This is a genomic window from Streptococcus sp. CF8_Ac1-9, assembly GCF_024295565.1.
Classification (GTDB): Bacteria; Bacillota; Bacilli; order Lactobacillales; family Streptococcaceae; genus Streptococcus; species Streptococcus parasanguinis_X.
Genome location: NZ_JANCOY010000001.1, coordinates 172,888 through 288,230, shown reverse-complemented (window position 1 = coordinate 288,230; position 115,343 = coordinate 172,888). Strand labels below are relative to the sequence as shown.

General features: G+C 38.7%; 99 protein-coding genes, 1 pseudogene and 1 other annotated feature (1 of these 101 running past the window's edge). Of the genes and pseudogenes, 18 read left to right on the top strand and 82 right to left on the bottom strand.

Features of this window, described 5'->3' with window-relative positions; translation table 11 throughout:
- From NML76_RS01390 to xerS, 10 genes are all read left to right on the top strand, one after another.
- Positions 1-848, top strand: partial view of an NAD(P)-dependent oxidoreductase gene (locus NML76_RS01390; protein WP_254732501.1) — the 3' portion only. It extends 130 nt beyond the left edge of the window; the window shows 848 of its 978 coding nt (coding positions 131-978); the start codon falls outside the window, past its left edge; its stop codon occupies positions 846-848.
- Positions 823-1,650 (top strand): MBL fold metallo-hydrolase, encoded by an 828-nt coding sequence (locus NML76_RS01385; protein ID WP_254732500.1) that lies wholly within the window; start codon positions 823-825, stop codon positions 1,648-1,650. Before NML76_RS01390 ends, NML76_RS01385 begins: the two co-directional genes overlap by 26 nt.
- Positions 1,616-2,881, top strand: a complete 1,266-nt coding sequence (locus NML76_RS01380; RefSeq protein WP_070674138.1) for a F390 synthetase-related protein — start codon at positions 1,616-1,618, stop codon at positions 2,879-2,881. The genes NML76_RS01385 and NML76_RS01380 overlap by 35 nt, the downstream gene beginning before the upstream one ends.
- A gap of 12 nt (positions 2,882-2,893) precedes the next feature.
- Positions 2,894-3,838 (top strand): 3-oxoacyl-[acyl-carrier-protein] synthase III C-terminal domain-containing protein, encoded by a 945-nt coding sequence (locus tag NML76_RS01375; protein ID WP_254732499.1) that lies wholly within the window; start codon positions 2,894-2,896, stop codon positions 3,836-3,838.
- Positions 3,839-3,918: 80 nt separating this feature from the next.
- The gene (locus NML76_RS01370; protein WP_003001435.1) at positions 3,919-4,251 is read left to right on the top strand and encodes a putative DNA-binding protein; all 333 of its coding nucleotides are present in this window, start codon (positions 3,919-3,921) and stop codon (positions 4,249-4,251) included.
- Between the two features lie 2 nt (positions 4,252-4,253).
- Positions 4,254-4,469 (top strand): hypothetical protein, encoded by a 216-nt coding sequence (locus NML76_RS01365; protein ID WP_037606554.1) that lies wholly within the window; start codon positions 4,254-4,256, stop codon positions 4,467-4,469.
- Positions 4,470-4,487: 18 nt separating this feature from the next.
- Positions 4,488-6,059 carry a signal recognition particle protein gene (ffh, locus tag NML76_RS01360; RefSeq protein WP_009731038.1) on the top strand — a complete coding sequence of 524 codons (1,572 nt, stop codon included), beginning with the start codon at positions 4,488-4,490 and terminating at the stop codon, positions 6,057-6,059.
- Positions 6,060-6,125: 66 nt separating this feature from the next.
- Positions 6,126-6,893, top strand: coding sequence for an alpha/beta hydrolase (locus NML76_RS01355; RefSeq protein WP_070665792.1), 768 nt, complete (start codon positions 6,126-6,128; stop codon positions 6,891-6,893).
- A 105-nt stretch (positions 6,894-6,998) separates the two neighbouring features.
- Positions 6,999-7,982, top strand: a complete 984-nt coding sequence (locus NML76_RS01350) for an acetylxylan esterase (RefSeq protein WP_070674146.1) — start codon at positions 6,999-7,001, stop codon at positions 7,980-7,982.
- Positions 7,983-8,174: 192 nt separating this feature from the next.
- Entirely contained in the window at positions 8,175-9,245 is a 1,071-nt protein-coding gene (gene xerS / locus NML76_RS01345; protein ID WP_070665786.1) for a tyrosine recombinase XerS, read from the top strand.
- 86 nt (positions 9,246-9,331) lie between these two features.
- Here the strand turns inward: xerS and NML76_RS01340 are convergent, their stop codons facing one another.
- From NML76_RS01340 to NML76_RS01250, 19 genes are all read right to left on the bottom strand, one after another.
- Positions 9,332-9,973, bottom strand: coding sequence for a hypothetical protein (locus tag NML76_RS01340; RefSeq protein ID WP_254732498.1), 642 nt, complete (start codon positions 9,971-9,973; stop codon positions 9,332-9,334).
- A 108-nt stretch (positions 9,974-10,081) separates the two neighbouring features.
- Entirely contained in the window at positions 10,082-11,071 is a 990-nt protein-coding gene (locus NML76_RS01335; protein ID WP_254732497.1) for a lipoate--protein ligase, read from the bottom strand.
- A gap of 68 nt (positions 11,072-11,139) precedes the next feature.
- Complete coding sequence (gene lpdA / locus NML76_RS01330; RefSeq protein WP_118398358.1) at positions 11,140-12,846, bottom strand: dihydrolipoyl dehydrogenase; 1,707 nt, start codon at positions 12,844-12,846, stop codon at positions 11,140-11,142.
- Between the two features lie 41 nt (positions 12,847-12,887).
- Positions 12,888-13,931 (bottom strand): dihydrolipoamide acetyltransferase, encoded by a 1,044-nt coding sequence (locus NML76_RS01325; RefSeq protein WP_049492858.1) that lies wholly within the window; start codon positions 13,929-13,931, stop codon positions 12,888-12,890.
- Between the two features lie 331 nt (positions 13,932-14,262).
- Positions 14,263-15,255, bottom strand: a complete 993-nt coding sequence (locus NML76_RS01320; protein ID WP_254732496.1) for an alpha-ketoacid dehydrogenase subunit beta — start codon at positions 15,253-15,255, stop codon at positions 14,263-14,265.
- A gap of 16 nt (positions 15,256-15,271) precedes the next feature.
- A complete protein-coding gene (locus tag NML76_RS01315) occupies positions 15,272-16,240 on the bottom strand; it encodes a thiamine pyrophosphate-dependent dehydrogenase E1 component subunit alpha (protein ID WP_254732495.1) in 969 nt (322 codons plus the stop codon).
- Positions 16,241-16,462: 222 nt separating this feature from the next.
- Positions 16,463-17,629 carry an acetyl-CoA carboxylase biotin carboxylase subunit family protein gene (locus NML76_RS01310; RefSeq protein ID WP_254732494.1) on the bottom strand — a complete coding sequence of 389 codons (1,167 nt, stop codon included), beginning with the start codon at positions 17,627-17,629 and terminating at the stop codon, positions 16,463-16,465.
- Between the two features lie 21 nt (positions 17,630-17,650).
- Positions 17,651-18,391 carry an esterase family protein gene (locus tag NML76_RS01305; protein ID WP_254732493.1) on the bottom strand — a complete coding sequence of 247 codons (741 nt, stop codon included), beginning with the start codon at positions 18,389-18,391 and terminating at the stop codon, positions 17,651-17,653.
- A gap of 38 nt (positions 18,392-18,429) precedes the next feature.
- Positions 18,430-19,257 (bottom strand): alpha/beta hydrolase, encoded by an 828-nt coding sequence (locus tag NML76_RS01300; protein ID WP_254732492.1) that lies wholly within the window; start codon positions 19,255-19,257, stop codon positions 18,430-18,432.
- A gap of 93 nt (positions 19,258-19,350) precedes the next feature.
- Positions 19,351-20,685 (bottom strand): methylenetetrahydrofolate--tRNA-(uracil(54)-C(5))-methyltransferase (FADH(2)-oxidizing) TrmFO, encoded by a 1,335-nt coding sequence (gene trmFO / locus NML76_RS01295; protein ID WP_254732491.1) that lies wholly within the window; start codon positions 20,683-20,685, stop codon positions 19,351-19,353.
- Between the two features lie 154 nt (positions 20,686-20,839).
- Positions 20,840-21,544, bottom strand: a complete 705-nt coding sequence (locus NML76_RS01290) for a DUF3307 domain-containing protein (protein ID WP_254732490.1) — start codon at positions 21,542-21,544, stop codon at positions 20,840-20,842.
- On the bottom strand, positions 21,528-22,205 hold the full coding sequence (locus tag NML76_RS01285; protein WP_254732489.1) for a SatD family protein: 678 nt from the start codon (positions 22,203-22,205) through the stop codon (positions 21,528-21,530). The genes NML76_RS01290 and NML76_RS01285 overlap by 17 nt, the downstream gene beginning before the upstream one ends.
- Positions 22,206-22,311: 106 nt before the next feature.
- Positions 22,312-24,393, bottom strand: coding sequence for a type I DNA topoisomerase (gene topA / locus NML76_RS01280; protein WP_023918171.1), 2,082 nt, complete (start codon positions 24,391-24,393; stop codon positions 22,312-22,314).
- A gap of 86 nt (positions 24,394-24,479) precedes the next feature.
- Positions 24,480-25,328, bottom strand: coding sequence for a DNA-processing protein DprA (dprA, locus tag NML76_RS01275; protein ID WP_254732488.1), 849 nt, complete (start codon positions 25,326-25,328; stop codon positions 24,480-24,482).
- Between the two features lie 60 nt (positions 25,329-25,388).
- A complete protein-coding gene (locus tag NML76_RS01270; protein WP_201089147.1) occupies positions 25,389-26,318 on the bottom strand; it encodes an ROK family protein in 930 nt (309 codons plus the stop codon).
- 3 nt (positions 26,319-26,321) lie between these two features.
- Positions 26,322-27,089 carry a ribonuclease HII gene (locus tag NML76_RS01265; protein WP_254732487.1) on the bottom strand — a complete coding sequence of 256 codons (768 nt, stop codon included), beginning with the start codon at positions 27,087-27,089 and terminating at the stop codon, positions 26,322-26,324.
- A complete protein-coding gene (gene ylqF / locus NML76_RS01260) occupies positions 27,076-27,927 on the bottom strand; it encodes a ribosome biogenesis GTPase YlqF (RefSeq protein WP_254732486.1) in 852 nt (283 codons plus the stop codon). The genes NML76_RS01265 and ylqF overlap by 14 nt, the downstream gene beginning before the upstream one ends.
- Before the next feature lie 112 nt (positions 27,928-28,039).
- Complete coding sequence (locus NML76_RS01255) at positions 28,040-28,378, bottom strand: ATP cone domain-containing protein (protein WP_049514815.1); 339 nt, start codon at positions 28,376-28,378, stop codon at positions 28,040-28,042.
- Between the two features lie 143 nt (positions 28,379-28,521).
- Positions 28,522-29,127, bottom strand: coding sequence for a hypothetical protein (locus NML76_RS01250; protein ID WP_368077137.1), 606 nt, complete (start codon positions 29,125-29,127; stop codon positions 28,522-28,524).
- Between NML76_RS01250 and NML76_RS10250 the strand changes: the two are divergent.
- Positions 29,117-29,164, top strand: a pseudogene (locus tag NML76_RS10250) (hypothetical protein); the annotation flags it as partial. The gene NML76_RS01250 and the pseudogene NML76_RS10250 overlap by 11 nt on opposite strands.
- 8 nt (positions 29,165-29,172) lie before the next feature.
- On the opposite strand, the gene dapA reads toward NML76_RS10250, so the two are convergent.
- The 23 genes from dapA to NML76_RS01135 all read right to left on the bottom strand — a co-directional run bounded on the left by dapA (position 29,173) and on the right by NML76_RS01135 (position 57,423).
- Positions 29,173-30,108: a 4-hydroxy-tetrahydrodipicolinate synthase gene (gene dapA, locus NML76_RS01245; protein ID WP_254732484.1), complete on the bottom strand. Its 936-nt coding sequence runs from the start codon at positions 30,106-30,108 to the stop codon at positions 29,173-29,175.
- 139 nt (positions 30,109-30,247) lie between these two features.
- Positions 30,248-31,324, bottom strand: coding sequence for an aspartate-semialdehyde dehydrogenase (locus NML76_RS01240; RefSeq protein ID WP_254732483.1), 1,077 nt, complete (start codon positions 31,322-31,324; stop codon positions 30,248-30,250).
- A 145-nt stretch (positions 31,325-31,469) separates the two neighbouring features.
- Positions 31,470-32,021 carry a LemA family protein gene (locus NML76_RS01235; protein ID WP_049492903.1) on the bottom strand — a complete coding sequence of 184 codons (552 nt, stop codon included), beginning with the start codon at positions 32,019-32,021 and terminating at the stop codon, positions 31,470-31,472.
- The gene (locus NML76_RS01230) at positions 32,018-33,019 is read right to left on the bottom strand and encodes a DUF3137 domain-containing protein (protein ID WP_045759476.1); all 1,002 of its coding nucleotides are present in this window, start codon (positions 33,017-33,019) and stop codon (positions 32,018-32,020) included. Before NML76_RS01230 ends, NML76_RS01235 begins: the two co-directional genes overlap by 4 nt.
- Positions 33,020-33,304: 285 nt before the next feature.
- On the bottom strand, positions 33,305-33,964 hold the full coding sequence (locus NML76_RS01225; protein ID WP_061591199.1) for a DNA alkylation repair protein: 660 nt from the start codon (positions 33,962-33,964) through the stop codon (positions 33,305-33,307).
- A gap of 15 nt (positions 33,965-33,979) precedes the next feature.
- Positions 33,980-35,554, bottom strand: a complete 1,575-nt coding sequence (gene cls / locus NML76_RS01220; RefSeq protein WP_254732482.1) for a cardiolipin synthase — start codon at positions 35,552-35,554, stop codon at positions 33,980-33,982.
- A gap of 129 nt (positions 35,555-35,683) precedes the next feature.
- The gene (locus NML76_RS01215) at positions 35,684-36,193 is read right to left on the bottom strand and encodes a GNAT family N-acetyltransferase (RefSeq protein WP_254732481.1); all 510 of its coding nucleotides are present in this window, start codon (positions 36,191-36,193) and stop codon (positions 35,684-35,686) included.
- A 155-nt stretch (positions 36,194-36,348) separates the two neighbouring features.
- The gene (locus tag NML76_RS01210; protein WP_254732480.1) at positions 36,349-38,127 is read right to left on the bottom strand and encodes an ABC transporter ATP-binding protein; all 1,779 of its coding nucleotides are present in this window, start codon (positions 38,125-38,127) and stop codon (positions 36,349-36,351) included.
- 13 nt (positions 38,128-38,140) lie between these two features.
- Positions 38,141-39,877, bottom strand: coding sequence for an ABC transporter ATP-binding protein (locus NML76_RS01205; RefSeq protein WP_254732479.1), 1,737 nt, complete (start codon positions 39,875-39,877; stop codon positions 38,141-38,143).
- 177 nt (positions 39,878-40,054) lie between these two features.
- On the bottom strand, positions 40,055-40,477 hold the full coding sequence (locus tag NML76_RS01200) for a hypothetical protein (RefSeq protein ID WP_129299238.1): 423 nt from the start codon (positions 40,475-40,477) through the stop codon (positions 40,055-40,057).
- 107 nt (positions 40,478-40,584) lie between these two features.
- Positions 40,585-41,034: a hypothetical protein gene (locus tag NML76_RS01195; RefSeq protein WP_155167727.1), complete on the bottom strand. Its 450-nt coding sequence runs from the start codon at positions 41,032-41,034 to the stop codon at positions 40,585-40,587.
- A 108-nt stretch (positions 41,035-41,142) separates the two neighbouring features.
- Positions 41,143-41,595, bottom strand: a complete 453-nt coding sequence (locus NML76_RS01190) for a hypothetical protein (protein ID WP_134974371.1) — start codon at positions 41,593-41,595, stop codon at positions 41,143-41,145.
- A 241-nt stretch (positions 41,596-41,836) separates the two neighbouring features.
- Positions 41,837-42,733, bottom strand: coding sequence for a hypothetical protein (locus tag NML76_RS01185; RefSeq protein WP_254732478.1), 897 nt, complete (start codon positions 42,731-42,733; stop codon positions 41,837-41,839).
- 158 nt (positions 42,734-42,891) lie between these two features.
- Positions 42,892-43,299: an SMI1/KNR4 family protein gene (locus NML76_RS01180; protein ID WP_254732477.1), complete on the bottom strand. Its 408-nt coding sequence runs from the start codon at positions 43,297-43,299 to the stop codon at positions 42,892-42,894.
- A complete protein-coding gene (locus NML76_RS01175; protein WP_254732476.1) occupies positions 43,296-43,871 on the bottom strand; it encodes an HNH/ENDO VII family nuclease in 576 nt (191 codons plus the stop codon). Before NML76_RS01175 ends, NML76_RS01180 begins: the two co-directional genes overlap by 4 nt.
- Entirely contained in the window at positions 43,868-47,284 is a 3,417-nt protein-coding gene (locus tag NML76_RS01170) for an ATP-binding protein (protein WP_254732475.1), read from the bottom strand. The genes NML76_RS01175 and NML76_RS01170 overlap by 4 nt, the downstream gene beginning before the upstream one ends.
- A 27-nt stretch (positions 47,285-47,311) precedes the next feature.
- Positions 47,312-49,780: a dynamin family protein gene (locus tag NML76_RS01165; RefSeq protein WP_254732474.1), complete on the bottom strand. Its 2,469-nt coding sequence runs from the start codon at positions 49,778-49,780 to the stop codon at positions 47,312-47,314.
- Between the two features lie 355 nt (positions 49,781-50,135).
- On the bottom strand, positions 50,136-51,347 hold the full coding sequence (locus NML76_RS01160) for a site-specific integrase (RefSeq protein ID WP_049495673.1): 1,212 nt from the start codon (positions 51,345-51,347) through the stop codon (positions 50,136-50,138).
- Positions 51,340-51,591 carry a DUF3173 family protein gene (locus tag NML76_RS01155; protein WP_192832637.1) on the bottom strand — a complete coding sequence of 84 codons (252 nt, stop codon included), beginning with the start codon at positions 51,589-51,591 and terminating at the stop codon, positions 51,340-51,342. The genes NML76_RS01160 and NML76_RS01155 overlap by 8 nt, the downstream gene beginning before the upstream one ends.
- Positions 51,592-51,684: 93 nt before the next feature.
- Positions 51,685-53,616, bottom strand: coding sequence for a DnaB-like helicase C-terminal domain-containing protein (locus NML76_RS01150; RefSeq protein ID WP_049495668.1), 1,932 nt, complete (start codon positions 53,614-53,616; stop codon positions 51,685-51,687).
- A 290-nt stretch (positions 53,617-53,906) separates the two neighbouring features.
- Entirely contained in the window at positions 53,907-54,830 is a 924-nt protein-coding gene (locus tag NML76_RS01145) for a hypothetical protein (protein WP_049492934.1), read from the bottom strand.
- Between the two features lie 607 nt (positions 54,831-55,437).
- A complete protein-coding gene (locus NML76_RS01140; RefSeq protein WP_201036814.1) occupies positions 55,438-55,710 on the bottom strand; it encodes a hypothetical protein in 273 nt (90 codons plus the stop codon).
- A gap of 135 nt (positions 55,711-55,845) precedes the next feature.
- Positions 55,846-57,423 (bottom strand): ABC transporter ATP-binding protein, encoded by a 1,578-nt coding sequence (locus NML76_RS01135; protein ID WP_195623238.1) that lies wholly within the window; start codon positions 57,421-57,423, stop codon positions 55,846-55,848.
- Between the two features lie 196 nt (positions 57,424-57,619).
- Between NML76_RS01135 and NML76_RS01130 the strand changes: the two genes are divergently transcribed.
- Together NML76_RS01130 and NML76_RS01125 are read left to right on the top strand one after the other, a co-directional pair.
- Entirely contained in the window at positions 57,620-58,474 is an 855-nt protein-coding gene (locus NML76_RS01130; protein ID WP_195311726.1) for a helix-turn-helix domain-containing protein, read from the top strand.
- A 241-nt stretch (positions 58,475-58,715) separates the two neighbouring features.
- Positions 58,716-60,233, top strand: a complete 1,518-nt coding sequence (locus NML76_RS01125; RefSeq protein ID WP_195623239.1) for an ABC transporter ATP-binding protein — start codon at positions 58,716-58,718, stop codon at positions 60,231-60,233.
- A gap of 196 nt (positions 60,234-60,429) precedes the next feature.
- On the opposite strand, the gene NML76_RS01120 is transcribed toward NML76_RS01125, so the two are convergent.
- From NML76_RS01120 to pezA, 6 genes are all read right to left on the bottom strand, one after another.
- Positions 60,430-61,284, bottom strand: coding sequence for a hypothetical protein (locus NML76_RS01120; protein ID WP_049496956.1), 855 nt, complete (start codon positions 61,282-61,284; stop codon positions 60,430-60,432).
- Positions 61,268-61,756 carry a Mov34/MPN/PAD-1 family protein gene (locus NML76_RS01115; protein ID WP_049496953.1) on the bottom strand — a complete coding sequence of 163 codons (489 nt, stop codon included), beginning with the start codon at positions 61,754-61,756 and terminating at the stop codon, positions 61,268-61,270. Before NML76_RS01115 ends, NML76_RS01120 begins: the two co-directional genes overlap by 17 nt.
- Complete coding sequence (locus NML76_RS01110; RefSeq protein WP_195623240.1) at positions 61,734-63,500, bottom strand: ThiF family adenylyltransferase; 1,767 nt, start codon at positions 63,498-63,500, stop codon at positions 61,734-61,736. Before NML76_RS01110 ends, NML76_RS01115 begins: the two co-directional genes overlap by 23 nt.
- A gap of 8 nt (positions 63,501-63,508) precedes the next feature.
- Positions 63,509-64,531 (bottom strand): cyclic GMP-AMP synthase DncV-like nucleotidyltransferase, encoded by a 1,023-nt coding sequence (locus tag NML76_RS01105; protein WP_049496948.1) that lies wholly within the window; start codon positions 64,529-64,531, stop codon positions 63,509-63,511.
- 132 nt (positions 64,532-64,663) lie between these two features.
- Positions 64,664-65,425, bottom strand: coding sequence for a type II toxin-antitoxin system toxin PezT (gene pezT / locus NML76_RS01100; protein WP_049496945.1), 762 nt, complete (start codon positions 65,423-65,425; stop codon positions 64,664-64,666).
- Positions 65,425-65,901: a type II toxin-antitoxin system antitoxin PezA gene (gene pezA / locus NML76_RS01095; RefSeq protein ID WP_195623241.1), complete on the bottom strand. Its 477-nt coding sequence runs from the start codon at positions 65,899-65,901 to the stop codon at positions 65,425-65,427. Before pezA ends, pezT begins: the two co-directional genes overlap by 1 nt.
- Positions 65,902-66,129: 228 nt before the next feature.
- Between pezA and NML76_RS01090 the strand changes: the two genes are divergently transcribed.
- Entirely contained in the window at positions 66,130-68,430 is a 2,301-nt protein-coding gene (locus NML76_RS01090) for a hypothetical protein (RefSeq protein ID WP_254732473.1), read from the top strand.
- Here the strand turns inward: NML76_RS01090 and NML76_RS01085 are convergent.
- Positions 68,411-69,361 carry an ATP-grasp domain-containing protein gene (locus NML76_RS01085; protein ID WP_195311645.1) on the bottom strand — a complete coding sequence of 317 codons (951 nt, stop codon included), beginning with the start codon at positions 69,359-69,361 and terminating at the stop codon, positions 68,411-68,413. The two genes, NML76_RS01090 and NML76_RS01085, sit on opposite strands and share 20 nt — an antisense overlap.
- A gap of 89 nt (positions 69,362-69,450) precedes the next feature.
- Between NML76_RS01085 and NML76_RS01080 the strand changes: the two genes are divergently transcribed.
- Positions 69,451-70,350, top strand: a complete 900-nt coding sequence (locus tag NML76_RS01080) for a tyrosine-type recombinase/integrase (RefSeq protein WP_070505413.1) — start codon at positions 69,451-69,453, stop codon at positions 70,348-70,350.
- A gap of 907 nt (positions 70,351-71,257) precedes the next feature.
- On the opposite strand, the gene NML76_RS01075 is transcribed toward NML76_RS01080, so the two are convergent.
- The 8 genes from NML76_RS01075 to NML76_RS01040 all read right to left on the bottom strand — a co-directional run bounded on the left by NML76_RS01075 (position 71,258) and on the right by NML76_RS01040 (position 81,196).
- Entirely contained in the window at positions 71,258-71,914 is a 657-nt protein-coding gene (locus NML76_RS01075; RefSeq protein WP_049492958.1) for an ABC transporter ATP-binding protein, read from the bottom strand.
- Between the two features lie 4 nt (positions 71,915-71,918).
- Positions 71,919-74,120: an ABC transporter permease gene (locus NML76_RS01070; protein ID WP_254732472.1), complete on the bottom strand. Its 2,202-nt coding sequence runs from the start codon at positions 74,118-74,120 to the stop codon at positions 71,919-71,921.
- Between the two features lie 6 nt (positions 74,121-74,126).
- Positions 74,127-74,420: a hypothetical protein gene (locus NML76_RS01065; RefSeq protein WP_023919386.1), complete on the bottom strand. Its 294-nt coding sequence runs from the start codon at positions 74,418-74,420 to the stop codon at positions 74,127-74,129.
- 145 nt (positions 74,421-74,565) lie between these two features.
- Positions 74,566-74,703, bottom strand: coding sequence for a hypothetical protein (locus tag NML76_RS01060; protein WP_160312977.1), 138 nt, complete (start codon positions 74,701-74,703; stop codon positions 74,566-74,568).
- A gap of 203 nt (positions 74,704-74,906) precedes the next feature.
- Positions 74,907-75,779, bottom strand: coding sequence for a helix-turn-helix domain-containing protein (locus tag NML76_RS01055; protein ID WP_049496925.1), 873 nt, complete (start codon positions 75,777-75,779; stop codon positions 74,907-74,909).
- A 92-nt stretch (positions 75,780-75,871) separates the two neighbouring features.
- On the bottom strand, positions 75,872-76,636 hold the full coding sequence (locus NML76_RS01050) for an IS30 family transposase (RefSeq protein ID WP_141751181.1): 765 nt from the start codon (positions 76,634-76,636) through the stop codon (positions 75,872-75,874).
- 207 nt (positions 76,637-76,843) lie between these two features.
- Positions 76,844-77,215 carry a hypothetical protein gene (locus tag NML76_RS01045; protein WP_003004846.1) on the bottom strand — a complete coding sequence of 124 codons (372 nt, stop codon included), beginning with the start codon at positions 77,213-77,215 and terminating at the stop codon, positions 76,844-76,846.
- A gap of 141 nt (positions 77,216-77,356) precedes the next feature.
- Entirely contained in the window at positions 77,357-81,196 is a 3,840-nt protein-coding gene (locus NML76_RS01040; RefSeq protein ID WP_049473004.1) for an SEC10/PgrA surface exclusion domain-containing protein, read from the bottom strand.
- A 160-nt stretch (positions 81,197-81,356) separates the two neighbouring features.
- On the opposite strand from NML76_RS01040, the gene NML76_RS01035 reads away from it, so the two are divergent.
- On the top strand, positions 81,357-81,683 hold the full coding sequence (locus NML76_RS01035; protein WP_013903620.1) for a helix-turn-helix domain-containing protein: 327 nt from the start codon (positions 81,357-81,359) through the stop codon (positions 81,681-81,683).
- Between the two features lie 69 nt (positions 81,684-81,752).
- On the opposite strand, the gene NML76_RS01030 is transcribed toward NML76_RS01035, so the two are convergent.
- Positions 81,753-82,172 carry a hypothetical protein gene (locus NML76_RS01030; RefSeq protein ID WP_049520962.1) on the bottom strand — a complete coding sequence of 140 codons (420 nt, stop codon included), beginning with the start codon at positions 82,170-82,172 and terminating at the stop codon, positions 81,753-81,755.
- A 781-nt stretch (positions 82,173-82,953) separates the two neighbouring features.
- Between NML76_RS01030 and NML76_RS01025 the strand changes: the two genes are divergently transcribed.
- On the top strand, positions 82,954-83,919 hold the full coding sequence (locus NML76_RS01025; protein WP_003004844.1) for a phage integrase N-terminal SAM-like domain-containing protein: 966 nt from the start codon (positions 82,954-82,956) through the stop codon (positions 83,917-83,919).
- A 150-nt stretch (positions 83,920-84,069) separates the two neighbouring features.
- On the top strand, positions 84,070-84,369 hold the full coding sequence (locus tag NML76_RS01020; RefSeq protein WP_003004863.1) for a hypothetical protein: 300 nt from the start codon (positions 84,070-84,072) through the stop codon (positions 84,367-84,369).
- 204 nt (positions 84,370-84,573) lie between these two features.
- Here NML76_RS01020 and rplL read toward each other — a convergent pair whose 3' ends face one another.
- The 24 genes from rplL to NML76_RS00900 form a co-directional block, all read right to left on the bottom strand.
- Positions 84,574-84,942: a 50S ribosomal protein L7/L12 gene (gene rplL / locus NML76_RS01015; protein WP_003001622.1), complete on the bottom strand. Its 369-nt coding sequence runs from the start codon at positions 84,940-84,942 to the stop codon at positions 84,574-84,576.
- A 75-nt stretch (positions 84,943-85,017) separates the two neighbouring features.
- A complete protein-coding gene (rplJ, locus tag NML76_RS01010; RefSeq protein ID WP_003001722.1) occupies positions 85,018-85,518 on the bottom strand; it encodes a 50S ribosomal protein L10 in 501 nt (166 codons plus the stop codon).
- A gap of 38 nt (positions 85,519-85,556) precedes the next feature.
- Positions 85,557-85,691: a sequence feature (ribosomal protein L10 leader region), on the bottom strand.
- Between the two features lie 61 nt (positions 85,692-85,752).
- Positions 85,753-86,550, bottom strand: a complete 798-nt coding sequence (locus NML76_RS01005; RefSeq protein ID WP_254732471.1) for a formate/nitrite transporter family protein — start codon at positions 86,548-86,550, stop codon at positions 85,753-85,755.
- Between the two features lie 167 nt (positions 86,551-86,717).
- A complete protein-coding gene (locus NML76_RS01000) occupies positions 86,718-87,422 on the bottom strand; it encodes a glucosaminidase domain-containing protein (protein WP_021153281.1) in 705 nt (234 codons plus the stop codon).
- Positions 87,423-87,571: 149 nt separating this feature from the next.
- The gene (yihA, locus tag NML76_RS00995; RefSeq protein WP_003016353.1) at positions 87,572-88,174 is read right to left on the bottom strand and encodes a ribosome biogenesis GTP-binding protein YihA/YsxC; all 603 of its coding nucleotides are present in this window, start codon (positions 88,172-88,174) and stop codon (positions 87,572-87,574) included.
- An 11-nt stretch (positions 88,175-88,185) separates the two neighbouring features.
- Positions 88,186-89,418 carry an ATP-dependent Clp protease ATP-binding subunit ClpX gene (clpX, locus tag NML76_RS00990; protein ID WP_254732470.1) on the bottom strand — a complete coding sequence of 411 codons (1,233 nt, stop codon included), beginning with the start codon at positions 89,416-89,418 and terminating at the stop codon, positions 88,186-88,188.
- Positions 89,419-89,626: 208 nt separating this feature from the next.
- Positions 89,627-90,136: a dihydrofolate reductase gene (locus NML76_RS00985; RefSeq protein ID WP_254732469.1), complete on the bottom strand. Its 510-nt coding sequence runs from the start codon at positions 90,134-90,136 to the stop codon at positions 89,627-89,629.
- 147 nt (positions 90,137-90,283) lie between these two features.
- Positions 90,284-98,554, bottom strand: coding sequence for a CshA/CshB family fibrillar adhesin-related protein (locus tag NML76_RS00980; RefSeq protein WP_254732468.1), 8,271 nt, complete (start codon positions 98,552-98,554; stop codon positions 90,284-90,286).
- Positions 98,555-98,757: 203 nt separating this feature from the next.
- Positions 98,758-99,597, bottom strand: a complete 840-nt coding sequence (locus NML76_RS00975; protein WP_195189985.1) for a thymidylate synthase — start codon at positions 99,595-99,597, stop codon at positions 98,758-98,760.
- A gap of 78 nt (positions 99,598-99,675) precedes the next feature.
- Complete coding sequence (locus NML76_RS00970) at positions 99,676-100,635, bottom strand: ROK family glucokinase (RefSeq protein ID WP_021153285.1); 960 nt, start codon at positions 100,633-100,635, stop codon at positions 99,676-99,678.
- A gap of 86 nt (positions 100,636-100,721) precedes the next feature.
- Entirely contained in the window at positions 100,722-101,240 is a 519-nt protein-coding gene (locus NML76_RS00965) for a hypothetical protein (protein WP_024055631.1), read from the bottom strand.
- A gap of 9 nt (positions 101,241-101,249) precedes the next feature.
- A complete protein-coding gene (locus NML76_RS00960; RefSeq protein ID WP_195189984.1) occupies positions 101,250-103,118 on the bottom strand; it encodes an ABC-F family ATP-binding cassette domain-containing protein in 1,869 nt (622 codons plus the stop codon).
- Complete coding sequence (locus tag NML76_RS00955; protein ID WP_254732467.1) at positions 103,115-104,326, bottom strand: CCA tRNA nucleotidyltransferase; 1,212 nt, start codon at positions 104,324-104,326, stop codon at positions 103,115-103,117. The genes NML76_RS00960 and NML76_RS00955 overlap by 4 nt, the downstream gene beginning before the upstream one ends.
- Positions 104,323-105,090, bottom strand: coding sequence for a 4-hydroxy-tetrahydrodipicolinate reductase (dapB, locus tag NML76_RS00950; protein ID WP_214259414.1), 768 nt, complete (start codon positions 105,088-105,090; stop codon positions 104,323-104,325). The genes NML76_RS00955 and dapB overlap by 4 nt, the downstream gene beginning before the upstream one ends.
- 10 nt (positions 105,091-105,100) lie before the next feature.
- Entirely contained in the window at positions 105,101-105,949 is an 849-nt protein-coding gene (locus tag NML76_RS00945; RefSeq protein ID WP_118397743.1) for a DegV family protein, read from the bottom strand.
- Between the two features lie 3 nt (positions 105,950-105,952).
- Positions 105,953-106,327: a DUF1149 family protein gene (locus tag NML76_RS00940; protein WP_003001888.1), complete on the bottom strand. Its 375-nt coding sequence runs from the start codon at positions 106,325-106,327 to the stop codon at positions 105,953-105,955.
- Positions 106,328-106,551: 224 nt separating this feature from the next.
- Entirely contained in the window at positions 106,552-106,989 is a 438-nt protein-coding gene (locus tag NML76_RS00935) for a hypothetical protein (protein WP_254732466.1), read from the bottom strand.
- 129 nt (positions 106,990-107,118) lie between these two features.
- The gene (locus NML76_RS00930) at positions 107,119-109,086 is read right to left on the bottom strand and encodes a fructose-specific PTS transporter subunit EIIC (protein ID WP_251458315.1); all 1,968 of its coding nucleotides are present in this window, start codon (positions 109,084-109,086) and stop codon (positions 107,119-107,121) included.
- Entirely contained in the window at positions 109,083-109,994 is a 912-nt protein-coding gene (pfkB, locus tag NML76_RS00925; protein WP_251458312.1) for a 1-phosphofructokinase, read from the bottom strand. Before pfkB ends, NML76_RS00930 begins: the two co-directional genes overlap by 4 nt.
- The gene (locus tag NML76_RS00920) at positions 109,991-110,734 is read right to left on the bottom strand and encodes a DeoR/GlpR family DNA-binding transcription regulator (protein WP_003001800.1); all 744 of its coding nucleotides are present in this window, start codon (positions 110,732-110,734) and stop codon (positions 109,991-109,993) included. The genes pfkB and NML76_RS00920 overlap by 4 nt, the downstream gene beginning before the upstream one ends.
- Before the next feature lie 228 nt (positions 110,735-110,962).
- Complete coding sequence (locus tag NML76_RS00915) at positions 110,963-113,284, bottom strand: CAP domain-containing protein (RefSeq protein WP_254732465.1); 2,322 nt, start codon at positions 113,282-113,284, stop codon at positions 110,963-110,965.
- Positions 113,285-113,700: 416 nt separating this feature from the next.
- The gene (gene trmD, locus NML76_RS00910; protein ID WP_254732700.1) at positions 113,701-114,417 is read right to left on the bottom strand and encodes a tRNA (guanosine(37)-N1)-methyltransferase TrmD; all 717 of its coding nucleotides are present in this window, start codon (positions 114,415-114,417) and stop codon (positions 113,701-113,703) included.
- Positions 114,407-114,925: a ribosome maturation factor RimM gene (rimM, locus tag NML76_RS00905; RefSeq protein ID WP_014713408.1), complete on the bottom strand. Its 519-nt coding sequence runs from the start codon at positions 114,923-114,925 to the stop codon at positions 114,407-114,409. The genes trmD and rimM overlap by 11 nt, the downstream gene beginning before the upstream one ends.
- 53 nt (positions 114,926-114,978) lie before the next feature.
- Positions 114,979-115,311 (bottom strand): MazG nucleotide pyrophosphohydrolase domain-containing protein, encoded by a 333-nt coding sequence (locus tag NML76_RS00900; RefSeq protein ID WP_254732464.1) that lies wholly within the window; start codon positions 115,309-115,311, stop codon positions 114,979-114,981.
- Positions 115,312-115,343 lie beyond the last annotated feature (32 nt).

The window sequence follows — 115,343 nt, the reverse complement described above, 5'->3', positions numbered from 1 at the left end:
GCGTCCAATTTGTGAAAGGGGATTTGAGCTCTATTGAGGAATTAAAACAAGCCTTTCAGTCTGTTGATGCTGTGGTTCACGCTGGAGCTTTATCCACTGCCTGGGGACCTTGGAAGGCCTTCTATCAGGCGAATGTAGTTGGTACTCAAAATGTCCTTGACTTGTGCCGTGAATATGCGGTAAAACGCTTGGTTTATGTTTCTTCTCCTAGTATTTACGCAGCTGGAAAAGATCAATTAAACATCAAGGAAAGTGATGCTCCAAAAGAAAATCACCTCAACAATTACATCCGAAGCAAATTGGCATCTGAAAAACTTTTTTCTGATTATCCAGATGTGCCAAGTATCATCTTGCGTCCTAGAGGATTATTTGGTGTGGGGGATACCAGCATTTTGCCTCGTGTCTTACGCCTCAGTCGAAAAATTGGAATTCCTTTGATTCGAGGGGGAGAGCAGCTCATGGATATGACCTGTGTGGAAAATGTCGCCCTAGCTATTCGCTTGGCTCTGGAAGCAAAAGAAGCTCACGGACAAGTATATAATATTACAAATGGGGAACCAAAGACCTTTAAGTATTTGATCGAAACCACACTAAAGGGATTGGGAGAGCCGATTCGCTATCGGAAAATTCCAGCAGGTCTAGTAGCAGGTGTGGCTTATAGCCTTGAAGGGGGGTATCGATTCTTTCATCTGAAAGCTGAACCCCCCTTGACTCGCTATACCTATTATCTCCTTCGATATAGCCAAACTCTCGATATTCAAAAGGCCCAAACCGAACTTGGCTACTATCCAAAAATGACCATTGAAGAAGGGATTGACAACTATGTCCAACATGATCAAGCGCATTGATTATTTTCCAGCAGGCTATTGTAGCAGTCATTCTGGTCTCTTATTTAAAGGGATTCCGAATGAAAAAATGCAATTTCCAGCAGGTGTCTTTTTGATTCATCATCGTGAAAAAGGCTATATTTTGTACGATACCGGCTATCACTACGAGATTAAGAAAAAAGCACGGTATTTCTGGTACCGTCTAGCCACCCCAATGCAGATGAAAAAAGAAGACCAGATCGATTATTTATTGCAAGAGCGTGGGATTGATCCAGCAGAAATTACTTATGTGATTCTTTCTCATTTGCACCCTGATCATCTCGGTGGAGCAGCCCTTTTTCCAAATGCTCATTTCTTTGTTACCCAGGAAGTCTATGAGGTGTACCAAAAACCGAAATTTAAAGATCTAATTTTTAAAGAGTTTTTGCCAGCTGATTTCAAGGATCGGGTGACTTATCTCAAAGCAAATCAAAGGCATCCTGCTTTCCCTTACCGCCCGACTGCGGATCTTTTTGGGGATGGGAGCATTCTTGTTTCGTCCATCCATGGGCATGCGAGAGGGCAAGGCTGTCTTTATCTGGATGAGCTCAAGCTCTTTATTGGAGCAGATCTTTCTTGGGGAGTAGACCTCTTGCCTTACACAGGGCAAATGCGTCTCATTCCATCCTTGGTTCAGGATGATAAGAAGGCTTATCTTAAAGGAGCTGATTTGCTGGAAACACTCTTACAAGATGGTATTCAAGTTGTTGTCAGCCACGACCCGCAAGATCGGATTGAAAGGATTTTAAATGAAAAAAACAGTCTTTCTGAAAACCTTTATTGAAACCAGATGGTGCCACCGATTCCGTTCAAAAGAGGCCTTGAAGCGATACCAAGATAAGCAATTGGCACGCTACCATGCATTTATCACTTCTCAATCTCCCTATTTTCAAACCCATTCTCCCGAATCCTTTGGAACGATGGATAAATCGTTTATGATGACACATTTCAATGAACTCAATACCCTAGGGGTGGATCGAGATCAGGCTTTAGAAATGGCGATTCGCGGAGAACAGACGCGAGATTTTACTGAGATGAATGGAGAAGTAGCAGTAGGCTTGTCTTCTGGGACTTCAGGCCACCGAGGAGTTTTTGTCACCACAGAAAAAGAAAGAAGCATGTGGGCTGCAGCGATCTTAGCCAAGATGCTACCGAAAGGAAAACTGTTTGGTCATCGCATTGCCTTTTTCTTACGAGCGGACAATGAACTTTATCAAACCATTAATTCAGGCCTTATTCGCTTGGAATATTTTGATATTTTCAAGGATAGCAAGGAGCATTTAGAGCGTCTCAAAGACTATCAACCAACCATTGTGGTCGCACCAGCTTCAACCTTGATTGAGTTAGCCAACTATGTCAGCAATCAGCAACTTGCGATTCAACCTGTCAAGGTTGTTTCTGTCGCAGAGATCCTAGAAGATCGAGATGCACAGACCATCGCCAAAGCTTTTCAACTAGACAAGGTTGATCAGGTCTATCAAGCGACAGAGGGATTTTTAGCTTGTACCTGTTCAGAAGGCAATCTACATCTCAACGAAGATATTTTGTCTGTCGAAAAAGAGTATCTTGATGATAGCCGCTTTTATCCGATTATTACGGATTTCAAACGAACCAGTCAACCTATCTATCGCTACCGCCTCAATGATATTTTGGTGGAAGAAAAGTCTCCTTGCCCTTGTGGTTCCGTCTTTACTCGAATCGCAAAGATCGAAGGACGATCGGACGATATCTTCTATTTCAATAAAGAAGATGGCAGTAGCCAGATAATCTATCCGGATTTTATTCGACGGTGCATTCTCTTTGTCGAAAATATTCAGGACTATCAAGTAACTCAGTTGGCAGATGGATCCATTACCATTGCCTTGAGTCACCGGACAGAGTCTATGGAGCAAGCGATCTTTGCTCAATTTGAACTCTTAGCTCAGCAAAAACAATTCATTCTCCCAAGTATTCAATTTATCGATTACCAATGGGACCCCACACGTAAATTAAAACGTGTTCAACGACTTCAATAAAAGGAGAATCCTATGACTACTGTAAAAAGACATTTGCAAATTAAAGGCTATGGAACAGCGCTTCCAGCTCATACCGTAACTTTCAAAGACCAGACTCGTTACCGCGTGAAAGAAGGAGAAGAAACACAGATTGATCTTGCAGCGCGTGCGATTGAAGCGACTTTAAATCATGCGGGCCTTAAGATGACAGACATCGACTGCCTGGTTTCGGCTAGTGCGGTTGGCGTTCAGCCCATCCCTTGTACAGCAGCTCTGATCCATGAGCGCGTGGCCAAGGGACTGACGATTCCTGCTATGGATATCAACACCACCTGTACCAGTTTTGTATCAGCTTTAAGCACTGTTTCCTATCTGATTGAAGGTGGAGAATACCGTCGGGTTCTGATTGTATCTAGTGAAGTAGGAAGCCTAGGGCTTAATCCCAAACAAAAAGAAAGCTTTGAGTTGTTTAGTGATGGAGCTGCAGCCTTTATTTTTGAAGCAACAAAGGAAGATAAAGGAATCATTGCTAGTATGCAACGTACCTGGTCTGAGGGAGCCCATGATACTGAAATTCGTGGTGGTTTGACAGCTTATCATCCGAAATTGTACTCTGAAGCAACCAAGACTGATTTCATGTTTGATATGAAAGGGAAGAAGATTCTTTTGCTTTCTGCCCGTGTTATTCCAGAAATGTTCCAAGAATTCCAAGAGAAATCAGGCATTTCTAAAGACGCTGTAGACTATATTATTCCCCACCAAGCTAGCCGGGCCTTGCCACTGGTCATGGACAAATTGGGAGTTGGCAAAGATAAATATCTCAATATTGTCAGCGATTATGGAAATATGGTTTCAGTTGCTGTTCCTTTCGGCCTAGCCTATGCACTGGATCATGGCTATGTGAAGGAAGGAGATACCATCTTCTTGATGGGAACTGCAGCAGGGATGACGGTCAATATGTTGGCACTGAAACTTTAATGATGAATCTTCTTATTTCAAGCTCAAAAAGAATCAAGTCCCGCTAGTCTTTAGCGGGCTTTTTTGATATAATGAAAGGTATGGAAATTGAGAAAACCAACCGAATGAATGCGCTCTTTGAGTTTTATGCAGCGCTCTTGACGGACAAGCAGATGAATTATATCGAGCTCTATTACGCAGATGACTACAGCTTGGCTGAGATTGCAGAAGAGTTTGGAGTGAGCCGTCAAGCGGTCTATGACAATATTAAACGTACAGAAAAAATTTTGGAAGACTACGAAATGAAACTCCATATGTATTCCGATTACATTGTACGCAGCCAGATTTTTGATCAGATTTTAGAACGCTATCCGGAAGATACTTTTCTACAAGAGCAGGTTGAAATTTTATCAAGCATTGACAATCGGGAGTGATTATGGGCAGTCTCGTCATTTATCAAGGAATACCTTGCAAACTATTAGTCGCAGAGGAAGTATTTCCTACTCGACTACAGATTATCTCGCCCAATGATATCTCCAAAGCTATGCAAATAGGTTTTAGCTGTTGGGGATATCCAAATGAAATCATGAAAGAAGTCACACCCGAAGAACTAGAATGTTTGCAACATTTCGGACGATTTCCACTGAATTGAAAAACTAGGAGAAAGAGTATGGCATTTGAAAGTTTAACCGAACGTTTACAAAACGTCTTTAAAAATCTTCGTAAGAAAGGGAAAATCTCTGAAGCGGATGTCCAAGAAGCGACCAAAGAGATTCGTCTAGCCCTCTTAGAGGCCGACGTTGCCCTCCCTGTTGTAAAAGACTTCATCAAACGGGTTCGCGAGCGGGCTGTAGGTCATGAAGTCATCGAAACCCTCAACCCTGCCCAACAAATCGTGAAGATTGTCGATGAAGAATTGACAGCGATTTTGGGTTCAGAAACAGCAGACATTATCAAATCTCCAAAAATTCCAACCATTATCATGATGGTCGGTCTTCAAGGGGCTGGTAAAACAACCTTTGCGGGTAAATTGGCCAACAAATTGGTCAAGGAAGAAAATGCACGTCCTTTGATGATTGCGGCCGATATCTATCGTCCAGCAGCCATTGACCAGTTGAAGACTCTTGGTCAACAGATCAATGTCCCTGTCTTCTCACTTGGTACAGAAGTCCCTGCAGTAGAGATCGTTCGCCAAGGTTTGGAGCAAGCGAGAGCCAACCACAATGACTATGTCTTGATCGATACAGCCGGTCGTCTGCAAATCGACGAAAAACTCATGGGCGAGTTGCGTGATGTCAAAGCCCTTGCTGAGCCAAACGAAATCCTCTTGGTTGTCGATGCTATGATTGGTCAAGAAGCGGCCAATGTGGCGCGTGAGTTCAATGAACAACTCGAAGTAACCGGGGTCATTTTGACCAAGATCGATGGGGATACCCGTGGTGGTGCAGCCCTTTCTGTCCGTCAGATTACTGGGAAACCAATCAAGTTCACTGGTACTGGTGAAAAAATCACTGATATCGAAACCTTCCACCCAGACCGTATGTCTGGTCGGATCCTCGGTATGGGGGATATGCTGACGCTGATCGAGAAGGCTTCTCAAGAATACGATGAGAAACGCTCTCTTGAACTCGCTGAAAAGATGCGGGAAAATACCTTCGATTTCAATGACTTCATTGATCAGTTAGACCAAGTTCAAAACATGGGGCCAATGGAAGATCTGCTCAAGATGCTTCCAGGTATGGCCAACAACCCAGCTATGAAGAACCTTAAGGTTGATGAACGAGAAATTGCTCGCAAACGTGCGATCGTATCATCCATGACCCCAGCTGAACGCGAAAATCCAGATTTATTAAATCCAAGCCGTCGTCGTCGGATTGCTGCTGGTTCAGGAAACAGCTTTGTCGAAGTCAATAAATTCATCAAGGACTTTAACCAAGCCAAACAGATGATGCAAGGCGTCCTCTCTGGCGATATGAACAAGATGATGAAACAAATGGGGCTTAATCCAAATAACATGCCGAAGAATATGCCTGGTGGAATGCCTGATATGTCTGCCCTCGAAGGTATGATGGGACAAGGTGGCATGCCTGACTTGTCAGCTCTTGGTGGAGGCGCTGGAATGCCTGATATGAGCCAAATGTTTGGTGGTGGTCTCAAAGGAAAAGCCGGCGAATTTATGATGAAACGGGCGATGAACAAGATGGCCAAACAAATGCGCAAGAATAAGAAAAAACGGAAATAATCGTTTCTAATATGGGCCTGGAACACACTGTTCTGGGTTCTTTTAGAAACTACTACTAGAGGAAACATGTTAAAAAAACTATTTCAACAAGTCATTCGTTTCTTTGCAAGATTGTTTTCTTCGCACAGCAAGCCCTTTGAATTCCCAAAAGGGTCGAAGAAACCTCCGATCAGACCGATTATCTTTGTACCTGGGAGTTCAGCCAGTATCCAGCGATTCAATGGAACCATCCGCATGCTCCATCGATTTTCTAGAAAAAAGCAAAGTCTTTTAAAAATAAAAGTCAACAAAGATGAGTCTATAGAGATGGAAGGAAGACTGAATACGAAAGAGCCGAATCCGATGATTGTGATTGGCTTTGAGAACAATCGAGATGGCTACAGCAATATCAAGCAGCAAGTTGAATCCCTTAAGATAGCTCTAACCTACCTTCTTGATCACTATCATTTTTCAGAGTTCAAGGCAGTAGGGCATTCTAATGGTGGACTGGTTTTGACTGGTTTATTGGAAAGTGGCTTTTTAGAGAAAAAGAAGGTAACCGTCAGCAAGTTGGCTATTATTGGCAGTCCTTACCAATTCAATCAAGAAATGTTTGACGATTTTCAAAAATGGAAGCATCGCCTGGGAAAAGAAGTACAAGTCCTTAATTTTGTCGGTAGCTTTGCTGGAAAATCAGATGGCATCGTCCCTCTTTCTAGCGCACAAGCAGCACAATCTATTTTTGACAATCAGGCCTATACAGAAGTGAATTTAAACGGTCGTAAGGCTCATCATTCAGCTTTACCCACTAATCCAGATCTAGTGAAACAATTAAGTCTATTTTTGAATCTATAATTAAATTACATAATTTCGGTTATGTAATTTTTATTTGTCTCTTGCAATCCTTAAGTAAATATGGTACATTTTTGGTAGCGATTACACATACCTAAGGAGGATTTTATGAAGGATCCTAAATTACTAGAGACAATGAAAGTTTACAAGGGACGGGATGATGTTCCTGATGATTTTGATAGCTTTTGGGATCAAGCCCTAGCAAAGATGACTGAACTGCCTGAATACAAGCTCGAAGAACGAGATTTCAGCATTCCAAATGTTCAATGTTATGAATTAACCTTTAAAGGAACACGAGATGGGCTTGTTTATGCGCGGGTTGTTCTCCCCAAAACGGATCAAAAAGTTCCCGTTATTTTCCATTTTCATGGCTATATGGGCCGTTGTTGGGATTGGTCCGACATGCTGGCTTATACAGTAGCTGGCTATGGTGTTGTGTCTATGGACGTAAGAGGGCAGTCAGGCTATTCAACAGACGGAGATCGTTCACCACTTGGAAATACGGTAAAAGGACAGATTATACGCGGAGCCGTGGAAGGTCCGGATCAGCTCTTTTATAAGGATGTCTACTTAGATCTTTACCAGTTAATTGAAATTGTAGCCAGCCTTCCTCAAGTTGACGACAGCAGACTTGCCAGCTATGGAGCCTCACAAGGTGGCGCCTTGGCTTTAGTTGCTGCTGGATTGAATCCTCGTATACAACGAACGGTAGCCATTTATCCATTCTTATCAGATTTCAGACGTGTATTAGAGATTGGAAACACCAGCGAGGCCTATGACGAGCTTTTCCGTTATTTCAAGTTCCATGATCCATTTCACGAAACCGAAGATCGTTTGATGCAGACTTTAGCCTATATTGATGTGAAAAATTTTGCCCATCGCATCAAAGGACAGGTTCACATGATTACAGGGCTGGATGATGATGTCTGTTATCCTGAAACGCAGTTTGCCATTTATAATCGATTAGAATGTCCAAAAGAGCATTTAATCATGCCAGAATATGCCCACGAAGCTATGAACGTTCAAGTCAATGATCGAGTCTATAATTGGCTCTGTGGTAGCAAGATTCCATTTCGATATGTAGAAAAATAAGCTAGAGAAGAAAATAATCAGTAGATCCATGTGATTTGCTGATTTTATTGTGTTTAAAAGGGATCTAGTATAGATAGAGATACAAAACAGTCCTATAGAACCCCTATAACATCTTTCCGAAAAACTATAATTTTCTTGAAAAATATATCCGGCTATGCTATACTACTAGTATAGAAAGATTTGGAGAAAAACATGAAACGCGAGATCTTATTAGAACGGATTGATAAACTCAAAAAAGTCATGCCTTGGTACGTTTTGGAATATTACCAATCGAAACTGGCTGTTCCATACAGTTTTACGACCTTGTACGAATACTTAAAGGAATACGATCGATTTTTTACCTGGGTCTTGGAATCTGGTATTTCGAATGCTGACACCATGGCCGAGATCCCTTTAGACGTTTTGGAGCACATGACCAAGAAAGACATGGAATCCTTTATTCTTTACTTACGTGAACGTCCTCTGCTCAATGCCAATACGACAAAAAACGGGGTTTCCCAAACAACGATTAACCGTACCCTTTCTGCACTGTCTAGTCTTTATAAGTATTTGACCGAGGAAGTTGAAAATGAGCAAGGTGAACCTTATTTCTACCGCAATGTCATGAAGAAGGTTGCTACTAAGAAAAAGAAAGAAACCTTGGCGGCTCGAGCTGAAAATATCAAGCAAAAACTCTTTTTAGGGGATGAAACAGAAGGTTTTCTTAACTATATCGACCAGGAGTACCCTCAAACACTCTCAAATCGCGCCTTATCCTCTTTTAATAAGAATAAAGAGCGAGATTTAGCCATTATCGCACTCCTTCTTGCCTCTGGTGTCCGTCTCTCTGAAGCCGTTAACCTAGACCTTCGTGACCTCAATCTTAAGATGATGGTCATTGATGTCACACGAAAAGGTGGAAAACGAGACTCTGTTAATGTTGCTGCCTTTGCTAAGCCTTATCTAGAACAATATCTCGCTATTCGTGACAAACGTTACAAGACAGAAAAGACTGATACAGCTCTCTTTCTGACCTTGTATCGAGGTGTTCCAAACCGGATCGATGCTTCTAGCGTTGAAAAGATGGTCGCCAAGTATTCAGAAGACTTCAAAGTCCGCGTGACACCCCACAAGCTTCGCCATACATTAGCAACTCGTCTCTATGATGCTACCAAATCACAGGTTTTGGTCAGCCACCAGCTAGGACATGCTAGCACCCAAGTTACAGACTTATATACCCATATTGTCAATGACGAACAAAAAAATGCCTTGGATAGTTTATAAAATTACATAACGTAAATTATGTAAAAGGTATTCTATTAGAAAAAGAGCGTAAGATTCTATAAGAAATCTACGCTCTTTTATACTTTCTATAAAAATTCGATCCAATAATTACGGTGTGGCTCAATAATGACTGGTTTTCCCCAAAATGATTTTAGATAAGCCAGATTTGCTGGGGTGACCGGTCTTTTTTCACCATTATACTTTTCTGCACTTTCTTCCGTTAAAAAGCATTTAACTGCTTCATATGGTGTTCCGTCACTCGCTATTCGATCAATTCCTAAATAAGCAATTTCATCACCGGCCTTCGGAAAATCTGTTAATAGTTTACCAATAAAATAAACCGTCTTATCTTTCATTAATTCATAAGCTTTACTATTTTTTAGTCTGTTATTCGCTGCAGCGTACATAATACAAAAGCTATCCACGATATCTTTCAAAGACATTAATTCTTCTTTGCTAACGATTATTTCCTCAGGAGCAAGACCACCAATGATTAAGTTTTTATAATGAGGTTGCTGGATGACGTTATCTAAAGCCATTCCTAATGGTAGTTGGACAGCTTGATAGCCTAATGGTTCTAGCACTTGCTTTTTCTGGTCAAGGTGTCCTTGTGTAATACTGACATTCAAATCATAAGGACTTAAAGATTGTTGCTTTCTAAAAAAAGCCACTACTATACGATCTAACTGTTCAAATAGACCAAGATTTTCCACTGGAATTTTCATCATTGAATATGATCCCCTTTTTGTTCAGATTTCCTCTATATTGTACAATCATGGTTTTCGAATATCAAGTTTAAGATAAAAGATATCCATTTAACATGGATATCTTTTACTTTATTTCACCACTGCTTCAGCAATTTCTTCTGCAGTGATACCTGCAAAGTAACGACCTAGGTTAATGGTTTGAAGGGCATTGAGGACGTCTTCACGTTCGTATTTAACGCCACGAAGAACATCTTCTACTGCTGCAACATCTTCGATACCAAAGAAGTCACCATAAATCTTGATGTCTTGGATTTTTGATTCAATGACGTTTGCGAAGATTTCAACCTTACCGCTAGGGAATTTAGTGCCACGACGGACATTGTATTCAGGAGACTTTCCATAGTTCCAATCCCAGGTACCAAACTTGGTTTCCTTGATACGATTAATTTCAGCCAATTCTTCATCCGAGAAGACATATTCTGTCATCTCAGGGTATTCTTTCTTCATGTAGTCCAAAAGTAGGTCACGGAACTCTTCCACCGTGATTTTTTCTGGCAATTCATCGATGATATTGGTCACACGTGCACGAACCGATTTAACCCCTTTAGACTCAAACTTGTCTTTAGACACCTTGAGTGCATTAGCAAGGACTGACAAATCCACGTCAAAGAGAAGGCAACCATGGTGCATTATCCGACCATTGATGTAAGCTTGGGCATTTCCACAGAATTTCTTACCATCAATTTCCAAATCGTTACGACCAGTGAATTCAGCCTTCACTCCAAGCTGAGCCAAGGTGTTGATCACAGGAGTTGAGAAGCTCTTGAAGTCAAAGGCCTTATTTTCGTCTTCTTTTGAAATAATGGTGTAGTTGAGGTTGTTCAAATCGTGATAAACAGCCCCACCACCACTGATCCGGCGAACCACTTCAATCCCATGCTCCCGAACGTAGTCGCGGTTGATTTCTTCGATGGTATTTTGGTGGCGACCAACGATAATCGATGGTTTGTTAATCCAGAGAAGGAAGATTTGATCCTCATCTAAAAGGTGCTTAAAAGCATACTCTTCTAAAGCAATATTAAAAGCAGTATCATTTGAATAATTAATAATGTATTTCATAAGATTCCTTTATATACGATAGAGACTGGTCCAGCATTTGCTGTCCAGCCATTCTATCATTTCAAATATTATTTCTTCTTAGGTGAGTGAACCGCCAAGCCAAGTACATCCGCAAAGGCTTCGTACATCACTTCTGAGAAGGTTGGGTGACCATGAATAGTCTTGAGCATTTCTTCTACAGTGATTTCCATCTCAATGATGGTAGAAGCTTCGTTGATCAATTCAGCTGCTGCTGGACCAATGATGTGAACCCCAAGAACTTCACCGTATTTCTTGTCTGCAATGACTTTAACAAAGCCTTGAGCCGCGTCTGATGCAATGGCACGACCGTTCGCCGCAAAGTTAAACTTACCGATTTGAACATCGTATTTCTCACGAGCTTGTTCTTCTGTCAAACCAACAGCCGCAACTTCTGGAAGGGTGTAGATGGCTGCAGGAGTCAAGTTCAATTTGGCAACAGCATGATTTCCCTTAAGGGCATTTTCAGCTGCCACTTCACCCATACGGAAGGCAGCGTGAGCCAGCATCTTAGTACCGTTGATATCGCCTGGCGCATAGATGCCTGGAACAGATGTTTCCATGTATTCATTGACCTTGATCCGTCCACGATCCAATTCAAACTCGACTTCACCGATTCCTTCAAGATCTGGAACACGACCGATTGAAAGAAGGGCTTTATTGGCGATGATATCGTCTTTTCCTTCAACCTTGATACGAAGTTTGCCATCTTCTTCAATGATTTCTTGGAGTTTCGTATCGGTCAAGATTGTCATACCTTTACGTTCAAGGATTAAACGAAGGTTCTTAGATACTTCAGCATCCATAGCTGGAACGATACGGTCCATCATTTCGATAACTGTAACTTTTGAACCGAAGGTCATGAAGGCTTGACCAAGCTCGATACCGACAACCCCACCACCAATGATTACGAGACTTTCAGGTACTTCATTCATTTCAAGAATATCATCACTGGTCATGACAAGGGATGATTCCATACCTGGAACGTTAATCTTGCTGACTTTTGAACCACCAGCAAGGATGATCTTCTTCGTTTCAAGCAATTCAGAACCATTGACCAAGACATTCTTATCTTTCGTAATGGTACCGATACCCTTGTGAACATCCACTCCGTAGCTGCGAAGAAGACCCGCAACACCACCGACGAGGGTATTTACGACCTTGTTCTTGGTTTCAAGAACCTTATCCATATCTACTGAGAAACTTGGATTTTCAATGATAATACCACGGTTGGCCGCATGTCCGATATTTTCGATAATTTCAGCGTTGTGGAGGTAAGTCTTAGTTGGGATACATCCGCGGTTCAAGCACGTTCCACCAAGTTCAGATTTCTCAACAAGAGCAACCTTACCACCTAATTGAGCTGCTTTAATAGCAGATACGTAACCAGCAGGACCACCACCAATCACTACGATATCATAAGCGTCATCGCTCTTATTGTCATCGTTTGAAGCACTTGCTGCAGCTGGTGCTGGGCTTGCTTCTGGTGCTACTGCTCCAGCTGTAGGGATATTTTCCCCTTCTTCACCAAGATAACCGATTACTTCTGTTACAGGAACAGTTTCTCCATCCCCTTTCAGGATAGCGATCAAGTAACCGTCTTCTTCCGCTTCCAACTCCATGCTGACTTTGTCTGTCATGATTTCAAGGAGAACTTCTCCTTCTTTTACAAATTCGCCGACTTTCTTATTCCACTGAACGATTTGTCCTTCGGTCATATCTACGCCGGCTTTTGGCATAATTACTTCTAAGGCCATTTTATTTCCCTCTTTTTCTTGTTTCTATTCTCTCTCGTTGATTAGACCAACATTGAAATCGGGTCTTCAATCAAGGCTTTCAAGTCTTTCATGAATTTGGCACCAGCCATTCCATCGACAACGCGGTGGTCAATGGTCAAGCCCAAGCTCATGATTGGACGAATGACAATTTCACCATTCACAACAACTGGTTTTTCAACCGTTGCGCTAACTCCAAGGATAGCAGAGTTTGGTTGGTTGATAATCGGTCCAAATGATTGAACGCCAAACATCCCCAAGTTACTGATGGTGAAGGTTGAGTTTTGCAATTCACTTGGAGCAAGTTTACCATCCAAGGTACGTCCGATAACATCCTTGAAGGATACAACTAACTCTGACAAGGTCATCTTTTCAGCATTGTAGACAACTGGAGTCATGAGTCCATTGTCCATCCCAACTGCCATTGCCAAATTGACATAGTTGTGAGTGATGATGGTTTTGCCATCTTCCGTCAATGACGCATTGATGTATGGGTGTTTCATCAAGGTCTTAACCACTGCTAGAGAAAGCAAATCTGTTACAGTGACTTTTTTGCCAGTTGCTTCCATGATTGGATCCAATACTTTCTTACGAAGGGCCAACATTTGAGACATATCAACGTCATAGTTCAAAGTAAAGGTTGGTGCTGTCAAGTAAGATTCCACCATCCGTTGAGCGATCACCTTGCGCATTGGTGTCATCGGAATCCGCTCGATCTCACCATAAGGTGTCACATTATCTGGAGCTTCCTCCACCTTCTCGATTTCAGCAGGTGACTTAATGGTCTCATTCTCAATATTTTCAGGAAGGAAAGCAAGAACGTCCTTCTTCATGATCTTACCACGATGACCAGTTCCTTGAATCTCTTGCCAAGCAATATTGTGTTCTAAAGCAATTCGTTTTGCAAGTGGTGAAATGCGAACCACATTTGTGTCTTTATAGGTTTCCACGTCTTCTTTGTGGACACGACCGTTTGCGCCTGAACCAGAAACATCATAGAGGTTGATCCCAAGATCATCCGCTAATTTTCTAGCCGCAGGAGTCGCTCTTAGCTTATCATCAGCCATGACCTCTCCTATTCTATTATAAGATATTAAGGACGTAGAGGACAAAGAAAAAATAGGAGATTGACGCTGTGTTCGCTGAACACAAGGAAATCTATCTTTTTTTCACAGTCCTCAGTCCGGATTCAGTTACAAGATACTAAGGGCGTTTAAAAGCGACCGAAAAATAGGAAATCAACGCAGACTTCGATGAAGTCAAGGAGATTTATCTTTTTTCCGAGCTTTTAGCCCGTGCTCTAATCTAAGATAACAAGGACGCAGAGAACTTTGTACCTAAAAAGATACAAAGTTTCCTCGTCTAATTTAAATGATATTACATAATTTATGTTATGTATTATTCTTTGTTATATGTTTTACGAATGGCATCTTTGATGCTTTCAACTGTTGGAATCATTGCATTCTCAAGATTTTGTGCGTAAGGCATTGGCACATCTTCCCCCGCACAACGACGGATTGGTGCATCCAAGTAATCAAATGCTTCTGATTCAGAGATAATAGCTGAAATCTCACCGATATAGCCACTTGTTTTGTGGGCATCATTGACAAGGACTACTTTCCCTGTTTTCTTGACAGAATTAATGATAATCTCTTTATCGAGTGGGACCAAGGTACGTGGGTCTACTACTTCTACTGAGATCCCTTCTTCTGTTAATTCTTCAGCTGCTTGCATCACGCGACGGAGCATTTTTCCGTAGGTTACGACAGTGACGTCAGTTCCTTCGCGTTTGATTTCTCCGACTCCAAGTGGAATCGTGTAGTCTGGATCAACTGGCACTTCACCTTTTTGGTTGAATTCTGATTTGTACTCAAGAATGATAACGGGGTTGTTGTCGCGAATAGATGACTTGAGCAGTCCCTTCATATCCGCTGGCGTACCAGGAGCGACAACTTTCAAACCAGGAATATGAGTAAACCATGATTCCAATGATTGTGAGTGTTGAGCCGCAGAACCTACTCCGTTCCCAGCAGCACAACGGACTGTCATTGGGACTTGACCTTTACCACCAAACATGTAACGAGTTTTAGCGGCTTGGTTGACGATAGCATCCATGGCAATAACAGAGAAATCCATGAAGGTCATATCAACGATTGGACGTAGCCCTGTCATAGCAGCACCAGCTGCTGCACCAGAAATCGCAGCCTCAGAAATCGGACAGTCACGGACACGTTCTGGTCCAAATTCTTCAAGCATCCCTACAGATGTACCGAAGTCTCCACCGAAAACTCCGACATCTTCCCCCATCAACAATACATTTTCGTCGCGACGCATTTCCTCAGACATAGCAAGGATAATGGTATCGCGGAAAGACATTAATTTAGTTTCCATAATTCTCTACTCCCCCTTAGTCTGCGTAAATATCTTCGAAAGCTGATTCAAGTGGAGGGAATGGGCTTTCTTCCGCAAATTTCACTGAAGCTTCCACTGCTTCTTTTACTTCTTCTTGGATCTGATCCAATTCTTCTGCGCTCGCAATCTCATTTTCAAGGAGATACTTGCGAAGGTTTTCGATTGGATCTTTCTTCTTCCACTCTTCTACTTCTTCACGAGTCCGGTATTTACCAGGGTCTGAAGATGAGTGACCAAGCCAACGATAGGTGACACTTTCAATCAAGACAGGTCCTTTACCAGAGCGGACGTGTTCAACAGCTTTCTTAAATCCTTCATAGACATCGATAACGTTGTTCCCATCAGGAATAAACATTCCAGGAATGCCGTAAGCAGCACTACGCTCATGGATATGCTCCACATTGGTCATTTTCTTGATATCGGCAGAGATTCCGTAACCGTTGTTGATACAGTAGAAAATAACTGGAAGATTCCAAATGGAAGCCATATTCACTGCTTCGTGGAAGACCCCTTCGTTGGTTGCGCCATCGCCAAAGAAGCAGACAACAATCTTACCAGTCTTTTTCATTTGTTGAGTAAGGGCAGCACCTACTGCAATTCCCATACCACCACCAACGATCCCGTTAGCACCAAGGTTACCAGCATCGAGGTCAGCGATATGCATGGAGCCGCCTTTCCCCTTACAGGTACCCGTATACTTACCAAGGATTTCAGCCATCATGCCATTCAGATCGATTCCTTTAGAAATGGCTTGTCCGTGTCCACGGTGGTTAGATGTCAGCAAATCGTCGTCGTTTAAAGCCAACATAGCTCCAACGTTAGCTGCTTCTTCCCCAACAGAAAAGTGCGTCATACCTGGCACTTTCCCTTTTTTTACTAACTGTGCAATTTTTAAGTCCATGCGACGGATTTCTTCCATTTTACGGAACATTTCCAATAAGAGACTTTTATCTAATGTTGCCATTATTTCGCCTTTCTAAGCAATTATTCATTTATTTTCATTCTAGCCAAAAATGAAAACACTGTCAAAAATAATGCTCAATTTTCTTCACAAACTAATCTTCATAAGTTCTTGATATAAATGGTTTTAACAATTGTTATATAAAAGATTCACAAAGTTTTATATTGAAATATTCTTGATGATTTGGGAATAAAAAACCGATAGGAAAGACCTATCGGCACAATTTTATTCAGCGCGTTGACCAAAGTCATGAATTATTTGTTCTAATTCTTCACGACTTGGTGTTGTTAACATGTAAAGGTAATCACCTTGGAGTTCCGCAAAGGCTGCAGGCATCTCCTTCTTCACTCGGAATTGATGCTGGTATTTGGCCAAAACTTCTTCCTCAGAAAGAGCATAGGCTGCATTAGCACGACGCGAAGTTGCCAAGCAATACAAAGGCTCAAATTCAGAAGCTGGGAAAGGTTCTCCAGCTACGAGAGCTGCATAGCCACGGTACAAGTCAATAGAGTGTGCATAATTGTAGACATCAATGGTAAAGCCACCTGCAGGACGGTTATTGTACTCGATTGCAATATAGTCATCCCCATCACGGAAGAACTCAATGTGGAAGAAACGTTCCTTCATGCCAAAAGCTTTAACAATCGCTTCCCCATACTGACGCAATTTTGGATCCATCTCTTTGAGGACATAATAAGAATTGTCTATTTTGTAGAGCATTAAGTCAAGTGGCGTATAGGCATAGTCAAAAGTAGTTGAGAAGACAATGTTACCATCGCGATCGACCAGACCATCGAAGGTACAAATCTCGCTAGAAGTGACGAATTTCTCAAAGAAGTACTCTGTATGTCCATCCCATTCCGCTTTAAAATGATCGACATCTTCTGGTGTTTCAAGTTTAAAGGTCGCTGCTGCACCTACTCCATTATCAGGCTTGGCAATCAAAGGTAGACCAATTTTCTTCACAGCCTTATCAATATCTTTTTCGGCTTTAACCACAGCACCAGGTACGACAGGAACTCCTGCTTTTTTGAAGAGTTTCTTCATTTCTGATTTAAACTTAGTTTTCTTCAGATCTTTTGGCTTGGCACCAAAGACATTGAATTGCTCGCGAAGAGCTGCATCCAATTCTAACCAGTATTCATTATGGGACTCAATGCGATCAATTGGCCCATGTTTGTAGAAAAGAAAAGCTACTGCGCGTTTGACTTCGTCCAGATTTTCCAAATTCTCAACACGGAAATACTCTGTCAAACTATTGCGCAATGGTTCGTCTAACTGCTCATAAGGTTCTTGACCAATCCCCAAGACCGTGATACCTTTATTAGCAAGCTCAATGGTGAATTGTTGGAAATTTTGTGGATAATAAGGTGAAATAACAATATATTTCATAGACGTCTCCTCTCTGTTCATTTATAAATACATATGCCCTAAGAAATAAGGCATTTGTTTGCGCCACCATTCCCAATCGTGGGCGACATCATGTCCCCATTCAGCGAACCATGCAGGAATATTTTTGTGATCAAAGGCTTCTTTCAGTTTGTAGAAAGATGGAAGCCCGTCTTGTTCCCAAGCCCCTAAACCAGTACAAACAACGATTTCCGCCTGACGGTAACGATCGATAAACCAGCCATCATTTTGGTTCCAAATATAATCAGATGGCGAGTTTTGATAAATGGCTTCATCGCCTCCAAAATCACCAACAAAGAAACGAGCGTCATAGACACCACTCAAGGCAATCACTTTGTTAAAGACATCTGGATGTTGCAAGAAGAAATTAAGCGCGTGGTAAGCCCCCATAGAGCAACCAGTTGTCATCATCGGATCAAACCAGCCTGTTTTGTGTTTGATAAAAGGAATGGCTTCTTCAATCACATAGCGTTCATAAGCACGGTGCATTTCGGCACGATCGTGAGGATTCTTCCAATTACAAAGCCAGCTCTCACTATCCACACTAGAAAGGGTAAAGAATTGTACCCGTCCTTCTTCGATAAACTGAGCACAAGCATCAATCATACCAAAGTCATAGTACTCGTTATGGCTTCCACCTGATGAAGCGAAGACCACAACAGGAATACCAGCATGTCCATAGCGGTTCAGATACATTTCACGGTTGAGTTGGCCACTCCAGTGGCTTAAATGTTCAATATTCATAAGTTTCCTCTTTCCTTTATTTCTTTATTTACAGTCTATTAATCCCAATTTTCTGCCAAAAAACGAAGGCATTCTGGTAAATGTTCAGCCCAAGCTTCTTCATGGTGAATCGCACCGGATTGAATCCGAATGGCAATATAATTGAGTTCCACCCCTTGCTGGATGACGTCGTGATAATAACGAAGGGATGAATCGATATAAGCTTGCTTGATATTCCCTGCCATTAGGGTTTTATCCGTGTCATCGGCTTCTTCAGTCCCCACATAAATGTAGATCCGTTGATCTGCATATAATTTTTTACGTTCGATATAATGATTGAAGGCATCTTGGTGTAGCCAGTTCGCGGATGAAAAGACCCCTAAACAACCGATTTGATCTTGGTACTCTAAGCCCAAGAATTGGGTAATATTTCCACCTAAGGAAGATCCAATCATGGCCGTATGTTCTCGATCAGCAAGAGTCCGGTATTCTTGGTCGATAAAAGGTTTCACCACTTCCATGACAAATTCGCCGTACTCAACTCCCTTGCCACCAAATTGCATGCCAGGGATATTAGATTCCTTGTACTTCCAGGCAGAGTATTCATTCATGCGTTGGAAACCATCATTATCGATCGCAACGACAATCATGCGACTAATATCTGGATTCCGCTTAATGGCTGGAATGACTTTCCAGGAATGACCCGCATAAGCTTCCTTGCTGTACAAAACGTTTTGCCCATCGTGGAAATAAACCACAGGGTAACGTCTATCTGTATCCGTTTCATAATTCTTAGGTAATAAGACTCGCACACGACGGAGTTTTCCGGTATAAGGCACTTTCAACTCGTGTGTCTTCATATCTAAATAAAAATAGGATTTGTTCATTGTCAGAAAACTCTCTATATTCTAAATTTTATTCATTATACCATTTTTAGAAGAAAAAGTCTGGATTTTCTCCAAACTTTTTCCTTTCTTGGGTTATTTTTCCATAAACTGAGCCAAATCTTGCAAGGAACGTTCGGCAATTTTCTCATAACGTTCCTTTTTATCCCGAATGCGTGGACCTTCTAGCTCCTTGATAATCCCAAAGTTAACATTCATAGGTTGGAAATGTTTGCTGTCGGCATGAGTGATATAGTGGGCCAAGCTTCCGATAGCAGTTGTTTCAGGGAAAATAGCTGCTTCTTCTCCTTTAAAGAGGCGAGCTGCATTGATTCCAGCTACCAAACCTGAGGCAGCTGACTCAACATAGCCCTCTACTCCTGTCATTTGACCTGCAAAGAAGAGATTAGCTTGTTTCTTAGAACGGTAGGTTTGTTCAAGCAAATTTGGAGAGTCCATGTAAGAATTGCGGTGCATGACTCCGTATCTCACAAATTCCGCATGTTCCAAACCTGGAATCATTTGGAAGACCCGTTTTTGTTCGCCCCATTTAAGGTGAGTTTGAAAGCCAACGATATTGTAGAGGCTAGCAGCTGCATTGTCTTGGCGCAATTGGACTACCGCATAAGGGGTCTTAAACTCCCCGTCACGAGGTCCTTTGTAGTCATCTGGATACTCGAGCCCAACTGGCTTCATAGGGCCATAGAGCATGGTTTTGATGCCTCGTTTGGCCATTACTTCAATGGGCATACAACCTTCGAAATACTTTTCTTTTTCAAAAGAGTTGAGCGGGGCTTCTTCCGCATTGACCAAGGCCTCGTGGAAATCCATAAATTCTTGTTTGGTCATGGGACAGTTGAGATAAGCCGCTTCTCCCTTGTCATAGCGAGACTTGAGATAAACCTTGTCCATATCGACAGTATTGACATCGATGATTGGAGCTGCTGCATCATAGAAATAGAAACCATCGCCACCATTAAGGGCATGGATCTTTTCTGCCAAGGCATCGCTGGTTAGAGGCCCCGTTGCGACCACTGTGATGGCATCTGTCGGCAATTCCGTAATTTCATCACGAATGACTTCGATGAGCGGATGTTGGGACACCTTCTCCGTCACCCGGCTAGCAAAACCTTCTCGGTCCACAGCAAGTGCTCCACCGGCTGGTACCCGAGTCGCTTCCGCTGCTTCAAGGATGACAGAACCCAGACGACGCATTTCTTCTTTGAGGAGCCCGACAGCATTGGTGAGAGAATCCCCACGAAGAGAGTTGGAACAAACTAGCTCAGCAAAGTTGTCTGTTTTGTGTTGCGGAGTTGATTTGACCCCACGCATTTCGTAAAGCTTGACCGGAATTCCCTGTTGGGCAATCTGGTAAGCTGCTTCCGAGCCTGCAAGGCCCGCACCGATCACATTGATATAAGATTGAGACATGACACTAATACCTCTTTGGGTATCAAAACACCCCACTGGACTGTTAGACACCCACAAATCTTTCTAATTTTCTACTTGGTCCATTATACCAAAAAGCCAAGTAAAAAAACAGGGAGGCTTTTCCTTCCTGTCTTAGACTTTACTATTTATTTTCTTATAGACACAACCAAGCTGCTAAGAGGGCAGATAGGATACTGAACAAGGACCCGATCAAATAATACTCCGCAAAGGCTGGATTTTCCGAAATTTTATTATAGCGGGCGATGGATTTGGCTGTAAACACCAGACCGATCGAAGCAAATTGCCCATAGACGAGACAGGCACCAATCACCAAACGCTCTAAAAAGCCAATCATAGAACCAGCCCCAGTGATCGTATCCATTTTTTTCTTGCTGGTGGGTTGATACTTGGCAAACAGAATTTTAAAGGCAATATTGCTTGGTTTCCCAACTAGGAGGACATAAAAGATTAGATTTAAAGTGTCCAGAGGCAGATAGGTCGAACCATTCTTCGCTCCTAAAAGGACTAGACACGTCAAGATGCTAATATGCAAGACTTGATCCAAGGCAAAGGTCCATGCGGTTGGTAATTTCAATTGCTTCTGCACGATCGGTTTTAAGAAATCCATTCCAGCATGAGTCAGTAAAATGACCAAGCAAATCCACCACAAATCTAGATGACAGAGAGAAACCACGATCAGAGGCAGAGCTACATATAGAATGTGAAGCCCGAGCACCTTCTTATCCTGATCCTTGCGATCCGCCATCTTCTGACTTTGAAAATAATAATCCGATAACAAATGACAAATCAACAAAAGGATCAAGTATGGATTCGTTACGATACTAGACAATCCGCTCATGGGCCTCTCCTTTCTCTAAGCTTTGAATACAAGCTAGTGCTGCTGCTCGTCCCCGTAAATAAACACGAATACTGCTACTCTTTAAGCGCTTGGACAGGGCACTTGGGTTAAGCCCTAGCGATTGGGCCAAATATTGCTGACTAAAGGTTTCACTATAGACAGATCTCTTTAGCAGATTGAGCAGGATCTCTTCCTGACTCTCTCTCCAACCCGAACGTATGGCCTCTCCAGAAGCGATGAGCGCATTCACCACTGAGTCCTGGCTGTCATTACCGCTCAAAAAATAGATCTGGGTGTTGCCATAATCATTTTTCTGATGGACCAGATTAATAGCTGCACGAGCATTCCAATAGGCCGGTCCATCTGCACCGATACTTTGCAGGGGATCGATATCCGTTACAATCTCTCCAAGGCCAATGCCGAAACGAAGTTGAGTCGGCTTTAGTTCTGAACGCAGGGTATCAATGATTTGAAAAACCGGAGCCTCCATTTTTAAAAGCGCCTGAAACTCATCGCCCAAAGTTAAGGTAAAAGCCGATGCTAGGCAGTCTTTAAAAAGCTCATTGATCTTTTGAAGGGTTTTTTCTAACTGTTTTTGCAGGTCAAAACGTTCTTGTACGATTTTGGAATCAATCACATCTGCAATCAAAGCGAGATACATAAGCCCACCTCCTTATGTCTATTATAACGAAAAAAATAAAAAATGTCTATTATAACAGACATTTATAAAAATTGCCGTTATAATAGACATTGAATTATTTGAAAGCTTATTTCACTTTTTCTTCTTCGTAGTCGCCATTGCTACATACGACTTGTTTGCCGCCACCACGAACTTTTTTCTCAACTAAGTAGTGGCCACATTTTGGACAATCCCGACCGATCGGCTTATCCCAAGAGGTAAATTCACACTCTGGATAGCGATTGCATCCATAGAAGATACGGTTGCGCTTGGTTTTGCGTTCGATGATTTGTCCCTGATGACAGTCAGGACACTCCACGCCGATTTCTTTGACAATGGCCTGGGTATGACGACAATCTGGGAAATTACTACAAGCATAGAACTTACCAAAACGTCCTAATTTAATCACCATCGGGCTACCACAAACTTCACAATCAAAACCAGCTGGTTCGTCTTTGATTTGGATTTTTTCCATCTCTTCTTCAGCCTTTGCGACTTCCTTAGAGAATGGTTTGTAGAAGGCATCGATGACTTTTTGCCACTCTTCCTTTCCAAGTTCGACATCATCGAGTTTCCCTTCCATCTCTGCTGTGAAGGTCACGTTGACAATATCTGGGAAGAATTCAACAATCAGTTTATTAACGATTTCCCCTAACTCTGTTGGTTCAAATCGTTTGGCTACCAGCTTCACATAATAGCGTTTTTGAATGGTCTCAATCGTCGGAGCATAGGTTGAAGGACGACCAACACCGTTCTCTTCTAAGGTCTTAATCAAGGTTGCTTCAGAATAACGAGCTGGTGGTTGGGTAAAGTGTTGTTCAGGCTTGCTATTGACTTGCTTGACAATATCGCCTTCTACCATATCCGGCAACATCTTGTTCTTATCTGAGTCGTTATAAATAGCCAAATAACCATCAAACTTCACCTGGCTCCCATTTGCCGTATACTGAACTCCATTTTGACCTAAACGGACATTCATGGTATCAAAGACAGCAGCTGTCATTTGACTAGCTACAAACCGGTTCCAGATCAAGGTGTAAAGCTTGAGCTGGTCCTTGTCGAGATATTTAGCAATGCTTTCAGGTGTATTGAAGACGCTGGATGGACGAATCGCTTCGTGGGCATCTTGGGCACCAGAAGCATTCTTCACGCGGCTTCCATGCTTGGAATATTTCTCACCAAAGCGATCTACGATAAAGTTCGCTGCCTCATTTTGCGCAACTGGACTGATCCGTGTGGAATCGGTACGCATATAGGTAATCAAACCTTGAACACCCGAGCCAATATTGATTCCTTCATACAATTGCTGAGCAACCATCATGGTCTTGCGTGTACGGAAGTTGATCTTATTGGCAGCATCCATCTGCATGGAAGAGGTGGTGTATGGAAGTGGCGCATTCCGACGACGTTCTTTCTTTTCAACTTTTTCAACGGTAAAATCTTTGCCATCTAAGCGTTCAAGAACAGCTTTCACCTCTTCATTGGTGTTGAGCTTCATCTTCTTGCCATCAATCCCATAGAAGCTAGCTTGGAATTGCTTGGTCCCTTTTTTAAAGACACCATCAATGGTCCAGTATTCTTCCGGCTTGAAATCATTTATCTCATTTTCACGATCAATGATTAATTTGAGGGCAACTGATTGCACGCGCCCTGCAGAAAGTCCTTTTTTAACCTTTTTCCAAAGAATAGGCGAAATGGAATACCCTACAATCCGGTCCAAGACACGACGGGCTTGTTGGGCATCGACCAAGTCCATATCGATTTGGCGCGGTTCTTTAAAGGCATTTTTGACTGCATCCTTGGTGATTTCGTTAAAGACCACGCGGTTCTTTTCTTTGGCATCCAAGTTCAAAATATGCGCTAAATGCCAAGAAATAGCTTCTCCTTCTCGGTCCGGGTCACTTGCGAGAAAGACTTGTTTGGCTTTTTTAGCTTCTTTTTTTAAATCATTGATCAAGGGACCTTTTCCACGAATATTGATATACTCCGGTTCATAGTTATTGTCGAAGTCAATCGACATGGTTGATTTTTTCAGGTCCCGAATATGGCCAACACTAGCCATGACTTTGTAGTTACGACCAAGGTATTTCTCGATTGTTTTGGCCTTAGCAGGAGACTCCACAATCACCAAATTTTTCTTGGTTGTACTGCTTTTCTTTTTTGTTACCACGTTTTATCCCTCTGTATTGTATAAATCTCATTGAGTTTAATACATTTTAAGAAAGATGTCAACTAGGAACTTCTCCTATAGGAAAATCACAATTCGTATTTCAATTCATCAAGAATGTCCTGGCCTGAGGTGACAAGCTTTGCGCCTTCTTGAATCAGGTGATGGCAGCCTGTAGATTTTCCATCTAAAATATTTCCCGGAATAGCAAAAACGTCTCGTCCTTCTTCCATAGCACGCTCACAAGTAATCAAACTCCCTGAACGGAGTCGCGCCTCTGCCACAATCACTGCCTGACAGAGACCTGCAATGATGCGATTTCTCTCAGGAAAATGAAACTTAAGTGGTGCCTGCCCTGGACCATACTCGCTCAAGATCAGATGGTTTTCCCCCATATGTGCCTGCAGTCTTTGATTGCTTTTAGGATAAAAGACATCCAGTCCCGTTCCTATCACTCCGATGGTCTTGCCACCATTTCGTATACTGGCATAATGAGCTGTCGCATCAATTCCCTTAGCAAGTCCACTAACGATAACCAACTCATTCCCAAGTTCCTTAATAATCTTCTCCACAGAACGAACCCCTTCTCGCGTGGTCTCTCGAGCTCCAACAACTGCAATCTTCGGTCTGGTTAACAATTCCAAATCTCCCTGGTAAAAAAGGAGTACAGGAGGATTGTAAATCTGTAGCAATTCCTCAGGGTATTCAGGATCAAAAATGGATAGAGATGGGAACCGTTCAAACTCCTCGTGTAAATGGTCTTCATCTAGTTGTCGGTAATTGTCTACAAAATGAAGGATACTGCGACAGCGAGCGATCCTCGCTATCTCTTCTAAGCTTGGTAAGACTTGCTCTTTCCTACAGTAGTCCAAGACTCTCAAGACTTGCTCATTTGATAAACCGGCTTCTTTTAATTTAAAGATTTCAAATTTCTCCATGGTCACCTTCTACTTCCTCTCACTTATTTATTCGAAAAAGAAAAGAAAAAAGCTCTATTTCTAGAACTTTTTTTGATATGTCGAAGAATAAAAGTAAGATGCGGCACCAATCAAGTTGCTTTCATTATGGAAGCGAGCCGCTTGGATCGGCAAGGCCTCAAATTGTTTATGCCCTTTTTGAGAGAGCAGCTCATGGTATTGTCGACTGATCTCATCGATCAATAGTGGTTGACTACTAATGCCCCCGCCAATCGTCACTTTTTCAATCAGGAGCAATGATTGAAGATTAAAAATCAAAATTGCAATATCATGACAATATTCTTGAAACAAGGATATCAGCTCCTCATGGCCCCCTAGATCAAGAGCTTTGAAAACAGCTATACCATCTGCCTTTTCTAGGTTTAAAATATGACTAGCCTTCTCAACAAATTGAACAGCTGAACCGGTGTTTTCCAAAAGATTGGAAATGCCTTGCAAAAAGAGTTCACGATGAAAGCGGCGATTTTCTGGTGTTCTTTCTGCCTTATCAATAGACCGAATGTATTCTGTCAGTTGCCATCCTCTCAATAGGTCACCATTAGAAAGAAGAGCGAGACCTACTCCTGTCCCCAAGACCAAGGTCGCACCACATGGACAATCTTTTAGATTACCAAGCCTTGCTTCCGCTAGACCAGCGGCTTCTCCATCATTGAGAACAGTGACGGGTACTTGAAATGTTTGTTCGAGTTTACTTGCTAGAGGAATGCTGCGCAAATATGGAATGAGACCACCTCGCAAGACAAAGCCAAGGCTCTTTTGGATCTCACCGGGGCATGAAATGGCGATTCCCTCGATTTCTTCCCTTACGGGTGTAACGATTTCTTCTAATCCTTGCCAAAACTCCTCAATCGTAGGTGGTGTTGGGATCTTGTCTGTATGAACCAATTGATAGTCTGCGTCCATCAGACCGTACTTTATAAAGGTACCACCGATGTCGATAGTGAATAGCATAACCTAATCCTCACACATTGATTTGACGGGTTCAAACGAACGCCGATGGATAGGGGTCACTCCCAGCTGGTCGAGGCCAGCCAGATGCTTAGCTGTCCCATAGCCAGCGTTCTGTGCAAAATCATAACCCGGATATTTTCGATCAAACTCTTCCATCATCTGATCCCGAGTCACCTTGGCTACGATGGATGCTGCAGCAATGGATAAGGAGTTGGCATCCCCTTTGATGATACTAGTTTGGGAAATAGGAAGATCTAACCTCATGGCATCAATCAAAAGATGCTGGGGTTGAGGCTCTAGCTGACCAATGGCTTCCCTCATGGCTAGCTTCGTAGCTTCATAGATATTAACCTGGTCAATCACTTGATTATCCTTGATGCCGATTCCGATCGCAATGGCGTTTTGGAGCACAGCCTCATAGATTTCCTTGTGTTTTGATTTTGGAATCTTTTTACTATCGTTGAGTCCTGGAATTTTACAAGCTTTCGGCAAGATCACGGCAGCTGCAACAACTGGTCCCGCTAATGGACCACGTCCCACTTCATCCACTCCTGCAATGAGCTGAATCCCTTGAGTATAAAGTTCTTTTTCATAGGCTAGCATTTTTTCCAAACGTTCATCTTCATCTAAACGTTTTTGGATTTCTTTTTTTCGCTTTGCGATCGCTTGGAACACACCAGATCGGCTATCCTGTTCCAATTCAGTCAATAAAGGATCGTCTAACCGCTGAATGCTTGCTAATTGTTCTTTAATTTCCTTAATGGTTGCCATCAAATTCCCCTACGCGATCTAGCGTATAGCGTCCCAATTTTCCATCGCGGACGTCTTTAACAAAGAGTTGGTAAAAACGGTCGTAATCTTCACGAAATCCTAATTTCTGGGTCATTTCCATAATGATTTCAGGAGCTTCTTGTTCCAGATCCATTTGTTTAAAACGTTCCTGCAAAACAGCTGGATAATGCTCTTTAAAATAGTTAAGGCCAAAGATGGTCACTTCATCCATTGGAAGCAACTGATCCTTTATCGCTCCTGTTAAGGCGAGCTTTAAAGCCACTTCTTCATCTTCAAACTTTGGCCAGAGAATCCCTGGGGTATCCAAGATTTCAAGGTCTTTATTGGTTTTCAACCATTGTTGCCCCTTGGTCACCCCTGGTTTATTTCCAACAACAGCAATCTTTTTCCCCGCTAAGCGGTTCATCAGAGTTGATTTCCCGGCATTAGGAATCCCGATAATCATGGTCCGAAGGGTTTCAATCTGAATCCCTCGTTCCTTCTGACGAGCAATTTTATCGGCCATCAAGCTCTTAGCAGCATCTGTGACCTTCTTAACCGTAGATTGCTCTTTGGAGTTGATAGCCAAGGTTTTGATGCCTTGAGACTCAAAATAGTCCTGCCATTCTTTTGTTGCCACAGGATCTGCCAAGTCTACCTTGTTCAAAATCATTAATTTAGGCTTATCACCAACAATTTTGGTTAACATAGGATTTTGGCTTGATAGGGGCAAACGAGCATCTACCAGAACCGTCACAAAATCCACAAATTTTAAATTTTCTTGTACTTGTCTTCTAGCTTTGGACATGTGTCCAGGAAACCATTGTATAGTTGCCATGTTCTCCATTCCTTTCCAGTTCAATCTCTTCTATTATACCATGTTTTCTGAGATCACTGTGATTAAGAAAAATACTAAAAAGAAGCTACCTAGGTAACTTCAATTTTATATTCTAGCGAATTTGCTCAAAATGCAAATGCACGGCGATATGATCACCATAGCCGCTCCGTTCCAAATCGCGTTGCAAGCGATAAGAAATGTAGTGTTCTGCAATGGTAATATAACCAGCACCAAGTAAACGGTGCTCAACCATTGATTGGATCATGCTGATGGTTGCGCGTTCTACTTGTGCTTCATCCAAATCCATAGCAACTTTCTTGGTCACTTGAGCTAGATTTTGTCGCAAATCATCTGTCAAAACATAGACCACTTGCGCAGCTTTCAAAATAGCTTGGTAAATTTTATCTGGGTTGAATTCAACCACTTCTCCACTACGTTTAATGACTTCCATCGGAGTCTCCTTTTTGTTTAAATTTTCATGAATACTCCATTTCCCTTAGAAAGAAATGAAGACCTACTACTTTATTATATAATTTTTTTGCCAAGAATCAAAGCTCTTTTCAGGACTTACTGTGCTTGATTAGATGAAAAAATCTAACGATCACTTTTTTCCATGACCACATCTTCTTTTTTATAGCTGTAGGTCAATCTCCAAATATGGTCAGAGACATGGTCCAAACGGAAGGTCTTCAAAATTTTCTTCAGAGGTAACTTCTCCATCTCTACTTTTCTAAGGAGTTCCACTAGTAGTTCACCACCAGCATTGACAGCAATCAGCTGATCTTCGTCACTATCATATTGGAGAAGGACTGTTTTAGTCGGTTTATAGAGAACATTATAGAGATTGTAGGCTCTATCAATTTCAAAATGTTTATCCTTGTCAGCTTCTCTTGAGTAGCGGTGTATTGTAAGGGGACCGATTTGAAAAGCCCCTGCTAAACTAAAAATGAATCCTAAAGCTGCTATCGATTCCCAAAGAAGATTGAGTAGCTTGGAATCGAAATCAAATATGAAATGAACGAGGAACAAAATAATCCCTGTTCCAAATCCAATTAAAAGTAAGAGAGCGCCGATGCATCCAGCTTTTTCGCCAGTTTTAATGGTCGGTTTATCATAGATTATCACACCATCTAACTTTTCAAGGCTATGACGTTCTTTAAATTTTTCTAGTTCTGATTTTTCTGAATCCGTTTTTTCCAACTCTGTTTTCTCTAACTCTGACATACATTCCTCATGACAATTTTATTAATAATCCGGACGAAGAACTCCCGTAATGATCTCTTTGGTAGCATGGTAATCCCCATCTACTACAACCTTGATAATGCGCTTCGCTTCTTCTGCCGGTGCTGGCACCAATGGCAAACGAGTTGGCCCTGCTTCAAAGCCCATATAGTTTAAGACAGCTTTGACAGGAGCTGGACTCGGATATGAGAAGAGAGCATTGACTTTAGGGATAAACTGACGTTGGATAGCCGCAGCCTTTTTAATATCGTTGCGTTCAATGGCTTGGAACATCTCATGCATTTCATCTCCATTTGTATGAGAAGCTACTGAGATCACTCCATCAGCCCCAAGGTTCATCGCATGGAAAGCATCTCCATCTTCCCCTGTATAGACGAGAAATTCTTCTGGCTTGTGTTCAATCAAATAGGCCATATTAGCAAGGGTTGTACACTCTTTCACCCCAATGATATTTGGGTGTTCTGCCAAACGAAGCATGGTTTCAGGCGTCATTTCCACAACCACGCGTCCAGGAATATTGTAGATAATAATCGGAAGATTAGATGCATCCGCAATCGCTTTAAAGTGTTGATACATTCCTTCTTGAGATGGTTTGTTGTAGTAAGGGACGATAGCCAATCCTGCCGCAAAGCCACCAAAAGCATCCACTTCTTTAACGAACTCAATCGAGTCGCGGGTTTCATTGGTTCCGACACCAGCGATCAAAGGAACTCGACCATTGACAATCTTTTGAACGGCCGCAAAGAGTTGCAATTCCTCATCGTGGGTCAGAGTTGGACTTTCTGCAGTCGTTCCAGCTAAGAGAATCCCATCTGTATGATGAGCCAAGAGGTGCTCGATCAAGGCAGGAAGAGCGTCAAAATTAATGCTCCCATCTTCATGGAAGGGGGTGATAAATGCAGTGATGATTTTACAATCTTTTAAATCATTATAAGACATAGAAAAACCTTTCTCTATATAAGAAAGAGGCTGGGGCTTGCTTGCCTTTGCCTCATGATCTGTTCATAAAACAAGTTGATTCGTTAGAAAGCTGAGGAAGAAATCAAACTCTTCGAGTTACTGATTTCTGTTTCGCTCCCTACTTCAACTCAAATTTCAATTCAGCTGTTGGACGTACGAGTCCACGTTCGTGAAGAGTTTCTGCGATTTGGACTGAGTTCCAAGCAGCTCCTTTAAGGAGGTTATCTGAAACAACCCACATGTGGATCCCTTTTTCAGCATCCAAGTCTTTACGAATCCGTCCAACGAAAGTATCGCGTGAACCGACCGCATTAACGGCTTGTGGGTAGATTTGGTGAGCAACATCGTCTTCAAGGACTGCACCTGGGAATTCTGCAATAGCAGCTTTCACTTCGTCAATTGGTGCCACTTCTTTTGTTTCAATGTAGACTGACTCTGAGTGAGCTGACAAGACTGGAATCCGCACACAAGTTGCTGACACGGCAATGCTATCGTCTTCCATAATTTTCTTAGTCTCGTTTGTCATCTTCATTTCTTCGTAAGTATAGTCATTTTCTGTGAAGACGTCAATTTGTGGAAGAGCGTTGAAAGCAATTGGGTAATGTTTTTTATCACCACCTGAAGGCAAGATTTCAGCTTTGACATCGCGTGGGTTGACCCCATCATTCAAGACTTCCTTCAACTCACGTTGGGTTTCAAGAATAGCTCCCATACCGGCACCTGAAACAGCTTGGTAAGTAGATACGATGATACGGTCCAAGCCCCATTTTTGACGAACTGGCTCAAGAGCGACCATCATTTGGATTGTTGAACAGTTTGGACAAGAGATGATTCCGTTGTGAGCATCAAGAGCATGTGCATTCACTTCAGGAACTACCAATGGGACATCCGGATTTTGACGGAAATAAGAAGTGTTATCAACCACTACTGCGCCTGCTTTTACCGCATAAGGTGCATATTTGGCAGATGTTGAACCACCAGCTGAGAAAAGAGCAATATCAACGCCTTCAAAAGCATCTTCAGTCGTTTCTTCGATGGTCACGTCTTGCCCTTTAAATTGCAAGACTTTTCCTGCAGAACGTGCTGACGCAAGGTAGCGAATTTTATCGATTGGAAGAGTAGATTCTTCCAACATTTTGATCATTTGAGCACCAACGGCACCTGTAGCACCGACAACAGCAACTGTGTATCCCATAGTAAATCCTCTTTCAAAATTTTCTAAAAATTGAGTATTTGTACCATTATACAATTTTTTGGCATAAATGAAAAGTACCAACAGCAGGAAAAAATCCTGATTCTAAGACCAGGATTGTTGATGGTTATTTATCATAAATAGCTCTTTAGTTCAGGTCATAGTTCAAGTCACTTAAATCTTTCTTACCTTGTGTTTCTTCAGCAAGAAATGGAACTTGATGGATCCCCTTTACACCTGCTACGATAGACGCCGGAAATGAAACAATTTCTTGATTGATGTGGCTGACATTACTGTTTACAATTCGCTTCGCTGCAGCAAGATCTTCATTTTCATCAGCAATTTCCTTTTGCAAGGCCAAGAATTGATTAGAAGACAAGAGCTCTGGATAGTTTTCACCGACTGCACGAATTTGTGCCAAGACATCATTTTGATTGGTAATAACTTGGTTGGATTCTTGAATAGTCGCTCCTTGGCGTAAAGCAACTAAATCAGTGAAAATCTGTTGCTCATGTTTGGCATAAGCTTTGGCTACTTTTAACATTTCCGAAATGGTATCATAGCGTTTTACAAGGACGATATCAACGGTTCTCTTTGATTCTTCAATGGTCACCAGATAGCGATTGAGACGATTTCCTACACTAATAAACCAAATAGCCAATAGGGCAACAAATATGACTAAGCCGATAATGAGATTCATGATGCTTCTCCTTCAAAAATTGCTGTTATTTCTTTAATTAAAGCTAGTTCTCTGCATAATTTATGATATTCAGATACCAAAGATAGTTGATCAATATCTTCCGGTTTTTGGGGCGTCGGAAAGATATAGCGATCGGTATACAAAGAAATGAATAGTTTCTTGTCTTTCAAAAACACACACATGGCATTTTGAGAAATTTGTCGATCAAACCATTCTAACATCTTAGGGGTGAGAAATTTTCGGGCAGACAGTTCATCCGTGCAGTAAATATTGTAATTCTCGTTATTGCGAATATCCTCTGTTTCAATCTGAACTTCATCTCCTCTGGCTCCAGGATAAACCCCATTCACCTCCCTCTTAAAAAGAAAGGATTTCTTGGTTGGCACAACCCGAAGATGACCAGAGAAATTGATCGGTAGACATAAAGAGAACACTTGTCCAAGGAAATCTGTAACTTCCACATGTTCCGTCCTCGTATGACCATTAGATGTCCGGTAACGAGTCTCTGTATGATGGGCATAGAGATTTGACACCGTCAGCTCTTTGTCATCATGAAATGATAGCTCTTTGAAACACAGAAAATCAGTCGACCGAGGACATAAATGCGAGAGAGCTTCAGAAGGGATGGAACCGTCCTCTTTGATCGAAGCCTTAGGAAAAACTTCCTTTAATACAGGCGACAAGATATCATCAAGATAGATTTCATCGTTCGAACGAATTCGATCCCCAAACAAGGCTTTTCTTTTTTTATATTGTGGCCAATAATACAAACCAACCACTAAAAGGATCAAAGGAATAGCTGCAAAACGCAATAAAATGAGAGACAGTATGGCGCAAATAATACCAAAAGATCGCAAAACATTCCACTGAAGATTGTTCTTCATCTGTTCTCGGATCAATCCGATGGCATCCTGAAATTGTTTGGAGTTTTCAAGCTCTTCAATTTTCTGCGAATAGTCTGTAGATGCTGAATCATTAGAATGATAGAAATCTCCCAATCAACTCCACTCCTTTCTGACACAAGGCACTTTACTATATTATAACACCAACATAACTTTGTAGCAACTGTATTATAATAGTTTTCAGTTCTTTGAAGGCACAAAAAAATCCTGATCCGAAGACCAGGATTCGAGGCACCTTTCGGTGAGAACAGCAGGTTCACACAACTGTTCAAGGTCCGCTCCTGCGTTACAATTGAATGTAGACCTCCTCAGCGCAAAAGGCTCCTAAGAGCCAATCGACTCATCGCATGAAACTAGTTTACCATGAACATCCACAAACTGTCAAGAAGGTAGGTACTTGCTTCCTTCTCGAATACTCAAAGGAGATAACTGCTCTCGATAGCGGTCGATAAAGGCCCCTACCCAATCCGGATTAACCTTGGAATAATTGCGTAAACTCCAGCCGATTGCCTTATTTATAAATAACTCGCTTTGACCTAGATTATTGAGGATCACTATTTCCAACAAATCCGTATCTGTTTTTTCTTTCCTCATAAGCTGGTGATCAATGGCAATCCGCCTCAACCAAAAGTCCTGCTCCTTACTCCAATCCAGCATAACCTGCTTGGTTTCTGGATAGTGAAAAGTAATTTCTCCGATGATAAGGTCCAATTGATCTATACTGTCCCACCAGGACTTGGTCTGAGCTAACTGTTTCAGCTTTGGAAAATCTTCAGGTCTAAGCTCTTTCTTCTTTTTATCCAGATAATCCATAGCAATATATTGAAACTCACGGTAAGGTTGATGCCAACACTCTTCCACAAAAGCCCAATTAATTGGATCCTTTATGAAAGGCTTAAAAAAATCTCTTTCAATCTTTTTGAGAATTGGTTTTTGAACGCCAAGAAAGCTGAATTTATTTTTCATATAAGCTTCCATTGCTGGGACTTTCTCTGGATCAGCTTGGTCTTCTAACAATTTCAAAAGAATTTTTGTATCCATATGATTCCTCCTTTTTTACATCAAAGGTCCAATCAAAGAAAAGAGATAACCCCCTAGACGATGTGCTATAGGAATTTTTGACAAACTTTCCAATGTTACTTCCTCCGAGAGAGACTGGGTTCTCTCAAAATCTTGTTCAATGTTAAGCACTTCCGGATTCTTATAAAGATATACGCCATCTTCAAAATTTTGATAAAGACTTCGGTAGTCTGTATTAATGGTTCCTACCACAGCTTGTTGGCTATCAGAAACATATACTTTAGCATGGACAAAGCCTGGGCTATAACGGAAAATACGGACGCCAGCATCCAAGAGGGCTTTAAAATAGGTCGTCGCAATATCAAAGGCATACTGTTTATCTGGAATCCCTGGCATAATGATCCGAACATCTACTCCTCGTTTGGCCGCGAAAGTCATAGCTCTAACCAATTCGTCATCCAAGATCAAATAAGGGGTCATGATGTGAACATAATCGGTCGATGTATTCAGTAAATGAAGATAAACATCCTCAGCCACTTTGTGATAGGTCAATGGTGAATTGCCATAAGGGAGTACAAAGCCCTGACTCTTTCTTTGTTGAGGTTTTTCTTGTAAATAGCGCTCCATATCCCTTTTATCTTCTATTCCAGTCACTGTCCACATGGTCAAAAAGAGAGCTTTTAGCGTTTGAACTGCTGAACCATCTAATCGAAGGGCCGTATCCTTCCAATGACCAAAGCGTTCTCGTTTATTGACATACTCATCAGCGATATTAACGCCACCAGTATAAGCAACTTGACCATCAATCACTGTAATCTTTCGATGGTCTCGGTAATTGTAATAGGTTGATAGAATGGGCTTGACTGGTGAGAAGGCCTGAGCTTTAATCCCAACCTTGTGCAAGCGCTCGATATAATCATAGGACAAGGTGGTCATCTCATTCATTCCATCAAACATGACACGAACGTCCAGACCTGCCTTGACCTTCTCCTCCAAAATGGCTAAAATCTCGCCCCACATGATCCCTTCGTCAATAATGAAATATTCCATGAAGATATAACGCTCCGCCTTTTTCAAATCCTCCAACAAGGCTGGAAGCATGTCATCTCCAAGTGGAAAATAGGTAACCTCTGTGTTTCTGTAGATAGGAAACTGGGCTGGACTATGCTCCAGAAAATAAGCTAATTTCTGTAATTGGCTATCACTTTGGGATAAATAATCAGCAACTTCTGGATCGGTGCTTAAATGGTCGGAAGCCTGCACTGTAGCATCCTCAAGCCGCTTCTTCAAGCGTCTCACACCCAAATCAGCTAACGAAAAGTAAAGCAGAGCCGTCCCAAAAATCGGAAAGAGGGCAATGATAATCACCCAGGACAGTTTGGAACGAGAATCCATGGAACGATTGAGCAAGTAAAAGAAGGTAAAGACACTCAACAAGTGTTCCCATAAGATAATGGATGGAAAATGCTCTTGTAGGCTGAGATATGAAATGACAAGAAAGGCCAATTCCAGTAAGAAGAACAGGAGAATAGGAACCTTTCGGTTAAGTAGAATTTTAGCCCATCTGGAGGGCTTTTGGGGTAACAGTCTAGCACTGCTTACTTGAGTCATATAGGCTCCTTTCATGTAGGGGAGACCATCACAACTTTCCGGTCTATTTCAGTAATTTTATTAGTATCGTTTTATCCTATGCAAAAGGTAGGGATAATTAGCTATTGTGATATACAATTGTCGTGGTTTCTACCGTATTTTCCTAACAGGCCCTTCTATGGTCTTTTGCATCCAGACGACATCATGCCATTTGTTAAACTTATAGCCAATCTTTGGGAAATGAGCGACTTGGACATAACCCCGCTTTTCATGCATAGCTATACTAGCATCGTTAGGAACTGCAATGCAAGCCAGAAAGCGTAAGTAACCTCGTGCTTCTAACTCTTCTTCTAAGGCAGTATAAAGGGCTGATCCAATCCCTTGTCCACGTGACTCTTTTGCTACATAAATAGACAATTCAGTGGTCCAATCATAGGCAGCGCGTGCATAATAGGTCGAGGCATAGGCATAACCCACAACTTTCCCATCCACTTCTGCGACCAAATAAGGAAATTGGGTCAGCGTTTTTGCGATGCGGCTTTCAAATTCCTGGACAGTCGGCACATCAACCTCAAAGGTAATGGCTGTCTCTGTCACATAAGGTTGGTAAATCGCTCGGATAGCTGCTGCATCGCTGAGCTGAACGGGTCGAATCATCATGGTGGCCTCCTAATTAGATTATACCTAGTATACCGATCTGCCTTCTCACTGTCAATGAAGAGAGGCAATGATCTAATAGTTTCATTTTTTGCAAAAGGATTTATATAGAAAAGAGGCTGAGAATCCTATCTCAAACCTCTTTTGATGACACGCGCTTATTCCGCTTTTTTATTTGAAAATTGGCTATTGTAGAGCTCATAGTAGAATCCTTTATCTGCTAACAAGGATTGGTGATTTCCTTGCTCGATGATTTGGCCATCTTTGAGGACAAGGATTTTATCTGCTTCTTGAATGGTAGACAAGCGGTGAGCAATGACAAAGCTAGTCCGCCCTTTCATCAAATTCTTCATCGCTTTTTGAATCAAGAGCTCTAAACGCGTATCCACAGAAGACGTCGCTTCATCCAAAATCAAGATTTTAGGATCCGCTAAGAGCGCACGCGCAATGGTTAGGAGTTGCTTTTGCCCTAGAGAAATATTGCTAGACTCCTGGTTCATTTCCATATTGTAACCACCAGGGAGTGTCCGGATAAAGTGATCGACATTGGCTGCCTTTGCGGCTTCAACAATTTCTTCATCCGTTGCCTCGAGATTGCCAAAGCGAAGGTTTTCTTTGATGGTTCCTTCATATAACCAAGCATCCTGAAGCACCATTCCGAATTGTTTGCGGTAATCTTGGCGAGACAGATGGCGAATATCATGACCATCGACTGTAATCGATCCTGCAGTCACATCGTAAAAGCGCATCAGCAAATTAATCAGGGTTGTTTTCCCTGCTCCGGTTGGTCCGACAATGGCCACCATTTCACCTGGCTTGACTTCTAGGTTGAAATCACGAATCAAGGGTTTGTCCGCTACATATTGGAAATCCACGTTTTTAAAGCTGACTTGCCCTGTCAAATCTCCAGAGAGGGTTTCTGTCACATCTGCTACTTCATCTGGTTCATCCATGACTTGGAAAATCCGGTCTAGAGACGATTTGGCACTTTGTAGCTGTCCTGCTAATTGGGTCAAGTTTTGAATCGGTTGGTTGATCTGCCAAACATATTGAACGAAGGCCTGCATATTCCCGACAGTCAAACGACCTGCTATCACTTGCAAGCCACCAAACAAAGCGATAATGAGATAGGTCAAATCTGAAATTCCATTTAAAATCGGCATCATTAAGCCAGAAATGAAATTAGCCTTGAATCCTACTTTTTGAAGGTGATGGGTAATATCATGAAACTCTTCCTGGGAAGATTTTTCCCGAACGTAGAGCTTAAGAACATTAAAGCCTGTTAAATTTTCTTGTACAAAGCCGTTCATTGCCCCCAAAACATCTGCCTGCTCTTTAAAGTAAGGCTGGGATTTTTTCATGATAAATCGAGCACTGAAATAAGTGATCGGAATGGACAAGATGACCACTAGCCCTAGCTGTATGTTTAAGTATAAGACCATGCTGATGACAAAGAGCAAGGTAAAGATAGCATTAACGATTTGTAAGAAGGACTGTTGCAAGGCATTCGAGACGGTTTCGACATCGCTAGTAAAACGTCCTAGTAAATCTCCGAACTGATGCCGGTCAAAATAAGAAACAGGAATGTGATTGATTTTATGAGACAAATCATTTCGCATGTCCTGAACGGTCTTTTGAACAGCATTGGTCATGAAATAGTTGGAATAATAAGACCCCAACTCATAGAGAACCCCACGGAATAGATAGAGCGTCATAATGATCGCGATATAGGAGGTGTTAAGACCAGCTCCCGCAAGGCCTTTTGCCATATCCATGAGATTTTTTGTCAACTCAGTAATAGCAAGCCCCAAAACAAAGGGTTCGACAACACTCATGACGACACTCAGGATTTTTAAGAAAATGGACAAGCAAACCTCCAAGCGATAGGCTCTCAAATAAGTCCATAGTCTACTAAAACTGTTTTGTTCTCGTTTCATCTGCTTCTCCTTTCTATTCTTCTGTTAATGATGGACTATCGAGCTGCGAATTAGCAATTTCGCGATAGATCTCATTGCTTTCCATCAATTCATCGTGGGTTCCTCGACCAACGATTTCCCCTTGGTCCAAGACAATAATTTGATCCGCATCCATAATGGTTCCCACACGTTGCGCTACGATCAAGACGGTCGCATCTCCTGTAACTTCTTTGAGACGCTTCCGCAAAGTGGCATCCGTCTTGTAGTCCAAGGCAGAGAAGGAATCATCAAAAATAAAGATATCGGGATCTTTGACAACCGCACGAGCGATAGACAAGCGTTGTTTTTGACCACCTGAAAGGTTGCTACCACCTTCTGCCAAATGCGTATCAAAGCGTTCCTCACGACTGTCGATAAATTCCTTGGCTTGGGAAATTTCAGCCGCTTGTTCTAGCTCTTGTACAGAGGCATCTTCTTTTCCATAACGAAGGTTCTCAGCAATGGTTCCTGTAAAAAGCAATGCCTTTTGCGGAATAAAACCAATCTTTTGGCGAAGGGCTTTCAGATTGTAGTCTCGAACATCCACACCATCGACCAAAATCTTCCCAAGTGTGACATCATAGAATCGAGGAATCAACTGCACAAGTGAAGATTTCCCAGATCCAGTCGACCCGATAAAGGCAATCGTTTCACCAGGTTTGGCCTGAAAAGAAATGTTGTGGAGAACCGGACTCTCTGTCTCACCTGGATAGGCAAAGGTGACATTGTCAAATTCCAAATAGCCACGAGATGCTGTTTCTGTTACACCATTCTCATTCGGATCGATCGAAATGGGCATGTCCATGATTTCCTTGAGACGACGGCTAGAAACCGCAGTCCGAGGATACATGGTAAAGAGATTGGCTAAAAAGAGGAAAGATAAGAGCGCGTGGAAGCTATACTCAATAAAAGCAACCAGATCCCCAATTTTCAAACTACCGTCATGAAGAGGATCCAAAGCAAACCAGACAATCGCCACAATCATAGCAATGATGATCTGCACAAATAAGGGCTCTGTCAAACCAGTTAGTTTGAACAATTTATTCGAGTTTTCTGCGTAGACTGCATTTTCAGCCGCAAATTTCTCTTCCTGGAATTCTTCACGGGCAAAGGCACGAATCACACGAAGTCCAGTCAAATTTTCACGTGCAAATTGATTAAGATGGTCAAGGGTCTTTTGTTGCTTCTCAGAAAGTGGACGTGTCTTGACTGCTACATACCAGACAACGACAGCAAGAAATGGTACAGATACTGCTACAATCCATGCTAGAGAAGGACTGGTTGTCAGAATCAAGAGAACGCTGGAAACCATCATCAAGGGAGTGATGACACCCATCTTCAACATAGAATCCGCAAACTGCATCAAAACAAAGGCATCCGAAGTCAAGCGAGTGACCAATGACGATACCCCAATTTGCTCATACTCGCGATGCGAATACTCCTGTAACTTAGCATAGAGGTCATTGCGCATATCGCGAACCATGGTGGTCGTTAGCTGGCCAACCGCGTAAGACAAGATAATCCGACCCACAATCCCAAGCAAAATGATCGCAAACATGATCCAGCCCCAGAAATACAGCCGATCCACATCACGCGGGTTAATCCCCTCATCAATCATGCGAGCTAGAATCGTTGGCAAGCCCAAATTGACAATAACAAACAGGACCGCTGAAAATAGATTCAGGGCTAGCCACTTGGGATACTTTTTCAAGTAGGACCAAATATAAAGCATAGATGATTCTCCTTTTCCATAAATAATAACCTTGATCACACAGAAAAGAGGGAGCGAGACGAAATCATTTTCAAAGAAAATCATTCCTGCCCCAGTCCCATCTGTAGTCTCATTAATTATACCAAACTAGTCATAAAAGTAAAGCAAAAGAGCAGGTTTCCCCGCTCTTCACTTGCATTATTTCGTGCGTTTGAGTTTAGCATTTTTAAGAATAACAAGATTCGCTTGGTCACTAGAACTTAATTTAGATAAATCAAATGTCAATTCATCACCTTTGATGTTGTATTTCAACTCCATATCACCATAAGAACGTTTTAATGATTTTTCCTTTTGATCAACTTTTAAATCCAATTTTATTGGTACTTCATTACCAGCCATCTTCTGAATAATTTTTAATTCCCCTTTTGAATCTTTAATAGTCAATTCAATGGTAACTTTCGCATCTTTCAACACTTCAGATTCTGAATCTTGCCCCATTAACTGATCTATATTCGTCTCCATTTTGTAGGTCCCATTATCACTTTTAGCACCACAAGCTACTAACAGAACAACTGCAAAAATAGCAACAATACCTAACATAAGGCGTTTAACATTTTTCATAATCAATCTCCTAATGTATTTTATAATCAGATTTTACCATTATTTTAATACTAATTCAAGATATTTTAAAAAAAGAAAAGAGCAGGTTTCCCCACTCTTCAGTCGCTTTATTTTGTGCGTTTGAGTTTAGCATTTTTAAGAATCATAAGATCCCCTTGGTTGCTATTACTTAACTTAGAAAGATCAAATGTCAAATAGTCACCATCGACCTTGTATGTAATCTTTTCTCCACTACCATCATTTGACGAGATTGTTTTCTCTTTTTGATTGATTTTGACATCATAAGATCGCTCATTCTTTTGACCAGCGACTTCACCCGCGATGCTGAGGGTTCCTTTAGAATCTTTGATCTTAATAGAAACTTCAAAATTAATAACGTCTCCAATAGACTCTAATTGACTACCTGATAAGCCTTGCTCCTCAAGAATTTTCTTGAGTTCAGTTTTTGATGGTTTGTAGACATAAGTCCCATTATCACTTTTGGGACCACATGCCACCAATAGGACGGCTGCAAAAACTGCAACGAAAGCTAAAAGAATACGTTTAATATTTTTCATAATCAATCTCCTAATGTATTTTATAATCAGATTTTACCACTATTTTAATACCGATTCAAGATGTTTTAAAGAAGAAAAAGAGCAGATACTCTCTGCCCTTCTATTGTATTATTTTGTACGTTTGAATTTAGCGTTTTTGAACATTTCCAAAGCGGCTTCATGACCTGAACTCTTCTGACCAGATAAATCAAAAGTGAACACATCGCCTGAAACTTTGTATTTAACCTTCTCACCTTCACCTGTTTTAGATTGAAGAGTTTTCTTTTGTTGGTCAACTTTCATATCAAATGATTGGTCAGTCTTTTGTCCCATCATTTCACCTTTAATTTTAAGGCTACCTGTTTTATCTTTAATGGTCACTGAAACTTCCAATTTAACATTGTCGATCAATGCATCTACACTTGAACTTGGAGCACCTTGTTCTTCAAGGATTTCCTTCACTTCAGTTTTTGATGGTTTGTAGACATAAGTCCCGTTATCACTTTTGGCACCACATGCCACCAAGAGGACTGCTGCAAAAACAGCTACTACAGCCAAAAGAATACGTTTAAAGTTTTTCATCAGAAATCTCCTATTTTGTTGATAGTAGTTATTATATCAAAAAAATAGAAGTCTAACAACATAATAAATTAGTAAGGACTTAGATAGTAATAGTAGAAGAATATTCGGTGGAGGCAACACTATCCGAAAAAAAAGGTATAAATTTGATAAATACAATAAAAATCAGGCTTTTGACCGGTTCAATACCTATTTTCTGGATACGCAAAAAGCAGATAGCCCTATACTATCTACTTTTTATATGTTATTTTTGACGTTTGAATTTTGCATCTTTGAATAAAGCAAATGTTTCACTATCATCTGACTCAAATTTACTCAAATCCAACGTCAAAACGTCACCATTAATCTTATACTTGACTTTATCTATTCCACCTTCTGCTGATTCAAGAGTTTTAGTCTTTTGATCAGCTTTCAGGTCAATTTTTTTCTCTTTACTTTCTTCAAGAGCTTTCATTTCGATAATCATCTTAGCTTTTGTATCTTTAATTTCGATCGTCATTCTCAGTGTGAGTTGATCGGAAAATTGATTCAGTTCGTCATCAGTAGCTCCTTGTTCTTTTAGGATACTTTCTATTTTCTCCTTATCTGCATTATAAACGTATTTTCCATTGTCGTTAGCTATAAAACTCTGAGATGTAGAACTCTTAGATTTAGAATCCTTAGATGTACCTCCCTTAGATGTATGGGAACTTGATCGTTTGAATTTTACAGATTTGAGGAATGTTGCCGTATTTTTATCACCAATATCAAGGTTAGGATTTTCAAGCGTTAAAACATCACCTTCAATCTTATATGTTATCTTTTTCTCAGGATCCTCTTCTGACCATATAATTTTATTCTTTTGATCTACTTTTAAATCCACTGTTTTTTCTTGGTCTTTGCCAAAGATACTAACTGAAGCAAACATTGTTCCAGTATTATTCTTAATTTCAAGTACCAATTTAATTTTTAGCTGATTAACGAAAAGTTTGGCTACACTATTAGTCTCAGTTTCTTTTTCTACCATTTCTAGGATTTCTTCTGATGTAGGTTCAAATACATAGACACCGTTATCGTTAGAGCCAGCCCCAACGCAGGAGGCTAGAAGTAAAGCACTAAAAGCAAACAAAACAATAAATACCAAACGTTTAAAATATTTCATAAATAATCTCCTTTTTACTAATTAAAACTATTTGATAAAAAATAGAAGACAAAACCATCATAAAATAGCAAGTTTATGATGAGACATAATAGCTAAACAGATGACTTCAATCTTAACAATTTACTGGATGTGAAATCTAGTTTAGATAAAAATCCTCACTATTTCTCTCTTTCTAAACATTCCTCAAGATACTCTACTATACTTGGATAGATTTTTTTACAGCTTCCATATTGCCATTCGTAAACAGAACCTTTGGTATCAACTAAGATTAGAAGGCCGTCAAATCCTAAATCTTCAAGAATAAACATATTTACTGGAAAATCAGGATAGGTTTCACGAGCATCAAGGGTTGATGTTACAACATTTAAATAATCTGGTCCATTTAATCCCTGCCATTCAACTCCATAAAAAGTGACAAGTCCAAATCCTTTTAAATATTCAATGAAGTCAGCTGGAAATTCTAGTAATAACTTATTTTCTGCTTCCACTATCTGTTCATTACTTGCACCTTTTGTATAAACTAAGTCTGAAATTTTTTTCAATTCATTGGTAACATTTTTTATCATAGTTCTTCTCCTCTCATTCTCCAATATTCTGCTTTTTCTTTTCTGAATTCTCCTCTATCAATTTGAGATAATTGAGGTGGAACTTCATGAAGACTACTAAAGTTACTCTTATGTTCATTGAAAGTTAATTCTGCCAATGGAGAGTCCTGTCTTTGACCGATATGATGTAATTCGACTGGTTTACCATCTGCTAGAGGAGCCTTACCATCAAGCATCCGCTCCTTGTTCGTTTTTCCTAAATCATCCTTTGCATTGTAATCGATATCTGTTCTCTGGAAACAAGGTCTGCCATTTACATCCTTTTCAACTAAATTGGAATCTTTATAAACGCTTGCCTCCTCTTTCCATCTCATGTTATCAACAATATTTTTCGACCAACCCGTCTCAGATATCAACTCCTGCTTATCACTTCGTCCTAGTGGAGTTTTTTCATAATGCGAAATATCGTTTAATTTTGCACTTGCTTCATTGTTCACTTCTAATCTTTGTTTAGGATTGAAGGAAGATGAGCTAACATCCTTTTTAGGAACTGTTTCTTTCAAATCTGAAAGACTCATTTTATCGATACTCACAATAAACCTCCTTGTTGTCTCCACTCCTCGAGACTTGCATTATTTTTTAATTCATTTACGTATAACTGAGTCAAAATGGCTTGTATGATATTTAATCTTACTTGTTGTGTTACCGGTCCTTCTACTACTTTATTGAACTCATTCACTATATCTGATGTAATAGACTTTTTATCACTATTCTTCATTTCTGCGTCCCGTGCCTTATTTAAAAGACTTGGATAAAAGTTTGAGATGATTGGGGCGATTCTTACCATGTCTACTTCATAAATTTGCTGACGAAGTAGTTTCAACACCTGATAGATGGTTTTCCCACTTATAGATGCCTGGAATAAATCCTGTTCCAACTTTTCTAAGTTCATCTGTTCAATTGTTCCATTTCCAGTTAAATATTTACTAATCGTCAAATAAAGGTCAGCAGATGAATTTAACTCTATTTCATATTCCGGTCTATACTGGTAAACCTCGCCTCCATCGTCAAACTTATCAACCTTACACAAGACTGGCTGAATCCATTCATTTTGATAAACAGCCGCTACTCCTTTTGGTAATCTTGCCAATTCAAGGATTTGATCATCGTTTAGATTAGCAGATTTACCGACCAATTCTCTATCTGACCAATCAGGAAGTCGCATGATAATCTTTGTATTGGTATTTCGTATGACGGATAAATCCAATAGACCAGGCGCTTGGTCAGCAATGATAAATCCTTCTCCATAGGTCCGCATTTCAGCAATCGAGTTTGCTAGCATTTCAACACTTTTTCCGATAAGATTGCTAGATTCCGAAACTTGCTCTGTAGAAGTTCTCTTTAGCAAATTATGCGCTTCTTCCAACACAGTTAAGTGGCGCAAGCTTGAATTCATATCTGCTTGAGACATTCTATATTCTTGTAATTTCAAAACAAGAATCCCCATAATCAATGACTTGGTCTCACTAGAGCCGACCCGACTGAGATCAACAATGACATTTGAATTGAATAATTGATGATTGGACAGCTCCTCTTGTGAGAAAATCAAGCCATTTATTCCATTCGTAAGTGATTCAATACGTGTAAGCAAGGAACCCTTATAAGCTCCTTTATTTTCATTATCGTACTCGCTAGAATCAATAATTTCTTTAATGTTCTCAGCAACATCTGCAAATGTCGGATAGATGTCACCAAATTCATTTACTGACTTCATTAAGTCCCATCCACAGTCTATATAAGATTTTTCAACTGCTTTTTTTAACACGGCAGGCATAGCAGCATACATAGGCCAACAAACATTGAAAATTTCAATTAGGCGATCTAAATGTTCGAGGATATGCGTTTCCTTTGTAAAACTAAACGGATTCAATTTTAACAATGGGGTTAATTGTGGATTTGTTCCATATACAGCAACATCTTCATCCTTCCCAAAGATATTTTTGTATTCTCCTTTAGCCGGCTCTACAACAAGAAACTTAATCTGATTTTCTTTAGCTTCAGCTAAGAGTTGATAAATTGTGTTACTTTTACCGGATCCTGTACTTCCTGTTATAAATACATGAGAACTTAAGGAGTCTTGAGTCAACTCAACTGGAACTGTTTCCTCACGATTCATATGGAAGATATTGCCTAATCGAATTTTTTGTTCCTTATTTTCTTCCAAATCATAGGAAACAATATTTCTACCGAATTCTGTGCATTCAAGTATCGGTAAACCTGGAATAGATTTCTGAGGAAAGTTCAAAGAATAGGCTAACTCTTGGCCAGATAAAGGAACGGTCGGCGTGATGACTGAGGGATATACATAAAATGTTGCATCTTTTTCTAATAGATTAGGGTTGAGTCCAAAAATTGGGTGACGCAGATCCCTAATGTAGGTTACAATTTCTTCTGTATCTCCACTTTTTTCCCCCATATCTCCCCGCCAAAGATTCACGGAGGATTTACTCATATAGGACTCCTCACCTTGTGTCAATGCGAGATAGGTATGGGCCACATTGTTAGCAATGTTCTGATCTTCACTAAGGACATAGGCTGCAAAATCCCACATTCCTAATGCAGTCCCTTTTTCAAAGCGTTTCATTTGTTCATCTAGAACTGTTAAAGCATGCTGGATACTGTGGTTCATAAAGAACTGAGTAATTCCTTCATTCTTACCAACTGAGGCAGTAACGTTAGAAGCACGCGCAAAATTTGCTCCAATGTTGGTACCTAAATTAATCCCTTTAGTTGCCCCTACCGTTTTACCCAAGGTTTCAGAAATGGCCTTGCTAGCTGTTTTGGTCAGTGCTTTTCCAACTGTCTTGGTGATAGTTTTGCCAACTGAATCTGAGACGGAAGTTCCACTTATTATGGAATCGCTCTTGTTTATATTACCTCCAACACTAGCAATTGGGGTAGTCAAACCTCCATTGACCGCTTTTGAATTAGTTTGTGATTTTCCTTTATTTATTCCACTAGTATGACTCGTATTGGTTCCATCTGATTCTCCAGTTGAATCGGTAGTGGAATCACCCGTAGTTTCTGTTTGTCCGGTATTCTGATTTGTTGCCTGGTTTTGACCTTGTTGGATGCCTGCGCTAGCGCCGATATTGACGCCAAAGGTCGCCATAGAGGTTGTCGCATCTGATTCTGTAAAGGTATAGTTGGTCTGCCATTTTTTAAAAGGAGCTAGAGCTGAATACAATTCAGATAAACGAAGTTTGTGATTTTCTATGTTTTGAATAGGATTAGCCAAAAGGATCAAAGTATAGTCTTGACTAGGATTTTCTGGAACAATCCCGTCGATTAGTTTCTCGATCGTTTGGCTGATAAACTTCTCTGACTTAGTTGTCGGAAGGTTGGAAACTGTAGCCACAGAGTAAGGTTTTTGATGATTCAAACAAGGAATACGACCTCGTCCAACTTCCTCACTGACTGTTGACCCGGGGAAATTTCCTTTTATGGCTTCAAGTAGACGTCTTCTATAATTTTCAACATTGACATTATCATTAGCATTTTCAGTATTTACGACTGCAAGATAGACTTTGGTATTGGTACTTGTACGATGGAATACCAAGGCAATATTACAGCGCTCATTAGAAAGGACTTCGTAGACATTGACCAATTTCTCAAGAGAGTTTTCTTTCTTATCCGTCACCCACTTCGTAATATTGAGGTAACGAATGTTATAGGAAGGATGAAATTCATCTTCGTATTCAGTAGTACTTTCTAGCGGTACATAGAGCTCTTTTATTTGATCTAGGTAAGAGTTAAATACCTCTACACCACAAGAAGCCAACAATCTATTGGTTAATTCTTCATCGCTAACATTTGGTTGATCAGCAAGATACTTTTCCTTTTGCTTTTCAACTGCTTCTAATTGTTCAGGACTTAGAGCAGACAATTTAGCCACCTTGTCCGCAGCTTTTGCTCCCGCTTTGTTAATTAAATTTTTTATCCCCATAACTTTTCCCTCAAATTAGCACTTCACTTATTTCCAAGATATCATCCGTTTGATTTGAGTGACGTAGGCTGTGATTTGCTTTTGCTGAATCTCCAAACTATAAATCTCTCTGCTTATCTTTTCAATTTTCCGGTCCAGTTCTTTTAATTCTGGACTAAATTCAATAATATTACTTTTAATTAGGATACCTAAATCCTGTGTCCAGTTATAAAATTTTAATTCGTGTTCCGAACGAATGGTATCGCTAAATTCTGTCAATTTCGCTTTAAATTCTTTATTATATGTATTTGTTAAACCAGAAATATTAATTTTATTTGACTTCAGTTTAAAATCACCTATTCTAAATATATAACTTAGTTCATCACGATTAAATTTTCCTAAATCAAATCTTTCAAAATTAATATCTTCATAAGAAATAATCATATCTGAAATTTCTTTTATTTTCTCTGGTTCGAGTTCCAAATCTCCAGCAATTACTTTTTCCAATTCTGTGCGAACATCACTAGTAGCATTTAGCCAAAACTCTTTAGAAAATAGATTAAAACTTTCTTTCGCTTTAATCAACCGATCACTAAATTGTTTTTTAACGTCATCCAGAATTTCTACAGAAGCTTTCTCCTCAATCTTTCTCCGTCTTTCCTCAGATGATTTAAACTGTTGAACCGCTTCATTAAATTGTCCCTTTAATTTACGTAGTAAATTAGTTCCGTCATGACTAGCTTCTACTACTATTTCAGGATACTCCTGAGAATACTTTTCATAATAGTTAGAGTATAGGGATTCAACGTTTTCTTTTTTCAATGACTGGGTCAAGCTTTTAATAAAACTTGCCATTTCTTCAGGGTACCTAGTTGTATGTCCTCCTCTTTCTTTTGAAATTCTTTCATCAATAGTAGCTAACGTGCTGGCTTTTTTATCATCTAGTTTGTTTTGTAACTCCAGTTTTCTACCGCTCAGATCAACATTTTTCTCATCAATTTCTTTATCTGTAATAACAATCAATCGATTTAAAGTCTCTCTGGCTTGTTGACACTTATCATAATGTGAATATTTAATAACAAAATTCTTAATCGCATCTTCTATGGTCAACAGTCCACTGTTCGCATAAATGCAATTTTGGTTCACTTCAGCTGATTTTATCATGGACTGTTTCATCTGAGGAGGCACAATATTGAAATCGAATAATCTCTTATAATAATCATTACTAGCATCAGAGTATTTTGCTTTATATGTATCATATAATTCCGAATAGAATTCCCCTTGTAGCTCTCCATTTAATTTTGATCCCAAGCCAAGGATAGAAGAAACATAGAAAATACCTTGAGCATATAGCTCTCTCGGAATAGACTGATTCATAATCTTATTTCTAAATGATTCTTTTTGAAATTTTCTTAAATTAATATCAGCACTTTCTGCCTTGTTCACCACAATCATAGTGAAACGGCTATCTAACCCAGAAACCTTCTTTAATTTATCTTTTAGATTGTCATTATCAGTACTGTCCATCGAACTACTATCTGTTACAAAGATTGGTAGTCCATTAGACATTCCTTTCATAGATTTATCCAGTACATCAGAATGTTGGAGGTTTGTAGAAGAGTTGGACCCAGGAGTATCAAAAATGGCTATTTGATAATTAACCTCATCAAGAGTACTTCTGCCAAAAGGAATTTCAATTTCAATTAAGTCTCCAATTTCACTATCGGAATAATCATTTAATTCTTCCAATATGATATGGACTTTTTCAATGATTGAAGATACCTTTTCCTCATGGATAGCAAGGTTAATAGAATCAATTAGTTCATCTTCAACTTCTAAACTATCAAATACTAACTTATCAGCACGAACCTGAATTCTGACTTCTTCACCCTTAAACGTAAATCGAACACTAGCTCTATCTTTTTGATTAGTGGAGGATAATTTATAAACCTTTGCTGTTACAGGAGTTTCAGCACTAGGGAGTAACTCACAACCAATTAAAGAATTAATAAATGTTGATTTACCAGCACTATAAGTCCCTAAAACACAAATTGGAACAATATCGTTTGAAGCGTCAGAGAACCGTTTGAGCTGCTGTTGAATCTCTCCACTCTCATCCTCAATGTTCTTTGTGATGAGTGGATCTAATTTTTTAAAAATATTATTAATTTCAGGCAAGACATCACGAGCATTTTCCAAGTAATTTTCTGTCTTTTCTAGTTCGATATTCTCAAACTTAGTATCAAACAGTAGATTCTCCAATTCTTGAAATTCATCATCACTTCCCGAAAAACTAATAAGAAGTTTTTCATCAGGCACCGAATATTCAGCAATAATTTGATTTACAATTTCATACACTTTAAACGGAAAAAAACCAGACTGAAATTCGTTACTAATCAGTTTACTGTTTGCATTGGTATCTTGATCAATCGTTACCCAAGAATTGAATTGATCACTCCAGCGTTCAAAGATAACCTTCTTTTCGTATGGGTTACTAACTATTTTAACTTTATTCATCAAATTAACTCCTAAGACTTTTCGTTATGACCAAATTATATCATAATATGATAAAAATTGTGAATTGATTCTCAAAAATATTATTTGCCAAATAAAACTAAATTCTACTAGTCTTCTAATTATATTGGAGGATTATTAAATTATAATACGGCAATAGAGCCAAAACAAAAAAAGATGATTATATCTATCGTTTTTATATTATTTGATCACAATTCTAAGTTTAACTTGAAACTAGTGCTTATACTTGTACAAAAAAAACCGAGGACTAAACCTCGGTTTTGATTTTGATTGGAAACTCTATTATTTAAGAGTAACTGAAGCGTCGTTGCTTTAGTTGTTCTCACACAGCTATTTTTTACTTGGTTTCTTTACTTGGCGGGATTGTGGCGGGACTTGCAGTTAGTCCGAGCTCTCCTAACACCTCTGTTATTTCAGCACCGCCAGTAACAATCTGTCTATCATAGAAATGAGAATAGGTGTTTAGTGTTGTAGCTTTGTCCGTTCTTCCTGAACGAGCCGAGACATACAAAACATCTTTTTTTAGAACGTTTATCATAAATGAATCATGACTATGACGTAGACCTTTCCCAGTAATAACCGGAACCTTAGCCACTAGTGCATGCCTTTTTAACATTCTACTTAAGGTAGATTTGTTCATGGGAGTGTTAAACCGTGCTAATACAAAATTATCTTCTCTATTATACACTTGTACAGTTCTCCAATTTTGCAACACTTTAACAGTTTCGTCATCTATTTCTAAGAAACGCATTCCTGCCCTTGTTTTTGTCTGCTCTTTTCGAACGTATTTCCCATTCCCTTGATATTCGAGGGTAGACTGAATATGAATAACCTTATTTTTAAGATCTATATCAGACCACTTTAAACTAAGACCCTCAGAGACTCGCATCCCCGTCATAAAATAAAGCCAGATAGCCGTATAAAACTGCCTCTCTTCATAAACTGTCTGATCAAAAGTTTTTAATACCTTATCAAGTTCCTCTACAGTCCAAAATTCAGTTTTCGGTTTTTCTCCTTTAGGATTGTCTAACTTTCGACAAGGATTATTTTCGATGTATTCCAAGCGTTCTGCATAATTTAAGCACTTCTTCAGTTTACACCAAAGTCCTTTTGCGTAGTTTGGAGAGTAGTCTTCCACTAAAGATAATCTAAAATCTTCACATTCCCTAACATTGATTTCAGACAATTTTTTGTCAGCAAAAACTTCAATAAAAGTCTTATACTGAGGATAAGCAGTTTGATAGGTTACGGGCTGAACAGTTTTCTTATAATAAGGCAAATAAACATCTTCCATAAATTTTGAAAATGGAATATCTAATTGTGGCCTATTTGCACTGGCACTAGCTATTTTAGCATTGTATTCAGTTCTTATCCTACAGACTTCGTCAAAGGCTTGCTTTTCTGTTTTAAAATCAATTCCAAATTGATCTTTATAAGATTTAACCCTAAACCTCTTTCGGTCACCCGTAGACGGATCTACACTGAATTCAACCTCATAGTAAATTTTTCCTTTCTTATTTCGACTTACGCATTTATATTTTTTACTCATTTTGTTCCTTTCTTTCAGAAAGCAACTTAAAGCCGAGTAATTCTTCTACAATATACGTAGGAGCTAAATTAAGACGAGAATTATCAAATGGTGATTTACTTAATTCTACCACATTATTCGATAAAGCTCTAGATTCTTCAAATTGTCGAACAGCAATTAACTTTGCTTGTCTTATAATATCCCGTGCCGTATGTTCAGGAAAACCTAATTTCATTAATTCTGTATGATTTATTGTTAGCATTATCTCTTCCTTCTAATTCTTAATTACAGAGATTTCCATCTTTTGATAAGGCTTAGAATAGTTCAACAAATTAAATCATTAACCAATAGCCATAAACTACTTTTCTTTAAAATAATTGTACATCGCATAATAGTCAAATTCCATTTTAATGCCGGTTCTTCCATTACGATTTTTTAAAACTACTAACTCAATTTCTCTAGGATTTCTTGATTTCGCTTCATTAACGTCAAAGCTATCTCGACCAGTCCCCTTAAGTTGAAGTCCAATCAAAACATCGCTAGAATACTCGATTGCACCGCTCTCCTTGAAGGACTGCATACTGACAATAGATTTGTAGTTTTCTCTATTGAAAGAAGAGATCACGATTAATGGAGTTTTAAAGTCTCGACTAATCCTTTTCAATTCTATTACCGATCTGTCTGTGTTTTGTTTTTCAGTAAATCGTTCATTCACTGGGTATAGAATCTGTAAATAATCAATAATAACAACGGGTACTTTTCCAGTATATTTGATATGGTCTTTTACAGTATTTCGAATACAATTCACACCAATAGGTCCAGTACCTTCTACAATGTAAATATTTTTGCAGTATTGCGAGTAATTTTCTCCAGCTTTTTTAATCAAATCAATCTCTGGGTTGCTGTAACCTGAATATCTACTCCCCTCAGTAATTCCTCGTGTTGTTTTTGCATTTCTGACATCACTATTAGAGGCAATAGATTCGATAACTGTGTGACGACTAATACTTTTACTAATTATTTCCCATCTAGACATTTCAATACTAAAAATCAAAACATCAGTTCCCTGTGCTGCAATTTGATCAGCAATCTGAGTTACAAATGTTGTCTTACCAAGAGAGGAAATTGCACCAACACAATATAAGCCTTCGTAAAGACCACCTTCTAATAGGTCATCTAAACCTTCAAAATTTGTTTTAATACATGAATTATTAGAACCATTCTTAATATCATTAAAAAACTTCGGAAGATGAATAGCTGTTGAATTTTCAAGATACCGCTCTTTTTCACTTTTGGTTTGATTGATTGCATTTTCTACCATTTTGTTAAATACTCCTTTATTTTTCACTAACATTTCGTTAGGATCTTTTACGTCATCAATAGTTAATTTGAAAGAAATAAATTTTATTTTCTTACTTCTAAATTGCTCTGCTAATTTTAGTTCAGCCTCTCTCCCCTTTTCGTCTTGGTCCAATGAGAGAATGAATGTACGATCAATTTTTAGATCAGAAACAAGATTAATTAATTTATTTATATTTCCAATACTACCAAGTCCTACTGCCTTTCCACCAACTTCAACGATGCTCATGGCATCTATTTCGCCTTCTACAATAAAAATTGGATCCGTAGATTTTTTGAAGAGTTCGCTTTTATTAAAAAGATCGCTCCCTCCCACTTTCTGTTTCATATAGTTCAATTGAGGTTCGGGTACAATATCTCTTGTATCACGAGCAAAATAACAACTTTCACTTAAAGGAATAATTAACCGAGGTGTTTCAGGAACATTAGGATTAGTCACATGGGGATGCTTCCATTTTTTTACGTAACCAACTTTAAACCGTTGGACTGTTGAAAAACTCAACCCTCGTTTAAGAAAATAGTCAGTTTCACAAAGATGCTTTATTGCCTCATTATAAAAACTTGAATAATTATCTTTTTTCTCTTCTCCCTTTAAAGGAAAAACAGCATTGTAATTCAAATATTCACTCTTCTGGTAATTGAATCCATCACATTCAGTTGATAGATTAAACAACTCTCTGACACGCTTCAATTGATCCTTAAATTTATCAAGTCCTTCTACATAGCCGATAAGATCAAAGATATCTCCACCTCTATCGCAAGAGAAACATTTCCATTGCGTTTCATCGTAAATGTGAAAAGCACCAGTTCTGTTTCTTCCTTCACCACTGTGGCAAAGAGGGCAAATATATGCTCCCTTACCACCTTTACGACTTGGTTCAGAGATTTGGTCAATGTATACTTTCAAATAAGATTTTTCTTCTTCAAACATATTTGTACTCCTTTTTTCATTGCCAGTAAAAAAATAAAATCCGGATTTTTTTCTTTACAGGCAAAATTATAGCATTGCCTTCAATACGAAAATTGAAGGCGTATGCTGCTTATTAATATTATTAGTATTGAAAATCAGAGATGCTAAAATATCAGTTATACCAAGGGTGAAAAAATTTTTTACAAAATCAACATACCCCAAATTCTAATTCAAAATACCCCAATTTTTAATTCAACATACCCCATACATAAATCCTGATTTAATCAAAGCAAATCAATAAATCAGTGAATTTAAATCCCTGAAACCTTAAAATGAACCCTATATTTTTGAAAATCAAAAAAAGAATCCATCTTTATCTGTTTTTTTGATAAAGGTTCACAATTTGGATTACAGTATTCCCAACAAACTAGGATTTTATCATCGGCTAGTTTATCAAGTGAATTAGTTAAGCTCTCCTCAATTCTTGAACGCCAACCACCTTTTTTCAATCTAACTTCTTCTATTGCTGGAATTTTAGGACATACATTTAACAGAGCTTCAACTGATATGACTTCATGAATTTTTTTCTTTCTATTATTATTGAGACTTTGATGATAGACTAGTTTCTTTGCGATAGAATAAACATTTTTACTACGTTCATCAATTTTAAAAAGTCTGAGAGGGAAATTTGTCACATAAGAAGTAATTAAATATCTAACGAATTTTTCAGTCAATTGAACTGTATAAACTCCTTTTTTGCATTTGAATTCCTCAATCAGTTTCATATCTTTGAATTCTTTGATTTCCGATTTTCTCTTTTCTGCGGTACTAATAGAAAGATCGTTTAGCAAACTTAATGCCTCTTCAATGATACGACGTACATTTTTCTTCGTTGAAGTACTTTTTAGATTATTTTTCCCCATCAGTTCTGCATACTGTTTAATTGAAAATTCAACCAAGCAATTAACAGCCTCTTCTTCACTTAGTCTATATTGGTTCTTCTTCCCTACAAGCAAAATTAATAAATCTAACATCTTCAAAACTCGGAGTTTGAAATAATCTTTGTTAGCATCAAAATTTTCAATATGAATCGTACCAGGCCCTAAATGAATCGATGTTCGATTAGTGATTCGATCCCTTACTTTGTCATCTGTTTTCAAATTAACAGAAGGTAGCAAATTCAAAGTCGGTGTATTTAAAATCTTCTCGATTTTCTTGTTTTTATCAACAGGCATTATATAACCTCTTTTTTTATTTATTTGAAAAGATTATTGAGGGCACAAAAAAAGAGCTGTTAGCTTGGCTTGTTTGCTAACAACTCTCTTGCTCTCAATAAATTTTTTTCTTTCCATACTAATAGTCTGCCATTTTTTGATGAAAGTAAAAAAAAGAAAAATCAAAAAAAGTCGCTTTTTCTACCAAAAATTGCTCAATTTTCTACTAAAATTTAAAAAGGACACTTTACAAAGTGCCCTTTAAAATAGCGGAAATAGTGATATTTTAAGGATTTTAATACACATTATAAGATCTTCCATATAGGATTAAAATTTTTTTGAAAAAATTTTTAATGACCAAATTAAAAAAATTTTTTAATTTCATACCTAGGATTATAGTTTCAACTGAAGAACACTAAATCATTCCTATACGGAGAGACAATTTGTATAGTTATTTATGATTTATTTCAATCCAAAGCCTATTTTTCTTCTAATTCCAAGATTTGATTTTACCTGAAAAAGAATGCTGATAAATCAACATTCTTTTTATGTTATTTTTGAACAAAATGGTGCGATTTGACTGTTTAGCTACCAATAAGATACCACAAATTTAAGAAAGTCTTTCATCTTAAACGCCAAATTCAATGATTTCTCTTGATATTTCTTCATATCTATCTTCTTTTAAAAGAGGTGATTCAACTCTAATCTTACAATAATCTCCATCAATTCTATATAAATTTTCTCTGATTACTGAAAAGAAAGTCTGAGTCTTTAATGTCAAAAAATATGAACCTATAGCTCTAAACATTCTCTCTTGTGATATTGTATCAATTTCATTCTTTACGAAAGAGTCAATAGCAAATGGAATCTTAAATTCACTGTTACTTGCTATTAAATTCATATAAATTAGGTAGCTTTCAATTAGTCTAAAATAGCATAGTATCAGACACTTGCAGAATTCTATCTGTATTTTATTTTCAATACAACTGATTATCAAATGCAATATATTGGATTGTATTTCAATTTGAACTCTGTGTTAATCACGAAATCTATAATCTTCTAACTTAATAACCTCATCATAATTATCTTTATTGAATTTATGAGCAATTTCAATAATTGTACAATCTTGAGAGTAAATAAGCTGTCGAATCTCTTTGGCATTCGTATCATCCAATGAAGCTGTTACCTCATCAACAAGTAGAATGGGCTTCAATCTAAGCAAAGCTCTGGCAAGTTCCAATTTCATCATTTGACCACCTGATAGATTTTGTCCATCAAGGTGTAGTTCAAGATTATTGCCAACTTCCTTAAGAAGATTAACTTTCTGTAACACATCTATTATACTACTGTCTAAAAAATCTTGGAAGAGAGTTACATTATCTCTTAAACTACCGTTAAAAATATAAGGCTTTTGATGAATGACTGATACACAATCATACGATGGCTCAAAAGACATTCCATTCTCATTTTCAAAAGAAATAGTTCCTGAAAATTCAGTATCTTCGTCGCTTAAAAGTTTAAACAGAGTAGATTTTCCACTACCGCTTGCTCCCGTCAGTAAAACCTTTTTTCCAAAAGGAATATTAAGAGATAACTGTTGAAAGAGCTTTTTTTCTCCAAATGATTTACTTAAATGATCAATATCAATACATAATTTTCTTCCTTCAACGTTTTTTTCCTCTACGTCAGTAAATCCATCACTTAACTGTAAAATAGAAACTACCTTATCTCTAATAGCTGTGGATGATTGTAGACTAGAAGTGCCTTCTAGCAATTGTTGTAATGGAGAAATAAGATTCATCGAGGCCGTCATCATGGCCAGTAATGTCGTCAGAGTTAAAGAGGTTGTTCTCATCAAAAATAAGCCTACCATCAGAGGGATAACTAGCCCTATACCTTTGAGAGGTCCTGTCCAAAACATGACTAAATTATGACTTGTGAAATAATGGTATTGCTTCCTTTCAGTGTTTTTGATAGCATCCAACACATGAGCCGAAAACTGCTGGCTAGCTTGATTACTACGAATAGTATCTATTCCTTTTGTAAAATCCGTGATAGAAGCCATACTGTTTTCTCTAGCTTTACTTAATTCCTCCCCTCGTTTCTTCAACATCTTATGAAAGACAAACTGGGGTATGATCATTAAGAATCCCCCAACTGTAAACATCAGACCTAGTTGGATATGTTGTATCAAAAGATAGGACACAGATGCTAGAATAGATAGACCAAAGATAGGATAAATAATGAGCGGGACCAGATACTCTTGCCAAAACATTAGAATATCTTGTGCTAAAAAGGAATTTAATTCTGATGGACTGTATTGCAATGTTCTTTGATAGAACTTCTCAATAGCTTTTTTAGAAATGAGCACATTAAATTCTTCAATGATTGCTCGTGCTAGGAGATTATTGACATACATACAAGCGTAGATAAATGCAAATAATAACACTCCACTTAATCCAAATGTTAGAATCATTCGATTGTCATTTACATCAATTTTTCCTGCTACCTGTATGAGAAATGAAGTAAGTAAGCCTTGTAAGGAATACAGTAGCGAAAATAATAGATAAAAAAATAATTTAGTTTTTGAAATATGCTTAAAAATAGTTCCCATCTCATTCCACCTTCAATTCATAGTTGACCTTATTGGATAAAATCGCAAGTTCAAAATTTTGTAAAATATTTTGTCGCAGACAAGATTTTTGAAGACGTCATAATCTTGATCAAAATCATATTCAACAATTTCATTTTTGATATCAGTATTGTATAATATAAAAAATGTGAAAAGGAAAAATTTCGGAAATCCGAACATGACTAATCGAGAAAAATTTAAGGCAATTCGTAAGCAAAGAAAACTATCTTTAAAAGCACTTGGAGAAATTGCTGGTTCTGCCACCAGTATTTCAGATTTTGAAAATGGTCATACAACCCTTTCTAATGATGTTCTATTTCGACTTCTAGGATTTATGTTAGTTGAAATTAATGAATTCTTTGAATGGAAAGATTTCCGAGACAAAGATTTTTACCAGCTAACCGAGCAGTTAGAAGAGGCACTGAATAACAAAGATACTCAGATACTTTCCGAATTAAAATCATATCTCTATGAGTTATCAGATCAGAAAGGTCAATATATTTACCAAATCATAGCTCGCGTTTTAGAGGTAATCATCTGCGAACTAAAGCAATTAACCGTTCCTCAAGATACCATTTTTCAACTCACTGACTACTTTATTTCATTAGAGTACTGGACAAATCTTGATGTCGGTCTGCTTGGTAATCTCGTCCCTTATTTTACATCGGATGCTCTTATAATCTTCACTAATACTATTCTCGAAGATACTCCTCAGTCGCTAAAAAATAACCTAGATCGTATTAAAATTGATACCGTCCTAAACTGCCTATCTGTTTTTTTAGAACGAAAAGAAAGAAACGCTAGCCGAAAACTTCTGACATTATTATTTAACAAAAATTATCCAACCTATTTTTCTTTTGAAAAACTATATCTACATGAACTTAAAGCCATATTTGATTATCTTTGGTGTGACAAAGAGGAGGCTTTAAAAATACATCAAACTATTCTAGAGACAATTAATATTATTCTTAATCCTGAGGCAGTGAAGGAATGGGATGATAACTTTAGAAAAAACACATCTCAACTAGCATAACTAACTAATTTTATTTCAAATAGAAAACACTTAGATTTTTTTCGTGATAAGTATTTGACTTTGAAATAAATTTATTCACCTGCTTTACCAACATATACTTTAAAAGATAGCAAAAATTGTAGTACTTATACAATTGCCAATTATTGCACCCAATGTTCTGGAATTGCCTTATCTGAATCAGGTAATAGCAGAAATTGCTCTGAAATATGTAAAAAAACAGCACTAGCAAGGAGTTTCGTCTATGCTTCAATACCTTAAGCCTCTGCGCTGGTATCTTTTCTTTAATTTTCTCTTTAGTGGACTGTCCAATATTTGTACTGCTCTTCTTCCATACTTTACACAAGAGTTAATTCGTGGCAACTATCAAATAGCTTTGTCAGGTTATTGCATCTCAGTTATAGGTTACCTGACTTGCAACTACATCCAAATGCGACTTGACTGGAAACAGGCCATTCTCTTTTCGACAAATCTAAAGAACGATTGGTTTCAATCTCTTTTAGGACTTGCCCACCATGATTTCAAGCAGAAAACAGTCGCAGAATACATTTCTTATCAATCTAATGATCTTGATTCACTGGAAAAAGATTATCTACCTCCACTGATGAGTTTTTTTAAGCAGATTCTACGAATTTTGATTTATACCATCATTATTACCAGAACTATCAATCCTATAGTGGCACTGATCCTACTGATTTCAACAGCCATCAGTATTCAAATTCCAAAGATCGTTGGTCAATTGACTGCGAAGCGTAGACAAACCTATCTTGAAAAGCAAGGTGATTATTATCGGACCTTGGAGGATCTATTCCGAGGACATCACCTAGTTAACAAACTCACTCTACCTCATTTTATAGAGCAACAAAGAAATTCTCTCAAAAACTTGCAGGATAAGTATCTTGGGTATGGTTTGACTAAAATTACAGGTATTCTCTTGACGGGTATTTCTTTTGAATTCATTAGCCTTATTCTCTTTTCCTATCTAGCTTACTCTCTATATCATCATCAAATTGGTATCCCTGAGGTGGTTGCAAGTTTTGGTTATATTACAGCCTTCTCAGAACCAATTCAAGAAATCCTTTACGATCTGCAAATGTTGGAGTCGGTAAAACCTGTAATTAAAAGCTTTCAAACTATTGTTAAGCATCCATCTTCAATTCAGTCACCACAGCCTTCCTTTGAAACGATCACATTGAAGAATCTTTCTAAACAACTTGGGGAATCAACATTGAAGATTTCTTTTGCCACCATTCACAAAGGAGATAAGATTGCCCTCATAGGAGAGAACGGATCAGGCAAGAGTAGCCTACTCAATATTTTAAATGGTACGGATGAGGATTTCCAAGGCGAGATCTTGCTGAATGATCTTCCCCTAAATCAGCTTTGGGGGAGATTTGGCCTGATCTTGCAACAGGAGCATAGCTTCATCTCTAGTTATGAAAATAATGTTACGCTATTCAGTACTTTCCCCGCAGAGTTTAAGGATGCGGAATTCGAAGCAACACCTCCTCAATCCCTGTCAGGTGGTCAACAACAACGCATGTACCTCAATCGAGAAAAAAACCGTCAGAGTCCATTAGTTATTATGGATGAACCTTTTTCAGCCTTGGATGCTCATCAGTTCGAGGCAGAATTGAAAAAAGTACTAGACTTACCGTGTGCTGTCATCATTACTTTACACCGACAGAATGAAGCACTGAATAACTTTGACCAAGTCTGGGAAATTAGATCTGGAGAACTAATCATTGAAAAAAGTAAGTAAATTTATATTTAACCATAATATAGGATGTACACTGATCTAAGCCGCATTTTCAATTTGTTATCATCACATAATTAAATACCTTAATATTATAATAAAACGGCAGGCTAGTAATTTCTAGCTTGCCGTTTTATTTTTCAAACAGTTCTTATTAAAGATATGATGCTAATACAAGTCACAAATTGCACAAAATACCTAACTATCTCTCGTATATTATAAACGAATCATTATAGAGTTTTCTTTCATCCATCTGTATAACCGATACTCTATCAAAACTTGATCTATCTAATGTTAAGAATGAAGTCCCTACTATTTTTTGTGTATTTAAAGGATTTGTTGTCATAAAAAGATTAACCTCTTTATAGGCGTTAATTACTTTCTGCGTTTCTTCTCGGACTGTACTAACTAATTGAGGATTGTTATATCTGTTACCACTATACTTTTGTTGCGATGAAATTTTTACTGTTGTATTTTCCAAATAGTTAGCTGCTAATTTTTCTAAAGGAATATCATATGTATCACATACTAATAAATTGACAACTTTATTCTTTTTGTTTTCAATTGGATACTCAACAGTAATTTTTCCTTCAAATTCATCATATTGCATAACAGATGATTCTGATATAAATTCTGAGAAAACTCCATTAATAATAAGTTCAAACTGCATTGGTATTGATACACCTATAAGTTGTAACTTTCGATAGCCTAATATATTTGCAGCAATCCACAGTCTTTTATAACAGTTATGAAGATATACAGAATGACCATCATTAAATGTTCGCTCTGCATTGTTTTTTCTAAAAATCATTAATAATGAAGTAAATATTAATGAATAAAGAACTATATAAGTAGCGATAGAATTATCAGGAGTTATTTCAAAAATAGTTCTTGTAAAAAAATTGGTATTTGATATTTTTTCAACTTCAACTAGTGTCAAACTCTTCCCAATCAAATAACAAATAAGAATTGGAAATAGAAAAATTAATACCAATGGTAAATAAAATTTTTGAGACCAAAAAAAGCATTTCTTAAATGATTTATTTTTTAAATTCATACGTATTCAATACATCCTTAAAATAGATTAGAGTGGATTGCCACTCATTTGATTCCCTAAAGTAGAATCTCCCAGCCTGAAGCCCAATTATCAAGAAGAATAATCTATCATCATTATCTGAGATAATTTTTTCCCATGATTGAATATCAACAATAGATGCAGTAGGTATATCTTCAGGATGGGTATGCCATTCTCCAATTAAACTTATGAAACCTGAACTTTTACCAAAATAATCATCTGCAAATTTCTGGTGGTTTGGAGAAGTCTTTGAGAATTTATATCTACTTCTTACATCATTATCCTGTGGTCTTGAAAAATTTATAATAATTATCGAATTATTTAAAAGTCTCTTACCAACAAAAATACCACCTGCTTCAGGTTCAAAACCCAGTTGCCTAAACTCTAGTAATGAATTTAAAATATCAGATGGTATTACAATTTGATATTTATTATTCAGATTTACATATATCAACTTTATACTCTCCGTTACACTCTGGACAAGATGTATTTGTTCTTAAAGCAACATTTAATAAATCACTATTTTTTAAACAATTGTAGTATCGAACACTATACGTAAACCCTTCTTTTCCAAACTGTTTATCTGAACCAATTTCTGATACTAATCTGTTTTCAGCAGAGAACTCCCCATCCAAGTACTGCAAATAAACTTCTATAGCTTTATTTGCCAATGAACTAGGCGCAATAACATTATAAGGAACAAATGAAGAATAGCAACTAGCTAAGCGCTTTTCAAATATTTGATTTTTCTCTGCAAAAGAGGCTCTATTATTAACAAGATGCCCATTTTCATAATTCATACACATATAGCATCCGTTATTTTGTGGAGAAACTAGTAGGTTATGATACCCAACTCCATATGGATCTAACCAGCAATACAATACCGTTTTTCCAATCTTTCTGAAAAAATGATTAATTTCAAAATTAGTTTTAGTATCTCCGACACAAGAAAAAACAAAATCATATTCATAAAATAAATTTGGATTCTTCCGAACTATTTCTTGAAATCGGATACCCTCACATTCAATTTCTAAATCAGGATTTTCTTTTTTCAATCTATCTTCTAAAGCGTCTACTTTTTGAATATTATCTATTATACTATCCATACCTAAGTAGTGTCTTGAAATGTTATCGACCGTTAAAAAATCAGGATCTATTAAAAGAAGTTTCTCTATACCCATTTTAGATAAATTGTTTGCAACAAATGATCCTACAGATCCAAGTCCAACAATTACAACTTTTTTATTCAGAAAATCATATTCTTGGGATGTCCTACTCACTCTATACTCCTTGTCGAATCTTGTAATATATACTGGAGTAATATTGAAACTCCCATTTTTTGATTTTTTAGCCTTAGAACCAATTTTTTTTCTATCTTTATTTTTTTGTGGTACCTTATTATCAATTTTAAATGGATATTTGGAAGTTCTAGACTCAAAAAGCGCACCAAATAAAACATAATCATTATCAGATATAGGAAGTGATAAAATTAATATGAATGACTTTCGTTTCGTTTTACACCACTTTTGGAAGCGGCGTCTAACCCCCGAAGATAGATTTCCTGTAATCAATTTCTTAAATGTTGCTTCTGTTAGTTCATTCAGGGGATTAGGAGGAATCACAGAATTCGAATCTTTAAGTGGAAGTATATAAACATCTCTGCTTTTTTTAGATTGTGGCGCAACACTCTCTTTAAGTTGTGAACCATAATTAAAAAGATGGTAGTTCTGATTCGACAGGACTAATTCATGTTTCTCAAATGTACTGACCCTAGATAAATAACTTTGAATATCTATATATTTTGTTTTTGACTTCAAACAACTGATATGCCAATATGACAAAAACTCTTTCCTGAGGTCTTCGGTCATTTTGGGTGTATCCCAACTATCCAGTAATTCCTTTACTTTTTCACAGCAATCTTTCAATAATCCACTTGGATTGTTAAAGTCCCAAATTAAATTATCATCTGAAATATAACACAATTTCCCTTCGGAACCGACATGACTATACCATTTATTAAAATCCATATAATTTGAAAGGTATATTTCCGGAAGTGAATGGGGAAAGTCATTAGAAACGATAATTTTTAAGGTAAATTTTTTGTATTGATAAAAATAGCATTCCTTATCTTCGGACTCCAAGCTCTCTGAAGGTATTTCGTCAAAGTACATCTGGAATATTTCTTCTTTTTCTAACATACGCGCCTCTAAGCACTTGGATAATCACTGATTATAGCCCGAGTTCCAAAGTTTTCTGCTGTCTCTTTTTGTTCAATAATAGGAAAATCATCACCAAACTGTTTACTCAATATTTTTGTAGAGTCACTTAAATCAGTAGAATCTATTGCCTCATCTAGTGAGTCTCTTAATTTTTCTAATTTATTCTTAAAGGCTTCCATTTGTATATTTGATACCCTTTCATATACATCAGTATACGGCTTAACAGGTAAGGAAACCTCTAATCTCGGATAAAATAAGTTTCTATCAACATCATATGTATCCGAAAACGAATTAATCATAGTATTTACTAAATTTCTTAAAGCTGAAATATCATCATAAGTAGCGTTCCCAGATAAATAGTCTACTTTTTTGCTTACAGAAAAATTATTGACAGCAAATACTGAAATACCAATACCAGTTGGTTTGTTATCCTGATTCTTAAATTTTATATCTTTCCATCTTTTTAAATAGCGAATTACTCTCCGAAATTGGTTTCGGTCTTCTGAGTTTTCCATAGCATTATTTATTTTTTCCGTTAATTCTACAGGGTCTGCTTCCTCCCACTTAATATTTTCTTCTTTACTATTAAGCTTACCTCTAGCCAAAAAATAATTATCATTTTCAATACAATACACCGCAATATCGATATGAACATTATCTTTAGGAAATGATACCGTGACACATGGATTTTTTACTTTAACATTATTTTCTCCAAATTTAGAAACTAATGTATTAAAAATAATTTTCTTTATCTCTTTTGGAGTATTTGAATTTCTATCAATTTCAAATCTCAAACCTCTATCTAAATCGTAATCCCCATCCTCTAATGGTAAAATCCCCGTGAAAGTTGAGTAACTCCCTTGATTAAAAAAACTCTTTTCAAATTCTGAAACACCTTTATTTATTGCTTCTTCAACTTCTTTACGTTTATCAATTAATACCTTTTTATCGTCAGCATCTAGCTTAATGGTATCGTGAAATTTAATAAACTGTGACTGCAAAGTATCCATAAGCTCCTCCTTAAAGTATTTTATTAAATCTACTCTTAATTATATCATTCTATGTAGTAGTATTTGTTGAATATCTATTTATAAACTAATTAAGTATATAGTTGAGTATAATTTTAAATTAAACTATTATGACTATTCCTCACCCAACTCCTTCAATCGCTCCTGTCCCATCTTCAACATCTCTTTCTCTACCTTACTCCATTTTCCGAAGAGGCATTCTTGTAGAACTTCTGCTGCTGAGGTTTGATCTACTTGCGAATCATAAACGCACGATTGATCTCTTTGGTAAATTTGAATTTGTCTAAAAAGCTGATCCTTTTCCAACTCCCGTAAATTCTCAACCAAATGTTCTACAATTCCATCATGGTGTGCTTTAGGAGTTGCTCTGGCTTGACTAGGATTTATAGCATAGAGCTCTTCATAACGTATCAAAGTGCTGAGATAGGACAATTCAGGCTTGGTCGCAATCAGTGCAAGCGAGACTTGGTAACCTCTAGTTGTCAATAATTGTGCCGTTTTTCGAGGAACTTCTGTTGTTCTCAAGGTGCCCTCGATTAACAAATGATAGCCTAGTTTACTCAATTCATCTACGAGATATTCAACCATTTTTCCCGCAAATACTTTAGTATAATCCACACTATCTTTGCCATACTTCTCCTGCAGACCAAGGTAGTTTGGATGAAAAGAGCGATAACTATCTCCATCAATGATAATGATATTTCCTTGAAATTCCCTTTGTTTCACACGATGAATCGTTGTCTTACCAGCACCACTCTGTCCGCCGAGCAAAATAGCTTTAGGCTGAGATGAAGTTGTTTTACCGCGAGTCATTGAACAAACGAGTCGTTTGGAGGCTCGTTCAAAATCACCTTGACTAAATTCTTCTAGTTTCATTAGGCCACCACCAGATGACTGGCTTGTTCTAGCATCCGTTCAATACCATCCAAATAGCCATTGTATCGCTCTACTTCCTCAAAAGTCCCTACAAGATAAATCTTCGTGTTAATCAAATCAGACAAATCATCGCTCATTAGAACCCAAGGATTAGAAGTATCATCAAATGCAATTCCTTGTTCATCTTGAAAACGATAAAGTTGTGCTAAGATATTCGCCCCTCGTTCTTTAATCACTTCAATTTTCAGAGTTAACTGATAATCTTCTACTGGTGTGAGCAGCTTTTCCTCTCCTACGATATCGATATAAGAAACATTAAATTTCTTACAGATACGATCTATTAATTCTGTCGAAACTCGACTTGTCCCATTTTCATAACGACTCAGAGTATTTCTAGAGATACCAACAATCTTTGCAAATTCAGGCTGCGTTAATTTATGTGTTTTACGTAACGTTTTTATATTTTCTCCAATCATGTAACTCCTCCTTTTATTTATTTCTATTATAGCACAAAATAGAGAAACGCACCATTTTTGGTGCGTTGATGCCGATAGATAGAATGCCACATATTCAGTTATTGAAGAAAGAGTATTATGAGGCTGTTCAAAAAGTCTTTGAGAATGAAAACTACAATCGAAAACATATTGGAGGTAGGAATTTATGGTATACTAGTGATAATAAATAGTTATCGGTAGGAGAATGTCATGAAGTTTATCAATCGTAAAGAAGAGCTCCGTAATTTACAAAAAGATTACACTAATAATTTGAATCGTGGATTGAATCAAGTTTATATCATTAAAGCTGATTCAGGCGTAGGGAAATCCGAATTTATTAAAGAAATATCTAAGAAACTAAACTTATCTTTTATAGAAGTTTTTCCATTAGATGATAGCAATGATTTTTCAACATTTAAAAGATTTGTTATAGAATTGGATAAAATCAGTAGCGAGTATGGTTATGATGATTTTAAAGAATTTTACACCAAAAAAATGACTAGTGATAAAGCTATTAAAATATTGCTGAAAATTTCAGCAATATTTGGTAAAGCATTTATTGGAACATTTTTTAAAGATAATAATATTGGACTAGAAGTGTCAGAGATTGACTTACCTTCATTGATAGAAGAACCTACTCAATATGAGACATTTGTGCTAAAAGCTCAAGTGGAAAATCTCTTTGAATATGCTAATTATGTTCTAAAACAGAGAAAATTATCTATTTTGTATTCACAAGCCTCTCAGATTGATCGTTCTTCTTTGGATTTATTTAATAAATTAATAGTTACTTCTCAACAATGCCTGTTTATTTTTGAATGTGACGATAACAGAGTGGAGCAGTATTTGAAAAATAGTAGTAAATTTTTTCTTAAAACATATCACTTAAATCGACTTTCTAATGAACATATTCTTCATTACATCCAACAATTAACTGAAGAGTTAGAATTGCATTATGAGCAAATTGATTTTACAATTTTACATGATAGTATTGAAAAAGGAGATTTAGCAGAAATCTCCACAATTTTAAAGGATTTTGATGATAGAGTACGGTTGGATCGGACAGTAGAATTACAGACGATTAAACAAATTGTTGAAGAATTATCAGACAAACAAACAGCCCTTTTAATCTTACTTTCCTTAACAAAGAATAGGTTAGCTCAAGTTGATTTGATGGAAATTTTATCCCAACTATACGGGGAGTTTGATTCGGAAAATATTGATTTTCTAGTAAATAAAGATTTACTAGAACGAAATCACTCTTCCTTATCAATCCCTAATTTTATAGATATGGTTGTTAGCCCTACAACATTTTCCCCTAAGTTAAGACTAGCTCTAAGCTCTCTTTTGGTTAAATATATTAACCAAAAGTTATATGAAACCAATAATGCTGAATATCTTGATATTTTAGTTGACCATTATTTACTTCACCGCCAATTTTTACAACTCAAATCTATTTTCCCTAAAATTCGAGAGAGATTGATAAGAATTGATTCACAAGAAGGGCGTGTAGCCTATTTTGAAAAATTCAATCTGATACAGCATGATGTAAAAACAATTGATGAAGATTTTATACTGACACTTGTAAAAATTGCCTATGATGCTAATTTGTATCAACAATCCCTATCTTTAATTAATTTTATCTCTCACAATATTGATAAGGTTGTTTTTGGCAAAGCATTATTACTAAATCGATGTGAAAAATTTGATGCTTCTATTAACTATATTGAAAAAAATATAGTTAAGCTAGATAAAAACTCATCACAATACTTCCAGCTTTCTTTAGTTTTAATAATGAACTTAGTACAACTTGAAAGACGAGAAGAAGCAAAACGTATTTTCGAGGAATTAAGTACGCAACACACTCATCCACTATATCCCTACTTAATCAGATTATCCAATGTTTTTTATAGCCAATTTTCTGACCGTATAAAAATTGTTCAGTCAATTACGGAGAGAATTTTTAAGGAACAAGATTCTGAATTTTCAGGACTTCATGCTATCTATCTAGCTTACTTATATGCTGTAGAAAGAGATGTTTCTCGTGCCGAACAATCTTTAATAACCGCTCGAGACTATTTCGGTGAATCACTTGTATATAATCATATGATTCTTCATAACGAGGCTACAATAAAATTTTATAGTGGAGATATTGATGAAGCAATACCGGAGTTACTTAATAGCGCAAAAATCACCGCATATGATGAATATGACCGATTTGCCATTTACAATAATTTAGTTGTTTATTATCTCTTAAAGGATAGAGTAGGTAGTCTTGAATGTCAGTCAATTGTTGTTGAATTGGAGGAACTCATCTCAAAGACATCTTTTAAGCGTTTTTTGGATAAGATTTACTACAATCTCTATCATTATTATCAAAAAATGTATAACCTCGAAAAAATGGAAGAATACAAAAATAAAATAGAGGAAGATATTATTAAGAATGATTATGAAATGAAGTTAATGTATGAAACTTCGTGGAAACTACCCCTTAATTTAAATGATGAGTAAAGAGTGTTTGTATCATTTCATCGTACGTATAGCCATTTATGTTGAATGTCTTAGGTACAACAGATTTTGGATACAACCCAGGATTAGCATTGATCTCTATTAGATAAAATTCTGAATTTTTTATTCGGCCATCCACTCGTATCAATTTATTTGGAGACAAGTTCTTATAAAGTTGCTTTAAGTTGATAATATCTTTATCGCTTAAATAGCAACTTTTTTCGATTTCTATACCGATTTTTTGTTTAATCTCTGAAGTATAAGCCTGATACTTGAATTCATTAGATTCTGGAAAAATAAGTTCAACTTCTTCAAAGAATAACTCTCCTTCATTTTCTAAAATAGTAACAGCTACTTCTCTCCCTTCAATGTATTCCTCTACTAGAATACCATCAAAGTCCTTCATTAATTGCTTGAGTGCCATATCTGCCTGTTCCATATTTTCAACAATAGAGTTTTGTGTAATTCCTATTGATTCTGATTCATAGTTCGGTTTAATAATAATTGGATATTCAAAGTTCGATAGAATTTCTTTAGTGTATGAATGATCAAATACTAACAAGCTTTTTGGGACTTTTATACCAAAATTCTCTGCAAATTTCTCTGTCATAAATTTATCTTGACATAAAACTTGTACATATGGGTCTGGGTTGAAATATTTAATTTTATAATTTTCACAAAATGCTGGGACACTCATGTTTCTAATTCGACTGTTATATCCAAAATCAAAATTTAACACAAAGTCGTCTAGGTGATTAAAAACACTTTTTTTGAATCTCTCAAAATTATCGTAAAATATGATTTCATCGATAAATTTAGAAAAACTTTTATGGAGAATATCTCTCAATTCATTGCGAGTGTATTCTCTATTTTCGATAATTTTTGTCTGAATGGATGAATCTGGGTTGACATTTAAAATTACTATTAATCTCATAGTTTCTCCTACCGATAACTATTTATTATCACTATACAAAGCATTCAAATAAGTATATAATAGCATGATTATTGATAAAGGAGTTATTCATGGATTATAAACATATTTCTACTTTCTTAGACTACTGCAAAACCCATAAACGCTTGAGTTCACATACGATTCGAGCTTACAAAAATGATCTTTTGCAATTTTACAATTCAAATTACAGCAGTGTGGAAACCTATGTTGAACATTTGACGAAATCCAATATTAAATCTAATACATTACGTCGCAAAATTGCTAGTTTGAAGGTGTTTTACAGCTACTTAAAATATCATAATTTAGTTGATGAGAATCCTTTTAATCAATTACGTTATCAATTTAGAACGGAAAAAATATTACCTAAAACGATTCCTTATGATATTTTGAAAAGTATTTTTTCACATCTAGAACAGAAAGTTACCTATTCAAAAACTAAATATCAAAAACAAAAAGCTGAAAGAAATTTGCTAATCATTTCCCTATTGCTTTCAACTGGAATTAGGATTTCCGAACTTTGTCATATTCATCTTAAAAACATTAATCTTTCAAATAGGACTCTCCATATTATGGGAAAAGGCAAGAAAGAACGTATCCTATTTTTAGGAGATCAAATAACATTTAGCTTACTAGAAACATATATAAATAACTACTGCTTTCAACCCAGTGACTACCTATTCTCTGGAAAATATTCTTTCAACCCATTGTCAGAGCAAAGTGTACGTTTAATTCTAAATACCCTTGTTAAACAACATAACTTAACTACACCTATTACCCCCCATATGTTTAGACATAGTTTCGCAACAATGCTTCTAGATAGTGATGTAGATATTCGATACATTCAACAAATTCTTGGACATAGTTCTATCTCAGTCACACAAATCTATACTCATGTATCTCAGTCAAAGCAAAAAGAAATTCTAACTCTGTGTAATCCCATCGCTTCGATTCATTCACAGTCAAAAAAATAGGGCTACCTTCATAGAGGTAACCCTATCCTGAATAGTCAAGTCCAGTATCGTCACGAACTTCGAAGTTATAGGCAAATGACTGATCTGTTGTGTCTGTGCTTGTCTTGATTGCCCCATAGAGATGATAGCGACTGATCCTTGGCTCATTGTCAACTGTAGTGGGTTGATATAAAGTTACAATCTGGAGAGGACTAAATTGGTTCTCTCCTTTTTAATGTTCAAAGTGATGAGAATTATAGTTCCTATAACCGTCAATTCCTTGTAAACCTTTTCATTTTTTTGTATAATATATTTGAAAAAGGGTGGCATAAAGTAGTAATACCCAATTTGTAAAATTAATAAGATGCGCAAGTTTTAATTAATTTGGGCATTTTTGATTACTCAAAAGGGCTACCATCCGATATTGACTTCATTGACATGAAGGTGTTCATTATACTAAAAAAGCAAAGACGAGGTAATTACTTCGTCTTTGCTTTTTTACGATTTTCCGCTATATATAGTAGTATACTTCTCCTGATAAAATTCTTTTTCTTATATTTTAGTGAACTCCATGCTGAATCACTGAAGTCAAACAAGTTCTAAAATCCTGAAATTCTAACAAATGCCACGTCACCTCATCGTCATCTAAGACTGTCACAGTCTCGCCTTTAAAACAATGTGGGATAGGGACAGTTTTCTTTTGAAATGAATGTAAAACAACCATATCTACTAATTTATTGTTGAAAATTATATGCAGACAAAGGATGTCATCAATATGATTTTCAACCACTAGATAAGTTTATAACTCTAGATGATTGTACAAATTTGGCTGTTGTGTCATATTGTATTCAAAATTTTCATCCTTAAACTTCCACTTTCTTCGTTGTTCTATAGACTAAAATGATTGTCTCAGTTGCGAGTGAGTAGACTAATTTACAAAAGCTGATTTCAACGAGACAATTCGATCACATTGTTTCGCATGGTCTAAATTATGTGTGACGATTAGAATTGTTTTTCCAAACTGATCTCTCAATGACCGAATTAAGTCAAATGATTTTTGAGCCATATCAGGATCCAATGAACCTGTTGGTTCATCTGCCAAGATGATATCACCTGGTTTTAGAATAGCTCTCACGATGGCGATTCTCTGCTGCTCACCTCCAGATAATTCATTGACCTTGCTATCTAGTCTATTTTCCAAACCAACAAACCGCAAGGTTTCTTTAATCTTTTTCTCCTTCTCTTCCTTAGAGAAATTAGTAAAGTTCATAGCAAGCATGAGATTATCTTTTACACTGGATGTAGAGATGAGTGCATTTGATTGAAATAGATAGTTGATAACATTCTTTCGATAGTTAACCGCAGAACGCGAATTCACTTTTGGTAAGATCTTCCCGTTGATTAAAATCTTACCACTATCAATATTATCCAAAAGGCCAATCATATTAAGTAACGTAGATTTTCCAGAACCAGATGGCCCTACTAAAGCTACAAATTCATTTTCCTCAACATCAAAACTTAAGTCTTTTAAAATCTCACGTGACCCAAATTTTTTTGACACATTTTGTACGGAAATCATAGACATTAAATCACCCCTTAAACGATTGTATGAGACTTTCTACTTCTTTACGGAATAGATTGAAGTAAAGAAGTAATAATTGGAAAGCAAATGTAACTAGTGCTAAAACTATTCCCAACTTAGAGCCTAGTAAGATAGAAACTAGTAGTTCTATCGCAGAAACACCAACGACAAGAGAAAGAACACCGCTATACCTCTTCCAAGGAGAAAAGCCCATGAAGTATTGTACATACAGTTTTTCTTCGAAAAGCAAGCGATAAATCAAGACAAAACTCCAAAAGATAGCTATCATAGTAAAGACAATAATAGCAATGATACTTCCAAATAGGTAGAAAGTATAGCCGAGATCTTTCTGAAGTCCATTGATATAATTCTTAACCGTTGTAAATTTCAGTGCATTGTCTGATAAATCAGGGAACTCATTTTCTAAAATTGATTTTACCTGATTCGTTGTTTCCTTATCACGAACTTTCAAAATTCCGTCATATCCACTCACAGATAGGTTTGCTGATTCCATGAAGTACAAGTTTTCAGGAGCTGCTACAAAAATAACAGGTTCTTCACTAGTTACACCTCGATCGATTGATCTTGACCAAGTAAAAATGGACTTAGATGGCTGATAGGTTCTAAATAAAAATCTTGGATTTTCTGTAAACTTAGTCCCTATATCCCCTGGTTTTACTCGAACAACTTCTTGTAAGTAAGCCTTCATGGTTTCAACATCCGCTGAACCTAGAGTATCAGGAATAAGGTACAATCTGGCACCATTACGTATTTCGGATAATTCTTCATTACTTAACTCAACTCCTAGTTCAGATAAGTAATTATAAGAATAGGTTAAATACCAAAATGGTTTTTTAGGAACATTTTGATACGTACCATAGATTGTATCAAGGTATTCTTGCCCGAGATATTCTCCCTGAGCAATATAAACACCTGGAATCTCTGAAATTCGTTGGTAAAAGTGATACATGCTGCTTTCTAATGAATTTGTATTACCAGAGTAGGTTCCTATATCATCCCCTTCTACAAAATCCGAAATAACATACATATTTTCGACACTTTTCCACTCCCTAGCTACTTTGACATTATCAATGAACTGATTCATTGGCGCATCTAAGGAATGACTAACTGCTATTAATAAACCAGCTACTAAAGTATAGAATAACAAACTGGTTGCCATTAATGGTTTCATTGGTAACCGTTTATGAATTGCAGCTAATGGAGAAACCCAATAAACAACAATACTTGGAATAATTAATGTTAGCAATAGTAACAAGATTGAAAGACTTGTACCCGCAAAGACTAACACAAATGATGATAATCCAAAACTAGCCCAACCTGACAAAAACCAAGTTGCTAGTGCGGAAACAGGTGCAATATAAATAGAAAACAGAAGAGAATCCTTAAAGAGGGCAGACCACAACTCCTTCCTATCCCATCCAAGTAGTATCAATGTCCCAAAATGTTTAAAGGATTGTAAAACACATATTAGGAAAAGAACAAGAAGAACCATAGCATTTACTGCAATACTAGCAGCTAAAACGATTGGCACAATTCCCTCAACAGTATTACTGCCAAAACTCTCTCTAGTCAAGTCTTCAACAGAAATCCCAGTTATAGATGAGAGATTTGATAAAAACGTTTCTCTTGAGAGGTCGTCCTGAAGACCATTGATATGATATATCCCGTTTATTGTATTTGTTTCTTGAAAAATATGGTCTAACCGATTAATAACAACAGGGGTTGTAAATAACAAGCTCGGTAATTCATAGAGCATATTATCAGTTCCCTTATCAAGTCCAATAGTCAAGTTATTGTCACTATGGGATAATAAATCTGAAATTTGTTGGCGTGATAAAATTATTTTACCACCGTTTGTAAAATCTGAAAAACCTTCAGGATTGCCAAGAACATCTAAATATATTCTATTTATTGAACCATCCCTACTACTATTTGTAGTACGTTTCGTCCAAATAGACAAGTCACTTTGTTCCAAAAAGTATTGGTATACACTTTGCGCCTGTTCTTCAGATAATCTTTGAAGATAAACTGTAACTGTCCTAGAATTACGGTTATAACTTTGCCATGCCTCCTCATACTGAACACCTGTAAAAAAAATTGCCATCAGAGCAAGTAGTACGCTCTGAATGGCAATCAAAAACAGGATTAAGTACTTCATTTTACCTATTAACATGTTTTTGTATGTCATAGGCGCTTACCTACAATTCCAGTAACATTGTGCTGTACCACTTCCAATATATCTAGATGCACGTGCTTCAATTCCTGGCCGTTTCCAACCTGAGAAACCTCCGTTAGCACTTGCTGCGTGTTCATACACACCAGATTGAACGTGTGAGTAACTCCAAAGTCCTACTGTACGACCATAGTTCCAATAAACGGCAGAACCTTTATAATAAACTGTTGCGGCAGAAGCGATTGAACCACCTGCACCAGCTAGGGTAAGAGCAAGTAACGATGTTGAAATAATCTTCTTAATTCTTTTCTTCATAACATAGTCTCCATTTCATTTTTGACTAAAACTAACAATTACAACTCTTTTTTAGTAACTTATGACAACTTAGTACATTGGCAACTATCCTTTCTTTGAACTGGTAATACTACCAGCTTATTCATAAAATTGTACAATTCATATTTTAAAATTTTACAGAATATAATTCTCCAGGATCAAAGCCTAAAGGGGCGGGAACGGGATTTATCGATGGTTTACCAACAATAACTAATAAACCCGCTAATAAAACTGCGACAACAAACTTTTTAGTTGCTTTCTTCATATCTTGCAACCCCTTTCATATTCCTTGATTGTATTCTATCACGCAGAAAATTAATTGTCAATTATATTTATAAAGATTTTTTTATTTTATTTTTTTATTATGAATAAGTTTATTTTAACCGTAGAAATAACTCGTTTCATGAGAGATGTTATAATAAATGCATATAAAAAACAACACAGTAAAGACTGAGTTGTCTATAACAATTATGCTGGGAATGTTTCATTGATAAAACGCTCAAGGTCTAAAGCCATCTTATCATTTCCCTCTAGCAGGTATGCATGCTGCGCTGTTACAAAGTACTGTTTAACGGCATCTTTATGGGCAAAACCTTCACTAACATTCCCAAGTAAACAGTAAAGATTAGCTAAACAGTAGAAACTATTATTTTTGAGACAAATACCAATCGTTTCAAAAGTCTCACTTATCGCTCTCTCTGTTTGCTGGTTTAACCATAGATACCGACAAAAGTTATACCGACATTTAATCAGAATTTCAAGTTCATCAATTGTCCGAACCTTAACACTCTTAAAAAGATTGGTCATGCGATTATAGACTTCTTCAAATTTTGAGAGTTCATCCGTCTGAAAGTAAAAGTGTAATAAACTATTTGAGATATTCAAATATTCCCAATCATATTCGCTATATTTTGACAAAATAGCTTCTAATTTTTTGATCGCTTCATTCTGTTTAAGGTCATGGTTAAACAACACAATAGCCTCTATCCACTGAAGGTATAACTGATCGGAGAGAGGGAGTTTTACTGTCTTCGCAGCTTCTAACTCATAGATATATTTTAGTGAATCATAATCTCGTAAGTCTAAGAATTTCTTAGATACAGCACGAAATTGAGTCAAAAACTCCGATTCGACATGGATATCCTCGTCAAAAAAGTAGTCCATTGATACATTTAGCTTTTTTGCAAGGGCATATATTAAGTCTGAGCCAGGACTATAGTCTGCATCTCGCTCAATTTTACTGATTTGGGCCTGTTCACAGATACCAGCAGCCAATTCAACCTGAGACAAATTCAGTTCTTTTCTCCGACTACGCATTCGGCTCGCCAATAGTTTCCCCATATGGCCACCTCTATTCTATGTAATATTTATCTTTATATCACAAATTATAACATTATGACTTTTATTTTTCAATTATTCATACTCACCTAAAATCAAAAACTAATCCAACTTCTATGAACAATAGATTTTAGTACTGTCCAATGCAAGCTCCTAATCACTTCTTGCAACTTATCAATTACTTCATTGAGAGTTTTAAACATCTTTTTCTCGAACCCACGCTTCCGAATCTCCGCCCAGACTTGCTCAATCGGATTCATCTCAGGAGTATAAAGTGGAATGAAAGCTAAGTAAAAGCGCGTTTTTCTCTCTAGAAAGGTCGCTAAACAGTCCTTGCTTTTACCTCTGGAAGACACCACAGTATCGAGCTCCCAGTGGCCAAAAGTCTCACGATTCCTGACCTCTTTAGGACGTTTGGCAATCGACGTGCCAATCCTAAATGTCCCACGTGTTTCTTTGGGCTGTCGACTTTTTCCCTTTCGGCGCAGGACGCTTAAATCCAGATCAATCAAACCAGCATAGAGCCAGTTATAGATGGTTTTAAAAGCTACCATTGGCTTTTGTTCAAGCTGATAGCGACCACAAATCTGTTCAGGTGACCAAGAGGCTTTTAACCCCTTCTCAATTTCCTTTTTCAACTTTGGTGTCAAACAAGACTTCCGACCCTTTTGCTTAGCCCTGTGGTCGTACTGTTCCTGTGCTAAGACGGCGTAGTAACCATTTTGGCATCGTCTTAACTCTCTTGAAATGGTAGACTTATGAAAGTCAAGTTTACTTGCAATTTGGCAAGATTTTAAACCTAAATCCAAGTAAGTTTCTATCTTTATTCGGTCGGTTATGGTAAGATGGGAGTAGCTCATAGTTTTTCCTCGGGTTCTGTTTGTGCGGTTACTTACAGTTTACACCAATGAAACGCTATGAGTTTTTTTGTTGCACTATATTTTACAATTTATCATTTGATAAAATCTCAATAAAAAAGACTTAGAATCATGTTAACAATAACATTAATTCTAAATCCTTTTATTATTTATCTTCTAACTATATTTAAGATAGATACTTAAATTATATTACTGTTTTTCAAAAGTTCCGTCTGCTACACGAAAATCACTGTTAACAGTTTCAATTGAATTAAATTGAATCTTTAAATATTTTACTTCTTTTTCATCTTTTCCAGGTAATTCAGCTTTAGCACTCGCTGCACTAGAAACCTTTAATTTGACGTATTTCCCAGCGATTTTCCAAGTTCCATCTCTAGATTCGTCTTTATTATTTGTTACTTCTAGTGTTTTATCGCTATTGAAAACGATAGTTGAATCGTGTTTACTATCATACCAAGTACCAATAATTTGCTTCTCTGGTCCTGAATTTTGATTCAAGAAAAAGAATACTCCACCGGCAACCGCAAGTACTAAAACAACTAAAGCAATAATTTTTTTCATTATTTTTCCTCCTATAAATATCTAAAGATATTTATTATTTTTTTCATATACCTAGTTTCACTAAAATCATTAGTAAAAAATCAAATTTTGAATGATAAACTTTTATTCATTACTACAATAAGAAATACTTACCAGCTTTTATTAATCACGATGTTTCCGTGATACTGAAATACCAAAACTACAAAGAACAATTCCCATTGCAAACACTAACCAATTCTCAATTGAACTTGTATTAGGCAAGGCTCTATTTGCACCATATTTAGCTTGATTTCCAGCATAGCTATATACTCGTTCATTAGAAGTACTTTCTGGTATACTCTTTTCTAACGCAGGATTCAGAGAAATCATCTTGTGATCTACTTTATCGTTAAAGACTTCGCTTTGTCTTGTACGAGTATTTAAATAGGCTTCCCTAACTGCTTCATATTGCGCAGTTGCATACAATTGATCTTGTAGAAGTGTTTTAAGTTTAGCTTCCTCTCTTGCTACATTCTCAAGTGCTAAACGGTGCTCTTCAACTGCATTGTCATATGCTTCTTTTGCTTTTTTCAAATATACATCAGCATTTTCAAGATGATCTAAAAGTGTTTCTAAAGCACCTAAGTGAGTATTTAATTTAGAAATTTCATCCTTAATTTGACTTTCTTTAGCTTTTAACTCTTCAACTTTATTCTGACGGTTTCTGAGTTCTGCTTCATCCGTAGCTTTTGCAGCTTTAAGATCTGAAAGTACTTTAAGTTCTTTATCCAATTCTGCACGCGCATCTGCTAAAACTTTTTGTTTTGTTTGAATATCTGCATTTAGATTTTCAACTGCTGATTGTGCTTTTGCATAACGAGTCTTGGCAGCAACTAATTGTTTAGAAGCTTCATCTAGATTCTTTTGTGCAAGAGGTGTCTTATCAGAGATTGAGTTTAATCTTGCAATCGTTTGACGTGTAGTATTTAAGGCTGCCAAATGTTTTTCATGAATTTTAGTTACTTCATCTAAATTGTTTCTTGCTGTCTTATCTGCTGCTATTGCTTTTTCAAGCTCCTCTTTTGCAGTTTCTAATGCTTTTTGCTTAACTTGAAGGTCTGAATTTAAGTTATCCAGAGCTGTTTGAGCTTTGATATATCTTGTTTCAGCTTCTTCTTTTAGTTGTTTCGCATTGTCGTATTTCTTCTGTGCACCTGGAGTTTGATCAGGAACTGACATCAATTCTGCTACTAGTTTTTGAGTTTGTTTCAGATTTTGATTTGCATTTTGATTTTCTACTTTTGCTTTTTCAAGATCAGATTTAGCTTTTACTTCTGCTGTTGTGGCCTGGTCTAAATTATCTTTTGCATTTGCTAAAGCTTGACGCTTGCTTTGAATATCAGCATTTAATTGATCAAGTGTATCTTGAGCCTTATTAAATTGGATTTGTGCTTCATTATAATTTTGCGTAGCGTTTTCCAATTTAGTAGTAGCTGCAGGTGTTTGATCAGGAGTAGCTTTCAGAGCATCTAATTTTGCTGTCGTTTCTTTGAGAGCTTTTGTACTTTTATCGTTTTCTGATTTAGCTTTTTTCAAACGATTCTGTGCAGAATCATTTGCCGTATTTGCTGTAGTCTGCTTAGCTTTAGCAGCTGTTAATTCATCTTCCATTTTTGAGGTATCAAATGGAGTTGCAAGAGGTTTAGCAATGCCTGTATCATAGTAATCATCGACATATTTAGAATGATAATCACCTGTCTGTTCGTCTTTAACATACTCAAAGTGGGCATTTCGACCTTTGAATTCAACAAAGTGCATGCGTCCAACATTGCTAGCTGTAAAGCTATTTGCGACTCCCACTGCGCGAACGTTTGTTGGAACTTTTTCTCCAACCATAAGTTTCATGTGCCCAAAATTGGCATGTACGTCATTTGTAATAAAACTAATAACAGAATCATATACTTCACGATACAATTGAGACATTCTTACTTTACGAGTTTCTTTGGCTTCTGAGTAGTAAGCTCCGTATCCAAGCAAAGTGTTGTTGAAGTTCATGTTCTCTCCAGCCCATGCAATTGAATCTAAACCGTCTTTAGCCAAAGCAGTATAGCTGTGACCTGAGCTGTAAGGTTTATTTTCTTCAGCGTAAGCTTTTGCAATATTTTTAACTCCTTGAACAGCCTCTTCAGTAACGATATAGTGATGGCTACCCCAAACTTGTTCTTGAAGATTATTTGAAAGAAGAGCATAATATTGGCTCAAAGCTTCAATTTGTTTGTCTGTGAGGTTATCCAAATCAACTTCTGAATCGTCAATCGGCAAGACAATATCTTTATTAGACCAATCTTTAATGACGATATTTTGGTGTTCTGGAGAATACTCTGTAATAGCAGTTCCGAAATCATATTTACTGTTTTTGAACCATTTTTGGATGATATCGTTTAACGCGGTTTTATTTGCGTCTGAATCATCAGCTAGGTAAGCTTTGTAGGCATCAATGACATTTTGAGGCAATTGAGGAATAGTAAGGTTCTTAATTGCAGAAATTTGTTTGTTGAGTGTCTCAACAGCTTTATCTGCTTTTTCCTTGTTTTCTTTTGCTTCTTGAGCTGCTGATGTAGCACTCGCTAACTCATTTGAAGTTTCATTTACTTTCGCCTCTTCTTGTTTTTTCTTAGTAGTTAAAGTTGAAATTTCCGAAGCTTTCGTAGCATCATTTTCTTTAGCTTTTTTGAGCTCTTCTTCTGCACTAATCTTACTATTTTGTTTATTTGCTAAATCATTTGCTTTGCTATCACGATTTGCAATTGTCTGGGCAAGTTGGGATTCAGAAGCATCAAGATTACTTTGAGCTGAAACCTTATTTTCTTGAGCTTTCTTTAGATTCTCTTGTGCTTGTTTTTGTTTTTTCTCAGCAGATGACAAGTTTGCTGCAGTTTCTTGACTTTTCTTTATTTGATCCGCTTCAACAGACTTTGCATTTTTTAGTGCTGTTGATTTTTTATCATCCGCTTCTTTGGCACGATCAAGTTCTTGTTTCGCTGTATTTTCAGTTGCTGTATTAGCATCTAAAGTTTTCTTAGCAGCATCACGTTCTGCTACAATTTCTTCGACGCCGGTACCGTCTAGAACCTTCTGAGCAGTTTCTTTCTCTTTTTGAGCCTTCACTAATGCGTTTGCTGCTTCTTCTGCAACCTTTTTTGCATCTGCTAATTGTTTAGCAGAAACCTGACTAGCACTAAGTTGCATTTTTTCATCAGAAGAAGCTTTACTGAGTTCTTCAGCTTTATTTTTGTCTTCGTTAATGGCAGTTTCCAAAGCCTTTTTCGCTGCTTCTTCTGCTGATTCTTTTTCAGCTACATCACTTTTTGCTTTGTCTCTTTCAGCAATGATTTCCGATGCTCCAGTACCATCAAGATTTTTTTGTGCAGTTGCTACTGCTTCCTCAGCTGTCGAAACTTTCTTTTCTTGCTCTGAAATTTTATCTTGATCTTTTTTAATAACCTCTGATTGCTGATTACGTTCTTTCTCAGCTTCTAGAACTTTATCAGTTGCATCTTTTTGTGAAGTTTCCTTTTTCTCAATATCAGCTTTTACTTCTGATATTTCATTCTTGGTTTTTTCAATTTTTTCAGGCGTAGCTGATTCTTTATTTGCTTCAGCATTCTTTAAGTCAACATTTGCCTCGGAAACTTTTGATCCAGCGACTGCTTCCGAAGTCTTAGCGTCTTCTAATGCACTTTCTTGATTTGAAACCGATTGATCCGTTTCTTCCTTGATCGTTCTTGCTTCTTCTACAACTTCAGAAGTTGGCGTTTTCGTTACAGTTGCAACTCCATTATGTACAAATACTCCGTCTACTTGTTTTATATTTGTAGACGAAGGAGTTGTCGATCCAGTACTTAATGTTGACTCATTTGGCTGAGTTGCAGTTACTTCATCCGCTTGTACAACGGAAATTCCCGCAAAAGCTGTAGCTATTGATACAGCAGATACAGTTGCTTTGATAGTTTTCTTTTTCATAATTCCCACCTTTATGATAGAGTATTGAGCAAATTATCACTATATAATTATAAACAACCGAATTATACTATATTTTAGCAACTTTGTAAAGTTGTAACCAACCTTTTAAGAACTAGAACCTAACCTTATAAGGCTGTAAAATAGTCTTAAGAGGTGAGCAATGTCAGAATTACAAAAGTATATAAGCAAACGAATACGGATTCTGCGGACCCAGTCAGGAATGACTCAGGAACAATTAGAAGAAAAAGCAGATCTTGGTACCAATTACGCGTATAAGTTAGAAAATTTAGAGCCCAATATAAAAATTAGTACTCTGGAGAAAATTATAGATGCGTTGAATGTTGATCTACAAACTTTTTTTGATTTAACACTTAAAGAAGAAAGTACTGACTTAGCACAGCTTATCGACACTATCAAATCTTTACCAGAGTACAAACAAAATAAAGTCATTTCAGCTATTAACACAATTATTAACGAGACAAAATAAAAAGAGTGGAAAAGGATAAGTATAAAAACGATTCCTTTCCCACTCTTTTTGTGCGTAAAAATATGGTTATTAGCTATTGGAGCCTGCGATTCTTGGGTAACCAAACGTCATATCGAGCTCGTCTTCCTCGTAATTCTTGATCAATTCCCAGAAATCTGCAACTGATAACGCTGCAACTGATTCATGCCAATTGAATTTAAAAAACAAATCTAAGAGAAAATTAATTACAAGATGGATTTTAGCTGTTTGTTCTACAGTATCAAATGTAATCAAAATTTTCTCACACAACGGATCAATTAATTCAATCTCAATGCTATCATTTACAAAATTGAATGACACTTCTTGATCTTGATCATTCAAGATTGAAATATACTGATCCTCTTCAAATGTTGAATAAAACATTCTAATATTAATTTCTTCATTTCGATTAATTAACTCTGAAATATATTGTTGAGTTAAATTAATCACATAATTTTTGTAATTTTTCATTAATTTTACCTCAAATTATTATTTAAAAAAGTTTTTTTCATCTGTGAATTTTCACGGTGGTCTCACTCTCTCTAATATTATTAAACGATTGTTCTTGAGCATCTGCTACCTCCTTTTTTGAGGAATAAAAAAAGACAGTTCACCACCGCCTTTTTTTCTTCACTATTATTATGCCATTTTTTTGTAAAAATAAAAACAACATTTCCGTTCCTAAAATAACGATGTTTTTCTTCTATCTTTATTTTTATCAAAATATGGCATACTATTATTGTAAATTAAATTGAGCAAGTAGAGCCATTATTCATATGGTGAGAAAGTTTGTTACTGGGCACGGTTAACGTACTTATTTCTCATATGCTAGTCATTGCAAAGGAAAAAACTAAGAAAAAAAGAAAGAAAATCTAAATGGTTATTCTCTACTGAATAACATGAAGTAAAGAATAACCATTTAGTAGATAAAAAAGTAAAGAAAAACGTGTTTAAGGTAAAATAAAAAAGGTAAAAATAAAAGTAAATACTAAAAAAATAACTAGTTTAGCAAAGCAAAAGAAAAATGTAAAAAAAAAGTAAAATAGAAAAGTTTTATAAGCTCGAACAAGCAATGACATCTTTATGATCCTTCCAAACATAGATCACGGTGAGTACTGAAAATCTATCGCAAACATTAAACTTCAAGAGTTAGCCTCGATGGGAAGAATCAAAAGCATACCCAGCTTTTAAAAAAAGGGTGGGAGGCAGTTTAACAATAATATGTACTATTTTAGATAGAAAGGAATGTATAATGCCAAGAAAAAGAAATTCCCTCAAGCACGATTTATTTATTGCAGCTTCAAAAAATATCACAAACAATCGAACGAGGACAAGCTATAAAAGAGCAATTACTCGCTTCACAAAGTGGGCTAAAGAACACAACATTAGGAAAAAATCAGATATTACTGAAGAAGCGATTCAACTATATCAACTAGATCTAAATGATGATCCAAAACAATACTCTGTTGCTACAATTCATACTTATTTAGCACCTATCTGCAAAGCAGTTGATATCAATATGAATAGAATTAGAAAAGACAAGCGTTCAAGTGACAAAATTATCAGAGGACGTGTAAAATCAAAAAACTCACAAGGTAAACATCAAGAAACAGACTCTCGCTTCTCTCGGCTGGTTAATTTTCAGAGGGCAGTTGGGATTCGTAGATCCGAATTAAAAAAATTAAAAGGAAAAGATATTCGAAAAGATAATAATGGAAATTACTATGTTTTAGTTCAGCGTGGGAAGGGAGGAAAATTTCAACCTCAACTTATTCTTCCTCAAGATGTTCCAGTAGTCCTTGATACTTTTAAAAATAAACAAGAGGATGATTATATCTTTACAGATGTGGAAATGAATAATCTAATCAATCTACATGGGATGCGAGCTCAACATGCAAGAGAGTGTTATTACTTCTACTTGAAGAAACTCCAAGATAATCCAAATTTCAAGGTGAATTTAAAAAATTTTTTAATAGAACGTTGGGAGGTTGGTCACCAAAATTTAAGGGATAAATCATTAAAGAAATTTGAAAAACAAAAGAAAAACTTCATTAATGAACTAAGAGATGAACCTTATAAAATTCGTGGATCAAACTATAAAAAAGCCTTAAATTCAGCCCTGCCTACAAAATATAATCGTTTAGCTTTGATGGCGGTCTCGGTCTTCCATCTTTCCCACTGGCGTCTATCCGTTACAGTGACCAACTATATTCTTTAATGTTTCTCATTTTCTACTAAAAAATGAAGAAAAAAAACGGAAAAAAACAGTTTTTCATCGTTTTTATGGCATACTTAAATTATGGGTTGTTGTATGGCTAATAGTTTTAACACATTTTACAGACATGGTATAAATTTAAAGGAGAAAAAGATGTCAATTAAAAATCAGTTACAAAGAGAATTCAAAGGTTCAAATTTTGAAATTCGTGAAAAATTAATAACAGATACCTACTTCACTAGCTTTTTAGAATACGTTAGTTCACCTGAATCAATCTCAAAATTAATTGAAGAAGGCTATGCTGATAAAAGAAATCAGTTAGATGAATACATTGATTTTGCACTTTATCATAATTTAATTACTATGCGAAATAGTATTATTCAAGCTACTGATCTTGGTTTAGCTTGGGTGTGGTGGGCATATGCACCAGTTGAAGGCGATGATTGGATTTAGGTTAAAACATCACCATGCTTTCTGCATAAGGTAAAACTAACAAAGGAATTATATAGTCTATTTTGTTGTAGAAAAAAATCCCCGCCAAGATCTAACTTGGCGGGGATTTGGTGGGGAATAACTCCCCTCTTTAAGATTTAAATCACCTTAAGCAATTCTTAACCTTAATATACTAGGCTTTCGCATTCAATTTGCGTTACTCTATTATTTAAGAGTAACTGAAGCTCCAGCTTCTTCCAATTTACCTTTGATTTCTTCAGCTTCAGCAGCTGCAACACCTTCTTTGATGACACCAGGTGCACCATCAACAAGTTCTTTAGCTTCTTTAAGACCAAGACCAGTGATTTCACGTACAACTTTGATAACGCCGACTTTCTTGTCGCCTGCAGATGTCAATTCGATATCGAATGAATCTTTAGCAGCACCTGCGTCAGCAGCACCAGCTGCAGCAACAGCTACAGGAGCAGCTGCAGTTACACCAAATTCTTCTTCGATAGCTTTTACAAGGTCGTTCAATTCAAGGATTGAAGCTTCTTTAATTTCAGCAATAATGTTTTCAATGTTCAATGCCATTGTTATTTCCTCCAAATAAGTTTTAATTTTATGTTTTTATTTTTTTGTAGCTAGGCTACGCTGCGTAGCTTAAGATTAAGCTGCGTCTTCTTTGTTGTCTGCAACCGCTTTGACTGCAAGAGCAACGTTGCGCACTGGCGCTTGAAGTACAGAAAGGAGCATAGAAAGAAGTCCTTCGCGGTTTGGAAGAGTTGCAAGTGCAAGAATCTCTTCTTTAGATGCGACAGCGCCTTCGATTGCACCACCTTTAATTTCAAGTGCTTCAGCGTCTTTTGCAAAATCGTTCAAGATTTTCGCAGGTGCGATAACATCTTCGTTAGAAAATGCTACTGCAGAAGGTCCAACGAATACAGATGCAAGATCTTCAAGACCAGCTTTTTCAGCTGCACGACGCAAGATTGAGTTTTTGATAACTTTAAACTCAACTTCGCTTCCGCGAAGGTTGCGACGGAGAACTGTATCTTGCTCAACTGTCAAACCGCGAGAATCTACAACGACGATTGATGCAGCAGCTTTCATTTTTTCAGCTACCACGTCAACAAGTTCCGCTTTTTTAGCAATAATTGCTTCACTCATTAGTGTGTTCACCTCCGTAATTATTTTGCTTGGGGAATTTTTCCAAAAGAAAAACGCGCCCAAACCTAGACACGAAAGTACAATACGCTTCTTTTAATTGATACGTTTTGTCCTCGGTAGGATTTTTATGAGTCGAGCTCCCCTACTGTCTTAGGCAGTTTTTTCAAACTGTAGATTAGTTTATCATATATAAAAAAAGAATGCAAGTACTTTTGCAAACTTTTTTTATATTTTTTAATCGTTGTAGAGACTCTTGATATTATTCAACCAAGCATAGGCCAGTCCCATTAGGACTCCTCCTCCTACCCAGTTGGCAAAGAAGGTGACACCATAGTGACGTAAAATATTTAAAAATTCAAAATGCGGCAATTGGCTAGAAACTGGATTAAAGCTTAATAATGAGAAGGAAGCAAAGTTTGCAGCCAAGTGTTCATTGGTCATAAAGACAAACATATAAATAGCAGAGAGGGCTAAGAGCACCTTCGCTGTTTCATCTTTGAAATACAAATAAGAAAGAATAGCAATATTTACAAAGATATTGGCAATAACCCCTTCAAAGAAAACCACTTGATTGCTTCGTTGGAGTTTATTTTCTGCCACCGTAGCTAGGAATCCTTTTGGATCGATATGTGCAAAGGCTGTTGTTTGATTGAACAGAAAAGCGACGATTAAAGCACCAATTAAATTAAAGAAGGTACAATAAAGAAGAATTTCCAGCGCTTTCTTCCAATGAATTTTCTTTAGATAGGTCCCCGCCGTCAAATACATCATATTTGAGGTGGTTAACTCCGCATTTAAGAATAAGAGGTAAACCAAGCCCCAGGCAAAGATGAATGGAAATAGAAAACGACCCAATCCAGGTACAAAGGAATTTAATAAGTCAGCTGCAACTGCTCCGACCGCCGTACTTAAAGTAAGAAATCCTCCAGCAAAAATAGAACGGACTGCATAGCGCGTTTTAGATTTCTGATAGAGATCTTCCTTCTTATTACACGCCGCTCCAACTTTTTGAATAAAATTAGATTCAGACATACTATTCTCCTTATATAATGTTTGTGAACAAAATCATTATATCATAGAGAGAAAAGTTTGAAAAGGTTTTCAGGAAGAATTCTTAAATTTTCAGGATATACGATTTATATCGAATAATACTATGTGCTAAAAAACAACAAAAAAACAGGCAGATGCCTGTTTTAGTATTAATAATTCAAACGGTTCGCCCAGGCGATATCCAAATTCAAGATTTCTTGTGAAGTGAACTGTTGGCGATATGGATTATAAACCGAACCTGTGATACCACCTTGAACATTTGGTGAATCATATTGAGTCAAATTATAGGTTTCAATGATGTTATTAAGTTTTGCATAGTAGCTTGTGTCTGTCGCATAAACCCCTGTCAAAGCTGCTGTTGCATCTTGGTAACTAGAGGTGTTGCTCTTCCATGCACCTGCAAAATGTCCTTGTTTCAAAACAGCTACATAGTCTTGCAATGATTCATAGTAAGATGGGTAAGAACGAAATGCGTCATTAATCGTATACGCATTTCCAGCACCATCATCTTCCCAAGTTTGCATCACTGCAGATTGACCAGCATAACTTCCTTTAATACCGAAAAGGTTGTAATGCGGATAAGAAGACAAGCCAGACTGACCTGAACCACTTTCAAGGATGGCTTGTGCGATCATAACGGAAGCATAAAGGTCATTCTCTTGACCGAGCTGACGAGCTGACTCACCAATTTGTGAGATAAAAGCTTCAGTAGGGTCTGAATAAGCTTGGTAAGTTCCATCATTAGCGCCAACTGATGTGACGTGCTCGCTCATAGCAGCAGCAAATGTCCCCACTGCTAATACAGAAACGAACAAACCAAATAATTTCGTTTTATTCCGTATTTTCTTTTTCATAATACAATTTATCTCCAATTAATTTTTTATCATCTTTTATCTTTATAGAGATTATACCATATAAATAGAAGAAAACAAAGGCACTTATATTACACTTGTATTACAATTGCGAGATAAATCCAAAACAAAAATGACATTTTCATGTCATTTCAATTTATTTCGTAAAACGCATTTTCTAAAATAGCATCCCATGACTTCTCTAGTCCTTCCCTGGTTACAGAAGAAAAGACGATAAAGGTATCAGCTGGATCAAAATCTAGTTTTTTCTTGATGATCGATTCATGTTTGTTCCATTTTCCACGTGGAATCTTATCTGCCTTAGTCGCTACCAAGATTACTGGAATTTCGTAGTACTTTAAGAATTCATACATTTGGACATCATCTGCAGAAGGTTCATGACGAAAATCGACTAAGCTAACGACTGCTTTTAAGTTCTCCCGGCTAGTGAGGTATTCTTCAATCATCCTTCCCCACTTCTCGCGCTCTTTTTTTGAGACACGTGCGTAACCATAACCAGGTACGTCTACCAAACGGAGTTTATCATCGATATTGAAGAAATTGAGCAATTGAGTTTTTCCTGGTTTTCCAGATGTTCTGGCCAGGTTCTTTCGATTTAAGAGAGTATTAATAAAAGAAGACTTGCCGACATTGGATCGACCGGCAAGTGCAACTTCTGGAATCTCATCTTGAGGATAATGGCTCTTATTTGCAGCGCTTAAGAGGATATCCGCATTATGTGTGTTAATTTCCATATTTTATCTTTCTAGGCTGTTTCGAGAATTGGTTTTTCAGTTCCATCTACAGCTTCTTTTGTAATTCGAACAAGTTTGACATTTTCTTGACTTGGAATTTCAAACATGACATCCATCATCGTTTCTTCGATAATCGAACGAAGTCCACGAGCTCCTGTTTTTCTTTCGATGGCCTTATTAGCAATCTCTTGAAGGGCTTCATCATCAAATTCCAATTCAACATTATCATAAGAAAGCAAGGTTTGGTATTGTTTTACCAAGGCATTGCGTGGCTCTTTCAGAATACGGACAAGGTCGTCAACTGTCAATTGCTCAAGGGCCGCAAAGACTGGAAGACGTCCGATCAATTCTGGGATAATCCCAAATTTTTGAATATCTTCCGCAACGATTTCTTGCATGTAAGAGCTGGATTCATCAATAGCTTTATTGTTCTTACCGAAACCGATGATTTTTTCACCAAGACGTTGCTTAACAATTTCTTCGATCCCATCAAAAGCCCCACCTACGATAAAGAGGATGTTCTTGGTGTCCACTTGGATCATCTCTTGTTGAGGGTGTTTACGTCCCCCTTGAGGTGGTACACTAGCGACAGTTCCTTCGATGATCTTCAAGAGAGCTTGTTGCACCCCTTCACCAGAAACGTCACGTGTGATCGAGACGTTTTCACTTTTCTTAGCGATCTTATCAATTTCATCGACATAGATGATGCCACGTTCTGCACGCTCAATATTGAAATCCGCTGCCTGAAGAAGTTTTAAGAGAATATTTTCAACGTCTTCACCCACATAACCGGCTTCAGTTAAAGCTGTTGCATCTGCAATAGCAAATGGAACATTCAGGCTACGAGCCAAGGTTTGGGCCAAGAAAGTCTTTCCTGAACCAGTAGGTCCAATCATGAGGATGTTTGATTTTTGCAATTCAACATCCGTCTCATCTTCGCGTGTATCGTGGAAGTTGATGCGTTTGTAGTGGTTGTATACCGCTACTGCAAGGGCACGTTTAGCCCGATCTTGACCGATGACATAGTGGTTCAAGATATTGAGCAATTCGATTGGTTTTGGAACTTCACTAAGGTCAGCTAGGACTTCTTCAGCAAGCTCCTCCCGGATGATTTCTTGAGCTAACTCTACACATTCATTACAGATAAAAGCATTGTTTCCTGCAATGATTTTTTGGACTTCATCTTGGCTCTTTCCGCAAAATGAGCAATAAACCATCATATCATTATTTTGATTCGTTGGCATGTATTTCCTCTTTCTGTCATTTTCTGTTTCTATTTAGTTTAAAATAAGGTCATGTAAAAGGCGTGAATAGAATTTACAAGATTGGTAAAAGCATTTAGTAAGAATAAAATAGCGAGGCCAAAACGTTTTTTACGAAAGGTTTGTAAGGCGCAAATCAAACAGATGACACATAGGACAGCTGTAAAAAAACCAAAGACACTTCGCTCCATTAGTCTAAATCCTTTCTCTTATAATAGTTGATCGTAAAATCATATGGGTTCTTCTCATCTTTCGGATGATGGACTTGACGGACTTTTTCATAGTGGCTCTCTTCAAATTTTGGTGCCAATGTATCGCCATCAATTGTTGTATGAATCATGGTCTGGATCAACTCTTCTAACTGATCAGAGAAGAGCTTTAAAATCTGACTGCCACCGATAATATAAAGATTCTTCTCTTGGTTCTGGTACCACTCCAAGACTTCTTCTTTGCTGTGCATGACGAGTACAGCATCGTTTTCAGGATCATAGGCTTGATCTTGCGTTAAGATAATGCTGGTCCGACCTGGTAGAACCCTTTTATTCATTCCATCAAAGGTCACTCTTCCCATAAGAATTGCTTGTCCCATGGTTGTTTCTTTGAAATGCTGAAGCTCAGCTGGCAGATGCCAAGGCATGACTTGGTCCTTTCCAATAATGCCATTTTCAGTTTGAGCCCAGATACCAATTATCTTTTTCATTCTCTCATCCTTTACACTGATACTTCTATTTTATCAAATTTTCTTATAAAAGACTGATTTCAACTATCTAGTTTGGAGGATATTTTTTTAAATACAAACAGAAAAAAACCGCGAGATTTTCGCGGTTTTTCTTAGCCACAAGTTAGCTTAGTCTTCTTTTTTGCGTTTTGCAAATCCGAATAATGACAGACCTGCTAAAGCACTAAAGATTGCAAGACCAGCAGTAGAAGATTCTTTTGTTCCTGTGTTTGGAAGTTGTGCAGTAGGATTTTGTGGATCGATATACTTCACTTCTTCTTTCGTTTCTGGAACGACAGGAATCGTTGGTTCTTCTGGTTTTGGTTGTGGAGTAGGTTGTGGTTCTGGTGTTGGTTGAGGTTGTGGTTGTGGAGTAGGCTGTGGCTGTGGCTCTGGTGTCGGAGTTGGATCCGGCATTGGAGTTGGTGTCACAGTCTTCTTGTAGATATGTTGAGTGTTTCCATCTTTATCTACAACAGTCTTCACGAAGTCATAACCTGGGATATCCTTCTTCGGTTGTTCCCCATCTTCTGTTGGGTTACCTGGGATTGGGTCCCCATTTTCGTCTACATATGAAGTCGTAACTTTTTCATAGACGTGTTCTGTATCACCATTAGGCAATTTCTTCGTTTCCACAAAGCGGTAACCTGGAATTTCAGCTTTTGGTTCTTCTCCATCAACTGTAGGATATCCTGGGATTTCCTTACCTTCTTTATCAACAAACTTAGTGATTGGAAGGACAGTTGGTGTGTAAGTTGCAGAAGCTTTGGTTCCATTCACATCTTCACGAACCACTGTTACTGCTGGTGCAGTTCCAGTAAATTCAGGTTCTGGAGTGAAGGTTACAGTTCCGTCTGCTGCTACTGTGTAAGTACCAACACCTGGAATTATCTTCGTAGTTGAACCATCATCGAAGGTTGCAGGAACTTTGTCATTCATTGGTACACGGCTATCACCTTCTGTGAAGGTTGGTTTGCCTGTTTGGGTTTGACCCTTCTTACCAATTGAAGTAACTGGTTCTGCTGTTGGTGTAACTGGTGTTACAGTTGGTGTGTAAGTTGCAGTAACTGGAGTACCGTTCTTATCAACACGTTTCACGGTTACGCCTGTACCTGTTCCTGTGAATGATTTTTCTGGTACGAAGGTTACGGTTCCGTCTGGAGCAACGGTGTAAGTTCCTTCTCCTGGAATAACTTTAGTTGTTGAACCATCTTCAAAGGTTGCTGGTACATCATCATCCATTGGGATTGCAGGGTTACCAGGTGTGAAGCTTGGTGTACCTGTTTGGGTTTGACCTTGGATATCTGTAGATGTTGCAGGATCAGCTGTTGGAGTCACAGGAGTTACTGTTGGTGTATAAGTTGCGGAAGCTTTTGTTCCGTTCTTATCTTCACGAACCACTGTCACTGCTGGTGCAGTTCCAACAAATGATTTCTCTGGTACAAATGTCACTGTTCCGTCTGGGGCTACTGTGTAAGTACCAACACCTTCAACTGTCTTCGTAGTTGAACCATCGTCAAATGTAGCTGGAACATCGTCGTTCATTGGTACACGGCTGTCGCCTTCAGTAAATACAGGTTTACCAGTTTGTGTTGCACCTTGGATGTCTGTAGATGTTGCTGGCTCAGCTGTTGGAGTTACTGGTGTAACTGTTGGTGTGTAGGTTGCAGTAACTGGAGTACCGTTCTTATCAACACGTTTCACTGTTACGCCTGTACCTGTTCCTGTGAATGATTTTTCTGGTACGAAGGTTACGGTTCCGTCCGGAGCAACTGTGTAAGTTCCTTCTCCTGGAATAACTTTTGTTGTTGAACCATCTTCAAAGGTAGCTGGTACATCATCATCCATTGGGATTGCAGGGTTACCAGGTGTGAAGCTTGGTGTACCTGTTTGTGTTTTACCTTGGATATCTGTCGATGTTGCAGGATCAGCAGTTGGTACAACTGGAGTGATCTTCGGTGTGTAAGTTGTCTCAGCAACAGTTCCGTTTGTATCTTTACCTTGAACCTTAACTGGAACAACATCACCTGAGTAAGATTTATCCGTTGGTGTGAAGGTCACAACACCTGTTTCTTTATCAACGGTGAAGGTACCAATTTCTTTACCTTCTGGTGATTTAGCAACTACAGATTCTGCTGGTTGACCATTTTCATCAAGAAGAGTAATGGTATCCTTATCGATTGGTGCAACTGGGTCACCTTCAGTGAAGGTTACAGTTCCAGTTTGAACCACACCTTGAGGTGCTTCTGATTCAGCTGGACTTGCTGTTGGAGTTACTGGTGTTACAGTTGGTGTGTACTTAGCAGTAACTGGAGTACCGTTCTTATCGACACGTTTCACCGTTACGCCTGTACCTTCTCCTGTGAATGATTTTTCTGGAACAAATGTTACGGTTCCGTCTGGAGCAACTGTGTAAGTTCCTTCACCTGGAATTGTCTTGGTTGTTGAGCCATCTTCAAATGTTGCAGGTGTATCATCATCCATTGGAACATTTGGATTACCTGGTGTGAAGGTTGGTGTACCTGTTTGCGTTTGACCTTGTTTGTCAGTAGATGTTGTATCTTCTGCAGTTGGTGTAACTGGTGTTACGGTTGGTGTATAAGTCGCAGAAGCTTTTGTTCCGTTCTTATCTTCACGAACCACTGTTACGGCTGGTGCAGTTCCAACGAATGATTTTTCTGGTACAAAGGTTACTGTACCGTCTGCTGCTACTGTGTATGTACCAACACCATCTACAGTCTTCGTAGTTGATCCATCATCGAAGGTTGCTGGAACATCATCGTTCATAGGTACACGGCTGTCACCTTCGGTGAATTTAGGTTTACCAGTTTGAGTTGCACCTTGGATATCTGTTGATTCAGCTGGTGTTGCTGTTGGTGTTACTGGTGTCACAGTTGGTGTGTACTTAGCTGTGATTTCAGTACCGTTCTTGTCCACGCGTTTCACTGTTACGCCTGTAGCAGTTCCAGTGAATGATTTTTCTGGTACGAAGGTTACGGTTCCATCTGGAGCAACAGTATATGTTCCTTCACCATCTACTGTCTTAGTGGTTGAGCCATCTTCGAAGGTAGCTGGAGTATCTTCATCGATTGGAACATTTGGATTGCCTTCCGTGAAGGTTGGTTTACCAGATTGTGTTTGACCTTGAATATCTGTCGATGTAGCATCTTCAGAAGTTGGAACAACCGGAGTAATCTTCGGTGTATAAGTTGTTTCAACTGTAGTTCCATTTGCATCAGCTGCTTGAACCCTAACTGGGACAACATCCCCTGAATAAGATTTATCTGTTGGTGTGAAAGTAACTACACCTGTATCTTTATCAACTGTGTATGTACCGATCACATTACCTGCTGGTGATTTCGCTTCTACTGATGCTGCTGGTTGACCATTTTCATCAAGAAGAGTAATCGAATCCTTGTTAATTGGAGCTACTTCATCACCTTCAGTGAAGGTTACAGTGCCAGTTTGAACAAGACCTTGAGGTCCAGTAGATTCAGCTGGTGTTGCAGTTGGAGTTACTGGAGTTACAGTTGGTGTGTAAGTTGCAGAAGCTTTAGTTCCGTTCTTATCTTCACGAACAACTGTTACGGCTGGTGCTTTACCTGTGAATGATTTTTCAGGAACAAAGGTTACAGTTCCGTCTGCTGCTACTGTGTAAGTACCAACGCCATCAACTGTCTTAGTTGTTGAACCATCATCGAAGGTTGCTGGAACATCATCGTTCATTGGCACACGGCTGTTGCCTTCAGTAAATACAGGCTTACCTGTTTGGGTTTGACCTTGCTTACCTGTTGTTTCAACTGGTGTAGCTGTCGGTGTGACTGGAGTCACAGTTGGTGTATAAGTCGCAGAGGCTTTAGTTCCGTTCTTATCTTCACGAACAACCGTTACGGCTGGCGCTTTACCTGTGAATGATTTTTCAGGGACAAAGGTTACAGTTCCGTCTGCTGCTACTGTGTAAGTACCAACGCCATCTACTGTCTTAGTCGTTGAACCATCGTCAAATGTTGCTGGAACATCATCGTTCATTGGCACACGGCTATCGCCTTCAGTAAATACAGGTTTACCAGTTTGTGTAGCACCTTGGATATCTGTAGTTTCAACTGGTTTCGCAGTTGGTGTTACTGCAGTCACAGTTGGTGTATAAGTTGCAGAAGCTTTGGTTCCGTTCTTATCTTCGCGGACAACGGTCACGGCTGGTGCAGTTCCGACGAATGATTTTTCTGGTACAAATGTAACAGTACCGTCTGCTGCTACTGTGTAGGTACCAACACCGTCTACAGTCTTAGTCGTTGAGCCATCGTCAAATGTTGCTGGAACATCTTCATTGATTTCAACAGTCTTCTCAACGCCATCAACCGTTACAGTTCCACCCTTGAATTCAGGTTTACCTGTTTGAGTAGCACCTTGGATATCTGTTGTTTCAGCTGGTGTTGCTGTTGGAGTTACTGGTAATACTGTTGGTGTGTAGGTTGCAGAAGCTTTGGTTCCGTTCTTATCTTCGCGAACAACGGTCACGGCTGGTGCAGTTCCGACGAATGATTTTTCTGGTACAAATGTAACAGTACCGTCTGCTGCTACTGTGTAAGTACCAACACCGTCTACAGTCTTAGTTGTTGAGCCATCGTCAAATGTCGCTGCAACATCTTCATTGATTTCAACAGTCTTCTCAACGCCATCAACCGTTACAGTTCCACCCTTGAATTCAGGTTTACCTGTTTGAGTAGCACCTTGGATATCTTTTGTTTCAGTTGGTGTTGCTGTTGGGGTTACTGGAACGATTTCTGGTGTGTAAGTTGTATCCACCTTGATACCGTTTGAGCTTTCAGCTTGAACCTTGGCTGGTGTGACTGCACCAGTGTATGATTTATCAGTCGGTGTGAAGGTTACTTGACCAGTTGCTGGGTCAATTGTGAAGTTACCGATCACAGTTGTACCGTCTGCCGCATAAGCTGGTGTCGTTGAAACTTCGTTACCATCTTTATCTAGCAATGTGTAGCTATTGTCTTTAATGGTAATAGCTTTATCTTCACCGTTTACTTGGACAGTAGTTCCTGCAAAGGTTGGTGTCCCTGTTTGTGTTGCACCTTGAACATCTTTAGAAGTTGCAGGATTTGCAGTTGGAACTGCTGGCACAACAGTTGGTGTGTAGGTCGCATCTGAAGTAATGGTTGCAGTCTTACCATTAGCATTTGTAATAGTAGCAGTTGCTTGGACTTTAACACCTTTAGCAGTTCCGACAAAGTCTTTCTCAGGAGTGAAAGTCACTGCTCCTGTAGTAGGATCAATTGAGTATGTTCCTTCACCTTCTACTGTCACAGTAGTTTCATCAGTAGGTTGACCAGTTGCTGGATCTACCAATTTCTTGCTTGTGATTTTCGCAGTCTTGTCGTTGCTTAATTCAAATGTAGGAGTTTGAGTTTGTGGAACGTTTTGGATATCCTCAGAAACCTTGTCTGTAGGAGTCACTGTGATTGGTGTGACAGTTGGTGTGTACTTAGCTGTAGCTGTCTTAACGTACTCCTTTTGAACCTTACCGTCTTTATTACGTCCAACTGGCGCTGACAATGTAACTTCCACACCTTTAGCTGTACCAGTAAAGCTTGGTTCTGGAGTGAAGGTTACTTCTCCAGTTGAAGGATTAATGGTGTATGTTCCTTCCCCTTCAACTGTTACAGATGGCTCATCAATCGTGCGACCTGTAGCTGGATCTACCAACTTAGCCGGGTATTCTGCACTTGGAGTGATCGCAATCTTATCACCATTTAAGTTAGTAGCAGTTGTATTAAAGGTAGGTGTTTCTTTTTGAGTTGCCCCTTGAACATCAGTCGAAGTTTTGTCAACCCCTTCAATTTCAATTGGAGTGACTGTTGGAACGTATTGACCATCCATAGTATTCAACTGACCATTAATGTTTGGTTCTTGGTCTGGGAATTTGGTTGACCAACCAGTATCGTAGCCATTATTATCTGAACGACGGATAGAAATACCATCAGCTGTTCCTAGGAAGTTATCTTCAGGGATAAATTCAACGTCTACATCTTTACCTTTAGCAGTAATCTTGTACTTCCCTTGACCTGGTACGACATAGTAACCATCTGCATCAAGCGTTGCACGGTTGCCATCTTTGTCAACGATGTATGGTTCTACAGTTTCATCAATAACAGCAGTAGAATTACGTTCAAATTTGTGTTCACCACGAGCTGTAAAGGTTACTGTTGCTGTTTGTTTAGTAGCTTGAGGACCAGAAGTTTCCTTAAATTCCCCTTTTGGTGGGTGGGTGATTTGAGTCTTGAAGTCTTCCACTTCCCCTGAGAAAGCCATACCCGTTGGGTTTTCAATCTCGTTCGCTTTCTTAGCGATACGAACACGAGCACCTAACTCTTTAACGCTTGGGTCGACGTAAGTCTTGCTGTTTGCAAAGGTCAACTCAACAGTGCCATCTTGTGTGATTGTAGCGAGATTTGAGCGTTCATCCTCATCGAATTTACCATTTTGGTTAAAGTCTACCCAGCCATAGATATGTGCTTCTGAAGCTCCATCCAAATGGGCTTGAACTGACAGCTTGTAGTTTCCTGGGCGTGTACGGTCCATCTTGATCATCTCATTGGTTGTCCCTTTGAGGTTATCCGGAAGCAATTGGTTAATTCCTTCATCGGCCGTAGTTGCCTTATCATCACCGAACCAGTCAAGAGTTGTATTCTCATCCATATCTGGGCTTACGCTACCAAGATACGGTTGATTTACTTTACCTCCAGTAACACCGTCAACAGTTGCAATGGTATGGACTGCCTTACCATATGACTCAGGAGCATCCCCTTCATCAAGTGGGAAGAATCCTAGCATGGCAGACTGTTTACCAGCTGAAGCGATATAAAGTCCCACTTCAGATGCTCCACGTGTCATTACGAGTGGAACTGCACTATTACCTGCAGAAATGTTTGGTCCAAAGACACCAGTCCCAAGACCAGCCGTAACTTTGTCAGGATTTCCAAAGTACTTCCATGCTACTGGTTTCTTATCTGGTCCAGCTACAGGAGAATTATCACGAAGTTGTCTTAGGTTAATGTTATTATATTTAGATTTAGAACCAAAAAGATTCTCTGTATCTTGTGGTTCATAAGGAACAGAAGTGGCTGGTCTAGTAGTTTTCTTCCATTCCCCAATGTGCTTCCAGCCTTCTCCATTGGTAGTGAACATAACAAATTCACCAGGGTTAGCAGACTCACCATCAGCCATAACAATAGCTGGCTTAACTTTCTTTCCACGGAAGGTTGCAGAGATTTCAAACTGAACTCCAATATTTCCACCATTCATAGCTGAACCCATGGTAGTCTTCTTGGCTTTCGTATCAACATTTTCATGTTTAATTTCAGTCCAATTATTTTGAGCATCAGCGACAACGTCGGCTTCTTCGCCATTGTTAAAAGCGTTTCGAGCCCCTGTTGAAGTAACACCCTTTACATAGCCATTTTTCGCATTTGGATCATATGTTGCTTTTTCAGCTTCTGTAGCCCCTTGCTCTTCCATCCGTTTTTTATAGATTTCAGTCGCTTGGAAAGGTTTCAAAGATTTAACTTTTACAGTGACTACATAGCCAGGCATGATTTCCTTGGTATAGGTAGCGCCAACTTGAAGAGCTAATCTTTCTTCTAAATCTTTATCAGGAAATTGGTCATTTTTAGGAACAATGACTGTTTTTGCTCCTGTCCAGTTGGCTACATCTCCAAAGTCCAACCATGTAATCTGGCTAGTCATAGATTTGGCATCAAGATCTGTTGTAAAGCCAGGTTTTTCTACCTTTGGAGTTGAAGTTGCGTCTTCAACATCATCCCCAATCAAGCTTTCATCATTAGGATCACCGATTGCACGACGAGTACGACGTTTAGGACCAGAAGTTTCTGCTGTCACAGCAGTAGATTCAGTAGCTGGAGCTTCGACACCTGCAGCTACTTCTTTTTTCTTAGCTGTTGTAGCTGCTTCTGGCACCTTGTTTGCTGGCGTAGTTGCTTCTAATTTTGGTGTTGCAGCGGTTGATGTAGCTGCAGCAGTTGATGTTGCTGAAGCTGCTGTACTTGTGGTACTTGCTTCACTAGTTGAAGCAGGTGCTGTTGAAGTTGATGCTGCAGTAACAGCTGGGCTTGCTTCATAAGTTGTAGCTGCTGTACTAGTAGTTTCAGCAGTTGATGCTGCTGAAGTAGCTGTTGAAGTTGCAGGCGCCTCTGACGCTGTTGCAACTGCTGCTACACTTTCACTTGTCGTATCTGTCTTTTCTTCTGCGGCTGCACTTGCGGCTGTCCCAACCATGACAAGTGTTCCCAATAGTACAGAGCAAACACCCACATTCAATTTACGAATTGAGAATCTGCTAATACGATCATTAAATAAGTCTTTCCCCATCTAATGGACCTCCATTTTTATCTATAAATTAACATTCTTTTTAAAATTGTTTAGTTTTTACAAACCTTATCTATTTTAACAAAAACCGAACGATTTTCAAAACATATTGACTCAAAAATGAGTAAAAATTTTTAGCTAAAATTGTTTTAATTCTAAAAGGATTTTACCAATTGATCAAGGTATCAAAAAACCTTGATTTATTACTAAATGGCAAGATCGAACTTCAATTGTGGCTTCACTGGATCATAATCGACCAGTTCAAAATCTTCTGGTTTGATGTCAAAGAAATTGGTTCCATCTGGTACATTCAAAACCAAGTGTGGCCGACAATCTGAAGGCTCCCGACGGAGTAACTCTTCAGCCTGTTCAAATTGATTATCATAAATGTGAAGATTATTAATGAAGTAAAAGAACTTTCCGACCTTCCAGCCAAAGTGCTTGGCAATCATCATCTGTAGCGCTACATACTGCATGGCGTTGATATGGTGGGCCACCAACATATCATTAGAACGCTGGGTTAAGGTCGCATCTAGATAGATTTCTCCATCCACGCGACGCACGTCAAACATGGTTTGAAAAGCACATGGCAGAAGACCTTCTGTCTCTTCAAAGGCATCATAATCCCAAAGCGAGATAATATTGCGGCGATTCCAAGGATTGGCTTCTAATTGCTTGAGAATTTTATTGGTAATGTCATGCTTTTTGACCACCGCACCATAGCGCTGACCGATAGTCTGACTATCCCCCACTTCCCAGTCGTTCCAATAATGGACATTGTACTTTTCTTCTAAGACATCTAAACGATTGGACTGGTCTTGGTAAATCCAGAGCATCTCTTTGATAGCTGATTTAATGGCGATGGGACGAAGGGTCGTAATGGGAAACTCGCCTTTTGCAAGATCAAACTCCATAAAGGCACCCGTGATGTATTTGGAGTTGGCCGTTCTACCATCCTTGTATTTAGGTCGGGCCTGTTCAGACCAAACACCTTCTTCCATGATTTTCCGAATATACTCTTTAAAAATGGTATCTGCTTTTGTCATATCTCCTCCTTTAATCTACTATTGCTTTCATTATATCACAGGATAAAGAAAAAAGGAGAGGCAAATCTCCTTTTAATCTTATTGTAATACTAGAGATGCGGCACCGATGACACCCGCATCATTTCCCAAAGTAGCAAGCGCCAATTGAGTAGATTCACGTACTTGTGGGAATGAGTTTTCTTCAAAGACCTTGCGCACACCATCCAAGAGGAAGTCTCCAGCAGCAGATACCCCACCACCGATAACGATCTTAGACGGGTTCAAGGTTGAACCAATATTGGCTGCAGCAAGTCCAAGGTAACGTGAGAAGTTCTTATAAACGATCAAAGCAAGAGCGTCACCCTCTTTTGCTAGATCAAAGACCGTTTTAGCTGTCACTTCTTCACCATTGTCGATCAAGACTTTCAATTGAGAGTCCCCTTCGTACTCATCTGCATAACGACGAGTCAAGTTGACGATCCCTGTTGCTGATGCAACCGTTTCAAGACAGCCTTTTTTACCACAGGTACATTGGATTGGATCATCAAAGTCAACCGTGATGTGACCAAGTTCCCCAGCAGCTCCACGCACACCGTGCAAGAGACGACCTTCAGCGACGATACCACCGCCAACACCTGTACCAAGTGTCATGAAGACAACATCTGGTTGGTTTTCACCAGCCCCTTTCCAACGTTCACCCAAAGCAGCAACGTTGGCATCGTTATCAATGAAGAATGGAATATGAAGGGCACTTTCGATCTTCTCTTTAACTGGTTGGAGGGTCTTCCAATTCAAGTTGTAGGCCCCGATTACTGTACCTTTTTCACGGTCAACGACACCAGGTGAACCCATTCCAATTCCTTGGAACTCAGAAGCATCAAGCTCAAGCATCTTCAAACGATGCGCGATGGATTCGATCATATCATCTACGATATGGCTACCTTCATCCAAGATATTTGTTTTAATAGACCATTTTTCTTGAACTTCTCCATCCAAAGTGAGGATAGCAAACTTAATTGAAGTTCCCCCAAGGTCAATCCCAATAATTTTTTTAGACATCTGTAACTCCTTTCAAACTTGTAAACACTTACAGATCTATTATATCAGACTTTTTATCAAACGCAAAGGTTTGCACGTAACTTTTCTTAACTTTTTAACAAGAGACTAAAGGATTGAAATCCTAGAATGAGGAAAATCAAGCCAATAATATTTAATAGAAAGACGCTAATCGAAAGCGGACTAACAATTAAGAATAAACCGATGAAGAGCTGTAGCAAGGCAAAGAAAATATAACGCTTGGACAGTTCCTCAACCTTCCTCGAGTAGAAATTGGCTTTTCGGAAGTTCAAAATCGAACGGTAGATGAGCCAAATTCCTAAAGTGACTGGAAAGACAATCGGCAAGGTCTTGTAGCCATAGAGCAGTAAGTAGACCGCAAAAACCAAAGCGACCATACTGTGAAAGAGCTGTTGCTGCTGAATGATACCAGCCTGGCGCAATCGGTAATAGCGTGAAAAACGCGAAAGGGAAATTAAAAAGAAGCCACAAGAAATCAACCAGCTAAATGAGCCGATGTGCTCAATCGGATTGATAAACAAGACGATACCGATAATGGTAAAAATAGTGGCTGAAATCCCAAGGGATATCCGGTTCAATTGATTCATAGGGCCTCCTTATTCATCTAATTCGCTCAGGTATTCATAGCGATCGTACTTTTCAAGCAATCGCTCATTTTCCTGATCCAATTCCTTTTGAAGGGCTGACAATTTGCCAAAGTCAGAGCCGTTTTCATTCATCTCCACTTCAATCTCTGCGATCCGATTTTCAATGGCTTCGATATCTGCTTCAATACTCGCCCACTCTTGCTTTTCCATATAGCTCATGCGCTTCTTCTCTTCTTTTGGCTTGACAGGTTTCTCTTTTTCAACCTTGTGACTGGCCGTTACTTGAGCTGCTTCAAAAGCTTCTTCATCCAGGTAATCCGTATAATTGCCAAAGAACTCCCGAATGCCCCCATTTTCAAAAGCCAGGATCTTACTTGCGACCTTGTCCAAGAAATAGCGGTCGTGGCTAACGGTAATAACGGGACCTCCAAAGTTTTGAAGGAAGTTTTCCAAAACCGTCAAGGTGGCGATATCCAAATCATTGGTTGGCTCATCGAGGAGAAGCACATTGGGTTTTTCAATCAAGAGTTTTAAAAGAAAGAGGCGCTTCTTCTCCCCACCGGAGAGTTTTTCGATCAAGGTTCCGTGCATGGAACGTGGGAAAAGAAATTGCTCCAAGAGATCTGCAATCGATGTCGTTCCAACGGTTGTCTTCACTTCCTCAGCAACTTCCTGGAGGAAATTAATCACGCGCTTGCTCTCATCCAAACCATCGATCTGTTGAGAGAAATAAGCCACCCGCACGGTTTCCCCGATAATGACTTGCCCTGACTGAGGCTGGAGTCGCTCAGCGATCAAATTGAGCAGGGTTGATTTTCCGACGCCATTATCCCCGACGATCCCGATGCGGTCCTTGTTTTGCACCAAGAGGTTAAAGTCCTGTAAAATCGGCTTGTTTTCAAAAGCAAAACTCACATCTTTAAACTCGATGACTTTCTTTCCGATTCGGCTAGTCTCAAAGTTCATCTCCAAATCCGTCTGGTTGCTTTGACCAGACAAGTCTTGCTTGAGATCATGGAATCGATTGATCCGCGCCTGTTGCTTGGTCGCACGCGCCTGGGGTTGACGACGCATCCAGGTCAACTCCTGCTTATAGAGTTGCTGCTTCTTATGAAGAAGGGCGGCATCACGCTCATCTTGCTCAGCCTTTAAGCGGACATAATCCTGGTAGTTACCCTGATACTCGATCAAGCTAGCTCGATCCAACTCAAAGATCCGTGTCGAGATATTATCCAAGAAATAGCGATCGTGAGTAATGAAAAGCACAGTTTTCTTAGAGTTCTTTAAGAAATTGGTCAACCATTCGATGGTATCAATGTCTAGGTGGTTGGTCGGCTCATCTAGTAAAAGCAGGTCGTGGTGAGACAGCAAAACCTGTGCCAGTTGCACCCGACGACGTAAGCCCCCAGATAGATCCCCAACTTTGGCATTCAAGTCTTCAATCCCAAGTTTGGAAAGGACTGTCTTGACCTGACTCTCGATTTCCCAAGCATTGAGCGAATCCATCTCCGCCATGACCTTTTCAAGACGGGCTTGATTCTCTTCTCGGTAATCCGCCATCAAGTATTCATAATCACGAATGAGCTGCATTTCGCGCAAATCACTAGATAGCACCGTATCCAGAACCGTCTTTTGATCATCAAAGTCTGGTTCCTGAGTCAAATAACCAATCGTATAATCACTCTTAGCAGAAAAAGGACTCACATCTCCATCAAAGCCAGAGCGACCTGACAACACATCTAACAGCGTGGTCTTTCCAGTCCCATTGACCCCGATCAATCCGATCCGATCCAAGTCGTGAATGATAAAGGAAATCTCACGAAAGACGGTCTTATCTCCGACAGATTTGGTTAATTTATCGACAATAAAATCGCTCATTTTTCCTCCTCTTTTGCTTGCTGGATATAGGCAATGATGGCCTCTTTTTCATTGGCCAGCTCCCCATCGACAATGGCATATTCAATTTTTGTCAAAATCTCTCCCAAGGCTGGACCTGGTTGAAAACCATATTCTTTGATCAGCATACCACCATTAACCACCACTTCATGTTTATCATGAATGGTCAAGCTATCATAAACGCGCTCGATGGCCAAATAATCCACACTCAAGGCATACGCTTCCCGAAGCTCTTCAGCCACTAGCAACAAACGCTTCTCATACTTGTAGCAAGCACGCTTGTCTAGGCTTCCATTTTCTCGGAGCTTAAGAATTTCCACGATCTGCTCCACCGTCTTGGCAAACTCTCTAGAAGTCTTCCATTTCTTAAAGAATTTTGGAATATCTTGAATCTCTAGTGCTAAGACCAAAGCAGCCCAGGCTTGCTCAGAAGTTGAAAAGGTATACTCCAACTCTATGTCAAACAAACGCTCGATTGCTTCTTTGCGATCCTTCATCTCTGGCAGATAGTGATAGGCTCCACTTGCCAGCATAGCCTCCAAGCCTTGTCTCCAGTATGGGGAAAGCAAGAGTTTATCAAACTCGATGAAGGTACGCTCTACAGAAATCTTCTCAAGTAAGGGAGCACACTCCTTCATAGCATCGAAGGTTGCGTCTTCTAATTCAAAGCCAAGACTGGCTTGAAAACGAAAGCCTCGCATGATGCGGAGCGCATCTTCATGAAAGCGTTCATCAGGAAGCCCAACCGCCCGAAGAACTTTGTTTTCCAAGTCTTCTAACCCCTGAAAAAGGTCAACAATCTCTCCCTTTTCATTTAAGGCAAAGGCATTGACGGTGAAATCGCGGCGCTTGAGGTCTTCTTCTAGTGAGCGGACAAAAGACACAGAGCTTGGACGGCGATAATCGACATAGACATCCTCCGTCCGGAAGGTCGTAATTTCATATTCTTGACCATTTTCAAGAACCAAGACGGTCCCGTGTTCGATACCGATATCTACTGTTCGGTCAAAAATCGCCTTTGTTTCCTCTGGATAAGAGGAGGAAGCGATATCGACATCGTGAATCGGACGATCCAAGAGAGCATCTCGGACAGATCCTCCCACAAAATAGGCCTCAAAACCAGCTGCTTTAATCTTCTCTAATATTGGTAAAGCCTCCTGAAACTCAGAAGGCATCTTTTTTAATCTCATAGTAAGTGTTCCAAACCATAGACAAGCTCATGACGCTTGACAACTTCTTTAATCCCTAGATTTACTCCTGTCATGAAGGAAACACGATCATAGGAATCATGACGGAGAGTCAAGCCTTCGCCTTGGCTACCAAAAATCACCTCTTGGTGAGCCACTAGGCCAGGCAATCGAACCGAATGGATGCGCATCCCTTCAAAATCTGCCCCTCTTGCTCCAGGCATTAACTCTTCTTCATCTGCTGCACCTTGCTGGATTTTCTCGCGCTTCTCCGAGATCAACTCAGCTGTCTTGATCGCTGTTCCACTCGGTGCATCTTTCTTCTTATCATGGTGCAATTCGATGATTTCCACATTTGGGAAATACTTGGCAGCTTGCGCTGCAAATTGCATCAAGAGCACAGCTCCAATAGCAAAGTTCGGAGCAATCAAGCCCCCCAAATCCTTTTCACGCGAAAGCTCTGTCAATTCCTGAATCTGCTCAGGTGTAAAGCCAGTTGTCCCTACAACAGGAGCAAAGCCATTTTCAATTGCAAAGCGAGTATTCTCGTAAGCAACCTTTGGCATGGTAAAGTCCACCCAAACATCTGCCTCAAGACCTACGACATCTTCTTTGCGGTTAAAGACAGGGACTCCTGCAACTTCTGTCTCATCAGTAAATGGATCGATCAAGCCGGCTAATTCTAGCTCAGGATCTTCTGAAACCATCTTGTAGGCTGCTTGTCCCATTCTTCCCTTGAAACCCGCGATAATGACTTTAATTGACATAGAATTCTCCTTAAACGATGGGGATATACCCGACTGCTAAGCTATGGTCACCTAAGTGCGTCCCAATCACCCCTCCGAAGGTAGCAAAAGGAATATCACCTTCCACTCCTTCTTCAATGAGCAGTTGGCGAAGTGCTTCTGCTTTTTCAGGGACATTGGCATGGATGACAAAGACTTGGTAATGACCATCTGCGATATCTGATACAACAATCTCTACCAAGCGTTTCATGGCTTTCTTTTCCGTCCGGACTTTCTCAAAGACCTCAATCACGCCTTCATCATTAAAATAAAGAATAGGCTTGATGCTTAAGAGGTTCCCAAGAATAGCAGCCCCATTTGACAGACGACCACCTTTGACCAAGTGGTTTAAATCATCCACCATGATATAGGCAGAGGTACCATCAATCTGGTGTTGGACATTGGCAACAATCTCGTCGAAGGAACGGCCTTCACCAGCCCATTTCAAGCAGTCTTCTGTCATCATTCCTAGAGGAGCACTGGTAATTTTTGAGTCCGGAAATTCGACGGTCAAGCCTTCAAATTCGTCCTTCAAATATTGGATATTTTGATAGAAACCAGAAATACCTGATGACAAGAAAAGACCGATAGCATGCGTATAGCCCTTAGCTGTCAAACCAGATAAGACTTCTTCTAACTCTGCAACACTCGGCTGGCTAGTCTTTGGCAATTCCTTAGACGCAGCCATCTTTTGGTAGAACTCATCGTGTGTCAGGTTCTTCCCTTCAACATAAGACTCCCCATCGATATAGATCGGGATCTCTAAAATAAATAAGTCGTCGTGATGAAGCACGTCTTGCGTTAAATAGGCAGACGAATCCGTGATCACTGCTAATTTCATTGATTAAAACTCCAAATTAATACCCGGTAAATCAAGGGCAATTTCTGTGACTTCATAAGTCAAACGGTTGAGCATATTCAAGCAAGGGCGAGCCAATTCTTCCACTTCGTCTTTGCTGAATTCACTTGGTTCATTGACATAACGACCAAACAAGTGGTTGATTTGAGTGATGGTTCCGCTGATCACAAAACCGTCAAAAACGATCATGTAGCTCAAAATGACAATCAAAGAAGTCGTGTTTTGTTCTTGATCACGATTGATCAATTGAAAGTTTACATCTACTTTTGTTTCAGGGATCCCATTTTCTTTTTCCCACTCAAAATTACGAGCGTCATAGTGGTATTGGCTGACAAATTCTTTTTCACGTTGAATATCCATTTTTATTCTCCTAAAAATATGCGATAGGGTTATTATATCATAATTCAGCTCAAGATACCAACGCCGAATGAGGTGATTTTTTCGCTAGTACAAGAAGAAAAGCCCAGGGAAGTTTGGCCAGTCTTTGGACAGAGGATAACTAGTTTTGCTTAATTCTTCGCTTGTTTGGCTTATTATTATTTTGTAAGGATCTAAAAAACAAGATAAAGACTTTTGAATGACGATTAGTCATAATAATACCAACCGCCATCCCTATAAATTCTTATGGGTTGCATCTCATAAATCCCAAATTCCTTTGGTGTGCTGGTAGCATTATCTAAAGAAAAGCCAACCATGAATTTCGTTTGTTCATTCTGATTCACCTTTCCTCGCAGTGTTAACATATAGCCACCACCTTGAGGTGTTCCATTGCCTACCTGACCAACTTCCATACTCTCCCAATCAAACTGGACGCTATCAACTTTCGGGCTCAACGATTTTACAAAATCAGCCATATCTTTTTCGTGTTTCTTTAAGTAAGCCAATTGCTTTTCTTTCGTGCTGAGTTGCTTGCTTGGTTGGGCTCCATTTGTAGATATATTATTCTTTTGATTCGTAAGGATCACACCCCCTGCTATTACAGAGGCAATAGCTAAAAGAATGACCAGTTTCCCTTTTTTCATGATCCATCCTCCTTGAAAAGGAAAAGTTATAATAATTGTATCGAAATCTATAGAGATAAGCAACTTCATCACTAGTTGGTGTTTTTAAGCAATAAAAAAGGTTGGGAGTTCCCAACCTTTTAGGTATGTTTAGTTTTTAGGTTTGCGAAGCAATCCGAACAAAATACCACTTACGATAGCACCGATCAATACAAACAAGATGTAAAGAAGTGGATTTGAAGTAAGGGCGATAACGAAGATTCCTCCGTGAGGAGCCATGAGTTTCAAGCCTGCAAGACCAACAAGAGCACCTGTCAATGCTGAACCTGCAATGAAGCTAGGGATGGCACGAGCTGGGTCAGCTGCACCGAAAGGAATGGCACCTTCTGTGATGAAGGAAAGACCCATAACAATGTTTGTCAAACCTGAATCGCGTTCTTCTTGTGTGAATTTATCTTTAAACAATACAGTTGCTACGAATACTGCCAATGGAGGAACCATACCAGCTGCCATAACAGCTGCCATAACAATAGAACCACCTGAAGCAACAGATTCAGCAAGTGTACCTGTAGCGAAGACATAAGCGGCTTTGTTAACTGGTCCACCCATATCGACAGCCATCATACCGCCGACGAGAAGTCCAAGAAGGACAGCTGAGCTACCTGACAAGCTTGAAAGGAAGTTGTTAAGACCAGTATTGATAGCAGCCATTGGAATATTGATGAGGAACATCAAGAATCCTGTCAAACCAACACCAAGTAATGGTAAGAGAAGGATAGAGCGGATACCATCGAGTGAACGTGGAAGACCTGCAAGGGCTTTGCGAAGTAAGAGAACAATTCCACCTGCAAGGAAACCACCTACCAAAGCTCCAAGGAAACCTGATGATACGGCTGCTGGTAATTCACCTTTAGCAGCACCGTAGGCGATATTTCCAAATGCTGACCCTGAGCTAGCAATAGATCCAGCGATAAACCCTGCTACAAAACCAGGTTTTTCAGCGATGGAGAATCCGATGTAACCTGCAAGTACTGGAAGCATGAAGCCAAAGGCTGCACCACCGATTGTTTTAAATTGAGCTGCTAATTCATGGTATGAACCAAGTTGAGACAATTGATCTTGAGGCACCCCAAGGATTTGGTCGATCAAGAAGGCAAGGGCGATCAAGATCCCACCACCGATAACGAATGGAAGCATTTGAGAAACTCCACTCATCAGGTGTTTGTAGAAGGCTCCACCTAAGCTCAATTTTTCTTGACTAGCGCTTGCTTCTGCCGCATTTTCTGCGTGGAAGACATCTGCTTTGCCATCCAAGATGGTTTGGATCAATTCTTCTGTTTGACGGATACCGGCTGCGACTGGTTTAGAAATCAATTTTTTGCCATCGAAACGAGCTGTTTCAACCGCTTTATCTGCTGCAATGATGACTCCCTCAGCTTTGGCGATTTCTTCAGCTGTCAAGCGGTTGCCGACACCGGATGCACCGTTGGTTTCAACGCGAACCGTAACACCCATTTCTTCCCCTTTTTTGATGAGGGCTTCTTCTGCCATGTAAGTGTGAGCGATACCAGTTGTACATGCTGTAACAGCAACGATGAGTGGTTTGTCAGATGAAGCTGCTTCTTTGACTGCTTCTGCTTTTTTCGCTTCTTCTGCTGCAGCTACTTGCTCTTCCGCATCAAAGGCTGCGATCACTTGCTCAGGTGTGCTTGCTTGGCGAAGTTTGTCTGCAAAGCCTGGTTTCATCAAGTACTTAGACAATTCAGCAAGGGCTGCCAAGTGAGTATCGTTTGCTCCTTCTGGAGCTGCGATCATGAAGAACAAATCAGTCGGTTGGCCATCAAGTGAGGCGTAGTCAACACCTTTGTTTGATTTTGCAAACAAGACCGTTGCTTCTTTGACAGCTTCATTTTTGCTGTGCGGCATAGCAATTCCGTCACCCAAACCAGTTGAAGTTTGTGCTTCACGGTTCATAATCCCAGCTTTGAAAGTTTCAAAATCTGTCACCACACCATTGTCAACGAGCGATTGGATCATCTCATTGATCACGCCTTCTTTATCTGTTGCTTGAAGATCAAACAACATCACGTTTTTATTTAAAACGTCTTGAATTTTCATAGTTTTTCTACCTCTACTTTTTCATAAGTTTCTTTAATATAGTCCGCTGTCGCCAAATCATCTGAGAAGGTGGTCGCTGTGCCACAAGCCACGCCCCATTTGAAGGCTTCGATAACATCTCCCGTCGTTGCGAGCTTCCCTGTGAAGCCTGCTACCATGGAATCCCCAGCCCCAACAGAATTCTTCACTTGCCCTTTGATTGGTTTTGCGAAGTAAGTACCGCTTGGACTGACAAGGAGAGCACCATCACCTGCCATGGAAATAATGACGTTTTGTGCTCCTTTGGCCAAGATTTCTTTGGCATAGCGTTCGATTTCTGGCAATTCCGTCAAGGTCACGCCAAAAATATCTCCCAACTCATGGTTGTTTGGTTTAACCAATTGGGGATTGAATTCCAAGGAATCAATCAAAGTTTGCCCTTCAAAGTCGCAAACGACTTGTGCACCTGTCGCACGACTTGCTGCGATCAATTGTTTGTAAACAGCATTTCCAAGTGAAGATGGGGCAGACCCTGCAAAGACCACCACATCATCTGCTGTTAAGCTTGATAGGATGCTGAGTAATTCTTGCAACTGCGCTTCTGTCACTTCTGGACCGTTCCCGTTGATCTCTGTTTCTTGATCAGCTTTGATCTTGACATTGATCCGGGTATCCTGATCCACTGTCACAAAGTTGGTTGAAATGGCTTCGCTAGTCAGTACGTCTTCGATGAAGCGTCCTGTGAAACCACCGATAAATCCAGTCGCTGTGTTCTCAATATCAAGACGCTTCAAGACACGACTGACATTGATTCCCTTACCACCGGCAAATTTATCTTCCGAAGCCATCCGATTGACCGCCCCGGTCTCTACATGATCGAGACGGACAATGTAGTCAATGGCTGGATTCAGTGTTACTGTATAAATCAAACCTCTATAACCTCCGTTTTTTCTTTTAAAACCTTTAATCGTTGCGGTTCACATTGATTGGTGATAATCATGGCTCGCTTGATCGGAGCCACTTTGACAAAGGATGTCACTCCAATTTTTGAATCATCCGCTAGGATATAGGTTTTTTTTGCATTTTCGATAATCGCACGCTTGACAGATCCTTCTTCCAGGTCTGGAGTGCTGTAAAATTCATCATCGATTCCATTCATTCCAAGAAAGGCCTTGTCAAAATTCAACTGACCGATTTGATTGAGCGCGATCCCTCCGATACTAGCATCTGTAGAAGATTTTACCTTCCCACCGATGATGACCGTCGGAACATTTCGCTCGACCAACTTGGTCGCATGGTGAATCGAATTGGTCACCACAGTTACCGTTGGATTGACAATTTCTTGTACCAAGAGTTCATTGGTCGTCCCAGCATCGATAAAGATCACATCATGATCTTTGATCAACTCCGCTGCTTTTACCGCAATTTTTGACTTAACTTGAATGTTTTTGATAGATTTTTCTTTATTACTTTCTTCCTCTTGAAGAAAATGCAGGCTTTCCGCACCGCCGTGAACCCGGCGGAGTTTGCTTTCAGCTTCTAGCTCATCCAAGTCTCTACGAACGGTTGATTCAGACGTTCCCAGCTCTTGCACAAGGGTTTCTAAGGAAACAAACTTTTCCTTTAATACCTTTTCGAGGATAAATTGTTTTCGTTCAGACTTGAGCATTACTCCTCCTTTTGCAATCGATTACAAAAACCATTATACTCTTTCTTCAAAAAATGTCAACAATTTTTTATCATTTTCTGTCACTTTCTTTCAGAAATTTCAAAAGTGTATAAAAAAAGCAGGAAAGAACTCATTTTGTTAAAAGAGTTCTTGTCCCACCCTCATAAATTTCCTTTAAAGATTTTAAGCAATAAAGTGTCTAAGTATCCACTCTATTCTCAGTATGTCTTAATCATTATTTGAAGATTGTTTCTTTTTCTTGAAACCAAACAATCCGGCAAGTAGTCCAACGACTACACCTGTTGTTGCTGCTGCATATTTGGAAGAATCTGCACTTGCCACAGCTTGGCTGTTTTCTTTTTTAGGTTTGATTTCTTCTACTTTGGCTTCTTGTTTTGGAGCTGGAGTAGCTTTTGGTGCTTGCACTTGCGGACTATTGGTACCTGTTGGAAGAACTGTTGGTCTATCCGAAAAAGTGGTTGGATTGCTTGAGCGGATATCCATTGGCATATCTGCTGCTTCTAAAATAGCTGGATCCATTCGTGACGCTAGATCTTCATATTGAGAATTCAACAGTTCCACGACACTGTGATAAGATTGAAGAGTAGTGAATTCGGCTTCTAATTTTTCTTTTTTATTTTCTAAATTAGCCACCGCAGCTGATAAAACTGATTGGGCTTTGACCAATAATTCTGGAGCATTTTTAAAGTCAGAAAGACGTTTTTCAGCAGCAACCAAGCGTTCTTGCGCTGCCTTCAAGCCCTCATGCGCTTCTTGAACGACTTGGGCTTTTTCTGCTTCTTCTGCTTTTAAACGATCTAATTTCTCACGCGCAGCCACTAACAAATCTTTGGCTTTTTGAAGGGCTGCTTCTTTTGGCTGGATAGCTGCTTCAATCCGACCTCGAGATACATCAAGAGTCGCCTTCGCCTTTTCAACCGCATGGTCCTTACTGACAAGAAGAATCTTGTAATTTTGGATGGTCTTTTGGACATTGGCCATCTCTACTGTCACATTTGAATTGGCATGGCGGGCATCTTCTAATTTGCCTTGCAAGATAATGATTTGGGACTCTTGATTGGCCTTGTCCAGCTTGAGGTTAGCGACTTCATCAGATTTTGCTTTCACATCTGATCTTGTCGTTGTAGCACCAGCTCCCTGACGCAATTGGTAAGCAAGTGCATTGGTTGACACTGCTGAGGTAACTGGACTGTGTAAGAAAGCTGCTTCTGACATGGCATTACTTGGGTCATAAGCCACTGATAAAGCCGTTGCTTTGTTGTCCACAATTTGGAGGTAATGACCAACCTTGGCAAAGGCCTCAGCCCCAATCTTCATATAGATGTCATTGGCATCGATTTGTGTTTCGTCTGTTGGTAGACCGTATTGAGCTGCTACTTCTTGGTAAGCCGCTTTTTCATTGTACCAAAAGTCTACTGCACCAGCAGGTGAGAAACCATAAGCAATATTTTCGTTTGGCAAATACTTAAACATATGCCAGTTAGCCTTTTTGAAGTATTCTAACTGAACTTGACTGGCAGGAAGGGAATAAGGATCCAGCTCCAATTCAGGCAAACCTGCATTGCGACGATAGCTATTAATGGCATCTGCGATTTCAAGAGCTCGAATATTGGCTTGCAAGGATCCAGACTCTCCAACCGTCAAGCCGTCTTCTTCACGGCCGCGCTTGTAGAGGGCTAAAGCACTCGCTGCAGCTTCATTGCCATTGTCAGCCAAGTGTTGCAAGTAGCCTTCGTAGGTTGCTTGGCTCAGTTGAACTGGGCTATTAGCCGCTGCTTGTTCTAAGGCAGCCAATTCTGCTTCCTTGGTTGCGATGACCGCTTTCAAATCTGTCAGACGCGTTTGAGCCAGTTGAATATCGCTCTCAATTTGAGCGACTGTGTCAGCCCCATTCTGCTGACTCGCTTGCAAGGTCGCGAGATAACTCTGAGATTCTCGAATACTTTGCTCGACTTGGCTTTGCTCCAACAAGGCCTGGTTTAGCACATTCTCATCATTAGAAATTGGCGCTTTGACTTGATTTAATTCATTTTGTGCTACGTCAACCAAAGATTCCTGAGCTGTGACCTGATTTTCTTGTTGACGAACAGCCTCTACAACTTGATCATGTGCAGCTTCCGCCTCTCGAACCTTATTTTCTTCGATGGTCACATAGGCTTGCGCCACCTTAACGTCATTTTCTGCATTCTGAACTTGTGCATTTGAAGTTGTTGCGATCAGGTTTTCAGCATCCGTCACATCTGCTTTCTTTTCTTCCAGTTCTTGTCCAGCAGCCTTGACTTCCGTTTGAGCATCGATCACTTTTTGCTCTTGGTAGCGGACATCTTTCACCACTTGCCCTTTTTGAGCTGTAATTTGCTTCAACTCATCGACTGTAATAGGCTTCTCAACCACCTCAGTGCTATTGGTTTCTGCATTTTCATTTTGCTTGACCTCTTCCGCACTAGCCTTATGATGAAACATTCCAGACAGTACCGTTGTCGCCGCAATTCCTGTTGTAAAAACCGATTTTCCTAATTTCTTTCCCATTAAACTCACCCCCAAAACTGAATCATTTTCTTGAAGTTTCTCTTCCCCTTAGCATACCACATTTTGTTACCAATAACTAGTAGGTTTAAAAAGTTTTTTTCATAAAATTTTGAGGCAAAAGAAAAACAGCTAAGGCTGTTATAGAATGTAGACAAACTATTTTAAAGTAAAATAAGTTAAATGATTCTGTAAAAAAATTAAAATGAGTTCCAATTTTAATATCGATTCAGAGGAATACCGAAACTTTCCGCTGTGAGAAAAGTGCCTGAAACAATAACGTTTCAGGCACTCGGAATTATTGAGACCTTAGGCTCAATAATTAGTCATGGAACTTCGTAGAAGTTCGCTGACGTCCGTACACACCTAAGGAAAGTTTTTAATATGACTTTGTCTTCAATCTGAAACAGCTGACGCTATTAGTCTTCTTGTTTAATTTGTTCCAACATCTTCATTTCTTCTGCTGTCAATTCGTAGTTGTCTAGCAAGTCTGGCCGACGTTCTAAGGTCTTTTTCAAACTCTGATAGAGGCGCCACTGACGGATATTTTCATGATGACCACTCATGAGAACATCAGGAACTGTCATTCCTCTGTATTCATAAGGCCGTGTGTATTGAGGATATTCCAGAAGACCAGAGGAGAAACTGTCATCCTGGTGACTGGACTCTTTTCCGATCACTTCTGGAATCAAGCGAACTGTCGCATCAATCATGGTCATGGCAGCAAGTTCCCCACCCGTCAGGACATAATCCCCCAGTGAAATCTCATCCGTTACCAAGGTCTTGATCCGCTCATCGTAGCCCTCATAGTGACCGCAGATAAAGATCAATTCATCTTCTTGAGCTAATTCTTCTGCATAACTTTGATCAAAGGTCCGACCAGCAGGATCCAGTAAGATCACGCGCGGGTTCTTTTTCTCAATCGCATCAAAGGCGTCGAAAATCGGCTGAGCACGTAAAAGCATCCCTTGCCCCCCACCATAGGGTTCATCGTCCACATGCCGCGCCTTCTCCGCGTTTTCACGAAAATTATGGTAGTTGATCTCGAGGAGTCCCTTTTCACGCGCCTTTCCGACAATCGAATGCTCCAAAGGTGAAAACATCTCTGGAAAGAGAGTTAAAATATCAATCTTCATCATCTAACCCTTCTAAGATGTCTACATCCACCCGATTTCCTGGAATATCGATATTGAGCACTACTGGTGGGATATAAGGCAAAAGAAGGTCTCGTTTGCCTTTACGTTTCACCACCCAGACATCATTGGCACCTGGTTGCAGGATCTCCTTGATCTGACCGATCAGTTGGTCATTTTCGTATACATCAAGGCCGATGATCTCATGGTAATAAAACTCGCCATCCTCCAAATCCGTCAAGTCTTCTTCTGCAACCTTGAGGCTAAAACCCTTGAACTTTTCGATAGCATTGATATGGTACATATCCTTAAACTTGATGATATCAAAGTTCTTGTGCTTGCGGTGACTAGCAATTGTCACCGTTTGGACAAAACGATCCTTTTCATCAAAGAGAGCCAACTCTGCTCCTTTTTTAAAGCGCTCTTCCGCAAAGTCTGTCACAGACAAGACCCGCATCTCTCCTTGTAAGCCTTGGGTATTGACAATTTTCCCAACATTAAAGTAATTCATGATTTCTCCAGTGTAGTTTATTCACTCTATTTTATCACGTTCAAGGGATTTTCTCAAATACTCTTTTCTGCTAGAAACTGCTCCAAATCCTTCTCGTGCTGGTATTTGACAGCTGCTGTTTTATCCTTTTCAAAGATGGTTTTAGTGAGATCGATGTCATTGATAGCTGCGATAGCGACCGTATAGTGAATGATATCAACCAGTTCTTTGGCCAATTCCTCATTTGAGTCCTGAACCCCTTCTTTTCGTCCAGAACGACCATTTAAGACCTCGGCAACTTCCCCAACCTCTTCGACGAGCTTGATAAACAGACCTTCTTCCGTACGACTGTCTTTGTAATGTTCTTTTAAATAGGCTTGTAATTGCCGAATGGTCACTTCTTTCATAGCTTCTCCTTGTAACAAAAAAAACGGGACAG

What these genes read in the sequence shown, in the direction of transcription:
- NML76_RS01020 (WP_003004863.1), top strand. Translation starts at nt 84,070, where the DNA reads ATGTCAATTAAAAATCAGTTACAAAGAGAATTCAAAGGTTCAAATTTT.
- NML76_RS01385 (WP_254732500.1), top strand. Translation starts at nt 823, where the DNA reads ATGTCCAACATGATCAAGCGCATTGATTATTTTCCAGCAGGCTATTGT.
- NML76_RS01090 (WP_254732473.1), top strand. Translation starts at nt 66,130, where the DNA reads ATGAAGTTTATCAATCGTAAAGAAGAGCTCCGTAATTTACAAAAAGAT.
- rimM (WP_014713408.1), bottom strand. Translation starts at nt 114,925, where the DNA reads ATGAATTACTTTAATGTTGGGAAAATTGTCAATACCCAAGGCTTACAA.
- NML76_RS01055 (WP_049496925.1), bottom strand. Translation starts at nt 75,779, where the DNA reads ATGGGGAAACTATTGGCGAGCCGAATGCGTAGTCGGAGAAAAGAACTG.
- xerS (WP_070665786.1), top strand. Translation starts at nt 8,175, where the DNA reads ATGAAACGCGAGATCTTATTAGAACGGATTGATAAACTCAAAAAAGTC.
- NML76_RS01190 (WP_134974371.1), bottom strand. Translation starts at nt 41,595, where the DNA reads ATGAAAAACTTTAAACGTATTCTTTTGGCTGTAGTAGCTGTTTTTGCA.
- NML76_RS01125 (WP_195623239.1), top strand. Translation starts at nt 58,716, where the DNA reads ATGCTTCAATACCTTAAGCCTCTGCGCTGGTATCTTTTCTTTAATTTT.
- NML76_RS00970 (WP_021153285.1), bottom strand. Translation starts at nt 100,635, where the DNA reads ATGTCTAAAAAAATTATTGGGATTGACCTTGGGGGAACTTCAATTAAG.
- NML76_RS00935 (WP_254732466.1), bottom strand. Translation starts at nt 106,989, where the DNA reads ATGAAAAAAGGGAAACTGGTCATTCTTTTAGCTATTGCCTCTGTAATA.
- NML76_RS01355 (WP_070665792.1), top strand. Translation starts at nt 6,126, where the DNA reads ATGTTAAAAAAACTATTTCAACAAGTCATTCGTTTCTTTGCAAGATTG.
- NML76_RS01375 (WP_254732499.1), top strand. Translation starts at nt 2,894, where the DNA reads ATGACTACTGTAAAAAGACATTTGCAAATTAAAGGCTATGGAACAGCG.
- dprA (WP_254732488.1), bottom strand. Translation starts at nt 25,328, where the DNA reads ATGGAGAAATTTGAAATCTTTAAATTAAAAGAAGCCGGTTTATCAAAT.
- lpdA (WP_118398358.1), bottom strand. Translation starts at nt 12,846, where the DNA reads ATGGCCTTAGAAGTAATTATGCCAAAAGCCGGCGTAGATATGACCGAA.
- NML76_RS00955 (WP_254732467.1), bottom strand. Translation starts at nt 104,326, where the DNA reads ATGAGATTAAAAAAGATGCCTTCTGAGTTTCAGGAGGCTTTACCAATA.
- rplL (WP_003001622.1), bottom strand. Translation starts at nt 84,942, where the DNA reads ATGGCATTGAACATTGAAAACATTATTGCTGAAATTAAAGAAGCTTCA.
- dapA (WP_254732484.1), bottom strand. Translation starts at nt 30,108, where the DNA reads ATGTCTTATAATGATTTAAAAGATTGTAAAATCATCACTGCATTTATC.
- NML76_RS01225 (WP_061591199.1), bottom strand. Translation starts at nt 33,964, where the DNA reads ATGGATACAAAAATTCTTTTGAAATTGTTAGAAGACCAAGCTGATCCA.
- NML76_RS01145 (WP_049492934.1), bottom strand. Translation starts at nt 54,830, where the DNA reads ATGCCTGTTGATAAAAACAAGAAAATCGAGAAGATTTTAAATACACCG.
- NML76_RS01000 (WP_021153281.1), bottom strand. Translation starts at nt 87,422, where the DNA reads ATGAAAAAGAAAATACGGAATAAAACGAAATTATTTGGTTTGTTCGTT.
- NML76_RS01255 (WP_049514815.1), bottom strand. Translation starts at nt 28,378, where the DNA reads ATGGAAGTCATTAAACGTAGTGGAGAAGTGGTTGAATTCAACCCAGAT.
- NML76_RS01080 (WP_070505413.1), top strand. Translation starts at nt 69,451, where the DNA reads ATGGATTATAAACATATTTCTACTTTCTTAGACTACTGCAAAACCCAT.
- NML76_RS01110 (WP_195623240.1), bottom strand. Translation starts at nt 63,500, where the DNA reads ATGTTAGAAAAAGAAGAAATATTCCAGATGTACTTTGACGAAATACCT.
- NML76_RS01340 (WP_254732498.1), bottom strand. Translation starts at nt 9,973, where the DNA reads ATGATGAAAATTCCAGTGGAAAATCTTGGTCTATTTGAACAGTTAGAT.
- NML76_RS01320 (WP_254732496.1), bottom strand. Translation starts at nt 15,255, where the DNA reads ATGGAAACTAAATTAATGTCTTTCCGCGATACCATTATCCTTGCTATG.
- NML76_RS01085 (WP_195311645.1), bottom strand. Translation starts at nt 69,361, where the DNA reads ATGAGATTAATAGTAATTTTAAATGTCAACCCAGATTCATCCATTCAG.
- NML76_RS01215 (WP_254732481.1), bottom strand. Translation starts at nt 36,193, where the DNA reads ATGATGATTCGACCCGTTCAGCTCAGCGATGCAGCAGCTATCCGAGCG.
- ffh (WP_009731038.1), top strand. Translation starts at nt 4,488, where the DNA reads ATGGCATTTGAAAGTTTAACCGAACGTTTACAAAACGTCTTTAAAAAT.
- NML76_RS01380 (WP_070674138.1), top strand. Translation starts at nt 1,616, where the DNA reads ATGAAAAAAACAGTCTTTCTGAAAACCTTTATTGAAACCAGATGGTGC.
- NML76_RS01160 (WP_049495673.1), bottom strand. Translation starts at nt 51,347, where the DNA reads ATGAGTAAAAAATATAAATGCGTAAGTCGAAATAAGAAAGGAAAAATT.
- NML76_RS01060 (WP_160312977.1), bottom strand. Translation starts at nt 74,703, where the DNA reads ATGAAGAAAGCAACTAAAAAGTTTGTTGTCGCAGTTTTATTAGCGGGT.
- NML76_RS01120 (WP_049496956.1), bottom strand. Translation starts at nt 61,284, where the DNA reads ATGAATTTAAAAAATAAATCATTTAAGAAATGCTTTTTTTGGTCTCAA.
- NML76_RS01025 (WP_003004844.1), top strand. Translation starts at nt 82,954, where the DNA reads ATGCCAAGAAAAAGAAATTCCCTCAAGCACGATTTATTTATTGCAGCT.
- NML76_RS01285 (WP_254732489.1), bottom strand. Translation starts at nt 22,205, where the DNA reads ATGTATCTCGCTTTGATTGCAGATGTGATTGATTCCAAAATCGTACAA.
- NML76_RS01140 (WP_201036814.1), bottom strand. Translation starts at nt 55,710, where the DNA reads ATGAATTTAATAGCAAGTAACAGTGAATTTAAGATTCCATTTGCTATT.
- ylqF (WP_254732486.1), bottom strand. Translation starts at nt 27,927, where the DNA reads ATGGCAACTATACAATGGTTTCCTGGACACATGTCCAAAGCTAGAAGA.
- yihA (WP_003016353.1), bottom strand. Translation starts at nt 88,174, where the DNA reads ATGGAAATTAACACACATAATGCGGATATCCTCTTAAGCGCTGCAAAT.
- NML76_RS01265 (WP_254732487.1), bottom strand. Translation starts at nt 27,089, where the DNA reads ATGGCAACCATTAAGGAAATTAAAGAACAATTAGCAAGCATTCAGCGG.
- NML76_RS01370 (WP_003001435.1), top strand. Translation starts at nt 3,919, where the DNA reads ATGGAAATTGAGAAAACCAACCGAATGAATGCGCTCTTTGAGTTTTAT.
- NML76_RS01170 (WP_254732475.1), bottom strand. Translation starts at nt 47,284, where the DNA reads ATGGGGATAAAAAATTTAATTAACAAAGCGGGAGCAAAAGCTGCGGAC.
- NML76_RS01005 (WP_254732471.1), bottom strand. Translation starts at nt 86,550, where the DNA reads ATGTCTGAATCTAATTTTATTCAAAAAGTTGGAGCGGCGTGTAATAAG.
- NML76_RS00945 (WP_118397743.1), bottom strand. Translation starts at nt 105,949, where the DNA reads ATGAAATTAGCAGTGATCACGGATTCGTCTGCCTATTTAACGCAAGAC.
- NML76_RS01290 (WP_254732490.1), bottom strand. Translation starts at nt 21,544, where the DNA reads ATGAGCGGATTGTCTAGTATCGTAACGAATCCATACTTGATCCTTTTG.
- NML76_RS01200 (WP_129299238.1), bottom strand. Translation starts at nt 40,477, where the DNA reads ATGAAAAATGTTAAACGCCTTATGTTAGGTATTGTTGCTATTTTTGCA.
- NML76_RS01305 (WP_254732493.1), bottom strand. Translation starts at nt 18,391, where the DNA reads ATGAATATTGAACATTTAAGCCACTGGAGTGGCCAACTCAACCGTGAA.
- NML76_RS01300 (WP_254732492.1), bottom strand. Translation starts at nt 19,257, where the DNA reads ATGAACAAATCCTATTTTTATTTAGATATGAAGACACACGAGTTGAAA.
- NML76_RS01235 (WP_049492903.1), bottom strand. Translation starts at nt 32,021, where the DNA reads ATGAATCTCATTATCGGCTTAGTCATATTTGTTGCCCTATTGGCTATT.
- NML76_RS01240 (WP_254732483.1), bottom strand. Translation starts at nt 31,324, where the DNA reads ATGGGATACACAGTTGCTGTTGTCGGTGCTACAGGTGCCGTTGGTGCT.
- NML76_RS01315 (WP_254732495.1), bottom strand. Translation starts at nt 16,240, where the DNA reads ATGGCAACATTAGATAAAAGTCTCTTATTGGAAATGTTCCGTAAAATG.
- NML76_RS01165 (WP_254732474.1), bottom strand. Translation starts at nt 49,780, where the DNA reads ATGAATAAAGTTAAAATAGTTAGTAACCCATACGAAAAGAAGGTTATC.
- NML76_RS01210 (WP_254732480.1), bottom strand. Translation starts at nt 38,127, where the DNA reads ATGAAACGAGAACAAAACAGTTTTAGTAGACTATGGACTTATTTGAGA.
- NML76_RS01135 (WP_195623238.1), bottom strand. Translation starts at nt 57,423, where the DNA reads ATGGGAACTATTTTTAAGCATATTTCAAAAACTAAATTATTTTTTTAT.
- trmFO (WP_254732491.1), bottom strand. Translation starts at nt 20,685, where the DNA reads ATGTCTCAATCTTATATCAATGTGATCGGTGCGGGCCTTGCAGGCTCG.
- cls (WP_254732482.1), bottom strand. Translation starts at nt 35,554, where the DNA reads ATGACTCAAGTAAGCAGTGCTAGACTGTTACCCCAAAAGCCCTCCAGA.
- NML76_RS01040 (WP_049473004.1), bottom strand. Translation starts at nt 81,196, where the DNA reads ATGAAAAAGAAAACTATCAAAGCAACTGTATCTGCTGTATCAATAGCT.
- NML76_RS00940 (WP_003001888.1), bottom strand. Translation starts at nt 106,327, where the DNA reads ATGGATATTCAACGTGAAAAAGAATTTGTCAGCCAATACCACTATGAC.
- NML76_RS01130 (WP_195311726.1), top strand. Translation starts at nt 57,620, where the DNA reads ATGACTAATCGAGAAAAATTTAAGGCAATTCGTAAGCAAAGAAAACTA.
- NML76_RS00985 (WP_254732469.1), bottom strand. Translation starts at nt 90,136, where the DNA reads ATGAAAAAGATAATTGGTATCTGGGCTCAAACTGAAAATGGCATTATT.
- NML76_RS00900 (WP_254732464.1), bottom strand. Translation starts at nt 115,311, where the DNA reads ATGAAAGAAGTGACCATTCGGCAATTACAAGCCTATTTAAAAGAACAT.
- NML76_RS00960 (WP_195189984.1), bottom strand. Translation starts at nt 103,118, where the DNA reads ATGAGCGATTTTATTGTCGATAAATTAACCAAATCTGTCGGAGATAAG.
- NML76_RS01335 (WP_254732497.1), bottom strand. Translation starts at nt 11,071, where the DNA reads ATGAAATACATTATTAATTATTCAAATGATACTGCTTTTAATATTGCT.
- NML76_RS01350 (WP_070674146.1), top strand. Translation starts at nt 6,999, where the DNA reads ATGAAGGATCCTAAATTACTAGAGACAATGAAAGTTTACAAGGGACGG.
- NML76_RS01325 (WP_049492858.1), bottom strand. Translation starts at nt 13,931, where the DNA reads ATGGCTGATGATAAGCTAAGAGCGACTCCTGCGGCTAGAAAATTAGCG.
- NML76_RS01205 (WP_254732479.1), bottom strand. Translation starts at nt 39,877, where the DNA reads ATGCTTTATATTTGGTCCTACTTGAAAAAGTATCCCAAGTGGCTAGCC.
- NML76_RS01105 (WP_049496948.1), bottom strand. Translation starts at nt 64,531, where the DNA reads ATGGATACTTTGCAGTCACAGTTTATTAAATTTCACGATACCATTAAG.
- NML76_RS01150 (WP_049495668.1), bottom strand. Translation starts at nt 53,616, where the DNA reads ATGTTTGAAGAAGAAAAATCTTATTTGAAAGTATACATTGACCAAATC.
- NML76_RS00975 (WP_195189985.1), bottom strand. Translation starts at nt 99,597, where the DNA reads ATGACAAAAGCAGATACCATTTTTAAAGAGTATATTCGGAAAATCATG.
- pezA (WP_195623241.1), bottom strand. Translation starts at nt 65,901, where the DNA reads ATGATTGGAGAAAATATAAAAACGTTACGTAAAACACATAAATTAACG.
- pezT (WP_049496945.1), bottom strand. Translation starts at nt 65,425, where the DNA reads ATGAAACTAGAAGAATTTAGTCAAGGTGATTTTGAACGAGCCTCCAAA.
- dapB (WP_214259414.1), bottom strand. Translation starts at nt 105,090, where the DNA reads ATGTCAATTAAAGTCATTATCGCGGGTTTCAAGGGAAGAATGGGACAA.
- NML76_RS00930 (WP_251458315.1), bottom strand. Translation starts at nt 109,086, where the DNA reads ATGAAAATTCAAGACGTTTTAAATAAAAACGTGATGTTGTTTGATCTT.
- rplJ (WP_003001722.1), bottom strand. Translation starts at nt 85,518, where the DNA reads ATGAGTGAAGCAATTATTGCTAAAAAAGCGGAACTTGTTGACGTGGTA.
- NML76_RS01050 (WP_141751181.1), bottom strand. Translation starts at nt 76,636, where the DNA reads ATGAGCTACTCCCATCTTACCATAACCGACCGAATAAAGATAGAAACT.
- NML76_RS00915 (WP_254732465.1), bottom strand. Translation starts at nt 113,284, where the DNA reads ATGGGAAAGAAATTAGGAAAATCGGTTTTTACAACAGGAATTGCGGCG.
- NML76_RS01310 (WP_254732494.1), bottom strand. Translation starts at nt 17,629, where the DNA reads ATGAAATATATTGTTATTTCACCTTATTATCCACAAAATTTCCAACAA.
- NML76_RS01195 (WP_155167727.1), bottom strand. Translation starts at nt 41,034, where the DNA reads ATGAAAAATATTAAACGTATTCTTTTAGCTTTCGTTGCAGTTTTTGCA.
- NML76_RS01365 (WP_037606554.1), top strand. Translation starts at nt 4,254, where the DNA reads ATGGGCAGTCTCGTCATTTATCAAGGAATACCTTGCAAACTATTAGTC.
- NML76_RS01045 (WP_003004846.1), bottom strand. Translation starts at nt 77,215, where the DNA reads ATGAAAAAAATTATTGCTTTAGTTGTTTTAGTACTTGCGGTTGCCGGT.
- NML76_RS01035 (WP_013903620.1), top strand. Translation starts at nt 81,357, where the DNA reads ATGTCAGAATTACAAAAGTATATAAGCAAACGAATACGGATTCTGCGG.
- NML76_RS01180 (WP_254732477.1), bottom strand. Translation starts at nt 43,299, where the DNA reads ATGATAAAAAATGTTACCAATGAATTGAAAAAAATTTCAGACTTAGTT.
- NML76_RS01030 (WP_049520962.1), bottom strand. Translation starts at nt 82,172, where the DNA reads ATGAAAAATTACAAAAATTATGTGATTAATTTAACTCAACAATATATT.
- NML76_RS01065 (WP_023919386.1), bottom strand. Translation starts at nt 74,420, where the DNA reads ATGAAGAAAAGAATTAAGAAGATTATTTCAACATCGTTACTTGCTCTT.
- NML76_RS01270 (WP_201089147.1), bottom strand. Translation starts at nt 26,318, where the DNA reads ATGCTATTCACTATCGACATCGGTGGTACCTTTATAAAGTACGGTCTG.
- clpX (WP_254732470.1), bottom strand. Translation starts at nt 89,418, where the DNA reads ATGCCAACGAATCAAAATAATGATATGATGGTTTATTGCTCATTTTGC.
- NML76_RS00965 (WP_024055631.1), bottom strand. Translation starts at nt 101,240, where the DNA reads ATGAATCAATTGAACCGGATATCCCTTGGGATTTCAGCCACTATTTTT.
- NML76_RS01070 (WP_254732472.1), bottom strand. Translation starts at nt 74,120, where the DNA reads ATGACATACAAAAACATGTTAATAGGTAAAATGAAGTACTTAATCCTG.
- trmD (WP_254732700.1), bottom strand. Translation starts at nt 114,417, where the DNA reads ATGAAGATTGATATTTTAACTCTCTTTCCAGAGATGTTTTCACCTTTG.
- NML76_RS01075 (WP_049492958.1), bottom strand. Translation starts at nt 71,914, where the DNA reads ATGTCTATGATTTCCGTACAAAATGTGTCAAAAAAATTTGGGTCACGT.
- NML76_RS00920 (WP_003001800.1), bottom strand. Translation starts at nt 110,734, where the DNA reads ATGCTCAAGTCTGAACGAAAACAATTTATCCTCGAAAAGGTATTAAAG.
- NML76_RS01185 (WP_254732478.1), bottom strand. Translation starts at nt 42,733, where the DNA reads ATGAAATATTTTAAACGTTTGGTATTTATTGTTTTGTTTGCTTTTAGT.
- NML76_RS00980 (WP_254732468.1), bottom strand. Translation starts at nt 98,554, where the DNA reads ATGGGGAAAGACTTATTTAATGATCGTATTAGCAGATTCTCAATTCGT.